This window comes from Paenibacillus algicola, from assembly GCF_005577435.1.
In the GTDB taxonomy this organism is placed as follows: Bacteria; Bacillota; Bacilli; order Paenibacillales; family Paenibacillaceae; genus Paenibacillus_AQ; species Paenibacillus_AQ algicola.
The window spans coordinates 483,529-598,871 of the sequence record NZ_CP040396.1 but is presented as its reverse complement, the minus strand read 5'-3'; the positions used below and the strand labels follow the sequence as shown (position 1 = coordinate 598,871).

Here is a 115,343-nt window from a genome sequence, read left to right as displayed (position 1 = left end):
TTTCCACAGGGCATCAATACCGCGTACCAGCGGAGTCTGCTTGAAATTGTACTCCGGCGGAGGAGAAGGAATACTCCACTCCAGTGTACGTCCATCTTCCCATGGATCGGCCTTGGCATTCTTCGGCTTCTTGCTAGTGATGATGATGTTGTACAGGAACAGCAGAATACCTACGCCCATCAACAGGGCACCGATCGTACTGATCAGGTTCAGGGTGTCAAAATTCTGGTTCGGCAGGTACGAAACGATCCGACGCTGCATTCCCAGCAGACCCAGGAAGTGCTGTACAAAGAACGTCAGGTGGAAGCCAATTGCAAAAGTCCAGAAGGTCCATTTGCCGATCGGCTCGCTCAGCATACGTCCGAACATCTTCGGCCACCAGTAATGGAGACCCGACAGCAGGCCGAATACCAGACCGCCGACAATAACATAGTGGAAATGCGCCACTACAAAATACGTATCATGATACTGGTAATCCGCGGGTGCGGATGCCAACATAACGCCGGTCACGCCGCCCATAACGAACGTCGGAATGAAGCCGACAGCGAACAGGTTGGCGGTCGGGAACGAAATCTGGCCGCCCCACATGGTGAAAAGCCAGTTAAAGATCTTGATCCCCGTAGGTACCGCAATCAGCATGGTTGCAATGGAGAACAGTGCATTCGCCACCGGACCCAGGCCCGTTGTAAACATATGGTGAGCCCAGACCATGAAGCCCAGGAACGCGATCAGAATGGTCGCAAACACCATGGAGCTGTAGCCGAACAGACGCTTACGGGAGAATGTAGGAATAACGTCAGAAATAATACCGAAGGCCGGCAGAATCAGGATGTACACCTCAGGGTGTCCGAAGATCCAGAAAATATGCTGCCACAGTACCGGGCTGCCGCCCGCTGCTACATCAAAGAAATTAGCGTCCAGGATCCGGTCAAAGCTCAAAAGAACCAGACCGACGGTAATTGCCGGGAACGCGAACAGGATCATGGCCGATGTAATGAAGGATGCCCAGGTAAACATAGGCATTCTCATGTAAGACATGCCTGGTGCGCGCATCGTAATGATCGTTACCAGGAAGTTAATACCGCCGATCAGAGTTCCGAGACCGGCAATCTGAAGACCGATCGTATAGAAGTCAACCCCGTGGCTGTCACTGTATGTCGAGGAGGACAACGGTGTATATGCCGTCCAGCCTGCATCCGGTGCGCCGCCCATAACCCAGCTCAGGTTCAGCAGAACACCACCGAACAGGAACGTCCAGAAGCCCAGCGAGTTCAGAAACGGGAACGCAACGTCACGTGCACCGATCTGAAGCGGTATGACCGCATTCATTAATGCAAAGATGACGGGCATAACGCCCAGGAAGATCATTGTCGTCCCGTGCATTGTAATCAATTCGTTAAATACCTGAGCCGATACGAAATCATTCATCGGCTTGATCAGCTGAAGCCGGATCAGAATCGCTTCAATGCCGCCAATTCCGAAGAAAAAACCGCCCGCAATCAGATACAGTATGCCGATTTTTTTGTGATCGACTGTGGTCAGCCAGTCCATGATGCCGGTATAGCGCTTTACGCTATGATGGTGGTCGCCATGGACATGACCTTGAGCCTGTGCTTGAGCCAAGGTTTGTACCCCCTTCTAAAGTCCTTGCTGTATTAGTAATCCAACTTGTAATTGGCCAGGTAATCGGCAATCTGCTCAATCTCTTCATCGCTGAATCCGAGCTCTTTCGGATCAGGCATGGTGTTGCCAGGCTTAACCTCCTGCGGCTCGGAGAGCCATTGTACCAGGTTGTCCTTCACCGGGCTGGAGCCTTTTGCACCGTTAATATCATTCAGCAGAATTCCAGCGATCGTCTCCCGGGAGCCGATCCCTGTCAGATTAGGGCCTAAAAATCCACCTTGGTCACCTACAGCATGGCAGGAGAGACAGTTGGTTCTGAACTTCTCAGCCAGCTGGCTGTCTTCAGGCAGCACGGCCGGCGCTTTGAATGCTTCCACCCAAGCGTCGAATTGTTCAGCTTCAACCGCTTTCACGCGGAATTCCATATATCCGTGTGACTGACCGCACAGCTCTGCACATTTACCAATGTATGTACCTGGGTTTCCTGTACTGAGACTCATATGGTTGATGGAGCCGTCCGGATTCGTATCCGTCTTACCCGCCAGAGAAGGCACCCAGAAGGAGTGAAGCACGTCTGCTGTTCTCAAACGCAGTGCTACCTCACGGTCTACTGGCATCAAGAGCTCTTGAGCGGTTGTAATGTCGTATTGAGGATAACTGAATTCCCACCAGAATTGATGGCCAGTAACCTCAACCTGGAGAACCCCTTCCTCATTCCATTTGTCTTCGCCATAAGCGAACACCTTTTGAATCGTTGGAACTGCAAGCACGATTACGAGGAGAAGCGGAATCGCTGTCCAGATAATCTCGAGCTTGTGGTTGCCTTCAACCTGTACCGGCACTTCGTTCTGGCCCGGTTTTCTGCGGAACTTGATCAGTACATACGCCGCGATTACAAACACGACCACGACCACAAGAGCCATAATCGAGATTGAAATCGTGATCAATCCCAGCTGTCCTTCAGCCACCGGACCTTGTGGATTCAATACTGACAAGTCCTCACGGCCGCAGCCGGACAAGAGCAAAGAAAACATGGCCAACAAAGGAAGAAGACGCTTTAGAGCCTGCCACCGTTTCATCATTGATCTACCCCACTTTTCCGATTTTCGTAGACTACCATCCAAGCGCGAACAGCGGTAATCTACCTGCAGTATCACGGATGAAGTAATCCTGTCCATTAAAGCAATCACCTATTAAATATAAGTTTAAGGTCACCTTTTGTCAATGATTCACAAGGAGTTCACAAATTGTTCGAAAAGATGTCAAAGTCGCGCCACGACTGAGTTTGTAAACGTTTTCATATATAGTTTTCAACAATTGCGAACCGCTTGCAGCTTCCTTGTCTTCTTGACATCGACATAATGTAACACGCACTGCTATATGTACATATTTGGACATGCTCACTCTAGCATTCATGCGGCGGCAGCCGCTAGAATAGTCCCTAAAGCCTTCGCCTCTTGGGCGCAGCCGCCTTCAAATCTCTCAATCCTTACTCCGTCAAAATGAGCGGCCCGCCCTTCGTGATCCCGATGGTATGCTCATACTGGACTCCGAGCGTTCCATCTGCCGCAGAGATCGTCCACCCGTCCTCCTCCCACAGCACGGCTCCTGTAGGACCCAGCGTAAATACCGGCTCAATGGTGATGACCATACCCTCTTTCAGGCGCCGGCCTTTGCCGGGGGTGCCGAAGCTAGGAATATCCGGCGGCTCGTGCAGCTGCTGACCTATGCCATGGCCCACCAGCATCTTGACTACACCGTAGCCGCCTTTTTGCGCAGCACTCTCCAGTATGTAGCCGATATCGCCGATAGTCTGACCGACCCGGGCCTGCTGGATCCCGGCAAATAAAGCAGCCTGTGTGTGCTCCATCAGCCTCGCCGCTTCCTTGCAGGGCGTCCCGGCCGCATAGGTCCAGCCGCGGTCTGCCAGCCACCCATTCTTGTTGACGACCAGATCGATTTTTACAATGTCACCGGCCTTTAGAGGCACCGGCTTCGGAAATCCGTGGCAAATCTGGTGATTGACCGAGGCACAGGTCGCGAACGGAAATCCCTTATGTCCTTTTTGCTCGGGATAGGCTCCGGCCTGCCGCAGAAATTCCTCCACTCTTTCGTCGATTTCCAGTGTCGTGGCACCGGGCCTTACCCATTGCTCAATCTGGCGGTGACAGGCAGCCGCGATGGCTCCTGCTTCACGTATGTAGGCCATTTCCTCTTTGCTTTTCAGGTTGATTCTCATACCGCTTCACTCCTCTGCCATCATGCTCGCCCGCGCGATGTCCTTCCTTCTCACTATATGACGGCAAAGCACGCAAAAAAACCGTTCCCGGGTAATTTCCAGAAACGGTTTAACCATTTATCATCACAAAGCAGTATCAACCACTCTCTGAAAAAAAGCTTTTCTTTAAGATACGGAAGAATTCAGACGGCCGAGCTCGTGCTCCACAACCAGGGTCAGTTCTTCCTCATACCCCCCCATGATATGGTATTTCCGGACATACTCCTTTACAAATTTCTTTGGATCCTTTGGCCGGAAAATTCGTGTCATTTCCCGCAGACTTTCTTTAACCTCATTGTGACCTTTCGTTGCCATGACGATCCCTCCCAAAACGTTTGGAATAACAATTCGTTAAGAGAATGCCGAAAAGATCTACCCGTTAAATTAAATTTCTGCCATGCTTCCCACGGTGATAGGTTGAACCTCAGCAACTTACCGTGCATCTGACACTACATACCACAAAAGCAGCTAACTGAATCATTTATGTATTGTATCATATTCCACTGTTTGTTTCATCTTTCCCAAAAAATGTTTTCTGTTTTGCGGATATGCTCATAAGCTGAGGCGTCGTTTTGGTTAAAATATCAGCAGATCGCTTATGCATTCTATATCAAAGCTGATGCTGCCTGGATTGCAATCTGCTGGCAGGGCTTAAGAGGAGGCGTTCGTCATGCCAAAGACACCCGCTGTATCTATTTTGTCTGCACCTGTACAAAGCTATTCCAGCCTGCCCACTGCTACTCCAGAGGACCAAGGGTGCGAGCCGTCTTTGCTGGAACAGGCACATCTGCAGATCGACAGGCGCTATCCCAAAATGAAAAGCTTTCTCGTGCTCCGTCACGGAAAGCTGGTCTATGAGCAGTACTATAACGGACATCATGCCGGAGCACTGAACGATCTCAGGTCTGCTACCAAGAGCTTCACTTCCATCCTGTTCGGCATCGCACTTGAAGAGAAGCTTCTCCCGCCTCTGGATACGTCGGTGCTCTTCGTACTGGGCAAGCATATGAACAGGCCCGGTCACCGCCTCCTGTCCAGCGTGAGCTTTCATCATCTGCTGAGCATGACTGCAGGCTTTCGGTGGAAAACCGGCAACAAGCTGGGTGAGCCGCTCATTCACCAATTTCACCGTAACCGGCGCTGGGCCTCCTTTGCACTTTCGCTGCCTATAGATGAAGAGCGCATAGGCAGCTTCCAATACCGGAGCACGGACTCCCATCTGCTCTCGGTTGCGATCAGCGAGGGGTCCGGACAGGATGCCTACGCTTTTGCCGCCGACAGGCTGTTCGGTCCGCTGGATATTCACCACTCCGCCTGGGCGCCCAGCCCGGAAGGGCATAGCATGGGTCACGTCGGCCTCTATCTGACCTCTCGGGACATGGCTAAATTCGGACAGTGCTGCCTCCAGCATGGAGAGTGGGAAGGAACGCAGCTGATCCCGGCATCCTGGCTTACACTTGCGCTTAACACCCAAACCGAAGGCTATCCTGCCTTTGGCGATTATGGTTACCAGTGGTGGTCGGGCAAAATCAACGGACAGCCCTACTCCCTTGCCCACGGACACGGAGGTCAGCAAATTTACCTGTTCCCGGGCCTGGATGCGGTGGTCGTATTCACCCAGGACAGCCACGTAAGTCGATGGAAAAACCCCCGCCGGCTCTTGGAGCAATATGTGCTCCAATCTATGGGGGCCGGCTAGCGCGGCGTGGCTGCGGAGCCGGGCGCGCCACCTCCATGGATAATTGGACGCGGAACTGGAGAGGTTATGTGTATATCCGCCGCTGCTGTTTATGAAGGACTGCGCGGCGGCATGGCACTATTTTCTTTTTTCGAAAGGAGCGAGACCGAAATGGCCGGAAAAGATAAAGAAATGCCTCCTATTTCCAGAGAAGAGGTGGAGGTTGACGGTGTGTATACCGATGAGGCTGGGCATGAGGAGCATCTGATGCGCGGCGAAACGTTTCCTGCCGACCCTGTGCTGGGAACGACGGAGTGGCGCCTGAGGGAATACGATTTTGAGAACCATCACGAGGGCCGCACGGATGAGCGCATGGTCGTGAAAGCTAAAAGGCACGGCAAGCAGGACAAGCTGGATCCGCGATACAGCAACGCAGACGGTCAAGGCTAGACTCCTCCCATGAGGACCGAGGCGAGGCTTGACGGCATACTTTGTCCGCTCCGTTCATAAGGTAGAGTAGCTTGCCTTAAGACAAGGAGTTGGTGCAATGTCTCCCTTTAAATCGTCTACCGGAATGCCGGAGAACCTGGCTGGTACGCTCTGCTATCTTTTTCCGATGGTGGGCGGCATCCTCTTCCTCGCATTGGAAAAAAGAAGCCGCTACGTCTTGTTCCACGCCCTGCAGTCTCTGCTGGCCTTCGGCATCCTTGCCCTAGCCCATCTGCTCTCCGGGGCCGTGCCCCTGATCGGGCTGCTGGCGACTGCTCTGCTGGGTCTCGTCAGCGTGCTGCTGTGGCTCATGATGATGATCCACGCCGCACAAGGGCGCTGGTATAAGCTGCCCTGGATCGGGTATTTTGCGGAAAAACAGATCACGCGAATGTAAGTAAGCCTGAAGCTGGGCCTCGAGAAAACTTGAAGAGGGTGTCCCGAAGTAAATTCGGGACACCCTCTTGTTTTATCTTGGCGCGGCGGTCACGGCGCCTTACGGCTCATTGAACGCGAAATACCGAACTCGTTCCGCGGTCACCACGCCTGGCGGCTCATTGAACGCGAAATACCGAACTCGTTTCGCGACTACCACGCCTTAAGGCTCATCGAACGCGAAATACCGAACTCGTTGCGCGACTGCCGCGCCTTAAGGCTCATCGAACGCGAAATACCGAACTCGTTGCGCGGTCACGACGCCTTACGGCTCAACGAACGCGAAATACCGAACTCGTTCCGCGACTACGACGCCTTACGGCTCAACGAACGCGAAATACCGAACTCGTTGCGCGACTACGACGCCTTACGGCTCATCGAACGCGAAATACCGAACTCGTTTCGCGACTACCGCGCCTTACGGCTCATCGAACGCGAAATACCGAACTCGTTCCGCGGTCACGACGCCTTACGGCTCATTGAACGCGAAATACCGAACTCGTTGCGCGGTCACGACGCCTTACGGCTCATCGAACGCGAAAAACCGAACTCGTTCCGCGACTATCGCGCCTGGCGGCCCAACGAACGCGAAATACCGAACTCGTTTCGCGACTACCACGCCTTACGGCTCATCGAACGCGAAATACCGAACTCGTTCCGCGACCACGGCGCCTTACGGCTCATCGAACGCGAAATACCGAACTCGTTTCGCGACTACCACGCCTGGCGGCCCAGCGAACGCGAAATACCGAACTCGTTGCGCGGTCACGACGCCCTACCGCGCCTCACGGCGCCCGCACCGCTCCACGCGCCCCCAGCACCACACAGACGCCCCGCGCCCACACGCCGCTCACCTACGGCTGAAAGGTGACCTCGATCTGCACGATCTCCGAGCGCGAGCCGAGGCGGATGGGCGGTCCCCAGAAGCCGTAGCCGGAGGTTACGATGGAGTGCATGCTGCCTTTTTGCAAATAGCCCCAATCATTCTCAAACAGCGCGCCGGTAATGAGATTGCCAGGGAACACCTGACCGTTGTGGGTATGCCCCGACACGACCAGGTCCGTCCCTGCCTCCTGCGCTTCGTCCAAAGCGTTCGGCTGGTGATCCAGCAGCAGCACGGGCGCGGTCAAATCGCGTCCACTCAGGATTTGCGACAGCCCCGCCCGACCTGCATCCTGCTTGTCCCGCCGTCCCGCAATCGTTATGCCCTGCACCTCGGCCGTTTCATCATAGAGCACCTGCATTCCGCTTTGCTCCAAAGCTGCGATCAGCTCGGTGATCTCTCCATCAAAGCGGTCGTGGTTTCCAAGCGAGGTGTACACCCCGTATTTACTCTGAATTCCCTTCAGCAGCTCCACCATGCCGAGGTCCAGGTAAGCCTCCAGATCATCGTCAATGACATCCCCCGGAATCAGCACGAGATCCGGCTGCAGCCGGTTCATCTCCTCTACCATTCTTTCGGCATGCCCGGCGCCGGATAACAGTCCAAAGTGCATATCTGCCGCCATCACGATGTTCAGAGACTCCACGTCTGCGGCTTTGGGAATAGTAACCTCATAAGAGCGGACTACCGGACTATAAGCGTTGTAAATTCCGAAGCCAATAATAGCGGCCGACAGCACCAGTACCGTGATTCCGGCTCTTTTCTCCGTACGATGGGAGTGCAAAGAAGCCAGCTTCATCACCCACAGCAGCAAATGCGTCAGCGGCAGCAGCAGAATGAGAACATAAAAGAGCGCCATCCAGTATGATCCGATCATACTCAGAATTGTGACGCCGCCAAAAAACCGCCCCAGAATAAACGAGGTCGAAACAACGGTCAGTATGATAATATATGCGGCCTTCAGCCAGCGGGCCGGCTTCGGACTCATCCACTTCCACAGGCTTCGGCCAATGTAGTAGACCAGCAGTGCGTAAACAAGCAGTATGGCAATCCCAGCAGCTATAAACATGTTCAGTCCCCTTTTTTGATATATACGGTATGAACTCTATTATAGCAAGCAGGCACGGGATATCCCAGCGGCGGGGTACGAGCCCCCGATCACGCCTAGAAGCCGGCTCGCTTCGGGGAGAGCAGCTCATTTAATATCGACTTCAAATTGTGGTCCTCCTGATGCTTCTCCTCACCAAGATTGAGCTCATTCACGCGAATGTAGCGAAAAGCCGGGTCCAGGCCGGCCGGCAAAAACCGCTGGCTGTCATCCGGATCCGGCACTACGTGAAGGTCCATATCCGCAAACATGCCAATCAGATCCTCCCCCGCCGGCCGCTCCCCCGCCTCCACAAAAATCAAGCCCCGCAGCTTCTTGGGCCCCTCTTTCTGAACGACAGTAAAATGAACGATACATTCCATACTCTCATCTCCTTCATGGTTTAGAACCAAATGTAGAACCATAACCAGGGTGACTTCTATGTTACCCAATGTACCCACGCTCTAAAAAAATAAACGCACCGCTAGGGTGCGCTTATCCGGTCTCTTTTTGACTGGCAGGCCGGTCATTTCCTTTCATGGCTTCAATGCCCAACTCATCCTCGGACTCCGGGCTCAGATACTCCTTCTGAATGACATCAAAATGAGCACCATAGCGCTCCTCAAGCTCCTTGCCCATATCCTGCTCCAGCTCGAACAGCACCAGCTCCTGCGAGAACTGGCTCAAGAGCAGCTCCACCATAACGGGATGCGTAGTGACGAGCGCGCTGGTGTCCAGCTCGCCCCCTCTCATGCCAATCATGCACCAGGCGCGGTCCACAACCAGCGAGAACTTGCGGCCGCCTCTTTTGCGCTCCTGGGTCCCCTTCCAGCCCGGCCAGGCCAGGGTGCGTGAGATCCCCTGCTCGCTGCTCTCGCATGCCCACAGCACGCGGACACCGCGGGATTCCGCAGCAGCAAGCTCCTTCTGCAGCAGCGCTGCTTCCTCACGCCACAAATCCACCACGATCTCCTGTCTAGCCCCTGCCAGCTGCCGGGCGGCCTGCTCCAATACCGCCTTGTCGCCGTCGCTTTGGGTAAAAGAGTCCTGGACACCGTCCGGACGGGGCAAAATCTTCTCTACAAAAGCAAGCGACGACTCCACCCGCTCGGAAATGAGCCGGGTCAGCTCCTCCGGACGCAGCGCTTTGTAACGGGCCGGCTCTCCCGGCTCCTTCAGCAGCGCGCCCTGACGCTCCAGACGCTGCATGGCCGCATACACATTCGAGCGGGATGCGCCCAGCCGCTTCGCAATCTCGTACCCCCCCGCCGGGCCGTGGCGAGCCAGCTCCACGATGATTTTGGATTCAATCTCGGTAAAACCGAGGCTGCGCAGATGATGCAGTAACTGTTCCATACTTATGTCCTCCCCGTGCTGTTTACGGCTTCTGATCTCCTGACGCATCTTGCGGATCGTCACCATTCATGAATCCGGGCCAGATCCCGCGCTGGTTGGCGTGCGGTGCTCAGACCTAATGAATCAAATTTGCTCGGCGCCGCACCGCGGACACCACTTCGAGCCTTTCGTGAGATCGCCGCTGCAGATCTGGCATTTCACCGTATCTCTGTCCAAGCCCTCTGCCGCAGCCGCATCCCGGCTCTGATTGTTCTCCTGCCAGAAGCGGATTCTGCGATCCAGCTCCAGCTGACGCTCTCTCTCCCGCTCCAGCTCCTCCAGATGACGGCGTTCCCGTCCCTTCTCCTCCTGCTGCCGGCGCACATGCTCTTCCTCCGGTTCGTAGGAATCCTCGTCGGGGCCGTAATCCTCGTATTCCGTTCCAAAAGAGTACTCATCGTCCTCTTCAAGGTTTTGGTCCTGGGCCTGCTCCTTCTCATCCTTGCCAGCACGATACTTGTAGCCTTCGTCCGGATTGCGCTCCGCCGCTGCCGTTTCTTCCCGGTACAGTGACTCTTCTGCAGCGTCCTCATACACGCTGTCCTGAGTCCGTTCTGTACGCCGCACCTCATAGGACGGCTTGCGGCCTTCCTGCTTGCTGCCGCAATACGGACAGAAGTTAACGTCCAGCGGTACGGTACGGCCGCACTGACAGAGGCGCTCATTTTTCATAACGGCGATTCGTCCGCGCAAGCTGTAAATCTGCTCCTCCAGCTCATCGCACGCTTTGGCCAGGCTGACCATTTCCTTCTCCGCAAGACTCATATCCTGGGAACGGTAGCCTTCATAAAAAACCTTCCCCATCTCGGTATAATAGCTGTTCTTCTGCTGTTCAATCTCCGAAATCCGGCTGTTCAGCTTATTGATCTCGACGACATGCTGAGCTTTTTCGGTCGCTTTGTTCGCACCGTCCTTCAGCCTCTGCAAAATATTCATATCGCTTCTCCTCCTTCATTTCCCGCGGGTAATCATCCTATTGTTTTCAATCCTTGCAAGTATATGCTCACTCTCAGGCTCTTTGGTATGGCGCGTGCGCCTTTTCATAATATGTATGCTGTAAGTTGCAAACGACAAGAGCTGACTCTATCATACCAAATTTGCAAGCCTTTGAAAAAAAAGAAGCAAGTCACAAAGCTCAGCTTCCTGCTATGATTCACCCGGCTGCGGGCAGTGTAAACAATGGATATACTTTCATTACACTCCGGGAGCCCCCGGGCAAACGAGATCACGGAGGGATTTTTTATGAGCGAGAACAAAAAGTACTATATATCGATTGCGCACAACCTGATCCAGGAAGAGCCTTACGATTCGAATGAATTTGTTGTATATGTCGATGACGATCAGCTCGTGAAATTAAGAGATTTGATGAAGGATGCCTCGGGCAGCGACAAGCATGCGTTTCTCCGCACCTTTATTCCGTACAAATCAGCGGATCACGACGAGGCGGTCGAGGAGCATGATGACACTGTAATTGCCTTGTACAGCTATATCTATCGGTTCGGAGACGAAACCGCAAGGAAGACGATCAAGGACATGAATATTATTCCGAAGCTGGTGGAGGACACGGGGTATGACGATCCCGGCTATGAAGGATCTCCGCTCAACAAATAAAATAAATGCCGTGCAGGAAGCAGGGATCCGGTGACAGGATGCCTGCTTTTTGGGCATGACAAAGGGCCAGCTTCCTTCCGAAGCTGGTTCCTTGTCGTCTGTAGGGAGAGCAGCTGCCTCTTCCTTAGCTTGGCGTTTACAGCTTGATGAAATCCGCGTCAAGATACTCCTCCAGCGTCAATCCGCTCTCGGCTATGTCCAGAGCAAGGTCTTTGCCTACATAGCGAAGGTGCCAGGGCTCGTATACATAGCCGGTTACGTCCTCTTCGCCCTGAGGATAGCGGATGATAAAGCCATACTCCGGCGCATGCTGTGCCAGCCACTTCCCTTCGGCGGTCTCGCCAAACGCAGCGCTGAGCTCATTGCCGGCACTCGGAGAAGAAACATCCATCGCAAGCCCCGTCTGGTGCTCGCTCGTTCCGGGGAGCGCACTGATTCTGGCGGCTTCAGCTTCGCCCTTGGTGCGGACATGGTTCTGATACACGGATTGCTGACGCTCGTAGGAGCGGTAGCCGGAAATGGCACGGAGCTCCATGCCGTCCTTCTCTGCAGCGGCAAACAGCTCCTCCAGTGCCGCAGCCGCCTCGGTGCGCATCAGACGCTTCTCATGGGGCTCACTGAAAGAAAACGGCACCTTCGGCTCCCTCAAATCCGCAGGCTCGTAGCCTTCCGGCAGGCTGCGCTGCTTGTTCACCACTACGGCGGGGGAGCTCTCATTGGTGACGATCCACTGCCCGCTCTGCTCACGCACCGTCGCCTGCAGCGCTTGCTCGATACGCATGGCCGTCACATGATCTGTCTCCTCGCCGGGCTGTCGATCTGCTTGCGGATCTGTCTGCGGGTCCGGAGCTGCTTCCGTACCCGGACTCTCTGCCGCCTCCTGCTGCGGATTCTCTGCAGAGCCGGATGGTGTCTCCTCCGGAGATGCTGCTTGGAGATCTTCTCGCGCTCCTTCTTCTTGCGGAGCGGCGTCCTTTATCTCTGCTGGAGGCTGTTGATTATACTGAGTCTGCAGGCTCGACCCTTCGGCGCTGCCTGATCCTTCTGACTTGCAGCCGGATAACAGGGCTCCGGTGAGTATCATGCAGCCCAGCAAAAGACTTGCCCTGCGGGCTCCTGCTTGTATATTCATTTCTAATTCTCTCCTTATGCCAATCATCGTACCCCCATTGTACTCCACTACCGAAGCCGTGGACAAACCCTTTTCCGCCGTATGAAAAAAAAGCACAGGCCTTCCCTTCAGCCCTGCGCCAGCTGTGGCGCGGGGTTGAAGGGACAGCCTGTGCTAGTGCGCGAGGCGCACGGCGCGAGCGCGGGGCGCACGGTACGGGCGCGGGGCGCATGGCGCGGGGCGCGGGTGCATGGCGCGGGGCGCATGGCGCGGGGCGCACGGCGCGGGCGCGGGGCGCGGGTGCATGGCGCGGGGCGCATGGCGCGTGACGCGGGGCGCACGGCGCGTGACGCGTGGCGCGGGGCGCTTAGCGCGCGCCCGGGCGGCGGCGCTCCGCCGCGTGGCGCAGCACCAGCGCGAGCGCCTCCTCGGCGCGGGCGCCGGGCAGCAGGCCGGCCCAGTCTCCGGCCGGCCGCAGCGCTTCCGGTGGAGGCGGGGGCTTTACGCCCACCTCCACCTCCGCCAGTAGCTGCCCGGGGCGGTGCAGCCGCCCCTCGCCTGCGGCCTCGGCCAGCCACTCGCCCGGAGAAGGCCCGGCAGGGGCCTTCTCCTTCGGCGCGGCGACCGACCCGGCGGCCTCGCTGCCGGCTGCCGGCGCTGACGCCTGCGCCCATGCGGCGAAGACGCCAGCCAGCAGCGCCTCGCGCGGCAAGCCGAGCAGCACCAGGCGCAGAAGCGGCTCTGCCGCCAGCTGCTCCCGTGCAGCGGCCAGCACCGCAGCAGCATGGCTGCAGGCAGTGCCCCCGCAGGAGCAGCCCACAACTGCTTCTTCATCCATCACAGATGAAGACAAAGGCGCCAGCCACTCTGGCAGCTTGCCCTGCAGCAAGCCGTACAGCGCCTGCGGATCGGCTGCAAAACGCGCCAGTACTTCCTCTTTGGCCCCCGCATCATGACGCAACGGAATGGCCGCCTCCAGCGGCGGCTCCCCCGGCACACTTCCCTTAATCTCGCCCTCTGAGAAGCAAAGAGCTATTTCGCCAGCCTGTCGCTGCTCCATCACATGCATCCTCCTTTACCGGCCCCTCCGCCTTCCAATAAGCCTCCAACGGCGCCCCATTTACATCCAGTCCTGGCTTTGCAGCTCAATTAATTGCTGAAGCTCCTTATCCGACATTTCGGTCAGCCACGTTTCACCTGAGCCCACAACCTGCTCCGAGAGAGATTTCTTCTGCTCAATGAGCTCATCAATCCGCTCCTCCAGTGTGCCTTGGCAGATCAGCTTGTGCACCTGGACATTCTTGTACTGTCCAATCCGGAATGCCCGGTCTGTCGCCTGATTCTCCACCGCCGGATTCCACCAGCGGTCGTAGTGAATGACATGGTTCGCACGGGTCAGATTCAAACCGACTCCGCCTGCCTTCAAGGAGAGCACGAATACGCGCGAGCCCTCCCCTTCCTGAAAGCTGCGTATCATCTCATCCCGGTCCTTTTTGGGAACGCCGCCGTGGAGGAAGGACGGAGCCTCACCATAGCGCTTCTCCAGCAGCTTCACGAGCAGCGACCCCATCCCGACATACTGGGTAAAAATAAGCGCCGATTCCCCCACATCCGCAATGCTGTCCAGAATTTCCAGCAGCCGCTCCATCTTCCCCGACTGCTCACTGCGCAGCGGCCTGCCCTCTTCTCCCTGAAACAGCACGGGATGATCACAAATCTGCTTCAGCTTGGTGAGCGAGGACAGCACCAGTCCCTTGCGGGCAATACCCGTGCTTGCACCGAGCTGGCCAACCATTTCGTCCACGACAGCCTGATACAGCGCTCCTTGCACCTCGGTCAGCCGGCAATACGACTTCAGCTCCAGCTTCTCCGGAAGATCCTTCTGGATATCAGGATCACTCTTCAGGCGCCGCAGCATGAACGGAGAGACCAGGCGGTGCAGCTCACGCAGCCGCTCCTGCTGTCCTTCGCCCAGCACATACCGCTGACGGAACGCATGAAAGGTACCCAGATAACCGGGATTCAGAAATTGAAAAATCGACCATAGCTCTGCCAGCCGATTCTCAACCGGCGTTCCGGTCATTGCCACCCGGTGGGGGGCGGAGAGCTTCATCACGCTCTGGGCCTGCTTCGTGCGGTAATTCTTAATGTACTGCGCCTCATCCAAAATCACACTTGACCACGAAATGGCCGATAGCTCCGGACCGTCCCGCCCTGCCAGATGATACGTCGTCAGCACGATATCGCAGCTCATGGCCTCCTGCTCAAATGCTGCACCGCGCAGCCTTCGGGTGCCGTGATGCGTATAAATACTCAGCCTCGGGGCAAAGCGCTGCAGCTCCCGATGCCAGTTGCCAAGGAGAGAGGTCGGGCAGACGATGAGCACGGGGCTCCGGTCTGCCGCCGCATCGGTCTGAGCGGAAGTCCCGCCATCCTCCTGCAGCTGCTGCCAGCCCGCAGCTCCGCCGAGCCCTTGCGGCCGGTCCAGCAGGCAGGTAATCACCTGAACGGTCTTACCGAGCCCCATATCATCCGCAAGGCAGACGCCGAAGCCCAGCTCCCGCATCAGGCTGAGCCATTGATAGCCCTTCACCTGATACGGCCGCAGCTGTCCCTGAAGCTCTCCCGGTACAGGGCGCAGCGGCACCTTTTTGACCCCGTCACCGGACAACAGCGAAGACAGCAGGCCTGCGCTCTCGACCTCTTCGATAAACAGTCCCTTCCACAGCCGGTCTTCGTCCAGCTCTGCGGTAAGGTGAATCCATTCCGACAGCTCCATTTCGCCCTGTTCATGCCGCTTCATAAAGCGCAGCACCTGATTGATCTCCTTCAGGTCTACCTCAATCCACTCGCCCCGGAATTGTACATAGGGCATGTTAGCTTCGGCAAGCGCCGCAAGCTCGTGACGGGAGAGGCGCAGCCCGCCTACAGCCGCTGACACTTCAAAGGACACGAGCTGATGCATGCCCAGCACCGGTGCCGGCTTATCGCCTCCCATAGAGCTGTCCAGATTCATTTTGAGAGAGAGTCCGGCCCGTTTCTTGCCTTCCCGGCTCCAGCGTGAAGGCATCTGAACCTTGATGCCTCCTTTGTTCAGCTTCGGTACCGACTGCTTCAGAAACAATCGCAGCCCGTCAAGAGGCAGAGAACAGCCTTCTGGAGCCGGGCCTTTCAACCCTTCACGGCATTCTGGAGACAGCTCTGCCGCCCGCCCCAGCTCCAGCAGCAGCTGCTCCCGAATGCCGGGATAGACCAAGCCGCGCAGTAAACGATCCTGCTCCTCCCCCTGCCAGATCGCTCTGGCGGGCAGCAGCAGGCCTTCATCCTGCCGGCTGCCGGCCCAGAACGAAATTCGCCACTGCTCTTCTCCTTCCTGAAGCGGAGGCTCCAGGCGAAGCTGAAGTGCAAGCGTCCCCTGCTCCGGCGGCAGCTCTTCTCCCTGGATCTGCGGCATCGCAGTCTGTCCCGTTTCCTCGACTTCGCGAGCCAGCTCTTCCATTTCTTCTACAGCGCCCTGAAGCGGAATGTCCCGGTGGATCGTCAGCAGGCTATTCCACCACAGCTCACTGAGCGGCGAACGTCCGCGCCGGTAATCCCTCAAATATCGGGACAGTCGGCTGCCGGCTGTCCGAACAGCTTCTCGGCCTTCAGCATCCAATAACGCGGACAAGAAAGAATAGAGCACGGTCGCTCCCGCCTCTTCCCGGCTGGCAGGCTCACTGCCGGCCAGCGCCGCCGGAGCACCGTAGCCGATCGGCGGCATACTGGCGGCCAGCTTCAGAAACACATCTGCCGCTTTCCCCGTCAGCTGAGGCTTCCAAACCGCTTTTAGCATCCGCGTCGTTACGCTCCGGCGTCTGCCGCTCAGCGGAAGCTCCGCCGTTCCCGGCGCAATCTGCCCTTGCTGCAGCAGCTCCTGTGCAAACGCCGCAGCGACTGCCCAGTACGTCATTTCTTCACCCAAATCCAGGCCTTGCTGTTTATATATATCAGCATCCAGGGTCAGCAGAAACTGCAGCGCATCCAGCGGCTGCAGCGCCAAGCCCTCCAGCGTTCTTCCACCCAGGCTTTTCCGATCGCTCCGCCGTCCATTCTCCGCCAGAACGGAAGGAAAGCGCATTTCCGCCAGCCTGAGCACAGCCGCAGCAAAAGGGCGGCTGCCGTCAGGCAGCTGTATTTTTTTCACGGTTCTTCTCCAGGCATCCACCTTAGGCTCCGACATTTCGCCGGAGAAACAAAAAAACACATCTCCAAGCCATACGCCATACAGCGGTTGATTCATCGTTGTCTCCTGTCTTTTTCCTGCTTAACAGATATTATTCCTATTCTATACGATTACCCGTCAATTTCAAAACAAGTTATAAACTTCGGTATTTATTAACCTCAAGGTTAATTTAATTAGAAATGGGTAAGTTCAATATAACGTGCATATGCTTGTTTAGAGATCCAGCTCCGCAAGATGCATTTCATGCTTTGGGTAAAAGGAGGAGACCGAATGCAAACAAAAAATCCTTACCGCTGGTGGAACCTGATTGCCTTTATCGCCACGATCGCGGTCAACTATCTGGCCAACGCTCTGCCGCTGGGCGGACGCAACACCCGGGAAATTTCCGATCAATTCTACATTTACATGACCCCGGCAAGCTACGCGTTTACGATCTGGTCGGTCATTTATGTGCTGCTGGCGGGGTTTATCATCTATCAGCTGCGCAGCAGCACGGGCTCCAGGGACTCGGTGCTTGATATTGGCCCCTGGTTTATAATAAGCAGTGCTTTGAATATTGCCTGGTTGTTTTTGTGGCACCATTTGTATATCGAGTGGTCGGTACTGGTCATGCTGCTGCTGCTGGCATCCCTCTTTATCATTCACCGCAAAACCCGTATTCTGCGGCCCACCATCGGGGAAGCCCTGCTGATCAAGCTGCCGTTCAGCCTTTACCTGGGCTGGATCTGTGCCGCTTCTCTCGTTAATATCGGTACTCTGATTTACAAGAACGAATGGTCTCCATTCGGCTTGTCCCAGCTTGGCTGGAGCATTGCCCTGCTCTGCATCGGCGCGCTTCTCGTCATTGCAATCAGTTTCCCTACGAGGGACTGGGTGCTGCCGCTTGTATTCGTCTGGGCCTTGATTGCTATTGCCGTAGAGCATCGCGAGGAAGATGTTCTCATGGTCACGGCTTTTGGGCTGGCAGCTGCCATTTTCTTGTACGCTGTGTACCTGTTTATATTCAGAAGACATCGTTCTTCATAAATCCGGTCATGCATGCAAAAAGCTGCCTGTCACCTCCATCCGGAGCGTGACAGGCAGCTTTTATGTGCATATGCCGGCTGCTGTTTATTCCTTCACCTTCGCAATAACCTCGATCTCGACCAAGCCATCCTTCGGCAGACGAGCTACCTCCACGGCGCTGCGCGCCGGATACGGCTCTTGAAAGAAGCTGCCGTACACTTCATTCATCGCCGCGAAGTCGTTCATATCCTTCAGAAACACCGTCGTTTTGAACACGTGCTCCAGGCCGGCTCCGGCTTCTTCCAGAATCGCTTTTACATTCTGAAGCGCCGTTCTGGTCTGTTCGGTGATGCCTTCAGCAAACTGGCCGCTACTAGGATCGAGGCCCAGCTGACCTGAAGTGTAGATTACGCCTCCGACCTCTATGGCCTGGCTGTATGGACCGATGGCCCCTGGCGCTTTGCTCGTGCTGATTATGTTTTTGCCCATTGGATATTCCCCTCTCTTGAATGGCTTTCGCTAAGTTTCCCTGCATGCTTGCACGATATTTTCGTTTAGACTTGCCTTACTGCTCTTGTATTGTATCATCCCCGAGGACATGAATCACATCATTCGGATACACATGGGTCCCGCGCGTCTGACTGAAGGAAATGTTCACCATGGCCCGGGCGACCTTCGAAGCAGGAACGGCCCGGTACGGGGCCAGCTTCCCGCGAAACAGGAAATCCAGACGGCGCATGAGTACAGAAGCCACGTCCTCACCCAAACGGCGCTCACTCCGATCCCCCAGCAGCAGCGAGGGACGAAACAGATGTACGCCTTGAAATGGGAGGTGTGACAACGCCTCCTCGACTTCACCCTTGACCCGGCTATAGAACGCTTTGGAGGAGCGGCTTGCCCCCATACTGCTTACGGCCAGAAATTGCGGCACTCCACTCTCCAACGCCAAAGCGGCGCCAGAGAGGACATACTCCTCGTCCACCTTACGGAATGCCTCTTGAGAGCCCGCTTTCTTGATCGTGGTTCCAAGACAGCTGAATACCTGATCCACGCCTTCAAAAGCCTTCTTGTACCTTGGCAGCTCATCCCAGTCTACAAGGATCACGTTCAGCTTGGGATGCTTGTAATCCGGCTCGCGGCGGACCAGAATACGAACCTCTTCGACGGTGTCACTTGCTAAGAGCTGCCGCGTGACCTCTTGTCCTACAAGGCCTGTCGCTCCCATTACGAGAGACGTTATTCCCATCCGTAACTCCTCCTGTCGCTTTCTTTATAAGGCCGCCTGCTTTCCGCCGAGCAGCACTCTTCGTCCCAGCAGCCATGCCGTCAGCAGCATGAGCACCCCAACCAGCAGCTGAAATCCGTAATGCTGCATCCATTCAGGCGCATCCAGCAGCAGCTTGAACACCTGGCCGCCAATCAGCGGCCCCAGAAATGCAGCCACGCCGGTAATGGCCGAATACATGGCAATGAACATGGGGCGATCCCCTTTTGGCGTATCCCCAATCATAAAATTAAAGGCCAGCTGGTTGAAGCCGCCGACGCCTGCGCCCAGCAGCATATGCGACACCAGCAGCACCGGAATGACCGGCAGCACGGAGAGCAGACCCCATGCCATTGAGGAGGCCGCGATCAGCGGCAGCGTCCAGAAGAGCAGCGTCCGGTTGGAGAATCGAGCATTCAAATTGCCCCAGACGTAGAAGCCAATCATCATCACAGCGGTCTGGGATACCGTCATCATGGACACGACGGAGTAGCTGATCTCCAGCACATCCAGCATGGCATAGGAATACAGCGGCACCACCAGCGTCTGCAGAAACAGCCAGCCGCCGAGAAACAGTGTCGATTTTATAAAGGGCTGATCTGACAGCGGCTTGCGCACCATCGGCCAGAACCGGGTTTCCTTCGAGCGCTCAAACGGCGGATCCGGATACAGAAAGAACAGCGGAAGATTCGCCGCCATTGCCACCCAGGCAATCGCGAATAGAATCAGAAAGCCCTTGCCGCCCGGATACCAGTCCAGAATCAGGCCGCCTGCGAACAGCACCACTGCACCCAGGGCGTTCAGCATCGTGTTGCGAATGCCGAAATACCGGCCTCGAACCTTGGCAGGCACCATGTCACTGATCACCGAGGTCCATAGCATGCCCGAGACCGTCCCGGCGATAAACGCAGCAGAATAGAGCACGAGAAACACCGGGATCCACCACTCTCGGTCAAACACAAACGGGATTAGTCCCGTCGTTCCCCACAAAATACGGTTCAGAGCCGTCGAGATGATCATTGCCTTCTTGCGGTACTGCAGGCGCTGAACGAGATAAGCCGTCAGAATCTGAATAATATTGAAAAAAGTCGTCACGGCGAGGACGAAGCCGATCATGCCGGACTCCGCTCCCAGGTAAAGCAGATAGCCCGTCAGGAACGGACCTCCCAGCAGCGTCTGGTACGTTACGGCAGGCACACCCTCCCAGTTGGCAATGAGCAGGTGCTTGCGGTGACGCGAGGTAAGACGCTGAGGTCTGTATGCAACTCTTACGGCCTTGATGGGGATACACTCCTTCGATGTCTTCAAATGGCTGACCCAATTCTCTTTGACCCCATTCTACACCCGGATCCGCCGCTGTCAATAAGAAGGAATGAAAAATTTTCATAGCGTTTTTTCAGGATTGCGAAGCGGCAGATACAGCGAAAAGGTACTCCCCTCTGCCGGGCTGCTGACCACCTCGATAAAGCCGTTCAGCAGCCGTGCCAGATCCCGGCTGATCGACAGCCCGAGCCCGGTGCCCCCATATTTCCGCGTAATGGAGGTGTCGCCCTGCTCAAACGCTTCAAAGATCAAGGCCTGCTGATTTTTTGGAATTCCAATACCGGTATCCGTAACAGAAACGACCAGCCACTCGATGTCAGACTCCCCATCTCGTTCAGATCTCACCGTCAGCCTTACACTGCCCTCCGACGTAAATTTAAAAGCATTGGAGAGCAGGTTGCGTACAATCTGATTCACCCTCTGCGGATCAGAGATAAAGCGTTCCGGAACGTCCTCCCCCAGCTCCAGCTCAAAGACAAGGCCCTGCTTCGCAGCCGTTACCTCAAAGGACATATGAAGCATGTATATCATTTCCCGGATGTTGATATCCTCCATCGTAATATCCAGATGTCCTGCCTCTACTTTGGATAAATCCAGCACGTCGTTCACGAGATTTAACAGATCGTAGCCTGATACGTGAATCAGCCGTGCATATTCCATCGTTCCCTCCGGCAGCTTGCCTTCATCGCCTTCGTGAATCAGCTGGGCCAGGTTGATGATGCTGTTCAGCGGAGTACGCAGCTCATGCGACATATTTGCAACAAACTCGCTTTTGTATTGGGACGCCAGCGCCAGCTCCTTGGCGCGCTCCTCCAGGATGAGCTGTGCGCGCTCCAGCGCGTCTTTTTGACGGGATAGCTCGGCATTGACGATTCGAAGCTGTCTCATTCGGCTCAGCTCCTGATAAAACTCATGAAATAGCAGCGCACAGCCCGCGCTCAGCATCAGCCCCAGCGGGAACGTTCTGACGGCGACCAGGCGCAGAAATTCCTCTACCGGAAGCACGCCAAACACGGCTATATTGATCGTATTCATCACATTGACGGCAGCCACCACCACAAAGCCTTTCACGTAGAGCGAACGGTGGCTTCGCCGGAACCAGACATTCAGACAAGCGCTTAATATACCGAGCAGCGTCAAATTAACGAAACCCGCCACGGCGGCTTCATTCACACCAAAGGTAAACCGCAGCAGCCCGATCCCCGTCCCGATGATGACCAGCGGAAAAGCCCGGGGGTAACCGAACACCGCGATAATCAAAGGCACAAAGCGCAGATCAAAGATGATGTCCTCACTGACGCGATACCCGAAAAAGGAGCAGGCCCAGCCTCCCAAAATAAGCAGCAGGATGGAAACGAAATACATCGTAAAGGTTGAGGTACGGCTGAGCACATATTTATAAAACAGATTAGCCAGATACGCTGCCGTAAGCAGCACCGCCGTATTTACCAGAAATGTCGTTAAAAACGAGTTCATGAACCCTCCCGCGCGTGATCTGTCGTTTTACGCTGTAAGATCATACTTAAATAACATGTTAGATTGTATCATAAATGCTTCATGCCTCGTTGCATGATTTCGCACCAAGCGCGGTCCAATCGCGGTCCATGAACGTGAAATTCCGCGTTCGTCGCGCCAGTTCGCTCCAATCGCGGTCCACGAACGTGAAAAACCACGCTCGTTGCGCCGCCAGCACGGATATAGAGCAAACGAATGCAAAAAACCGCGCTCGTTGCGCCGCCAGCACGGGTCTGGAGCAAACGAACGCGAAAAAACGAACTCGTTGCGCCGCCTGCACGGATACGGAGCAAACGAATGCGAAAAAACGAACTCGTTGCACCGCTAGCACGGATCTGGAGTAAACAAACGCGAAAAAACGAACTCGTTGCACCGCCAGCACGGATACGGAGCAAACGAATGCGAAAAACCGAACTCGTTGCAGCGCCAGCACGGGTCTGGAGTAAACGAACGCGAATAACCGAACTCGTTGCGCCGCCAGCACGGATACGGAGTAAACGAATAATACGAAAAACCGCGCTCGTTGCGCCGCCAGCGCGGATATAGAGCAAACGAACGCGAAAAACCGAACTCGTTGCGCCACCAGCACGGATATAGAGCAAACGAATGCGAAAAACCGCGCTCGTTGCGCCACCAGCACGGATCTGGAGTAAACAAACGCGAAAAAACGAACTCGTTGCAGCGCAAGCACGGATACGGAACAAACGAATACGAAAAACCGCGCTCGTTGCGCCGCCAGCGCAGAGCTATAGCAAACGAACGCGAAAAACCGAACTCGTTACGCCGCCAGCACGGATACGGAGCAAACGAATGCGAAAAACCGAACTCGTTGCAGCGCCAGCGCAGAGCTATAGCAAACGAAAGCGAAATTCCGAATTCATTTAGCGTCTACCGCCTTCGGGCACGCCTCAATCGCCCGCGCATGAAACGGTCGCAAGGGGATGTCCCATAAGTAACCTCAGAAACCAAAAGACAGCCTGCCTTAATCGAAAGATTATCAATAAACAAAAAAATAGCCGTGCAAGAACAACGCTCAAGCACCGCTATTTTACCTTGGACAAACTAAAAAAGGGGAGTTCCTCAATCATCTTTAATGACTGAGGAACAGCCCCTCCGAGCTTGACGCAGCACCTTTTAGGACGAATGCGGCGGTCAGGCTCGATTTGCGCTTTTTTTCCATATTGTCAACCAGGAGGTCAGCGGGTTCCGCTCCCGGCTAAGCCAGCCCCTCACTCCGGTCACTTCTTCCTCCTCGGAGCGTGCAGCGGCGGCCTGCACCATCGCAGCTTCCGCTTCAGGCAAAGAGAGGAGCTCTTCGTTCGTCATCGTGTAATACTTCAAATGATACGTGCTCACCGTATCCCCTTGAAGCGTCACCACATGATCGTCACGGATTTCAATGATTCTGCCGGTCACTACCTTGCTGTTATACATAATCATCGCCTCTCCCTGCCTTGGATTTGTGCCGCCTCGGTTTCTGCGGTCGTCGCCACTGCCTCCCGGTATCTTTACTGGTCCTACTTGTTTTGTTCCGTCCCGTCATCACGATTGCTTATAAGTGTCGTTACCCGCTTGAAGTCAGGATGAATCGGTGCTTCATGGATTACCGCTATTCATTGATGGCGACAGCCAAAAGAGCTTAATCCACTTGAATACCTGTCACCAGCAGCCTGTAGGCGTTGGAATAATTGGGGTAGCAGGTGACCAGCGTCATCCGGCTCTCCCCAGGCACCGGGCGCACAGCATCGATTTTATCCGGTGTAACCACCTGAAGACTTACCACTTTATAGCGCAGCACCCCCTCGCTCGTATGATAGCTGAATACATCCCCTTCCCGGGCCTGATGGAGTGTGTTGAAAAACTTTCCCGTAATACCGGAACGATGTCCAGCAATTACAGCATGACTTCCATCTGTCCCCGGCACATCCTCTCCCATGATGCCAAGCGCATGATTCAGCTCCTCCTCCGACACGCCGGATACCACAGCAGCATCCACCCCGATCGATGGATATTTCAAAACACCCTCCGCTGCTGTTGCTACACCTTGGATCTCCTTCGGCGCTGCGACCGATGCACTCTGTGTGCGTGCGATACCGGGTTTTTCCGATACTGCACGTGGATGAGACTGGCTGGCTTGCGGATTTTCATACACCTGTTCATGGTATACCGCTGCCTTCAAATCCTTTTGAATCCGGTCGGTTTCCGAAGTGGTGTGCAGCACCTGCACCAAGGTGACAAGGCCTGCGAGCATTGTAAAAATACCTGCTGTTACAAATCGCCGCCGGGAGCGCATTACAGCTTCCCCCGGAGGGTCGGATATGCGGTCAGGCCCGCTCCCAGGAGCAGCAGCGCCAAGGCTGCTACTACCAGCCAGCTGCTGTCGAGAAGTCCTCCTGTTCTCGGGAAGCTCCCTTCTTGAATGGAAGCGTTAGTACCTGCCAGCAATGGTGTGAATGCAGCGTTACCTGACAGAGATGCCTCTGCCCGCTCACTACTATAGCTGTATCCTAAGCTGCCGGCTGCGCTTCCGTTGCCTTCTGTAAGCGACACCTCACCAGTCCTCGGACGAGAGCTGTTTAAGCCGTCTGTCGCTCCGGCTTGCTCTCCACTACCGCCTTCAACAGCGCCAGGATCGGCATTACCGCTATTGCTTTCTCCTGTGGAACTATCTTCGGATGCGTCTGTATTACCAGCCGCAAAGCCATCTGAGCCCTCTCCGCCAGCGTTGTCACCTCCGGTATTGTCTCCGCCAGTGTTGTCTCCTCCGGTGTTGTCACTTCCGGTGTTGTCGCCTCCAGCGTTGTCGCCGCCAGTGTTGTCTCCGCCAGCGTTATCACCTCCGGTGTTGTCTCCTCCGGTGTTGTCTCCGCCAGCGTTGTCTCCTCCGGTGTTGTCTCCGCCAGCGTTGTCATCTTGTCCTGGGATGGTCTGGCTGGAGCTTGTGAGAACGCCAAGATTCAAATCCAAGGGCAGCAAGACTGGAGACAGATTCAGTCTGACTCCTGAGCGTTCCGTATAACGTGTACCGTCATCGTTACGGCTTGCGACTGTTTCCAAAACAGACAACTCTGTGTCACCTATAATGCCATCAAGCAGATCAAGATCGAGCAGCGCTCGCTCACTTGTTTTTGCGTCGCCTTGAACGCCTTCACGCTGGCTGCCCTTCACCTCATGCTCATGCTCCAGCACACCCACATGCAGACGTTCGCCCAGCACGCTTTCCTTGAGATCCAGATCCACCAGGGCACGCTTCTCCCGCTTCTGACTTTCGCTCACCTCGGGATCAGCATCGTCACCCTGAAATCCTTCACGCTGACTGCCCTTCACCTCATGCTCATGCTCCAGCACACCCACATGCACGTGGTCGCCCAGCACACTGTCCTTGAGATCCAGGTCTACCAGGGCACGCTTCTCCCGCTTCTGACTTTCGCTCACCTCGGGATCAGCATCGTCGCCCTGAACTCCTTCACGCTGGCTGCCCTTCACCTCATGCTCATGCTCCAGCACACCCACATGCAGACGGTCGCCCAGCACGCTTTCCTTGAGATCCAGGTCTACCAGTGCACGCTTCTCCCGCTTCTGACTTTCGCTCACCTCGGGATTAGCATCGTCGCCCTGAACTCCTTCACGCTGGCTGTCCTTCACCTCATGCTCATGCTCCAGCACACCCACATGCGCACGTTCGCCCAGCACACTGTCCTTGAGATCCAGGTCCACCAGGGCACGCTTCTCCCGCTTCTGACTTTCGCTCACCTCGGGATCAGCATCTTGCTCATCCATGTTTCCTTGATCTCCATACTGCTCATTATTGCTTCCTGGATCGGCATTTTCCTCCTCGGTGCTTTCGTGATCAGTACCCTCTTCGCTGTGGCCTCCTTCATGATGGCTGTCCTTCTCCCCATGCTTATGCTCCAGCACTCCCACATGCACCTTCTCGACCAGCGGGAGCTTATCCAGCCGGATTTCGAGCAGCGCGCGCGAGCTTGACTCGTTAGCATTCCTTTCCGCTGCAGCCTCCACAGAAGCACCGCCAACCGTGGCAGCAAACAACACCGGAACACTCACTGCCGCAGCCATAACCCATTTATTTGTCCATTTCATATTCATCTCTCCTTATTTTGAGTTTGTGTAATCCTCTGCAAAATAAGGAGAGCGCTGTGGCGGAAGTCCTGCAGGCTCAGCTATCCACTGACTATTCAGCGCATACAGCGAGCCGGGCCATGCAGACGGGGATGATTCCGGACTCGAAACCGGGCTTCCATCCGTCAGAAAAGATAAGAGCCAGATTCCTGTTGATCCGATCCCGGCTGTACCGGTGGACTGGGCGTTCTGGGCATACAACAGCGGCGTACTGTATATTTTGTAAAAGAAAGCGTTATCAAAAATAACTTCAGCATTCCCTCTTGCCTGCTCCAAGAATACTCCCGAATCAACACGGGGTCCCGCATTGTCCTGCGTCGCTTCTGTCATTCCCAAGACCTGAGGTACCTCCTGCGGCTCTTGCTGTCGCTGCTTCGGAGCGAATGCGTCTGCAGCTCCGATTTGGAAAGCTGCTGCAGCATCAACGCTGTTCTCTTCAGCCTCCTGCAGCTCATCCTTCTCCGATGTGTCAGGTGTGCTCTCCCGCGGTCGGTCTTCTTCCTTCTCTGTCACTCGTGAGGATGCTTCCCGCTCTTTACCGGTCACTGCGACAGGCTCCGGGGGATTTAGCCCAAGCCTTACTTTATCCTCCGAATGCTCACGATCTGCGCGGACATCACTAGGTGCCGGATCAGGCTGTGTAAAAATCGGCCGCTCCGGCTGTGATGCATCTTCCGGAATTTGTGGAAGCTCCTGCTCGGGCTCTTCCGGCGCCTCCGGCGGCTTCACTGGAGCTGGCGGCTTCGATGGCTGTGCCGGCTTCACCGGTATCAGCGTCTTTGACGTCTCCTTCACCTGACTCAACAACTTATCCGTTTCACGGAGCACATTCTCTGCCGTCTCTTCCACGGTGTTTGCCGCACCCTTACCGGTTTCCTTCACCGCAGCTACGCCGTTTCGCACCGTGCCTGACAGCATCTTGCCCGTCTCGCGGACCGTCTTGCCTGCTGCCTTCACGGTTTCTGTTACGACCACCTCCGGCTCATAAGCCGATTCCAGTACCTTCTGCACCGTCTCTCCGGTATGCCGAACAGCTTCTGAAGCCGTGCCTGCACCATTTCTCAATGTGCTTTCAGCCAGTTCCGCTGCGGGCTCCAGTGTCTCTCCCAAGCCCTGCACCGCCTCTTCCACTGTCCGCTCCACGCCTGAAGCCGTTTCCTTCACCGTCTGCTTCAGGGCATCTCCTGGATCCTCTACCGTATTACGGGCATCGGATAACGTCTTCTTTACCGAATCACTGACGCCGGACACCGAATCCTTGAGACCGCTCAGCCCCCGCTGCAACGACAGCATATGACCAGCCTGGCCCTTAACTTCAGCAGCAGGCTTTAACTCTTCTGCATAGGCGTCACTTCCGGCTTGAAGCGTGAACAGCAGGATAAAGCTGCCAAGAACGAAAGGCCATACGCGGTTGTTCATTTCACGTTTTCACCTCCTTTCTCCTCCTTAATACCCATATTCACTAATCAAGACACAAAAAATGGAACAAAACCCAACCCTTTTTCGACAGCATATAACAACAAGGAAAATGCAGGACAAAGACCCGGCCAAAGGCCGGGTCGGTTGGATAATTGGATCTCCTGCACGGCGCAAAGTCCGTCAACATTCAGTCCTTGGATTTCAGCAGCCCGCTCTTTTCCTCTTCTTCCTTACGGTCATCGCCGACCAGCTCCCGGGCCGAGGATTTGAATTCAAACAAGGTCCGGCCCACGGCTCTTCCCAGCTCCGGCAGCTTCGACGGACCGAACAGAATTAGCACCACAATCAGCACCATCATCACGCCGGCAAAGCCAACATTTTGAAACATAATCCCACTTCCCTTCATATATAGTTATGAATCGTCATCCGTGCTGTACTTCGCAATGACCCCGCTTGCGACCGGAAGCCGTAACACAAGCCTTACCTGTGACGATCAACTCCAGTCACCTGACTTTGGGATACACAGCGACGGCTTCGATTTCGATCAGCCAATCCGGACTGACCAGACTGGCTACACCCACGGTTGAGCGGGCAGGCTTCACCGGATTGGACTCGGTGTTAAAGAACTCGGCATAGGCATCAAACCAGCCCTTGTAATCAAACGCATCGTCCTTCGCAGCATCCGGCGTAATGTATACCCGCAGATATACCACATCCTTCATGCCCAGCCCCTGCTCCTGCAGCTGCTTCTCAATGGCCTTCAATACCCCGATTCCCTGAGTCTTTGTATCTCCGTAGCGCTCATATACCGTCTTTCCTTCCTTGTTCAGCAGCGGCGGCACGGTGCCGCTGGTATACAGCGTAGAGTAGCCTTGCGGCACGATCACACCACTGGAAATGGATGAGGAGGGACTTCCATAAAATCCGGGACCTGCCGAAACCTTAATGGCCTGAATGACCGGAGTCTCGGCTGGTTTATCGGCGGCATACACCGTGGCTCCTGCGAGGCTGAAGAGCAGGGCCATGGCCGCTGCATACTTCAGCTTTTGATCCAGCTTCATTTTTGTTTTCATCACAATCTTCCTCTCTATTCCAGGATCTGATTCTATACATTAGTCACAGTAAATCCGAAAGCTTCCGAGGCTCACGTTAAGCCTTCATCACCCGCTCATGCAGCTCCTTGACGACAATCTGGGCGGATTCGATCGCTCCGGACTGCCAGCCTGTCATATAGCTGAGATGCTCTCCGGCAAGATAGATGCGGCGATCCGGCTTGCATAAGATCGGGTAAAAGGATTTGCGGTCATTGGCACTGTATGAGGCCCATCCGCCTTCCTGGAATTTTGTTTTTTTCCAATCAATCGAGAAGGATGACTCGAACTCCTTGGCATACTGGGGATGAATTTTACCGCCTTGGGCAAGCGCGTGGCGCTCTCTCTCCAAGAATGACATCCGGCCCAGCTTATCGGCGTTGCCGCCAAAGGCATAGTAGCCCAGCACCACCCCTTTTTTGGAAAAATAATCGTTCGGCGGATAATAGATTTGGGTGATGTCCATGTTCGTGAGCGAGTTCCCTCCATAAAGCTGGTCGTCCTCTTCCCAGAAGCGCCGTTGAAACTGGAGTCCAATCTTTCCAGCAGAAGCGTAATTCGTGCTGGCAATCGCCTTCGACATCTCCGGGGAAAAATCAGCCGGTATATGCTTCAGCACACTCAGCGGAATCGTACAAATACAGTAATCGCCGGTGATCTCCTTCTCCCCTCCGCTGCCAGGGCTGCTATACACGATCTTAACGCCATCCTCTGATTGCGAGATTCTTTTAACCTCCGTGCGGTAGCGGATGATATTATTCCCGACTCTTTTAACGAAGGCATCCACGATTTTGTCCATACCGCCAACAGGATGGAACATCATCATCTGCTGGTCATAGCTGTACTCATTGCTGAAATACCTGCCGAAGCCGGAATCAATAATCGATTTCAGATCAAAAGGGTCCCGGCGCACCCCGCCGTCCAAGGCCCCGCCCGGCTCCTCTTTGTAGCCTCCGCGTGAAGAGCCCTTGTAGAACAGATCCGGACTCAGATCCCCCTCTGCCCGCAAATAGTCAACCAGCTTGCTTTTCTCCTCGGCGGTAAGCGGCAGGTCGAGCCGGTTCTGATGGACTGCTTTGGCGAGCATTTCCGCCGTATAGCCGCGCACGTCGGCTTTGGCTGCTCTCTTCGGCACCCGGCGGTTGGACAAGGCCCCCACATTCTCGTTGTAGTAGAACCCGCTTTCGTTTACATTGTTAAACGGCTCCACGGCAATTCCGAATTTACGGCAATAGTCCATCGTAACATGAAATTGAGGAATCCTCATTGGACCCGCGTTGAAGTAAAGCCCTTGATCAAAGCGCGCGGTCTGCCGTACGGTGCCGATCTCCGCCACCGAGGTCCCTTTACGAACCGTCCAGCACCGTCCTCCTGCAAACTCCTTCGCCTCCAGGATAGTACAGTCATAGCCGGCCAGCCCCAGCTCATAGGCAGCGGTGAGTCCGGCAATACCGGCTCCCAGAATGATAACCTTCTGGCCTTTCCGGCCACTAAGCTTTAAGTCGTTGACGCCCGGGGGCACATATTCAGCCGCTTTCAGCGTTTGTGGGGCCAGCAGCCCCATCGTTCCCATTAAGCTAAATACCGCAGCCGAGCCTCCCACCTTGCCGACAGCCGTTAGAAATTGCCTCCGCGTCATCTCCTCCGGTTTATCCTGAACTGCCATGTCACCCACTCCTTTGCCGTTAAATCAGGTTATGCGCTGATCTTAGCAAAGAATTCCGGGTTTGAGTTAAATTATGTAAGAAATCCTTACACACTAATTTTATTTTCTGAAAAATAATTGATTTTTTGATAATAATTACATAGAATCAGATTCATATCCTTATGGAAATCATTTCAATACGTGTAAACCTTAATGAGAAAGGAGGATTTAAGTTATATCAGATAACTTAACATGTTAGATTATTATACGTTCAAGAATGGAGGCGGCAGCTGTGGAGAACAAAGTCATGAGTATAGGTGTCGTTCGCGAGCTTACCGGCCTTACCGAGAGACAAATTCGGTATTATGAGCAGAGAAAGCTTATTTTTCCGGAAAGAACGAAGGGAGGCAACCGCAGATACTCGTTTGAGGACGTAAACAAGCTGATCTACATTCATCAGAAGATGCAGGAGGGATTTAATACGGTCGAGCTCCGGGAACCACCTAAACCGCGCCGGCGGGGCTGTGCCCCCGCTTGAGCCACCAGACAGCACCTGTCAAAGCCCCCTTAGGGAAGGAGTCGATCAATATGGATGTACAGCAAGCCATGAGTCTTGGCAGCCACCTTGCCGAGCTTCGCAAAAGGATCATCGCAGTGGCCGTTGTATTTGCGGGCGCTATGATCGCCGGGCTGCTTGCTGCTCCCGGGTGTCTGGCCTTTATGAAGCTGCATTCCCCCGCCTTTCAGGTCACCTGGAATGTATTCTCGCCTTGGGACGGACTACGCATCTATATGGGCATTGCCTTGGTGCTCTCGCTCATTGTAGCCCTTCCCTTCACGCTGTATCAGCTCTGGCTGTTCGTCAAGGACGGACTGCAGCCGGTGGAGCAGAAGGCGGCCCTGAAGTTCATTCCCTTCTCGGCTCTCTGCTTCATTCTTGGCCTGGCCTTCGCGTATTTTGTCGTGTTCCCTATGAGCCTGGCCTTCACGACGAAGGTGAATACGGAGATGGAGCTTGTCGAGACGTATGGTGTCGCTGCTTATTTCGGCTTTATGTTCAACATCATCGTGCCTCTAGCTCTGGCATTCGAGCTTCCCGCCGTGGTCCTCTTCCTGACCCGGATCGGCCTGCTCAACCCGGCACTGCTGCATTCAATGCGGCGCTATGCCTATCTGCTGCTTGTGATCATTTCCGCACTGATCTCGCCTCCGGACCTTATCTCCCATCTGATGGTCGCCGTGCCGATGATTGCTCTCTACGAGGGAAGCGTCCTTCTGGCGGGCTGGATGCATCGGCGGGAGCTGCCCCGCACAGACAAAACCGGACTTCGGCATACTGCCTAAGTCCGGTCCCTCCACATGCTTTATGCTGTTTCCAGATTGCGCCGCATATGCTGAACGAACATCCCTGCGAAATCAGGATCCCATTGACTTCCGCGCCCTTGCTCCAGGATGTCCAGTGCCTCGGCCCGGCTCATCCCCCGCCGGTAAGGTCGGTCGGAGGTCATGGCATCATAAGCATCCGCGACGGCAATAATCCGGCCGAACAGCGGAATGTCCTTGCCCTGCAGCCCATCAGGATATCCGTGGCCGTCATATCTCTCGTGATGGGACCGCACTCCCTCCAGAAAAGGTGCCATAGCATCCGGCGGCTCGATCTGCTTCAGAATATTTTCCCCTTGTGCCGGATGGGTCTTCACCTGGAAGAACTCCTCTTCGGTCAGGCGGCCTTCTTTGAGCAGGATGCTGTCCCGGAGCCCGATTTTGCCGATATCATGCAGCAGTGCTGTTTTGTGAAGAATATCAATACTATGGGCGTTCAGACCTGCCAATTGGCCAATAATGACGGAATATTCAGCCACTCTCAGCGAATGACCTGCGGTATAGGGGTCTCTTGCATCCAGGGCTGCGGCCAGCGCGGCAAAATAGCTCTCCAGCAGCTTGCGGTTCCGCTCCTCCCGCAGCTGCAGTCCCCGAACCATCATATTGAAGCCGGCGATCAGGCTGGAGAATTCATCCGAATACAGATTGGAGGTCTGAATGAAGCGTCCCTCCTTCACCGTATCCATTGCTTTGTACAGCTGACGCAGCGGTCGGTTGACGTCCTGCGTCATGAGCAGTGCACCAATATAGGCGAAGCCTACGCCGAGCATTAGAATGATGCCTGCCCAGCCCCAGTAGCCTCGCGATATTTCCTCATAGAACTGCCCCATATGCACCCGAACCGCCAGGCTGAACAGGAACAACGGACAAGTCCCGATCAGCATCGCACTGAGCAGGAATTTGGTGCGGATGGAGGTAAACACATGTCCTTCCAGCGAAAAGTCTACGCCATATCGAATGAGCGCGAGCCGGCGCAGCTCGCGAACAATGGGCCGGATTGCCGCAACCGTCAGGAAAAACTCGATCATCGCATGACAGCTGGCGACCATGACCGCACCCAGCACCGCAATCCAGATGTAGGACAGCGGGATGCTCAGCAGCCCGGCATGAATCATCCATACGGTAGCGATCAGCGCGGGAATGGACATGCCCAGGAGATGAGGACCGTAAATACGATAGACTGCCAGCGACGGCATCCGGTGGGTTCGAAGATAGGCTGCCTCCAGCTGATCCAGCGCGGCGTCCTCCTGCAGCAGAGCACTGCGAATGATTCCAATATGCTTGAAAAAAACAAAAAGCTCCACCGCGAGCATTACGACAAAGGATCCACCTAAAATGCTCAGCAGCCGGAAGCTTTCTATATAGGAAACGTTAAGGGTTGTGGTCATCAATGCACCGCCGACCAGCAGAACGGCGATCAAGGAGCCAATCATATAATTTCGAATTAGCTGACGCAGAAAGGACTTATACAGCTGCATGCCAGTGCCTACTTTCTCTGTAATTGTTTATATTTAGAAATATCGGCTGAAACGGCGAAAAAATCAAGCGGTTTATTTTTAGGGAGAGACTTGCAGAGATGAGATTTGCATTTTCAGAAAAAGTATGATATTATTTTCAATTGTTATATGAAGTTTAACCCCGATGGATTCCTCTTCAACTTCGATTCTACTCGAGAATGTTCACACCGAGGTTGTAAATTCCTATTTTCTAACCCAAAAGTATGAGTTTGTACAGGATGTTTGTTTTCTGATTCACACTGGAGCGGTCATCGGAGCCGCAAGGACGAAAGAGAGGCAGGGCTTTTGTTGTATTGGAAGGTTCGATTCATCTGATTTCAATCAGGAACCGTCTGCACAGCTGTTTGGCTGTCACGGGTTAAATTTTATATAGGTGCTTTGCATTTAGTCATTTGAAATATACTCAAGCACCCCCTGAAGCATCCGGCAGCGCTGCCGGGTGCTTTTTTGTGTTTGCAGTGACAGCCGCCCAGTCTTTCGCATAGGATGCCGGAGATGATCCATTCTCTCGCGAAGGAGCGTGCAGTGCTTGAAAAAACGTGGAAAACACTCCAGCAGCAAAGACCCCGGCCAGCGCTATCAGGTCAGCGCCAGCTTGAAGGAAATCGATCTGGCGCAGCCCAGTGAAAAGGCGAAGACCAAGGAAGCGTCGATCCGTCAGGCTGCATCCGCCGTCCTGCCAGCCGAAGCCGCAGCGGAGCCCGTACAAGGCGACTTCTCCGATGCAGAATACGAGGAGCCGGCTGGGGAGACAGCCGCTCCTGCAGGAGCCACAGAGCAGGCGGAGATGCTGGCAGCTTATCCGGAGCAGCTGCTAAAGGAACGGCTGCTCCCGTCCAAAGCCCCTGTTATTCATACAGAGGATATCGGAAAGGCCGCTGTCACCGAGTCCAACCTTGCAGCCCGCGCCGTGACGGCAGCCAAGCTGGCCCCCGGCTCGGTCGGCAGCGACAAGCTGCAGGATCAATGCGTCACGACCATTCACCTGGCTGACGAAAGCGTCACATCCAGCAAGCTGGCGTCAGCCAGCATTACTGCCGAGCATTTGGCTGGCAGCATTGTGACCGGGCAGAGCATTGCCGATCATGCCATCACAGCAAGCCACATCAAGCCGGGCAGCATTGATGCAGGCAAGCTGGGACTGCAGGCGGTTCAGTCTCAGCATATCGCCGATGGCGCTGTGCTTCCGCGCCACCTTAGCCTAAGCAGTGTTCCGGGCCAGCTGCTGGAGGACGAAGCGATTACGGAAGACAAAATCGCCTCCGGCAGCGTCAATACCCACCATCTCGCCAACGAAGCTGTCCATACCGCCAAGCTGGCAGAGCAAGCCGTCACCACCGCCATCATTCGCGACGGCGCCGTGAATGGTGCCAAGCTGCAGCCCGGCTCCATTCAGGGCATTCATCTGGAGCCGGCAAGCATCACCGGCCTGTCCCTGTCTCCCGGAGCTGTCGGCCGTGAACAGCTGGCAGAGCATGCAGTGGGCACCCAGCAGCTGGAGAGCGGCTGCATCACCTCTGCTCACATTGCGGAGGGAGCTATTACGGCGCAGCATCTGGCTGCGGGACTGATCGGTCCCGAGCAGCTTCAGCCTGCCTCCATCGGCAGTCAGCAGCTGACCCCCGGCGAGATTCAGACACGTCATTTGAGCGACGCCGCTGTCACGAGCCTGAAGCTGGCTGAGCAATCCGTGGGCACCTCCAAGCTGGTGGAGCAAGCCGTCACCGCTTCAAAGATTGCAGATCAGAGTATCCTGCCGCAAAAGCTCAGCGACGGGGCCGTGCATACACGCCATATTGCCAGCGGCGCCATCAAGAGGGAGCAGCTGGCGCTAGAAGCTGTGGTGTCCGCACATCTTTCGCCACAATCCATTCAAGGCGGTCATATTCAGGACGGAGCCATTGCCGCCCAGCACCTGAGTGCAGGCCTGATTGATAGTGCTGCCATCGCCCCGGAGTCCATTCAGGAGCACCATCTGGCCTGTGATTCCATCACGTCCTCCCACCTCCAGGAGCAGGCGGTGACAGCATCCAAGCTGGCCCCGGAAAGCGTGGACAGCCGCAAGCTCGCCCCCGGCGCCGTCTTTGGCCCCGCTATCGCCGCCGAAGGCGTGAACGCCGATCATCTGGTGCCCGGCCTCATTTCTGAAATCCATCTCGGTACAGGCAGCGTAAGTGCAGCTGCCCTTCAAGATCAGGCCGTGCAGCAAGAGCATCTGACAGATCGCGCGCTGATCGCGCGCCATTTCACCGAGGAGTGCGTCTGTAGCCCTGCCCTTGCGCCTGCCTCTGTGACCTCTGCCAAACTGGCGGCAGGCTCAGTAACAGAGCAGGCGTTAGCGGACGGAGCGATTTATCCGCAGCATCTGGCTGATCATGCGGTCACCGCACTTAAGCTCTCTCCGGAAAGCGTCACAACCGACAAGCTGACCGACCTCTCTGTTCATACTGCCAAGCTGGCTGAAGGCAGCGTCACCTCCACCAAAATTAAAGATGCCGCCATTACCGAAGCCCATCTGGCTGAAGGGATTATTGGACATCGGCATTTCACGCCGGAGGTGCTGGCATCCCTGTCGATCCAGGACAGCAGCATTACCACCCGGCAGCTGCAGGATCAATCCATTGGTCCGGAGAAGCTGCAGCTCTACGCGGTGAACAGCATCCATCTTGCGCCTTCCTCTGTGACAGCTGTCGCTATTCAAAGCGGAACCATCCGGGAAGACCATCTGGCAGACAACGCGATTGAGGCCCGGCACTTGGCTCCGGAAAGCATAGAAGGCCGACATGTGGCTCCGGAAACCTTATACGGCTATCACCTTAAAAACAGCAGCGTTACCCTCTCCCATCTGGCAGAGGACGTCCGCTCCCCGGATTTACTGCCCGACGGCAGCATCGGGGGCGACAAGCTGCAGAAGAAGTCACTCTCGGCAGAGCATCTGCAGTCAGGAGCTGTTACAGAGCAGGAGCTGAGCGACGGGGCCGTCAGTGGAAGCAAGCTCCAGCCTTCCTCGATCGCCTCCATTCATATGCAGCCTGGCGCCGTACAAAGTGAACAGCTGGCGGCGGAAGCCGTGGAGTCGCGCCATGTGAAGCCCCATACCATTGACAGCTCCCTGCTCGCACCGGGCGCTGTGGACGGAACACATCTGCAGCTCCATACCATTGAAGCCCGGCATCTGACGGCAGGTGTCGTTCATGCTGAGCATCTTGAAGAAAGCTGCGTGCGGGAGCAGCATCTGGCAGACCATAGCCTGTCCTCCCGCCATTTCTCTCCGGAAGCCGTAAACGGCAGCCATATTGCACCATCAAGCATCGGGAAAGAGCATCTTCAGGACGCCGTGATTGGCCGGGAGCAGCTCCAGCCGGACAGTCTGGGAGCGGCGCATCTGCAAGCGGGAGCAGTGCAGTCCCGGCACATCGCAGAAGGCGCGATTCTGCCTCGCCACCTTAAGCCAAGCAGCATTGGAGGCCGGCATCTGGAGGCCGGTGCCATTACAGGCGAGCAGGTCATGGATGCCTCCCTGACCGGCGACAAGCTGGCAGACGGGGCTGTCTCAGGACCTCAGCTTGCCGCGGGCTCGATCGACAGCTCTCATCTGACCTCCGGCGCAGTTCAGCTGGAGCATCTCGGATTCGCACCGGTTCGCAGCACTGGACCGTCCTTGCAGCAGTATGGCTTGAGCGCGTTCGTGTTTGCCGGGAATGAGCAGCAGGCTGTCGTCCAGGTCGCCTTTGACGAGGCCTATCCAACCGCCCATTACGTCATTGTGGCGATGAGCAATCATCCTGGGCTGCTCGTCTCCCTTAAGGAGCAGCAGGCCGGCTATGCAATATTGGAGGTGCTTCGGCAGCCGGGCTGCACCCAAAGCCATGGCTTTGTATCCTGGATTGCCATGGGCCCCTCTGCTTCTTAATGACAAAGGGCAAGATATATAGCCTGCTTGCAGGCACCGCCCACTGGGCAGCTGCATAGACTGCAAATATGAAAGATACCACGAATGGAGTGAATGTTTTGGGACCGTATTATCAAGCATCGCCTTACACGATGGCGCCTCAGCAGATGATGGGACAGCAGCATCAGCAGCATCACCAGCAAATGGAGCATCAGCCGACAACACAGCCGATTGTAGTCTACCCTGTTGATCCTTATGTCGTGGAGGCGTTCAAGTCCCTTATTGGCAAGTATGTAGTGCTGGAAACGACCCGCGGACGCATTGAGGGCTGCGTGAAGCAGGTGAAGCCGGATCACGTAGTGCTTGAGGTACACGGAAAAATGTGCTTTGTCCGCATTTGCGAAATCGTCTGGATCATGCCGAGCTAACGAGCTCTGGAAAGCTCCTTATGTCCTGGGAGCTCCACCCCCGTCCAAATCACAAAAATCCCCGGTACCTTCATGAGGGTACCGGGGATTTCTGCGATTTACATAACGCCCATGCAGCCGGGCTTTAATACATCTCCCGGGAAGCATTTTTCAATGCAGTATCGATCAGCTGCCGAATAATATCACTGTAGTCCGTCTGGTGGATCTCCACCAGGCTGGGATGCACCTGATCCAGCAAATCCTTGACGGTTTCCAGCACGCTGCACAGCTCCCGGTTTAGCGTATGGCTTGCGCTCAAATAGCTTCTGGCGCTTCCCGCCTGCCGAACAGCAGGCTCATACATGCCGTTCTCGAGGTTCTCATGGAGACGCTCCAGCCGCTCTGCAACGGCCTTGTACTGCTTGTCCCTGGAGATGCACACCAGATGGCCGCACTCCTCCTCATCCCAGTGCTGATACACTTCAAAGGGCAGCACCTGAGCAGACCGGGTCTTCAGAATCAGCTCTACCCGCTGATCCGTGTGATCCGGCGATATATAGGTTCTTGCCTTATTCAGCGAGCCTTCATCAATGAAGCTGAGCCAGCTGCCGGAAGCTGCAAAGAGGTCTGCTGCCGGCGAAGAGCAGGCAAGAATCTGATAATGCAGATTGACTTTGAAATAAGGCACGGGAAGCTGCTTGTCCTCCATAAGTTCTCTCACCTCATATTGAAATGCGCCGCAGCCTCGCGGCTTGCCGCTTCGTAGGATCGGAGCCAATCGTTCAGGGAGAGCAGGTCGGGAAAGAACAGTGCCCGCTCCCCCAGCGTATTCTGGAGTCCATAGCGGTCAATCAGGCGGCCGCCGATGACGATCATGGGTTCATAGCTCAGGCTCTGCAGGGCCTGAGTGTACTTCATCAAAGTCGGCAGATGATACACGATGGACGCGGACACGCCAATGATCTCGGGCTTCCAGTTCATCGCACTGACCATGGCGTTCTCCAGCGGCAGATTACCGCCATACATGCGGGTGCTGAAGCCCCGTTCCTGAAACAGGGACGAGACCATTTTAAGGCCAAGATGATGATACTCCCCCTCGACGCACAAGAACATCGCTCTTCCTCCATGTCCCTGCGCCGGCTTTATCTGGTGTGCATACCGCGTAATCATAACATCACAAACCCCTGAGGCCAGATGCTCATCCGCGACGGAGACCAGATTCTGCTCCCACAGACCGCCGATATATCGCATTGCCGGTGTTAGCAGCTGATCATAGATGTACAGACTGTTTCTTCCTGAATCCATATGACGGACCAAGAGGCTCCAGCACTCCTCCGTTAGTCCTTCCAGCATCAGCTCTGCCAGATGCTCAATTTCCATATTCAAGGGCAGCACCTTCTTATCCCCCCGGTAATATCATAACGTTTTACATTGTAATATGATCTTGAAGCTGGTGACCAGGGCTATTTTTGGCGATTGAACGTAAGCTTTGTCGAAAGTGACGAGGAAGTCTTTTTTTCTATTATAATGATCAACACAGGCGATTTCGCTATAAAAAGTGAATGAAATATGATAATATTTCCAATTACACCTTTGAAGTCTATCAATGCATTCAAGCTAGAGAAAGGATGCGGAGCATGGAAACCATAGAAGAGTACGCTGATATGATCCAGCAGGTGATGGATATGATCTATACGGCAGATCCCTCCCTGCTGCAGCGCTACGGGGAACGGGGACGTCAGAAATGCAGGGAGGACAACCTTCATCATCTGAAGCATCTGGAGACGGCCTTTCAGCTTGGCAACACCTCTGTTTTTACCGATTATGCGTTATGGCTTGAGGGAATTCTAAGCAAGCATGCAATGAAAACGCGTACACTTACGGACAATTTCCAATATATGCTGGATTCCCTGGACCTCGCCCGCAGCCTGGATGAGAGAGCCCGGCAAGCTTACCGGCAGTATTTGGAGGCAGCTATTCATGCGCTGCAGCAGCACGAAGCCCGTGAAGCCTCAATGACCACAGCCCAAGGAGAAGGGAACTAGCCCAATGAGCGAAAATGAATTACAGCCGCAAGCTGCCATCATCGTGCCGCCTGCGAGCCTTACTCACCCCAAAACGAACGAGACCGAGAATGAGGAGCATGCCCCGGCCTACGTCGTAGGACTGGGTGCATCTGCGGGCGGGCTGGAGGCGCTGGAGGTATTCTTCGACCATATGCCGCCGGATACCGGCATGGCTTTTGTCGTCGTGCAGCATCTGTCCCCTGATTATAAGAGTCTCATGAGCGAGATTCTTCGCAAATATACGGCCATGAACATCCGCGAAGCGCGGCATGATATGGTCGTCCGTCCTAACTATATTTATCTGACGCCGCCGCGCAAGATTCTAACCATCTCCGGCGGGCGCCTAAAGCTGGCAGAGCCGCTTCCTAACACCACGCTGCATATGCCGATTGATATGTTTTTCAGCTCGCTGGCCCAGGAGTGCAGAAACCAGGCGGTGGCTGTCGTCATGTCCGGCACCGGTACGGACGGGTCCCGCGGCATTCAGGATATTAAGGATACAGGCGGCCTCGTTATTGCACAGGACAGCCACTCTGCCAAATATGACGGCATGCCGAGCAGTGCGCGGCTCTCCGGCAATGCGGATGCGGTGCTGGCGCCCAAGGAAATGACCGAGCGCCTGCTGCTCCATGTGCATGGAGAAGGCTATGAGAATGTATCTACCGTCCGCGAAACCATAACGACGGAGCAGTATATCCAGCTCATCTTTGAGAAGATCCGCCAGGATTGCGGAGTCGATTTTACGTACTACAAGCGCAACAGCGTCCTGCGGCGCATCGAGCGGCGCATGGCCATCCATAATGTGCCCAGCATGGCGATGTACATGACGTTTCTCGATGAGCACCGCGAGGAGCTGCAGTCGCTAAGGAAGGATCTGCTGATCGGGGTTACGAATTTCTTCCGCGATTCGGAGGCCTTTAACGTGTTGTACGAGCGGGTGATTCCAGAGCTGTTCGAGCGCAAAAGCTTCGTCAAGGAGATCCGAGTCTGGGTGGCCGGCTGCTCCACCGGCGAGGAGGCGTATTCGGTAGCTATTTTGATGCGCAAATATGCCGAGAGCCTGGAGACGCCGTATTCCATCAAAATTTTCGCCACCGATCTCGACAAGGAATCCATTGAATATGCCAGCCAGGGGATTTACTCCGAAAGCACCATCAGCCACCTGTCCCGGGAAGATCAGGACCGCTTCTTTATCAAGGACGATGATATGTTCCAGGTGAGCAAGGAAATCCGCAAGATGGTCGTCTTTGCACCGCAGAACATCATCAAAGATCCGCCGTTCCGCAATCTGGACCTTATCACCTGCCGCAATATGCTGATCTATCTGCAGCCGGAAATGCAGCAGAAGGTGCTGTCTCTGTTTCACTTTGCCCTGAACCCTGACGGCTTCCTCTTCTTAGGTCCCAGCGAAACGATCGGGCGCTTTACGAACCAGTTTGAGGCGTTTGACCGGAGATGGAATATTTTTACGCACAAAAAATCGTCCGCCGGCGAAGAGCCCCGCATGTTCCAGATGGAGGACCGACTCGCACAGCCGCAGCCCTTCCGCAGAATGGTCTCCCCTGTCGTGCCGGCTAAGGACAGCGGACCGAAGCGGCTCGATGATCTGCAGACCACGCTCGTCGAGGAGCATGTGGCCCCGGGCATGATTGTGGACCAGAGTAATGATGTAATTCATCTGAACGGCCCGATTCATGAGTATCTGATGCTTGCCCAGGGAAAGCCCAGCTGGAATCTGTACAAAATGATCGACCCCAAGGTGTCTCCCGCCGTCTCCTCCGCGGTACAAAAGGTACGGGAGCAGCGCCGCGGTGTAACGTACCGCTCATTGACGATTCAGACGAATCTCGGTGAGCGACAGATTGATCTGCATATCCGTCCCTTCTCCCTCAAGAACAAGACCTATGAGAAATATGTTCTCATCCTGTTCATGGAGCCGGAGCAGCCGGGCTCGGAATCACAGGTGGTGATACAGCCATTCGAGGTAGACAGCGGCGTGAACCTGCGGATTATGCAGCTGGAGCAGGCGCTGCTCCGGGCAGAGGAATCTCTGCAGGCTACCGTTGAAGAGCTGGAGACGTCCAATGAGGAGCTGCAGGCCACGAATGAGGAGCTGGTTGCGGCGAACGAGGAGCTGCAAAGCGCCAATGAGGAGCTGCAGTCGGTCAACGAGGAGCTGGTCACGGTCAACACCGAGTATCAGTTCAAGATTCAGGAGCTGACGGACGTGAACAACGATATGACCAACTTTTTGGTGAGCACACGGATCGGGACTATTTTTCTGGATAAGCGGATGTGTGTGCGCCGATTTACTCCGGCGATTACGAAGGAAATCCATCTGATGGAGGTCGATTACGGCCGCCCGATTGAGCATATCTCGCACCATTTTAAATACGATACGCTTGTCCAGGACGCTCAGGAGGTGCTGCAGTCACTGGTTCCTTTTGAGAAGGAAATTCAGAGCCAGAGCGGCACCTGGTACAGCATGCGTATCCTTCCTTACCGGAAGGATGACAACTTTATTAGCGGCGTCGTGCTGACGTTCGTCAATATTACGGATCTCAAAACGGTAAACGAGGAGCTGCAGAAGCTCTCCTATGCGGTCGAGCAAAGCCCGAGCATTACGGCGATCCTGGACCCCGCTGGGCGGATAGAATATGTGAATCCCCGCTATACGGAGGTTACGGGCTTTCATCTGGCGGATGTAAAGGGAAAAAGCATTCGCGAGTGCATGCAGAGCGAGGCCGGCGAGCGGCCGATTGAGCATGTAATGAAGCTGGCTAAGGAGGACGGGCAGTGGATGGGGGAATTGACCGGCTGCAAAAAGAACGGCGAGCTGTTCTGGGAATCGGTCAAAATGATCCCGGTTCGCGACAAGCAGGGCCGCATCATCCACTACGTCAAATTCTCGGAGGATATTACCGACCGCAAGCATGCCGAGGAAATGCTCCGCAAGAATGAAATGCTCTCTGCCGTAGGACAGCTCGCGGCCGGTGTTGCTCATGAAATCCGGAACCCGCTGACCGCTCTGAAGGGCTTCACCAAGCTTATGTCCGGCAAGGGTATGGGCAATGACATGTATATTGATATTATGCTGAACGAGCTGAACCGGATTGAGCAGATCGTCAGCGAGCTGCTGGTGCTCGCCAAGCCGCAGGCTATTGATTTTGTGGAAAAGGACCTGACCCCGATTCTGCAGGACGTGCTTATGCTGCTGGAATCCCAGGCCAATATGAACAATGTCGAGATGAACGCCCTGTTTACAGAGGGGCTCCGGGTGTTTGGCGTGGAGAACCAGCTGAAGCAGGTGTTTATCAATATTCTCAAAAATGCGATTGAGGCCATGCCCTCCGGCGGCAGAGTCGATGTGCTCGCCGAGCTGCATGCGGATCAGCAGCAGATCATCGTTCAGTTTATTGATAACGGCACCGGCATTCCGGCAAGCAAGCTGGCCAAGCTCGGAGAGCCCTTTTACTCCACCAAAAACAAAGGCACCGGACTCGGGCTCATGGTCAGCTACAAAATCATTCAGAACCACAAAGGCACCATCCGATTTGAAAGTGAGGAAGGGCAAGGCACCACGGTCACCATTGCCATTCCGTGCACAGCATCACTGCTGCCGTAACTCCTCTGGTCAATGCTCGCGTGAATTGGTCGAACCGACGCATTCTTCCGCACTGGGCGCAGCTCCCGGTGCGCGGTGTTCCGCTGCATAACAGCAGTCGATCGACCACACTCTTGCTAGCCGCCCACTCAAACCGCCGCCCCTCTCGATGCACCGCAGCAGCGGGTATCAGAGGGGCGGCTTTTATCGGTTAACCTTATATTGCTGCCGGTTTCCAGGCCGGGGCTCCTGCTCCTGATCGACACTTGGAGAGATTAATCTTTGTCGCTTTGAAGCATCGCCATCAGCTGATTTCGCAGACGGTTAAATACGATCGCCGCCTCCTCGCGGGTCAACGGCGCACCGGGACGCTTGCCATCAAACAGCCCGTTCTTCACCGCTTCGTCCCACGCCGCCTGTGCCCATGGGCTGACAGTATGAATATCTCGTGCGGAATTCGGGGTTTCTGCCACTGGGCTCGCCTCCTTTGCTTGTAATCCCAAATGCTTGGCAATGCCGGTAACATGGCCGTTGACCAGCGCCGCAATGACCTCATTCTGCTTCAGCTTGGCGGCATCTGAGGCTACATCCACAAACAGGTTCTCAGTCAATACCGCTGGCATAGCACTTTCCCTGACCATGTGAAAGTTCGCGCTTTTCTGTCCCCGATCATTGACCCCAAACGGACGCAGGGCCGCCATAATGTCGGTATGCAGATGATTTTGCAGCCTTACCGACTCACTGCTCGGCTTAGTGTAGCGAAAAGACTCAAAGCCCCCGGAGCCGCCCCCGGCATTACAATGGATCGAGATCAGAATATCCGCTCCGGCCCGATTCGCCGCTGCGGTGCGCTGCGGCAGCTCCAGAAACACATCGGTGGAACGCGACATGAGCACCTGCACCTCCTGATACTCCGCCTCCAGCCGCTGCTGGATGCCTTTAGCGATCGCGAGCACCACATTCTTCTCCTGCAGTCCGTTTCCAGACGCTCCCGGGTCTGTTCCTCCGTGACCGGCGTCAATCCATACCTTTTTCACGAATCATCCCCCTCTTTCCTGACTTCATGCAGCCGGGCTCCCCACACACTCCCAGATCGGTTCCGCCGGAACCGACGGTGATTCACACCTACTTAGCTGACCTGGTGCAGTTGGCATGCAGACGCTCCTCCCCGCTGCATGTACAAACATTGTATTCAACGAATCTTGTAAACGGCTGTGCATTTGCAGGAAGACTTGCATATTCTTTATAAATGTGCGGGTGGTATCAGCTTCATTTTTGAACCCATTGTGCTAAAGTGGCGTACTACATCATATCTATTCCTTTTTATGCAGCCATCATGAATCAAAAAGGAGGTCAGAGCCATGCCTACAGCAGATGCAGACAGCGTAAGCCGCTGCTCCAGACGGTTTTGTATTTTGCTCCCGCACGGGAAACCACAGCCCGTTTGGCGCTGAGATTCTCTGTAGCAGCATCGCTCGTCTTGAGATGAAGACAAGATCCTATGTTCTTTTAGCTGTGATCTTACTCGCCGTCGCCGCCTCTCCAAAACTGTATGCACTCTACCAGGAACGAATCCATTTCAACAAACCGCTGGTTTCCATCATTGCCTTTGCTGATCTTTCAATTAAGGGTAAATTTGCCCGGGAGGAAAAATATTATTTGGAGGTAGAAATAGAAAGAGGATATTACACCAAAGCTTATGATATAGACGACCCCGTCAGGACCTACGCATTGTCCGGCAAGGAGCTGTATGACCAAATTCAACTGGATGAAAAAACCGATTACGCCGGCGTAACCCTAAAATCCGTCGTACATATCCGGGAACTGGCGTCTGATGAGGCAGAGCGGTTAAGAATGGACCCGTTTCTCATCATCTCGGATCAGAAATACAGCAAGTATGTAGAAATCATTAACTTGTCCAAATGAGGGCCGCATACATGCTGGCCTTGGAGCAGGGCGGCGGTTCGCCGCTGCGCCATGGCCGGCACGGGTGCGGCTCGGCCGCAGCAGCGCTTTGCCTCGGGCCGAGAGCTGCATGCGATGCGGTACGCACGCAGCGATTCCGCGGCCAGCCGCTGTGGAACAGCTACTGCCCCAGCTTCTCCATGACCGACTGCAGCTTCTGTCTGCTGGAGCCCGCCTTATCACGGCGATCGTCGATTTTGACCGAAGTGGACACCCGCTTCGCCCCACACATAAATGGCGCTTCATGCAGAGCAGCAATCGCCTTCCAAATATCACCCAGCTCGCCTTCAATGATGGTGCTCATGGAGGTCAGCTCGAAAGTAACCCCCTCCTGCTGCTCCAATACCCGCTGCATTCCCGCTACATATGCGCTCAAAGACGTGCTCTCCGTACCAATCGGTATAACGGTCACCTCTGCAATCGCCATACGTATAACCTCCTGCCTTCAGATTTAGGATACCTTTATTCTAACAGCTTTATGATGAAAAGAAGTAGTTTTCATGCACGCACGTGTGCTGGGCGTGTCTTGGCACGGCTGGACGTTTGCTCATCAATATATATGCGCACACTCAAGCATAGCTGGCTTGCCTACTCGTGTGTACGCTTCTCAATACATTAGCCCATGATCCCAGTAGCTCATGCTCTAACTTACTTATGCTCTGCTCTGCTCAGCTCAGCTCATGCTTTACACTAGTCCGTTCTCTCAGTAGCTTATGCTTTACACCTTCTAGCTCACGCACTCAGTCGCTCATGCTCTACACTAGCTCATGCTCTCCTCAGCCCATGCTCTAACGGTTGCCACAGTGCTTATTGTTGCTCTATCGGGAACAAATTAATTCTAACGGTTGTGAGCGTGCTTATTTGGTGGAAACAGTCGCTGTGAGGCATCAAATTGCTTAAATAACTCGTGTGGCAACCGTTAGAATTAAAGTAACCCTGGATTTGACGCATTAGCGCTCGTGGCAACCGTTAGAGAGCCAGAGTCAGAGTCAGATCCGCACCCCCTCCCTCCCCTCGCCCCCACACCCACCAGCGAAGCAGCCCATACCACACTCCACTGCACACAGCCAGTGACAAAAATAGCAATCTCTCAGATCCGGTGAATCTGCGTAAAAATTGACGCATTTCGTCAATATCTATGGATTCCCACTCTCTTTTGTGAGTTTCTACATTGGCAGTTTGCCCGGTCATTTGCTATAATTCATTTTGTGCTTTTTTGAAGATTATCGTTTACAGATACAACATATTGGGTTAAATTAAGTATCACTAACCAAATATAGTGTGTGTAGGGGTTCTGAACATATTTACATATGCTCCGGACCGAACGGGAAGCATGGCGAAAATCCATGAGCTCCCTCCTATATGCCTAGCACCTGCTTCTTTCGGGAATCAGGCACGTGTTTGCGGATCGCGTCTGTACATACACACTCAGACAGCATTTTAACCCACAGCGCACAATAGCATTTTCAGCCTTCCCAGGGAGGTTGGTCGAAAATGTTTTTTTCTTGTCTTGCTTTTTTGCTTTTATTTTTCCTAAGGAAGGTAGGGAATTGATGTATGCCACAACTCGTAGTCAAGCCCAATAACCGTCAGCTGGCTTTTGATGAAATCCGCCTCTCTGTGTATGCGGACCGTATTTTGAAGGACCTGGATATGCTCGATAAGGAAAGACTGCTGCGCGGGGTAACTGCAAAGCTTCGCGGTGAGCAGGTCTCCGGTGAGGAGATCAGCAATGCGTTCACCATGTCCGCCCTGGAGCTGGTCAGCAAAGAGGAGCCCAACTGGAAATTCGCGGCAGCCCGCTCCCTCCTGACGTCATTATATAAAAAAGCGGCCAACCACCGCAGATATAAAGCTTATCCGGAAGAGCCCTACGGCGCTCTGTACCCGCTCATCACAGAGCTGGTGCAAAAAGGGATTTACCGCGAAGAGCTGCTCTCCTGCTACACCAAGGCTCAAATTGAGGAGCTCGCAGATACGATTGACTACTCCCGCGATCTTCTGTTCGATTATATCGGACTGCTGACGCTGGCCGAGCGGTACCTGGCTACGGATTTTGACGGCCGGGTCATGGAGCTGCCGCAGGAGCGCTACATGGTCATCGCCATGTACCTGATGCACAAAGAGCCGGAAGACAAGCGCCTGGAGCTCGTGAAGGAAGCCTACTGGGCTATGAGCAACCTGTACATGACGGCCGCTACGCCTACCATGTCCAACGCCGGCAAAAAAGTCGCCGGACAGTTGTCCAGCTGCTTTATTGATACGGTGGATGACTCGCTGGAGGGGATTTTTGATTCCAACACCGATGTAGCACGCCTGAGCAAAATGGGCGGCGGCATCGGCGTATACCTCGGCAAGGTACGCGCACGCGGCTCAGACATCCGGGGTCACAAGAACACCAGCTCCGGCGTGATCCCGTGGATCCGTCAGCTGAACAACACCGCTGTCAGCGTGGACCAGCTGGGTACCCGCAAGGGCGCCGTGGCTGTATACCTGGACGTGTTCCACAAGGACATTCTCGCCTTCCTCGACTTGAAGCTGAACAACGGGGATGAGCGTATGCGAGCGCACGACGTGTTCCACGGCGTATGCCTGCCTGACCTGTTCATGGAGGCGGTTGAGGCCCGGGACGAGTGGAGCCTGTTCTGCCCGCATGAAGTGAAGAAAGTGATGGGCTGGAAGAGTGAGGACGGTCGTCCGCTCGGTCTGGAGGATTTTTACGATGCTGCCCAGGGCGATGGCGAGTTCCGCCAAAAATATGCAGAGGCAGTCGCTAACCCGGTTCTGCCGCGCATCACCGTACAAGCCATCGACATTATGAAGCGGATTATGAAGTCCCAGCTGGAGACCGGCACGCCATACATGTTCTACCGTGATACCGTCAACCGGGCGAACCCGAACTCGGCGCATGGCATGATCTACTCCTCCAACCTGTGTACGGAAATTATGCAGAACCAGTCCCAAACGGTCGTTGAGCAGGAAGAGCTGGTTACGAAGGACGGCCAGACCCGGATCGTGATTTCCAAAATCCCTGGTGACTTCGTGGTGTGCAACCTGAACTCGATCCACCTGGCACGCGCAGTGCCTGCTGGCGTCCTGGAGCGTCTCGTGCCGATTCAGGTCCGGATGCTGGACAACGTCATCGACATTAACAATATTGAAGTGCTGCAGGCCCAGTACACGAACAGCCAATACCGCGCGGTCGGCCTGGGAACGTTCGGGCTTCACCACCTTTTGGCTCTGGAGGGCATCCGCTGGGAGTCTGATGAGGCGGTCGCTTATAACGACAATCTGTATGAGCATATTAACTATCTGCTGGTTAAATCCAGCATGGAGCTGGCCAAGGAAAAAGGTCACTATCCGAAGTTCAAGGGCTCGGATTGGGAAAGCGGCGAATATTTCACCTTCCGCGGCTACACTGACGGCGAGCATGTAGGCCAATTCGTGACCACCGAGCAATGGCGCGAGCTGCAGCAGGAGGTTCAGCAGAACGGTGTCCGGAATGCATGGCTGTTCGCCATCGCTCCGAACGGCTCCACCTCGATCATCGCCGGCTCCACCGCCAGCATTGATCCGTTGTACGAGCTCTTGTCTTATGAAGAAAAAACAACCTACAAGATCGCAAATCCGGCTCCGGATCTGTCGGACAAGACAATCTGGTATTACAAAACGGCATTCCTGATTGACCAGCACTGGTCCATCAAGATGGCTGCGGCCCGCCAGCGTCACGTAGACCAGGCACAAAGCTTTAACCTGTATGTCCGTCCGGACATCCGCGCTTCGGAGTTCCTGGAGCTGCACCTGCATGCCTGGAAAGCAGGCATCAAGTCCACATACTATGTACGCAGCCGGGCACTGACGATTGAAGAATGCGAGTCCTGCGCAAGCTAAAGCTTTTCGAATCCCTCCCAAACCCTCCCTTTCCAAAGGGAGGGCCCCAAGGGCTCTGCCCTCTGGACTCCCGAAAGTAAACCCGTGCAGGGTGCGAGTGTGGCGGAGATACGGAGCTTGGGTGCTAGGAGCGCTTTCCCCCTTCGGGGACGCTTCACGATGGTGCAGACCCGATGGAGCGGCTGTGGTGCTTGAGATGAGGTCCCTTCCTGCTTGGAGCGCTCTCCCTTCGGGATTTGCTGGAAGTTAGGTGCAGACCCGATGGAGCGGCTGCGGCGCTTGGGATGAGGTACTTTCCTGCTTGGAGCGCTCTCCCTTCGGGATTTGCTGGAAGTTGGGTGCAGACCCGATGGACGGGCTGCGGCGCTTGGGATGAGGTGCCTTCCTGCTTGGAGCGCTCTCCCTTCGGGATTTGCTGGAAGTTGGGTGCAGACCCGATGGACGGGCTGCGGCGCTTGAGATGAGGTCCCTTCCTGCTTGGAGCGCTCTCCCTTCGGGATTTGCTGGAAATTGGGTGCAGACCCGATGGAGGGGCTGCAGGCCCCGCTAAAGCGGGCTTGTACGATAGAGCATCGCTGGCATCGTTTGAATAGACTAAGAAAAAAACTTCGTAGGGTGAGGATATCTGATCTGAGGACGCCTTTGCGCGGACAACAGTGGAGAAAGAGCAGATATCCGAACTCCCCCTAATATAGATTGCAAGGAGAGAGAACGAGCATGCAGATGCAAAAGATTTTTAACACGGAAGCGCCGAACCGCTCTACCCGTATCATTGAAGGAGAATGCTCCGGCATTCTGAACTGGAACGACATCCGTATGCCGCATATGTACAAGCTGTACAAGGTTCTGCTTCTGAACCACTGGATCGCGGATGAGATCCCGATGTCCAAGGATGCACAGCAGTTTTCCCGCCTGGATCCGGAGGAGCAGCGCACCTTTAAAATCAACATTTCACTGCTCGCGGTGCTGGACTCCATGCAGACCATGTTTGTCAGCGATGTGAAGCGTTACTTTACAGATTCCTCGCTGGAGGCGATTTCCGCGATTATCGGTCAGCAGGAGGTCGTGCATAACCAATCCTATTCTTACGTGCTGTCTTCAATCGTATCCGAGCAGGAGCAGAAGGAGATTTTTGAGTATTGGAAGCATGATCCGGTCCTGCTGGACCGCAACCGGTTTATCGCTGATATTTATCAGTCCTTCCGTGACAATCCGTCGCCGCAGACGTTTTTTGAAGCGATGGTTGCGGATTTGATTCTGGAAGGCATCTTCTTCTACAGCACGTTCGCCTTCTTCTACAACCTGGCCCGTGATCAGAAGATGATGTCCACCAGCCAGATGATTTCCTATATTCAGCGTGACGAGAACCAGCACTGCTACTTCTTTGCCGAGGTGTTCAAGCAGCTGCTGAAGGACTTCCCGGAGCTGGATACCCCGGAAAACAACGACTACATCTACCGCACGGTAAACCGCGCTGTCGAGCTGGAAACCAACTGGGCGCACTATACGCTTAGCAAGGTTAAAGGCATTGATCTGAACGAGCTGGCGGACTATATCAAGTTTATTGCTAACCGCCGCCTGAGCATGATGGGTCTCGACAAAGCCTATGAGGGCGTGGACGTGAACTGCATGCCGTGGATCAAGCCGTTCTCCGATGAAGCCTTGAATGCGACGAAAACGGACTTTTTTGAAGCCAAATCGCGCAACTACGGCAAGGTCGGCGACGATAACGGATTTGACGATTTGTAAGACTCCGATCAGCAGTCCGTGTGCTGAATCAACAACAAGAACCGTTCTTTCCCTTCGGGGACAGGACGGTTCTTTTTTGGGCATAAGGTCAAGCTGGGCGGTTGTGTACTGGGATATATGTTATACTATAAACAGGAATGTAAAGGAAATATAACCAGGAGGTATACGAAATGGCAACCTTAACACTACGAATTCCGTTGTTTATATTTGCTTTGGGGGTATCGGTGTTCTTATGTGATCTGATCCGTGAAAGCCAGGTTGTGAATAGCTTTGTCGCCAGCATGAGCTTTTGGGTCGTTGCTGTCGCATTCATGATCGGATTTGAGAAAACGGGGTTGAGCGAGAAAAAGGTACCTCTTCTTTATGGTGTCCTCGTGGCCCTCGTCGGGGTGTTTATCGAATTTCTGGTGGAGCCGCAGGATATATTATCCTTGTTCCCGCTTTGAAAAAGCTTAATCCCGTAACAGCTCCCGAAGCATGCCCTCCCGGTGATTCACGAATTCCTTCATAATCAGAAAGTGGTCGGTGTCTTCCAGGCTGCAGCGCTCCAGACCGTCGTCGGTCAGCTTGTAGATGAGGGCGTCGGGGTATGCCATGACAATTCGGTGAATGCGTGGATATAATAAACTGGGACTCCGCCTTGACCAGATCATGAATGCGCGTCAGCAGCGCCATCTGGCGCAAGGGAGACAGCGCCGCCTCCGGCTCATCCATGATGTACAATCCCTGACCGCTGAACCGGTGCAGAAATGCCGCAAAGAAGGATTCCCCATGTGACTGCGCATGGAGCGAGGTTCCGCCGTAGTTATGGGATGCTTCCAGGACATCCACCTCCGAGGCAACGTTATAATAGCTCTCCGCCCGGAAGAAAAAGCCGTCCTTCGGTCGGCGTGCTCCCCGCACCGTCCGAAGATATTGATGAAGCTCCGAATGCGTCTCGCGGGTCGCAAACGAGAAGTTCACCGTTCCGCCCTCCGCATTAAAGCCCATGGCCACAGCGATGGCTTCCAGCATCGTCGATTTGCCCATGCCATTTTCCCCGACAATGTAAGTAACCCGTGGATGAAGCTCCAGCTGCTCCAGCGCCGATACGGCCGGGAGATGAAAGGGATAGGCGTCAAACGAAGGAACCTGCTCCTTCAAAAGCTGCACGCTGCGCAAATAGGCGGTTGTGAAGTCGAGTGCCATGGGTTGTCCTCCTCTGCTGCACAAAAGCGGCACCTCCAGCATCTTCGCCGGAACATGCCGCTTGTGGCCTGATCTGTTATGCTCCTGTTACAAAACGGTACAGCCCTTCTACCTTCTCCTCGGTCAGCGGACCGCTGTTATCAAACACAAGAATCGAGCTCTCCGGGATATCCCAGTTCACCTCGGGCACGAAGTTGACGCGGGTCTTGAAGTCATCCCAGTGCTCCAGCTTCCATTGGTCACGCTCGGTTTGACGGTCGATGATGCGCTCCTTCTGCAGCTCCATATCCTCCAGGGCGACCACCACCACCTTCACGTCTACCTCCTGCTTGCTGCGTCCCGCTGCTGACAGCACGTCCTCCATCCACTGGGGATTCTTAAGCTCGGAGGTGAACGGGGAAATCATGAATACGTTCTGGCCGGCATTCAGATTCTCGATGCAAATATCCTTCGTCGTATCATATTCCAGGTCCCGCAGATGCTCCTTGTAAAATGCGGAGTCCCGATCATTGGGATCCAATCCGTTGCTCTCCAGAAATTTCTCCACGAAACGCCCGCCCACCGTATCCCGGTCCAAAAAAGCGGCCGGAATGCGCACCGCGAGCTTCTTCGCAACCGTTGTCTTGCCGGTTCCGGCTACGCCAACAAAAAAGACCAGCTTCTGCATGTCTATCTCTCCTCTACATTGTAAAGCGTATTCTTTACTTCTGCTCCTGCCTTTGGGCAATCCGCAGCCCGGTTTCGGCAATAAGCTCCTCTAATGCGGCATGAAGCCGCTCCTGCAGCACCTCGGCGATCTCAAGGCCCCCCTCTTCCGTGCGGGCGACCTGGGCATCTACAGCATAAACGCCGCCCAGGATGAATCGGGCGCCCATCGACGAGAGCACGGGCTTCAACGAGTAGTCGATGGATAACAGGTGCGCCAGGCTGCCGCCGATAAACAGGGGCAGGATGATTTTGCCGGCCAGCCCTTTTTGCGGAATGAGATCTAGAAACGTCTTCAGAACACCTGTAAAGGACGCCTTGTACACCGGACTGGCAATAATGACGGCATCAGCTTCAGCAACCAGGCCATTAGCCTTGATCACATACTCGCTATCGAACCGGGCCAGGATCAGATCCTCTGCCGGCAATTGAGCGACATCGATCCGGCTTACCTCATAGCCTGCGGCCTCCAGACCCTTCTCCGCCTGTTCCATCAAAGCGGTAAGGCGCGAGCCGGGCGTGGGACTGCCGTTAATGATAACTGCTTTCTTCATGCTGTATCCTCCTGTCTTTCGGAAATGGGTATACAGCCCTGCAGGCCAAGCTGGCGAAAACCGGGGTGCGGGTGCTCAAGCGAGCCTGCAGGACATCCGGATTCAGACAAAAAGGACCTTACAAGCTGCTGCAAAGTCCCTCCGGGCTCAACACGTTTGAGGTCTTCTGATATGTATCTGATCTGGGTGAAAAGCCTTTGGCTTCAAGTTGTAATCATGTTATCAATCTGCTGCGCTGTTTGTCAATGCCGCGACACCTCACTGCATTCTTGCCGGGCAAGAGAGTAAACCTGGCGTAGAACCTTGCATAAAACAGGCGTAGAATCGGCGCAAAGCCTGCATAAAGGCTGGGATAGCGTCTTTTCATCGTTCACCGGGTTAATGCTTCATGCCGTAAAGCCTTCATGTCTTAAATGATTCAGGCTGGCGAAGCATTCACCCCGTGAAGCTTCACCCTATCAAGCATTCATGACAATCAAGCTTCATGCCATAAACTTCAAGGTGCCCATCGCCCATAACTTGATGGCATGACATGAGGATGAACAAGGTGAATATTCATGGAGCCCCTCGCAAGTCCCGGCACGTTCCGCAGGGCCGCGGCATAGTTATAAAGCACAGACCTACGGATTGTAATATGGACGCAGGAGGGACGGCTTGATGGAATCCGGAAAAATCAGTACAAACAGCCGGATGGATGTCGGTATCTATGCATTGAACAAGCTGGCGGGCGCCGGCACTGTGCTGGTGCTGCTTAGTCTGCTGTCGTGGGGCTGGCCACAAAGCTGGGAGAGCTTATCTGCCATGCTGGGGGCAGATATCCCGATGGAGCACTGGGTTTACGGCTATGCCCTGATCGCCTCGCTCGTCGCCGATGCGATCATTTCGCTGCTGCCGGCGTTAAGCCGTGCCCGGCAGGCGGCTATCTATGGAGCCGCCGGCTTCTTGTCGTTTGCTCTGCTGACCGGGGAGGATGAGCAAATGATCTGGCTGCGCGGAGTCGTGGGCATGGCTATTCTCCTGATTTTTGTCTGGAGCCGAAGGGTGCTCGCCACTCGGCCGCTGCGGACGATTCTATGTGCTTTGATCATTCCGCTGTTCTGCCTGTTATAGCGCCTCGATCAGATCTCCGGCGGTAACGGAGGAGAAATGGCCGCGTAAAGCCGCGGCTCTTTCACCTGCCAACCCGTGCAGGCGTACGCCCAGGGCTGCCGCCTGTGGACCGGACAAGCCTTGAGCCAGCAGCCCGGCGATGATGCCGGTCAGCACATCGCCCGTGCCGCCTGTAGCCATGCCGGGGTGTCCTGTCACGTTGACGAAGGCGCGACCGTCCGGCCCGGCAACCACCGTCCGGGAGCCCTTCAGGACAAGCGTCACGCCATGGCGCACGGCATAGCCGATCGCGGCGCCGATACGGTCCTGCTGCACCTGGGATACGGTCATCCCTGAGAGGCGGGCCATTTCTCCAGGATGAGGGGTAAGTACCGTCTCGGAATCCCTGGGTGCCCAGTCGGCGAAATCCTCTGCCGCTGCGAGGGCATTAAGCGCGTCAGCATCCAGGACGAGAGGGACCGTGGACTGCTCCCACAAGCGGCGAAGCCACCGGCCGTCTCCGGAAAAGCGCCCGATGCCGGGACCTGCCGCCAGAACGTCCCGGCTCTGTAGCAGCTTCAGGATGTCCGTCGCGGAGTCCTCGTGCCAGCTGCCGCTTGTCCCCTCGGCAGCCTGCACTGGCGAGAGCATAAGCTCCGGTGCTGCGCCGCTCATCGGCAGCAGCAGCTCGTCCGGCAGCGCCCAGGTGACAAGGCCGCTGCCGGCGCGCAGCGCGGCACGTGAGCACAGCAGGCCGGCGCCGCTCATTGTGCGGCTGCCTGCTGTGACCAGCACATGGCCGTACGTGCCTTTATGGCCGTCGGCCGTGCGGGGGCGCGCCGGATCGCAGCGAAGCTCGGCGCGCAGCACCTCCGGCGTGAGGAGGAACGACTTCACGCCGTGGCCTTGACACAGCGCCGAGGGAATGCCGATGGAGCGGACGACGACCCGGCCGGCGGCCTCCGCGCCGGGGTACTGCACCAGGCCTCGCTTGAGGAACGCGAGGCAGACCGTCACCGCTGCATGGATGCAGGGCTCCTGCAGCGCGCCGGTATCGGCGTCCAGTCCGCTGGGAATATCCGCGGACACGATCGGCAGGCCGCTGTCATTCGCGGCCTGAATCATCGCGGCGTAAGCGCCGCGGGGCGCGCCCTGCGCGCCCGTACCCAGCAGCGCGTCCACGATGCCGGTGTACGCGCCCCAATCCACGGCCGACGATGCCCGGCCGTGGACCTCCAGCGGGATGCCGAGTGCCTCGGCGGCATCCCGCTGGAGCGCAGCCTCGCCGGCCAGCGCCTCACGCTCGGCCGCGTACAGGATCGTGACGCGCACACCTGCGTCACGCAAGTGCCGGGCGGCGGCTGCACCGTCGCCGCCGTTACTGCCCTTGCCCGCGAGCACCAGCCAGTGCTCCTCGGGATCATCCGGCAGATGCAGCGCGGCATCTGCCTCAATGCCGGGCGAGGGATAGACAGCCTCGCCGCTCTCCCCCGGCGCAGCATGCCTGTCTCGCGCCGCGCCGGGCTGCAGCTCGCCAGGGGCAGGAGCCGCCGGGTCCGTCATGCCAACATGACTCTGCCAAGCGCTGGCGGCCTCTCCTGTTGCAGACAGGCCCGCAGCGCGATCTCCTCTTGCTCCAGCCGCACCGTGAGCCCTGCCTGCTCCTGGAGCCGCCGTCTTCCTCCGGCCTTCATGGCCCCGCCGCTCCCGGCACAGGCGCAGCACCTCCTCGGCGATGGCCTTGCCCGCATTTTCCATCAGCGCTACGGCAGGAATGCCGAGAACCTCGATGGCATGGCGGTCCAGCTCCCGCATCTGCTCTCTGTTCACGATATACATGCAAGCCCCTCCTTTGCGCGTTGCTTATTTTACGACCGGCTGATCAGTAGCCTACAGTAAACCGCGCCCGGATAAACTGCGGGTCCTCCAGCTCGTCCAGCATGGCCACGGCATAATCTTCAATTGAAATACGGCTGGACCCGCTCTCGTCCACCACCAGATGATCCATGCCAATGCGGAACTGGCCGCTCCGCTTGCCCGGTTCGATCATGGCTGCGGGACTCAGATAGGTCCAGTCAAGATCTGACGCTTTATAAATCTCCAGCGCATCGCTATGCGCTTGAGCGACGGGCCGAAGCTCAGCCGGAAATTCCGCTGTGTTCATCAGCATTTCTCCGTTCTCGGCCACCAGGCTTCCCGCCCCGCCTACAACCAAAAGACGGCTTACCCCGCTCCGCCGGCAGGCTTCCAGCTGATTGCGGGCTGCCTCCAGCAGCTCCTCTTCCTGCCCAAACTGCGGGCCGTAGGCACTGATCACTGCCTCTGCGCCGCGAACGGCCTCCGTCAAGGCATCCGGGTCCAGCGTGCTGGCTTCAGCCACATGGATTTTGTCCCGATAAGCTTCCAGCTTGTCCGGATTGCGCACCACGGCCGTCACCTGATGGCCCCGGCGCAGCGCCTCCTCCAAAATACTTTTGCCAATACTTCCTGCCGCTCCGATAATTACTGTTCTCATTACGTATTCGCTCCTTTGCTGTTGTCTCAGATCTACCGTGCCATGCGCCAGATATAGTATGTTATGATTCATAGCGATCCCATTCGCTTCTTCATGAATCCTTTTCCGGCCTCGGCCTTGTGATAGCAGCTTTCTTAAATACTTAGCCCTCTTCTTTTCCTTTCAAACGCTTTGAGCTGATTTCACAGCACCCCTTCTGTAACCCCAAAGCGACAAAAAAAGCACCCGTCCTCTCCATCCCCTCCCCCCTGCAGACACCATGCCTGATCGGCGGATGACGCTGCAGTATGCTGTGGGAATGGTTAAGAACGAATGCTTCTATCGTATACGCTCTTCCTGCATTTGCCCAGCATTCCTGCTGGCTAAGCGGCAAGAAGGAGAAGCAGCACATAGCCGACGGTCAGCTTTGCCCGCTGTACAGGCGCTTTAGAAACCGTAACCTGATTCATTCTCGTTCCCCCTTTATGAGCAGCTTTATTTGTATACTTGCGTTTATTTTTTTCTTATAACCAATAATGTTTCCTTAATGCAAATTATAAGGGATGGAAAACGTCCTCGCAAGTCTTTTTTCGCCAAAAACAAGCCTATTTCTTGCTTCCATCAGCGACAATTCCGCATCCAGGGGATGTTGTCCCGAATGGTTCGCATAGTAACAGGTCGCGCATTTTCTAAGCAGCATGAAGGACGGGATAACCCCCGCCAATCGGCGGCCGCGAGCCGGTGTACTGCCGAGCCTCCGCACTGTGCCTGGCTCCATCGCGGCAAGCCTATAAAGCCCGGAGCCCTTCGCCATTTATATGACCAGCATCGAGGGAGAACATCCCCTCTGCCACGCCCGGCGCGTCACGGTATGACCTTTATGGGTATTTCATTACACTGTGCCTGTCTTGAAATCATGTTCTTCTTATGCAATAGTGAAATGTAGAATATGTAAGGAGGGATTGGCTTGTCCCTTGCGGAATGGATTGACGGTTTTTTTGGCTCTATAGAAGGGCTGCTTGCAGTCCTGCTTGCCGCTGCAGTGTTTCTTGGCTTATACATATATACCTCCTCCCGGCTGCAGGCCGAACGAACCGAAGCGCTGGAGCGGATCCGGCAATCCCTGACCTTGTATACGCAGCTGGCCGGACCGCTCTCTGCAGCTGTTAACCGGCTGGATCACGACCCGGAAGCAGACGGGCAGCTGGCCGCTCTCCTGCTGGAATGCAAGGCGGCTGACCGCCTGACTCCGCAGCTGCTGGAGCAGATCAACGCGTACCTGAAGGACCGGGATCACGCCCGTCTGCCCCGGCTTAGCCGGTCCCTTGAATCCGAGATGAACGCTCTCGTAGCGGAACGCGGGGAAACCCTGCGCCGCCTGGAGACTCCAGGCTTCGGACTTGGACTCTGGCTGCTCCTGAAGCCGGCGGTTCCCGGCCTGCTGTTTCTGGCGGTAGTGCTCCTGAGCTCCGCCCTGATCACCCGGCTGCGGGAGCCGTCCAGCTGGACACAGCCGGAGCTCTGGCTGCTGTGGCTGTCCTCCATGCTGGCTGCGCTGTCCGTGTACCGGCTCCTGATGGATGCCCGGCGCGGGCTTCCCGGATCACTCTTTTACGGACTTCATCTGCTCATTGCAGCGGCGGCTCTGCCTTTGTTCTTTTGGCCCGAGGCGGCATACTATACGCTGGCATCGCAGCTGATGCTCTATGCCGCCGGCTTCTGGTTTCAATCGGCTCCATCGCGCAAGGAAAGGCCTTACGCCGGTCACCCCGAGCTGCTGGAGCAGTTCCGCGAGCGCACCTCTGCTTCTCCGGAAGCTGAAGGCAACGCCGCCGGGGAGCCGGTTCGCCGTGCACCGGAGCCACGAACTCCGCGCCGCGGCAAAGCGCGCCGAAGCCCGAAGAGCTAGCGACGGCACAGGTCGCGCTGCTCGCAGCGCACCTCGATACCGCAGGCAGGATCTCGCGCCCTCACACAACGCAGGCAGGATCTCACGTCCGCACATAACACCGGCACGATCTCACGTCCGTACAACGCAGACAGGCAGATGAGCAACGCTCATCTGCCTGTCTTTTCAACTTGCCCTGGCACCTCCACGCTTGCCGTTAAACATCACGAGAGCTTATGCCTTCACCGCCGGCAAGACGCATACGGGATGCGGCAGCTCCAGGCTGAAGCCGGTCTCTTCCAATCGTCCGCTGTCGGAATGAATGCGGTAGGAGACGATGCAGTTGCTGTCCTGGTTGGCTGACAGCAAATACCCGCCCGGCACGAGAGTAAAGTGACGCGGCGTTTTTCCGCCGGAGGACACCCAGTTTACGGCTGACAGCATGCCGCTGTCCTCGTCGATGTTCATCTGCACCAGGCTGTCATGTCCCCGATTGGATGCGTACAGAAAACGGCCGCAAGGCGATATCGCAAGCTGCGCTGCTGTATTTTCCTCCATCACAACATCAGTGGGCAATGTGGACGTATGCTGCATCGTCTTTAAATCGCCGAAGGTGGAGTCGTAGGCGAAGAACGTAACGGTATTATTCAGCTCGTTAATGGCATACATCCATCTCCCGTTCGGATGAAAAGCGACATGGCGCGGGCCTGAGCCGGGAGGCATTTTGACTTCACGGTGGGTGACCAGCTTGCCCTCCTCCAGCCGGTACATATTGATGCTGTCCATCCCAAGGTCACAGACAATGACATACTCCTGGTTCGGATCCTGGAACACCGAATGCGGATGGGCCTCCGACTGGCGGTCATCCCGCTCCCCGCGGCCGCTGTGGCGAATGAGGGAGGACAGCTCCCCCAGGGCGCCGTCTTGTTGCAGCTCCAGTACCGAAATATGTCCGTCCCCATATCCTGTAGTGAACAGATATTTCCCGTCTCCCGAGCGTGACACATGGCATGCACCGGAAGAGTCGGTGCTCTTGCGGTTCAGCTCCTCCAGCTTCTGCGTCTGCGGATCGGCCGCATATGCAATCACCTCGCTGTGCTCCTGCTCACTGGCAGCATACAATACATTGTTTAGGGCGTCCCAGTCCAGAAACGTCGGATTCGTAACGCCGGCCATACCATGAAGCGCCTTTAGCTCTCCAGTCTCCAGATTAAGAGAAGCCAAGTGGATGCTCTCCTCCTCCTTCGCCCGGTATGACCCTATGTAAACATAAATCAGGTTTTCATTATCGACTGTCATCCCTGCACACTCCTTCACGTTATGATTCATTATGTATTACCCACACGCATGTCGTGCTTACCTTCCTGCAGCTTATTTTTATGACATACTGTATATTTAATCATCCCAAGTATTTCTTTTACAGATAGTTATTGCCTAGTCGCTTGTTGTCTTGTACGATAATTCAAGCGTGACCTGCGCTGAATATTATCGAAAAGGGGAATGCAATCCATGTTCAAAAAGAGAATAGGGCTGCTCGTTGCTGTGCTCCTGCTGCTCCTGGGCAGTACGGTACAACCGGCTCCGGCCCACGCCCAAAGCTCTGTCACCGTTCTGTTGGACGGCAAAGCGGTCTCCTTTCAGTCCGCTCCCGTGATCAAGAACGGAGTCACCTTCGTTCCGTTCCGCCCGCTGTTCGAGGCGCTCGGCTACAAGGTCAGCTGGAGCTCCGCCTCCAAAAAGGTGACAGGCTCCTTCCTGGACCAGCAGCTGGAAATGAAGGCAGGCTCTACTCAAGTCTCCGTCAACGGAAAGACGACAGCCCTGCAAGCTGCGCCGTATATTGCCGGTGGCAGTACGCTGGTGCCGCTGCGCTTCGTGGCTGAATCTACCGGATATCCGGTAAAATGGGATGCCAAGAGCCGTAACATCCTCATTGACCGCCAATCAGCTTTTGCCAAAGCCAGTGTCGAGATCAAGAAGCTCTATGCTGACATGGCAGCGGCTGTCACCCGCGGGGACTACAAGGCTGCCCTCACTGCAATTCATCCCAATTCTCCGCATATCAACAGCTACATCATGAGCTATGACAATATGGCCACCCGAAGCGGCAAGCAGAGCGCTTATGTGTCGGACGTACAGGTGATTGGCAGTGTTGCCGTTGCCACGGTCGTGAAGACCCAGGTGCGTACTGGCGGGCCTTTTGACTGGGATTATACCATTGCGAAGCAAATGATCCTGAAGCCGGACGCCGCCGGTGCCTGGAAAGAATACGACAGCTTGAATGACGAGGTATTCGTGCACGTGCCGGATGGTCTGATCGAAGCCCGGCCTGCGGTAGAGGCAGCCGACAAGCTGGCGCTGGAGAACGTGCTGAAGCAATATACACAAGCCTTCAACCAGAAGGATCTCAAGGCCGTCCGTTCCTTTGTAGTTCCGGACTCCCCTTACGACTATGAGGTTGTTACAGCTGCCGAGGAAGGCTTCTTCCAGCTTGACTTCACCCTGGAATCCGTGCCGGTGGCTGTCGTGCATTACGATGAGCAGGATGCGGTACTGCTCGTGAAAGAAATCTTTGACGAAGACGGCGAGAAGAGTGCAGCCGAGCTGCTGTACTGGTTCAAGCAGGAGAGCGGCACCTGGCGAATTGCTGAAGTGCTGTTCGTTGAAGAGGAATAGCTGCGGCGGATGGCAATCGTTTTTTGGACAGGGAGTTCAGGTCGGTCTGAACCGGGAATGCCTTGCACCGTGGGTCTTTGGGCCAAGGTTTGGGTAAAAGGTTAGCATTGAGAGAGGTGCACGCTACCCAAGGAGGCTAAATTGCGATGAATATAGAATCCGAGATCCAGGTTCGTTTTCCTTGCCGCCAATGTCAGGACAGCATTCAGGTCAGCTTCACCCAAGAACAGCTTGCCCATGTCCAATGTACACAATGCGGCTATGATTATACATTGATGAAGCCAGCCATTGGTGAAGAGATTTTGCTCGACTGGGAACAGGAGGCGGCCTATCAGAGGCTTCGCGCCGAAAAAACCGAGCAGGACAAGCTCGCCCTGATGTCTCTGGTGATCAAGGTGATCGAGCTGCTCACCTGGCGCGATGAAGGCAGCGGTCATATCCGCGCCCTGGAGACACTGCGGCAGTGGCTGCTGCTGAACGGCGTACCCAAGCCGTTAATTGAGCTGCTAGACGCCAAGGCTCCCATCCCCTACGAGATGATCCAGCGGGAGATGAGCAAGCCGCAGAGCCAGGTATAAGCTCTGCCATAACATAGAAGCCGTACCGCAGGATGCAGCATCTTTGCGGTACGGCTATTGGCTATTGCTGCGCTTTATGATCTTAACGGATGGGAAGCCCATCGGCTGCTTCATGACCTGAGTCTGCCCCCCCAGCTCGAACACTAACGGTCCCTTGTATGCCTGTGGCTCAATGTGCACCTCAAACGTCGTTACCGGATACTCATTTCCATTCGAGCCGCTATAGGAGCGGCTGATTGCCGTACCGACTACGTCGTAGGCTTTGCCGGTTCCATCCTTGAATATGTAGTCAACATACAATCCTCTCGACTCCTGCTGACTCTCATATTCAAAAGTGAGCGTATATACCTTCTCACCGTTCACATGCTCATTACTCCGGTATCCACTGTATGTCATTCTGCCATATTCAGTTCTGACGGGCTCCATCTGCCCTTTTTCCAGATCCACAATCAGCTTTGGACGTAATGCCGCAGGGACGCTCAGGCCTTGAGCTGTAAGCGTAATGGACCGCGCCTGCAGCAGACGGGGATCTTCAAAATAATAGCTCTTGCTGCCCTCATCATCCGGTCCAGCGGCAAACATACTCGTTAAAGACGACAAAGCCCCGCTTCCTTCGACAATCTCCAGTGACATCCTCTCTAATTCAACCCCATTGCTGGTGTTCTGAGATCCCGCCGTCGTATGGATCACTGCTCCCGTTGCGGATAGAACCGCTTCACGGATCGTTACCTGCTGCCCCCCTGCTTCCACGCTGTGCTCCAAAGGAATGATGCGCGTGAGCTTCAGAACCGCTTCCAGGTCCAGCTTCAGCGGAATCTGAAGCGTAAACGCATTGGAGACTTCCCCGCCGTAACGGGCTTCGGGAGAATCGGGAGCCAGAACCGCTTCAAAGACCAGGCTTTCCGGGAAGGTTTGGCTTAGTAGAAGCACAAAACTCACTTCAAACATATGAGATCCTCGGGGTACAAGCTCCCCGCCTCCTATAAAGGAGCTGTTTAAAACCGGCTCGTCGCTCAGCGCATTCTTCATCGCGGTATTCATGACCACGGCCTGTTTGCTGAAGTCGTGCTCCACCGTGTAGATGACCTTAATCATATGAGTGCCGGTAATGACGCCCACAACGGTCAGGCTGTAGCCGCCGGCCTCCGCTGATTGTCCAGCATGCTGAATGAGCCCCAGCTCGCTATATTGCTGCAGATGGGGATACCTGGTGAAATCCATTGCCAGTGCAGGATAAGGCCCTGGCAGCCTATGCTGCTCCGCCAATTTCGGAGACGGCCCCAGTCCTGCCCACAGCATCCAGATGGCTGCAGCCAGTGCTATAGCTGCCACCAGCCCTCTCTTACGCTGTTTAGTCCGTTTCCCTCGAACCATTCCGTGCCGGACAGCTTCCTCCAGCTTCTCGTCTGTCACCTGCTCTGCTTCACTTCTGACGTGATCCATGTATTCCCGCAGCCGGGTCTCCTCCGGGTTATGCATGTCTAAAGACGCCTCCCGGCTGTACCTCAAGCTGCAACAGCTTTAAGCCCTGGTGCAGCCGGCTGTTCACTGTGTCTTCGGGGCATTTCAATACAGCAGCAATATCGGCAGCCGTCAGATCCGCAGTATACCGCAGCATCAGTACATGTCTGTACTTGGGCTTCATACGCTCCAGCCTCTGCTCCAGGTCCGAATCACGGTCACTCGTCATTTTCCCGTGATTGTCTGAATAGATTCGTTCCGAGGGAATCCCTCGTCTTCTTACCTTCTGTTCATCCGCACAGCAGCGAATCAGAATCGCGATCATCCACGGTGTGAACAGCTCCGGCTTCCGCAGCCTTCCGCACCCGGTCCAGGCGCGTTCCACCGTTTCCTGCAGCACCTTCAAAGCGTCCTCCTCGTTACGTAAATAGCTGTATGCAATGCTGTACAGCCTTCTTCTCAGCAGACTCATTAATTCGGCAAATGCAGTCTCGCTGCCTAGGCAGGCACTTCCCGCCAGGTCGCTATAGGTTCTCTCTTCCATCCTGAAGCTCCTTCCCATTCACCTCATATAAATAAGGCCACCCCTTAAAGGACAGCCTTTAATCTGCTAAGGATGATGATTTCATTCAGCGGCTCTTCTGCTTGTGCAGGCTCGTCCGGTAATGCACAACAGCGTATCCAATGCTGGAAAGCAGCAGCACGAGTGCTGTAAACCAGATGACGGGCAGGAGGTAGGGAGAATATTTGCCGGCCAGATAGAGTAAAAAAATCGTATTTCCATACAGGATCACAAGTCCTGCTGCACGATAATAAAGCTTCATCCCTATTCCCCCTAATAACCGCGTCAAATTTAACATACCATGGCATTTGTTAACAATATGTTAACTCATATGGAAGAAAATTTCACTCCATATTTGGAAAAAAATAAAACTTTATGTAATGCTCATGTTCATCACCGCCCTGTTTCTGCTTGTTTCCAAGAGTAGGAATTTGCTAGAATCAGATGATAAGAATTGAAGTAGTGAGGTGATGTTTGTTGAAAACCACAGTTCTGCATCAGGTCACTCAGCTGACATTTATGCCTCTCTTTTTTCCGGTTAATGTGTACTTGGTGGAAGAAGAGAATGGATTAACCTTGATTGACTGCGGCATGTCGTTCATGCAGCAAGGAATTACAGAAGCAGCCTTCCGCATAGGGAAGCCGATCACCACAATCCTGCTGACCCATGCTCACCCGGACCATGTCGGCGCTCTGGACGGACTGAAGCAGAGGTTTCCCGAGGCGGAGCTTGCCATCTCTGCCCGAGATGCGCTTCTGCTGCGGGGGGACACCTCACTGGCGCCCGGCGAACCAGATGCTCCGGTGAAGAACAGCCTCAAGGGTATACAGGCCGTCCCGGACCGGTTATTGAAGGACGGAGACCTGATTGCCTCCCTGCAAGCGGTAGCTTCGCCGGGACATACACCCGGTCACATGGCATTCTTAGATCGCCGCAGCGGTGTACTCATCGCCGGAGATGCCTTTCAGACGCGCGGCGGCATGGCCGTTTCCGGGGATGTCCGCTGGAATTTTCCTTTCCCCGCCTGGGCAACCTGGCACAAGGCAACCGCGCTTCACAGTGCCCGCCGGCTGAGCGATCTGCGTCCACAGGTCCTGGCCTGCGGTCATGGCAGCATGGTGCTGCAGCCATACGATGCCATGCAGCAGGTGGTCGCGAGAGCAGCATCCCGTTTTGAAGGCCATCGGTAAGTTCTCAGATCACTTCTCTCATGTTGCCGGCGATACTTCTATGATATAATGGTTTAAGCATAGAGACTGTGACATTATTCATAGAAAGAGGTCCTGAATTGTGGTGCAACTGGATTTTAACTCCCCAATTCTCCAAATAGGCTCCACGGTTGGCATGCTGGTTATGGCTCTTGCAGTTATCCTCATCCGCGTAAAAGCCAGCCATCGCCCGGTAACGGTCCGGAAGATTATTATTCCCCCGCTCGGAATGACGACCGGCTTCCTTATGTTCGTAGTACCTGAGGTTCGTATTCCCCTGCTGTGGGCCATCGTGTCCTTTCTCGTGGGCTGGTTTATTTTCTCCTATCCGCTGATTCGCGGCACGCGGTTTGAGCTGGTAGAGGGACAGGTATTTATCCAGCGCTCACGCAGCTTTGTATTCATCCTGCTGGGACTGCTTACGGTGAGGCTGCTGCTTCATACGTATATTGAGCAGCATATTTCCATTCCGCAGACCGGGGCGCTGTTCTTCCTGCTGGCCTACGGCATGATCACGCACTGGCGTGTGTCCATGTACCGGCAGTACGTCCGGATTACCGGACCGAACCCGGCAGCCTGACTTAGGCGCAGAGAGCTTCATAGCTTCATAACAGACAGAACGAAATCGTCCACGTTTCTCATCGGCCCTGCAAGGCCGCTGAAAGACGTGGACGATTTTTAGATTTGAATATGATATGCACCATGCTCACTTAATGAGCATCAGGAGGTCTTCTGGTCGTAGACGTGCATCAGCCCGTCCTCCGCCTTCGCCACCCGGTTGCGGCCGGATTCCTTGGCTCGATACAGTGCCTGATCTGCCTGCTCCAGCAGCCCATCTCCCGTGTCCTGCTCCTCTAGAACCCGGCTATGCAGGCCGACGCTGATACTGAGCAGGCTGCTGGTCCTGGACTGCTCATGCGGGAGCCCAAGACTGACGACGGCCTTCCGTGCATGCTCTCCGAATATCGCCGCCTGTTCGCTGTCACCCTTCTCCATAATGACGGCAAATTCCTCACCGCCATACCGGTAGGCTGTCGTATGCGGGAAGGTGATTGACGTCTCCATCAGCGCCCAGGCTACCCTCTTCAGAGCATGATCACCGCGCAGATGACCGTAATGGTCATTGTAGGCTTTGAAATGATCAACGTCGATCAGCAGCACTGAAAGCGGCGTTCCCTCAGCTTTGGAAGCCTGCACTGCCTTGTCCAGCTTCTCGTCAAAGGCCCGGCGGTTCGGAATGCCTGTCAGTCCATCTACCTCAGACAGGCGTGTCAGCCTCTCATTGGCTTCCTCCAGCCTCATCCGTGAACGCAATAGCTGCTCCCGGTTCCGGATGAGCCGTACATACAGCTTGTTGACCTCATACATGAGCGAGCAGATGACCACCGTGGCCGAGATCAGAGAGTTCGTGCGGGCAGCATACCAGCCCAGGCTGTAGCGGGCTCCCGAGTACAAGGTCAACGTCACATCCATTAGAAAAGCAAATACCGCTACGCTCAGCCACAAATGTAATACGCTTCTTCCTCGGTGTACCCACAATAGCAGCAGGAGTGCCACCAGATTCAAGCCCCAGACCACGGGCCCGATCCCCGACTCCAGCAGGACGCGGAAATTTCCCTTCTGGATAATCCGGGGCAGCATATCGTTCCCCAGCGTGACGAGCAGATAAAGCAGAAAGACGATACCGAGCACCAGCAGCACCGCGATCAGCCCCGCCGTCTTGATCCGCTTGACGGCTACCGGGGAAGCCGACTTCCGTCCGCTCCACAGGTACAGCAGAATGCCAATGGGAAACCCGCCATGCCACAGCACCCACAGCCATACTGCGCTCTGATCCCCCGCTCCGATAAGTCCTGTTTCCGAGAACACGCCCGGAAAGGTAAGAATATGGGGAATGGTAATTAATGCGGTATATAAATAGGTACAAGAAAGGACCAGCAGCGGCAGCGACCGTGTGGCCCGAAATTGACTGAATAGCAAATAAGACGTCAGAAAGTCACCCAGCACAAACCAGGAAATGAATCCCGGCAGGAATGGCTTGATTTCGATCAGCATCCGGGAGCCGAAGGGCAGGACGAGAAGGGACACCACAAAAATAGACAGGGCTACCCAAATCGCAACACGCTTCTGCGTGCTGCCCGATGGGATGTGGAGCAGCTGATGGGATTCTCTTGTGATCTCAAGCATGGGCAACGACCGCACTTTCTATCTCAATAGATTGGAATTTAAAGTATCAATTTATACGATTTTTCGTCAAAAAACAAGCCCTTTTCTACACCATCTTGCAATTGGTAAAAAAGGGCTTGGGACCTTTGGATTATTCTGTGATTTCGCTAACCTTTACCAGCTGCTTGCCGAGATTATCACCCGTAAACAGCCCAAGAAATGCCTCCACGGTATGCTCAAAGCCGTCCACAATGTGCTCAGCGTGCTGAAGCTGTCCGCTTTGGAGCCAGCCCGCAAGCTCCGGCAAGGCTTTGCCAAATTCCGCGGCATAATCGCCGACGAGAAAGCCCTTCATGAGCGCCGTATTTTTGAGAAGCTGGGTCTGCATCCGCGGACCGTTATCCGGCTGTTGAAGATTATAGAGAGCAATCTGGCCGCAGATCGGAATTCTTGCATTCTTGTTCAGCAGGGACAGCACCGCGTCAGAGATCTCTCCGCCTACATTGTCGAAGTAGACGTCGACGCCATTGGGGCAGGCTTGCTCCAGAGCGCTTTGCAGATTCGACTCTGTCCGGTAATTCAGGGCGGCATCAAAGCCCAGCTCCTGAACCAGATAGTTATTCTTCTCGTCCGAGCCGGCAATGCCGACCACGCGGGCGCCTTTAATCTTGGCAATCTGCCCTACAATCATCCCCACCGCACCGGCGGCACCGGAGACAACCACCGTCTCGCCTTCCTTCGGCTGCCCGATATCCAGCAGTCCGAAATAAGCGGTGAGCCCTGTCATGCCCAGCACACCCAGCGCCGTCGAGACCGGAGCGAGTTCAGGGTCAACACGACGCAGCGTGTCGGTAGCTGCCGCGGCATAGCGCTGCCAGCCCCACAGGCCGGCTACAATATCTCCCTGCTTCCACTCGGGATCTGTAGACTCCATAATCTGCCCGATGCTGCCGCCCTTTATAACGTCTCCCAGCTCATACGGAGCCGCGTAGCTTTTGGCAGAGCTCATACGTCCCCGCATATAAGGATCAACCGATACATACAGCGTCCTCACCAGCACCTCACCAGCCTGGGGTACCGGAAGCTGCTCCTCCTGAATCGAGAAGTCCTCTGCTGTCGGCATACCTTCGGGACGATTTGTAAGAATGATTTTTTCGTTTACAGACATGTTTGTCCGCCTCCTTTATTACGCTGCCGATCCAGCTGCTGCATCGGCGGCGTTCTCAGCCCAGTGCTGCACCCTGTATTTATACCCCATTTTGCCGGATCATAATAATACTGCGCTATTACATCTGCCTATGATCTCACTGCACAGCGGTTAGGTCCAATCTCCATCTCCCGCTCGCGGTCCGGCGCTGCGTCAAGTCTTCCCATGTTTCTCTGGCGAATCTCTTCATAGCTGTTCGGCTGGGCAGGCAGGTTCTGACTGACCAAGGACATAAATTCATCGGAATCCTTCAGGTTCAGCCCGTGATTCTCGCGGTACAGCTGGCCCAGACTTCTTGCGACCGTGCCGTCCTCATTCAGCTCATCCACGTTCATATAGTGAGCCGGCAGCACAATCAGCGCTTCCGCCAGCTCTTGGTAGCGCTCGTATAGGGTGCTTCTGAGGTGCTGTGCCCATTCCCGGGCCTGGCCTGCAAGATCCGGACGACCGATGGAGTCGATAAACAGGATATCCCCGGTCAACAAGTACCGCTCATCTACAATCAAGGATGTGGAGCCGATGGTATGCCCTGGGGAGTATACAGCCTCCACCTGAGTCCCCTGCATTCCAAGCGGCAGCACCGTACCGTCAGTCAGTGCGTGGTAAGCAAAGGTGACCTCCTGCGCGTCCTCTTCAGGAAGCCAGTATGAAGCCCCGGTCTCTTGTGCCAGCCTGCGGCCGCCGGAAATATGGTCTGCATGCAAATGCGTGTCGATAACATGCGTAATCTGAATCCCCCGCTCTGCTGCAAAATCGATATACAAAGACGTCATGCGCGACGCATCCACGACAATTCCCTCATTGCCGGATATGACCATATAGGAGAGACAGCCCTTACCGTAGCGAAGAAACTGATACAGCTCCCCTCCGCCCTTCAAATCTCCGATCTTCACAGGCACCAGATGCTCACTCCAGGCCTTCATGCCGCCCTTTAAATAAGCAGCCTTTCTTCCCTGCTCCACCAGCATGTCTGCCACCATCACCGATGAGCCCTCTTTAGCGCAGACGACCAGCACTTCCTGGTCCGCGGGCAGCCGATCCACAATATCCTCCACCCCGTCCAAAAGCTCAAAGTAAGGAATATTGAGATAGGTGAAGCCTTTCCCTTCCAGCTTCCATTCCTTAAAATCGGACGGATTACGCACATCCAGAATAAACAACGGCTTTTGTTCCATGATACGTTGTGCAGCTTCTTGCAGCTCCATCGCTCTTGGTGTCACGGTTTCTTCCTCCTCTTCTCTATGAATGACATCCCCTTCAGCCGTCCTTGGCTGCAGGTTAAAGCTGGCTTCTTATATCACCGCTCCATTCCTTCATACCCGGCACGACGTTGATCACCTGCTGGAATCCTGCCCCCTTCAGCAGGACCGCCGCGAGATCACTTCGTGTTCCGCTGCGGCAGATCACATACACCGGTTTGCCCTGATCCAGCTCGCTTGAGCGGCTCTCCAGCTCCCCAAGAGGGACGGATACGGCTCCGGGGATATGGCCGAATACGTATTCCGCCGGCTCCCTCACATCCAGCAGGATGAATGGGTCGGCAGAGTCCAGCTTCTGCTCCAGCTCCGCGAGACCGCAAACCTCTGCAAACTGTCGTTCCTGCCCCTCCTCCCCCGACGCTTTGCGGAGGTAATGCTTCAGCACGCCCTCTGCTTCCACCGTCCCGAGATACTGATGCTCCATCCCTTCTGCCCAGGCCTTCATATCGGCTGTCGAGCCCGGATCTGTAGCCTGTACCTCCAGCACCCGTCCTTCCTTCAGCTCCTTCATCGCCTTTTTGGTGCGGACAATCGGCAGGGGACAAGCCAGGCCCTTGGCATCCAGCGTCATATCAATGCTCATGTTCATACCGCTCTCTCCTTTTGTACCCCCATGGGTATATTATAGTCTAAAAAAACACCTTCACACCGGGATCTTCACGTAAATGCGATCATATAAACAGATTCACGTTCCCGTCCTGCGCTTCTCCCAGATAAGCTGCAACGCCGGCGTATTCGATATCCTCCAGCAGCTCTTCCTTTTGCAGACCCAGCAGGTCCATCGTCATCGTGCAGGCAACCAGCTTCACATCCTGCTCCTTGGCCATCTCAATCAGCTGCGGCAGCGGAACCGCATTGTGCTTGCGAATGACCTCCTTGATCATTTTGGGACCCATGCCTGCAAAATTCATCCTGGAAAGGCCCATACGATCTGCCCCCCGCGGCATCATGCGCCCAAACATCCGGTCCAGCCATCCCTTCTTCCTTCCCGGCTTCACCATTTCGTCCTTGCGGAGTGTGTTGAGACCCCAGAAGGTATGAAAAATGGTCACCTCATGATCGTAAGCCGCTGCCCCGTTCGCAATAATGTACGCCGCCATGGCTTTATCGTAATCGCCGCTGAACAGAACAATGGTCGTTTTTTTCGTTGGATTCAATGGAAACGGCTCCTCCCTGTCATGAAGCTGCAATCAGCTGCACGACACTTCATCATTTTTAGTACCCCGTAGGGTATATATAAAGCTAAAAAAATTAACCCTTACGGATCAAAAACGTCAAAACACCCTTGTCTTCAGTATGCTGCAGCAGCTCATGTCCGCCGGATTTCGTCCATGCCATCATATCGCTAAGCGCTCCCTGATCCGTGGCCTGTACCTCCAGTACCTGCCCGGATTGCAGCTCCTTCATAGCTTTTTTCGTTTTGACGATCGGCATCGGGCAGGCCATGCCCTTTACGTCGAGATGGTGATGAATTGGATTCATAGATGAATGACCTCCTCAGAATTGTGTTATTTTTTTTATTATTTATAATACCCATAGGGGTATATTAAAGGACAACGCAAAGGCTGTCAACCTTTACGTGTACACACCTTCTGCGCGCCTGCACTCATCTGCTCTTGACCAGCAGGTTCACGGCTTGCTGAACGAGCTCCTCCGTGCTTTCTCCGCGCTCCTCTGCTTCCTTGACGCATTCCACCAGATTGGAGCTCACAACAACACCAATGGTGCGGTCAATGGCTGTCCTCGCGGCGGATAGCTGGGTAATGACTTCCTTGCAGTCCTTATGCTCCTCCATCATCTTCAAAATGCCGCGGAGCTGGCCTTCAATACGCTTGACCCGGTTCTTCATCTGATCATTATATTCCATCGTTCGGGCGCCTCCTCGCTATGCTTCATGCCTTGCTATATCTCCACGACCGCTGTACGCAGCCGCTGCGGGTTCCTTGAATGACCCCAATATATACCGCTAAGGGTATACTGTCAACTGTGTACTTCCTGTAAAAAGAGGCTACGGCGCACCAAAAAGCCCGCCCCTCGATGAGGAACGAGCTGTGATACAGAATACTCGTGAAGGCACCCGCTTGCTTATGCCTTGGAGGGCATCTCGCGCTGCGGTACGAAAAAGCCTTGCTCGACATCCCAAGCCGGCAGCGGTCTGCTGTAGAAATAGCCCTGAATTTTTCGGCAATCGCTTTCGGTCAGAATGTCCAGCTGTTCCTGGGTCTCAATCCCCTCTGCCACGACATCCATATTTAAGTGCTGGGCCATGGCGATGATTGTGGCCACAATCGCTTTGTCGTTGGCATTACTCGCAATGTCGCGGATAAAGGAACGGTCAATCTTCAGCTTCTGGATGGGCAGATGCTTCAGATAGCTCAGGGAGCTGTAGCCGGTCCCGAAATCGTCCAGACTGATTCGGATGCCATGCTCCGTGAGGGAATGCAGGATGCCCGTGGACACGGTAGGGTCCATCATCATGCTCTCGGTAATTTCCAGCTCCAAATACTGCGGCGGAAGCCCGGTCTCGTCCAGGATGGAGATAATAAACTCTGCCAGATTCTCCTGGTGAAACTGCTGGGAGGACAAGTTGACGGATACCGGAATGAGCGGACCTCCGGCAGTATGCCACTCCTTCATCTGGCGGCACGCCTCGCGCAGCACCCAGGAGCCCAGCTCATGGATGAGCCCCGTCTCCTCGGCAATCGGAATGAACACCCCAGGGGAGACGATTCCCCGGGTAGCGTGCTTCCATCTCACAAGCGCTTCAATGCCAATCATCTTGCTGTCGCTGGAGCGGATCTGAGGCTGATAGCACAGCATGAACTCCTCCCGCTCAAACGCCCGGCGTAAATCAGCCTCTAGCTCCATTTTTTCACGAAGCTGCTCATTAAGCTCCCGGGAATACAGCCGGTAGCCGTTCTTCCCGTTCTTCTTGACCTCATACATCGCCGTATCGGCGTTCTTGAGCAGCTGCACAGCATTGTCCCCGTCCATAGGATACACGGCGATCCCGATGCTTGCCGTGACATAGAAATCGGTATCCTTTAAGCGGTAGGGCTGGCTGATCATACGGATGATATCCTGGGCCATGACGGCCACATGTTCCTGATCGAATTCTGCATGGCTGAGGAGTGTGAATTCATCGCCGCCCATCCGGGACAATGTAACGTGGTTATCTTTCAGCGCCACCTGAATCCGGCGGCTCACCTCCTGCAGAAACATATCTCCGTAAGTGTGCCCCATGGAATCATTAATCATTTTGAACCGGTCGATATCCAGGACCATGACCGCAAACGGAGTATTCTTTTCCTGAATCTTCTCATTCAGAATCTGATGGAACCTCCGCCGGTTCGGCAGTCCGGTCAGCTCGTCATGATGCGCCTGATGCTGGATTTTTTCCTTCGAGCGCTTGTCCTCGGTAACATCGCGGGCGATGATATAATTGCCAACTACCTCTTCATTGAGCTTGACGGGGATGTTGATCACACTCAGCTCCACTCGTCGGCCATCCTGATGATAAATCGCCGTCTCGTACCGCTGGATGACGCCTTGCAAAGAGGCCAGAAACTTCATCCGGGTCTTCTCCTGCTCCTCTTCGGCAATAAAGGAAAAAATCTGATCAATCGTCTGCCGGCGCAGCCAGTCTCCGTCCAATCCGGTCAGCCTGCAGACGGCATCGTTATACTCAATAATCCGGTAATCGAGATCTACGGAAATGATGCCGTCCTGATTGTTGTCGAACAAGGACTTGTACCATTTCTCGCTGACCTCAAGCTCCGATTCTTTGCTGGAGAAGCGGTTGGATATGTAAATCCCGAACAGGGACAGTCCCAGCGTCATCAGCGTGGCTCCGGCGATCAGATAGGCGAGCAGCTTCTGATCCAGAATGACGCCGCTCTCGTTGACAGCGACACCTGGATGAAACTCTGCCGCATACATGCCGGTATAATGCATTCCCACGACCGCAGCGCCCATAATCAGGCCGCTTGCCAGCTTCTTGATCGACTCCTGCCCCTTATGTTTACTTCCGAAATACAGTGACAGCCACAGCGCAGTAATCGAGGCCACCACAGCAATCAGAATAGAGGCCGCGAACAGGAGGGGCTTGTAGGTAATGTGGATCTGCATGGCCGCCATCCCGATGTAGTGCATGGCTACAATGCCGCTGGCGAGCAGAAGTCCGCCGGCGACCAGCTTTTTACGGCCTATGGTGCCCCGGCCGACGATGAACAATGCCAGGAAGGAAGCCAGGATGACCACTACGACCGATAACAGGACGGTCAGCAGATCATAGGCAATCGGGACGGGCAGCGAGAAGGCCAGCATGCCCACGAAATGCATGGACCACACGCCCATGCCCATCGCAATCGAGCCGAACAGCAGCCAGCCCCATCGCTGCCAGCCGCTGGACTTGCTGATTCGGACGACGAACCCGAGAACGGTATAAGAAGCCACCACGGCTACAATGTAGGAAAAAACGACGAGTGCCGTATCATAGCTGCCCTGCCATGAGTGATCCATAGAATGATTCACAGCTTAAACCCCTTCCCCAGATGCTGTCTTCCGACCCGGCATGACCAGAAACCGCTGCTGCAGCGCGGCGCTAAGCTGCTTCAGCTTCAGGATCTCTTCCTCCACCTGATTTGAGAATTGTACCTGCTGATCGCACCGTGCGGCGAGCTCTTCCATAGAAACCAACCCTTCTTCAATAAATGCACTCATTTGATTCATATCACCGGCTGCGCCGGACGTTTCTCCCTGGATTGTGCTGAGCTTGCCGTCGATCGATTGCATGAAGGAGAGCACCTCTTCCATCGCGGCCTGAACCTGCTCAAAATCCTGATGGAAGGTCGCGAACTCCTGCTCTGTCTGCAGGATCGCCGCCTCGCTTTTTTCCACCTCGGCCACGGTCTCTACGGCTTCCCGGTAGATAGCTTCCATCATAGACTGGATCTCTCCAGCCGCCTTGCGGCTGTGCATGGAAAGCTTTCTCACCTCTTGGGCGACCACCGTAAACCCAGCCCCATGCTCTCCTGCCCGGGCCGCCTCTACCGCGGCGTTCAGTGACAGCAGATGCGTCTGCTCAGCCACCTCCTGGATATTGCGGGACATGGACTGTGCGGCCTCCGTCGATTGCAGCAGCAGGCTCAGCGTATTCTTGACGTGATCAGCGGAGGATCTCACCTGGCGGTTATGCTCCGCTAACTGCTGCACCTTGCTCTGGCTCTCCTTCATTTCGCGGCGCTTCCGCTCTGCGGTGGCGTTCATGACCTGCGACGCTCCATACGCCTCCAGTACCGAGGCGTTGATGGACGAGAGCCGTTCATCCATCTGATCCATCGACTGAACCTGCTCTCCCAGCCCTTGGGACATCTCGCCAGATGCGATGGAAATCTCGCCGGTCAGCTTCCGGTTACCCTCTGCCTTGCTGCTGACGAGAGACAGCGCCTCGTCCATGCTCCGGGACAGCTCTTTCGTTTCTTGAATCAAGGTCAGCAGCTGACGGGATTTCTCCTCCTTCTCCGCTTCCAGCTGCCGGTGAATGCTCTGCTTGGAACGGATCTGGAGCACCGTTGCGCTGGAGGTAAGAATCAGAAACAGGGCGTGGATCACCAGCATCAGGAACGGATAATCGCTAACGCCGAACACTAGCATCGGTACTGCGAAATAGCCACCCAGATGCTGAATCGCAAACAGGACGGTCATGATCAGCACAAGCCGGACACTTTCGTAATAGGCGATCGTGGCCAGCACCATAAAGATCGAAAAGTGAAACTCAACCGAGCCCCCGCTGCCGCTGATGATAGAAATACTGGCAAAGGTCAGGGCGGTTGCGATCACGCCCGGAAGCCATGTCGAAGAGCCCCTGCTGCGCCGGAATAAATAGATACACACCAGCCAGAGCGCCAGGGAAATTAGCAGCAGGACATTTTGCCCCGCAAGCACTGAGGGTGAGAGAACCATGGGTCCGGCATGACCGCCGTGGACGCCGGCATCATGCCGGAACGGGTTTACTAACCGGGTCATTGCAAATATCAACACATTTAAAATAACAGCAGCAGTGACAATCCATAGCATCAGCTTGTTTTTCCGCTCTAACATGAACGTATATTCTTCCTTTCATCCGCACCTTCGCGGTCTGTTTATGTACCTTTATTGTAATAAAAGGGTTTGAAACATTTCTGAAACCAAGGTGCTGATTCATTCTGCTGTATCCACTGCTGCCTGTTTGTCCCCTGCCCGCTCAGTCCAGCGAGCGGTCCTGCGAACGGCTCCAGCTGCGGAACCAGGTCTGTATTTCTTCCCGCGGCGCGGCGTCGAACTGCTCCTCCAGCATATCCTCCAGCTGTCGGTACTGGTGTTCTACCGAAAAGCGATCCTTAAGCCGGGCATAGATGAGCATGAGCTCATGATAGAACAGCTCCTCCTCCGGGAGAATGCCCTGTGCCCACCGGTATAGCTCGGCTGCCGCCTCCAAGGCCTCCTGCTGCTGATACCAGCCTGCGATGCCCTGAACGTGCTGCAGCCACTTATGCCTCAGCCTGTGACGCTCCGGTTCTGCCCAGGCATAACCGTACCGGGATAAATAATCGCCGGTATACATCTCACAGATCGACAGATGCTGGGGCAGCGTATGACTTGTAAGGGGAGGCGCCTCTCGCAGCCTTTTCTCCCAGATGTCCACGTCCAGCTCCATCCCGCCAGGGTCCAGGCGGTACCCCTCCTCGCTGTTCAGGATCTGAACAGGCAGCTGCTCGTCCTGCATCAGCTTGCGGATTTGGTATACTGCGGTGTAGAGCTGGGTGGTTCCTTTTTTCCACTCCGTCTCCGGCCACAGCTGCTCAATGATGACCTGCTTGGGCATGAGCCTGCCCCGGTGATGCAATAAATAAAGAAACAGCTCCTGAGCCTTGAAGGTCTTCCATTTCAGTGCCTGTGGACCGGCATCCCGGCGCCCAAGCTGGAAGGAGCGAAATAACTGGAGCACAGGGGCTTCAGCCGGAAGTGCAGGCGCTGTATACCGCATACAGTGCTGCAGCCGCTCCGTCAGCTTGATGAGCCGGTCTCGATAAATCGGCTTCAGCACATAGTCCTGAGCATACAGCTCAAACGCCTTGACGGCGTATTCTTCATATACCGTCACGAATACGATGAATAGCTCCGGGAGCTGCTCTCTTACCACTTCGGCCAGCTGGATCCCGCTCATTTCCGGCATTTCAATATCCAGCAGCAGCACCTGCGGCTGCAGCTTCAGGATATGCCCCAGCGCCTGCACCGGGTCCTGAAAGGTCCCAATGATATCCCAGCCGCTAATGCTTCCAAGCTCCTCTGCGAGGTGCTCCAGAGCCAGCGGCTCATCATCCACGAGAATCGCTCTCACAGCGTCCACTCCTCTCCAGCGGCAGATGGACCGACACCTCTGTCCCCTCTCCGGGCACACTGATGATACTCAGTCCCTTGCCGTAAATTCGTCTCAGCCGGGAATCAATGTTGCGGATGCCTACGCCCGAGCTTGATGTGCTTGATGTGCTTGAAGAGCCTGGAGATACAGAAGCTCCGCGCCCTTGCAGAGCCTTGCCTGCATCCATACCGACACCATTGTCGATCACCTTGATTACAATCTCTCCGGCTTCTTTATATACCTTTACCTGAACCAAGCCACCACTGGACTGCTTCATGATCCCGTGACGAACCGCGTTCTCGACCAGCGGCTGGATGGTAAGCGGCGGCAGCCGGAAGCTGTCACACTCAATGTCCAGCTCATAACGCAGCCGCTCCCTGAACCGAACCTGCTCGATGTGAAGATACGATTTGACCAGCGACAGCTCTCTTGCAAACGGACTGAGCTGCTCGGCAGGGTCAAAGCGGAAGCTGCCCCGCAGATAATTGCCGAGCTCCATCATCAGCTCCATCATTTCCCCCGGCCGGCTCTTGCTGAGCGCGGCAATGGAGTTCAGCGTATTGAAGAGGAAATGAGGCTTGATCTGTGCCTGCAAAAAAGCCAGCTCCATCTGGATCTGCTCGCCCACAGCACGCTTGAGCTCCAGCAGCGTCTGCACCCGAACCCGCAGCTCGGACGGCTCGATGGGCTTGGCCAGAAAATCATTGGCTCCCGCCTCCCTCGCCGCGATCGCATGGTTCGGGTAGCTTTTGGAGGTCAGGAGAAGAACGGGCAGCTCCGCCAGAGAATACTGCCGCCGCAGCTTCCGGCATAGCTCCAGCCCTGATAAGCCCGGCAGCGCCTTGTTCAGAATGAGCAGGTCGCTGCGAGAGATCAGTTCTGGCTGCTTCAGCACGGCTAACCCATCCCTCGCGGTCATGACGTGATGTCCATCCAGCTCCAGCAGCCTTTTCACAATCACAACATTCATCTCATCCTCATCCACCAGGAGAATGCTGCCCCCGCGCTGAGGCTCACGGCTCCAAGAAAGCCATCCGTCTTTCTGTATGCTCTCGCTTGCCGGAAGAGATTGCATCATCGGATCCCGGAGGATTTCAGGCGACGGTCTTCCGGCCTCAGAGGCCTCAATATGTTCCACTTGTTTCCATACTGGCGGCTGAGGAGCTTGCGGCAAAGGCTCTGCATCCTCCGGTGCCCGGAGAAGCGTCAAGTCCATGTCCAAGCCGTTCTCGCGGAAATCGAGGCTTGCCTCGTGCAGGCCGGTCAGCTGCTTCAACAGCAGGAGTCCAAGCTGCTGACTCTGGCTGGCTTCATCCCATGGCTGCTCCTCTTCCCATGCCTTGCGAAACTGGGCGTGAGCAGCAGCCGCACCACTACCGGACAACGAGATCCGCAGCACCGCCTGATCCCCGGCTTCTTGCGCCTGCAGCGTCATTGCACCGCCGTCCATCTTCCGGTTAAGCAGTCTCAGCAGGATCCCGAGCAGCTGTACCAGCCGCTTCTCGTCAGCCTGAACGTACAGGGAGCGCGGCACCTCCTGACAGACCACCTCACCGTGGCCGTGCAGCGGCTGGGACAGCTCATGCAGCCGCTGCTCCATAACCTCCTCCAGCACCCGGGACAGGCGTACCGGGCGCAGCTGAAGCGCTAAGTCTCCCCCGCGAAGCCGGCTTACATCGACGGCTTCATTCATCAGCTCTGTCGCTGACCAGCCGATCGCCGTTATCAGCCGGAGATCACTTTGCAGCTCCGGCATCAGCGGTTCAGGGCCATGTAGTCTGGCGTTCGCCACACTAAGGATCGTCTGGATCGGAGTGTGAAGCTGCTGGGAAATGCCCAACAGAAGCTGATCCTTCCGCATGTCTGCTTCTCTCCACTCCCGGATGGAATGACGGGCTTGCCGATAAACCCGGAAGAACTGCAGTACCAGAAGCATGGTCATCATCATGCTGAAGCCCAGAACCTGTCCGAAATAGAGCGGCTCTGAAATGTCGTATCCCAGAATGCGGAGCATGTTCAGCAGAGAGAGGGCGGCAAACATACAGAATGCCAAAAACTCAAACCTTGCCTGCTGTTCCCCTTGCTTCATAGCTGCAACCAGCAGCGCCAGCACAAGCCCGTGAATCAGCGTTGATATCAACAGCCAAAGCCATAACAGCGTCGTCGTCACAGAGGTCGGAAGGATCAGCACACCGACAACGAATGCCAAAGATACCCCCAGAATACGGGTCCGCCACATGTGAACCGCCAGATATTCATACCGGCTGCTAACATATAGAAACAAAAAAATGACAATGCCGATGGAGCCCGCCCAGTGAATAGGAATCACGTGTCCGCTCTCCACCGAGGGCCACAGAACGTAAATCCAGCGGTATCCCTGCATCATCGTCACGAGCATATTACAGACAAAAAAACAGGCCAGATAGAAATAGCCGCCGCCGCGGGCATGGGCATGAATGACGCCGAACAGCAGCGCAAACAGCGCAAAGGCGACCAGAATGCCGAATTCAAACGCGGCCTGCTGCTGCAGCTTCCGGTCAACTCCGGCGGATGGTCCCATTTCAATCGCCTGAATGATGCCGCCGCTAACCGCATGGTCATAGTTAGACACCTGGATCAGCAGCTCCATAACGCCTTCGCGGTCCTTGACGTCTGTGGCGTAGGGCCGCACCTGTCCGACGTGGCCTTTCTCGCTTAAGGCCACCTCGCCATCGTCACCTGCCAGTGTGCCGTTGACGTACACTCGGTGCGCACTGCGAATGAGCGGCACGAGCAATGATTGCGGACCTGCCCGCTCTGGCTCCAGCAGAATGCTCAGGCGAAACGTGCCTGAGGTCAGCGCGCTGCCGCCGGGTTGTTTCCAGTTCCCTGGCACCTTCTGAATCTCAGGCTCCAGCACGGCATGGGCGGGATTGTCCAGCAGCTCGCCCGGATAGAACTCCCACTCCCCTTTCAGCGGGATGATCTCCTGCCCAAGACCCTCCCACGACCTCAGATCGAGCGTACCCTGCTCCGCCGCCGGAGGGGGATCTGTATCTATAAAGCTGATTATATTTACGATGGTCAGCAGCACCAGCAGTGCTGCCGTGAATCCCGTCCATTTCACATTGTTCAAGGCGGTTTCCTCCAGTATGTACGGGAAGTCTGTCTCTTTTGTATCGGTCAGTAACCTTAAATTTTTGGTACCTTTCAGCAAATCTTCATGTTGTATATTTAAGGAAACGGGTAATTTTATAAAAAGCTGTCTGCCGCCATCTTGCTCAATAGAACCAGCCGTGTTATATTCTTAGTAAATCGTTTGCACAAACGGTAACAGCATAAATTTGAAGGCAATGTTATCTTAAAGGTACAACCTCGGCTATACTTAGTCCTGGCTGTACCTTTTTTATGATTCCATTGGAGGAGGACAATGATGATGTTATTGGAAGCTGTATATCACCGTCCGCGGAAAAACTGGTCTTATGCCTATGATGGACGCACGGTCCACCTGAGAATTCGCACGAAGAAAAACGACATGACAGAAGTGTATGCCCTTACAGGCGACAAATATTTATGGGATCAGACGATGGAGTACATCCCGATGGAGAAGCTTTCGTCTGATGAGCTCTTTGATTATTGGGAGTGTGAGACCCAGCCTCCTTACCGCCGCCTGAAATACGGCTTCCTGCTGCAGCAGGGACGGGAAAAGCGCTGGATGTCCGAGTACGGCTTCCACGAAGAGCCGCCTGCAAATCCGGACCGGCTGTTTGAGTATCCGTTTATCAATCCCGTGGACGTGTTCCAGACGCCGGATTGGGTGAAGGACGCGGTATTTTATCAGATTTTTCCGGAGCGCTTTGCTAACGGCGACACCTCGAACGATCCAGAGGGTGCCCTGACTTGGGGCAGTGCGGAGCCGAGCCGGGACAATTTTTTTGGCGGGGACCTGCAAGGGGTTATGGACCACCTGGATTACCTTAGCGAGCTGGGCGTCAATGCCATCTATTTCACACCGCTGTTCACAGCGACGACGAATCATAAATACGATACCGAAGATTATATGATGATTGACCCGCAGTTCGGGGACAAGGACACCTTGAAGCAGCTTGTAGATCTCTGCCATGAGCGGGGTATCCGAGTGCTGCTGGATGCGGTGTTTAACCACTCCGGGCGCACGTTCGCTCCCTTTGTGGATGTTCAGAAGAACGGCGAGAATTCCCGGTACAAGGACTGGTTCTATGTTCGTTCTCTTCCGCTGGAAGTGGTGGACGGCATCCCGACCTATGATACTTTTGCTTTTGAGCCGCTGATGCCGAAGCTGAACACCGAGAATCCGGAAGTGAAGGCGTATTTGCTGAAGGCTGCGGAGTATTGGATCACCGAGACGGGGATCGACGGCTGGCGCCTGGATGTGGCGAATGAGGTCGGTCATCAGTTCTGGCGCGAATTCCGTCAGGTCGTCAAAAAAGCGAACCCTGACGCCTACATCCTCGGCGAGGTATGGCATGAATCCTCTATCTGGCTGGAGGGCGACCAGTTCGATGCCGTCATGAACTATCCGTTCACGAACGCTGTGCTGGATTTCTTCATACAGCAGTCGATTGACGCCGAGAAGTTCTCCTTCATGCTCGGCAGACAGCTGGCCGGTTATCCGCGTCAGGCCAGTGAGGTGGCGTTCAACCTGCTGGACAGCCATGATACGGCACGTCTGCTGACGCTCGCAGGCGGCGACAAGCGCCTCATGAAGCTGGCGGCGATGTTCCAGTTCACTTACTCCGGCACGCCTTGCATCTACTACGGCGATGAGATTGGTATGGAGGGCGGACATGATCCAGGCTGCCGCGCATGCATGGAGTGGGATACCGCCAAGCAGGATCGGGAGCTGTTCCACTTCTACCAGAAGCTCATTTCTCTGCGCAAGGAGCACTCGGCTCTGCGTACAGGCTCGTTCCATTTCCTGACGGCTGAGAATCAGAGCGGGAAGCTGGCATACCGCCGTGAGGACGATCAGGAGTCCATCATCATCCTGGTCAACAATGACAAAATGGGCCAGACGCTCAGCGTCCCTGTCGATGACGCCAAGTGGACCAATCTGTGGACCCAGGAAGAAGTACAGGCTGCAAAAGGCCGTCTCAGCGTGAAGCTGCCGGCGTATGGCTTTGCCATCTTGAAGGCCGACGCATAGTTAGGCCGCCCCATCTGCCCCAGCAATGAGTTTGATTGCTGGGGTTTTTTTGTCTTCATCGGCTGCGACGTCGCTCGCTTGCGATCGGTTTTTCGCGTTCGTTTAGCGCGGGGACGGCATACGGACGCATCGGGTTCGGTTTTTCGCGTTCATTTGGCCGGATGCAGCATGCGGTCGCATCGTGTTCGGTTTTTCGCATTCGTTTACTCCATATCCGCCACAGTGGCGCATCGAGTTCAGTTTTTCGCGTTCATCTACTCCAGATCCACGCCAGTGGCACATCGTGTTCGGTTTTTCGCGTTCATTTACTCCATATCCGCCACAGCGACGCATCGAGTTCAGTTTTTCGCGTTCGTTTGGCGCGGGGGCGACATGCGGGCGCATCGAGTTTAGTTTTTCGCGTTCGTTTGGCGCGGGGGCGACATACGGACGCAATGAGTTCAGTTTTTCGCGTTCGTTTGGCGCGGGGGCGACATGCGGGCGCATCGAGTTTAGTTTTTCGCGTTCGTTTGGCGCGGGGGCGGCAGGCGAACGCAATGTGTTCGGTTTTTCGCGTTCGTTTGGCGCGGGGGCGGCATACGGACGCAATGTGTTAGGTTTTTCGCGTTCGTTTGGCGCGGGGGCGGCATACGAACGCATCGAGTTCGGTTTTTCGCATTCGTTTGGCGCGGGGGCGGCAGCCGGACGCATCGTGTTCGGTTTTTCGCGTTCGTTTGGCGCGGGGACGACATACGAACGCAATGTGTTCGGTTTTTCACGTTCGTTTGGCGCGGGGACGACAGCCGGACGCATCGTGTTCGGTTTTTCGCGTTCGTTTGGCGCGGGGGCGGCATACGGACGCAATGTGTTCGGTTTTTCGCATTCGTTTGGCGCGGGGGCGGCAGGCGAACGCATCGAGTTTAGTTTTTCACGTTCGTTTGGCGCGGGGGCGGCAGCCGGACGCATCGGGTTCGGTTTTTCGCGTTCGTTTGGCGCCGTGGCGGCAGGCGGACGCATCGGGTTCGGTTTTTCGCATTCGTTTGGCGCGGGGGCGGCAGGCGAACGCATCGTGTTCTGTTTTTCGCGTTCATCTACTCCAGATCCACGCCAGCGACGCATCGAGTTCGGTTTTTCGCATTCGTTTGGCGCGGGGGCGGCATGCGGGCGCATTGAGTTCGGTTTTTCGCGTTCGTTTGGCGCGGGGGCAGCATACGGACGCATTGAGTTCGGTTTTTCGCGTTCGTTTGGCGCGGGGGCGGCAGCCGGACGCATCGTGTTCGGTTTTTCGCATTCGTTTGGCGCGGGGACGGCATACGGACGCATTGAGTTCGGTTTTTCGCGTTCGTTTGGCGCAGGGGCGGCATGCGGGCGCATCGGGTTCGGTTTTTCGCATTCATTTGGCGCGGGGGCGGCATACGAACGCAATGTGTTCGGTTTTTCGCGTTCATTTGGCGCAGGGGCAGCATGCGGGCGCATGGAGCGCTTCCTCTACCCGAGGACACAAAGAGGGGCCGCCCCCAAAGATATGACATCTTCAGGGGCGGCCCCGCCAGTTAGGGTAAGCGTCCGCTAATTCACAGCCTTCAACCGCACCCACATGCTGGAGAAATCGCCATGCAGGGAGGACACGGGCAGTCCGGCAGCCATAAGCCGGTCGCCGCCCATCACTTCTCCATCGGCTCCTATCTGGTAGTCCTTGCCGGCATCCAGCCCTGCCAGCTGGACGCGCTGCAGTGGACCGTTTGGCTCAGCCAGCACCTTGAAATAGAACACCAGTGCTTCGCTTTTGTCCGGGCTCACGAACATCCACGCCGTCTCATTACCCTCGAACGGGCTCAGCAGCCGGTACAGATCGCCCTGCTGAACCAGGCCGCGGATTTCTTTGTAATCCTTGACCTGCTGTGCTGCAATCTCCTTCTCTTCCTCCGTCCAGCGGGTCAGATCCAGCTCATAGCCGAAGTTGCCAGACATGGCCACATCGCCGCGGAACGAAAGCGAGGTCGTCCGCTCCACCTGATGGTTCGGCACAGCCGACACATGCGCTCCCATCGTGGATACCGGATATACCAGACTCGTTCCGTATTGGATTTTCAGGCGCTCAACGGCGTCCGTATTGTCACTCGTCCAGGTCTGGGGCATGTAGTACAGAATGCCGGGATCAAAGCGTCCGCCGCCGCCGGAGCAGCTCTCGAACAAAATATCCGGAAACTCTGTTGTAATCCGCTCCAGCAGCCCGTAAAGCCCCAGCATATAACGATGCGCCGTTTCCCGCTGCAAATGTGCAGGCAGCGCCGCCGAGCCAATCTCCGTCATGTTGCGGTTCATATCCCATTTCACATAAGAGATCGGTACGTTTCTAAAAATATCACTCAGCCGCTCATACACATACGCCCGGACATCCTCCCGCGACATATCCAAAATCAGCTGCTCGCGGGCTTCCGTCCGCCGGCGGTTCGGCACATGGAGGCACCAGTCCGGATGACTCCGGTACAGGTCACTGTCCGGAGATACCATCTCCGGCTCAAACCAGAGGCCAAACTGCAGCCCCGTCGCCCGTACCCGCTCCGCCAGATCCGCCAGGCCGCCCGGCAGCTTCCGCCGATCCTCATACCAGTCTCCAAGCGAGCTGTTGTCCTTGTCCCGGCGTCCAAACCATCCGTCATCCAGCACGAACAGCTCAATCCCCAGCTCACTGCCCGCTTTGGCGATCTCCTCAATCTTATCTGCATTGAAATCAAAATAAGTCGCTTCCCAGTTGTTGATCAGAATCGGCCGCTCCCGGTCGCGGTGAACGCCCCGGCACAGACGGGTGCGGTACAAACGGTGATACTCGCGGGACATCCCGCCCAGCCCCTCGTCCGAATAGACTAGCACGGCTTCCGGGGTCTGAAACCCTTCTCCCGGATTCAGCTGCCAGGAGAAATCAAACGGATTCATTCCGATCTGCAGCCGTGCCATCCCGAACTGCTCCACCTCAGCCTCCGCCATAAAGCTGCCGCTGTATACAAGGCTGAAGCCATATGCATCGCCTGTATGCTCTGTGGTCTCCGGGCGAACCAGCGCCATGAACGGGTTCAGTTGATGCGAGCTGGAGCCCCGCCGGCTGCCGATTGAAGTGCTTCCCGGTGCCAGTCTGCGGCGCTGAATATGGCGCTCGCGGGCCCATGCCCCGGACAAATACAATACCTCATATCGGCTGTCCGCAAAATCCAGGGAAGCGCTAAGCGCGCGCTCCAGGGCAAGCGTCTCTTCTCCCCCGTTCTCGAACCGAACCGAGCGTGTGATCGCGCTGAAATCTGCAAACACCGAATAGCACAGCACTACCTTCAGTCCTGTAACGTGATCGGCAAGCGTCAGCTCCAGCGTCTCCGCCTCGCGTTCCTGCTCGACATAAACGGCTGGCAGTCCTTCAAGCTCGGGCTTCCCAGCATAAATGGCATGCGATTCATAAACCAGCTCCGTAATCCGGGAGCCGTTCTCTAGCTTCACCTGGTATCCTGGACTTCGGAAATCACTGGATCCATACTGCGGATATTCCTGTGGAAGCGTATCTAATGAGATCGTTTTGTCATCCGGAACCGTGTTCGGAGTGAATGAGGAACGAAGCTCATATTTCAGCATCCCTCCCAGATTGCTGCCCTGGCGAAGCTTGGGACCATAATAGACATGGGCTGCGTAGCCCCGGACAATTTGAATGATATAGCTGGAGTTTTTGGATTGAAGATGAAACAATTCATGGTTCTTGTCAACATAAATAGGCATCAATATACCTCCTGAATAATAGGATGAGCATGACTTCATTCTACTAGCTTATCCAGGAGAAGTAACTTCATTGAAGTGATTCTCTGTATGGACTTTTGTGTCATATTGCCTTTCCCTATACTTCTTTTCGCTGGATATAGACCAGTCCGGCAGCAAAAAACAATATGAATCCGCCCATCACCATAAGCATCCATGTTTGCAGCGGTACTACAAACGCTCCGAAGCCTGTTTCCCCTGACGGCACCATCGCCAGCAGTGGCTGGGCCCATGGATAGTAGGGAGCGTACTGCACCGAGTTCGCCACAAGCATATTCGGAATAGTAAACACCACATTCAGAGCTAGCGGAGCAGCAAAGCTGCTCCAGATTGTAGATAATAACAGCTGTAAGGCCGCCAGCGGCAGACAGGCTGCCCAGCCCCCAAGCAAGCTTGTTGACAGCATATCCCAAGGTAAGGGGGCATGCACGCCATAATACCAGCCTGCACTGAACACCGCTGCCAGAAACAGAAGCTGCACTCCGCCAATAAGAATAGCCACGACGGTGAGCTTGGCGCAATATAGCGCCGTGCGGGAAACCGGAGTCACCAGCAGCTGCTTCCATCCGCCGCTGGCATGCTCGTAGCGGCATATCATCGCTCCAAATATCCCGGTCAAGATCGGCAGGAAGAGCAAGGCGTGCACGCTTGTCATCGTTCCTGCCAGAACATGCCAAGGCATGTCGCTTTCGGGAGCTCCATTTCCGATGCTGATCAGCAGAGCCAGCAAGGGACTGAGCAGCAGATGCAGCCAAATTCGAGAAGAGGACAGCTTCAGCCATTCGGATGACAGAGCTCTGAAGTAATACGTCATCATGCCTAGTCTACATCCTTTCGGTGGAAATGAATCGCTCCTGCCAGGCCGATTAACGCACTCAGGACCAGGCCGGCTCCAATCACTTTGCCTTGTCCGGGACCCTGATAAGCCAGCAGCGGCCACTTCAGCGGAGCATAGTCCGGCAACTGGATGGCAAACAAGGACACAATCGCTGCCGTTACACCGATGCTGACAGGGATGCCTTGATTCTTGAGATGAATGGACATCCACAGCTGGATGGCAAGCAGCGGCAGCGTCCCCGCTAGCGGCGCGAAGCTAATCCGCAGAATGTCATAGACCGGCATCTCATTCACTGGCATTCCGAGCATGAGGCCCAGACCAATGATACCGACGAACAGCAGCGCACATGAGAAGCATAGCAATATACAAAGTACCACAAATTTTGAACTAAACACCGCGGTCCGGCTGATCGGCAAAGCCAGCAGCTGCTTCCAGGAGCTGTGCTGGTGCTCCACATTGGCCAGTAGCGAGCTGAGTAATGCCGCCCCCAGAATGAGGGCAATGGGCACAAAGCTAAAGATGTTCTCCAGCAGACCGCCCCACATATCCGCAGCATAAGCCTTCATCAAGTAATCGAAACGCAGTCCGTAATTCAGCGCCTGCATGCCAATGAGTCCGATGGGACCAATCACGGCCAGCAGCCAGATGCCCTTCCCCCGGATCTTCAGCTCTTCCGCAAATAACGCCCGGCTCATCATAAGCTGTTTCCCTTTCCGACGATCTCCATAAAGATGTCCTCCAGCGACCTGCGCTTCTCCTCCACCCGGTATACCATATGGTGCTGTTCTACCAGCTGCCGAACGACATCGGCTACTTGGACATCCGGCATCGGTGCAAGGTCCAGCATACCGGCCCGCAGCCTGCCACGGCATCCCAGCTTCAAAGCGAGTCCCAGCGCATCTTCAGGATCAGATACGCTGAACGTAAAGCCCTCGGAGGCTTGGGATACCAGCTTACGTACGGTGTCCTGATAGACCAGTTTGCCTTCTCGAATAATCCCGACCCGGCCAGCCATTAATTCAATTTCGCTTAACAGGTGGCTGGATACGAGAACCGTGACCCCGTATTGCATGGGCATGCTTACGATCAGCTCCCGAATCTCCTGAATGCCGGCGGGATCCAGCCCGTTCGTCGGCTCGTCCAGAATAAGCAGCTCAGGACTGCCCAGCAGCGAAGCGGCAATACCGAGCCGCTGCTTCATTCCAAGCGAATATCCTTTAACCGGCCGCTTGGCTTCCCGGGTCAGTGAGACCATGTCCAGCACCTCGTCAATCCGTTGTTTAGGCACCGCCAGAATGCGGCGAAGTGCTTCCAGATTTTCAACAGCGCTCAGATGTCCGTAATAAGAAGGGGACTCTACGAGCGAACCTGTCCGCCTTAAAATAGTCAGCTTTTCCTTCTTCAAATCCCGGCCGAATATCTCAATGACACCGTGTGTCGGCTGGATCAAGCCCAGCAGCATGCGGATGGTGGTCGTCTTCCCCGCCCCGTTCGGTCCCAGAAAACCGTAAATATCTCCCTTCGCAATTTGCAGATTCACCTGATCCACGACGGCACGCTTTTTGTACATTTTGGTCAGCCCTTTGGTTTCAATAACCCATTCAGCCACATTCATCACCTCGGAATTCACTTTAAAGCTCCAAGGTTAAATACCGGTTGCCTCCCTGTTTAAAATTAGATTAAAATTCACGTCCTCCCTCACGTCCTGCTGGCTGCGACAACGTAAACACCGTCCCTTGCGTCCCGGATTGGATTTGACAGTCAACTTCCATTTCTTTCGCCAAAAAATGAACGATGGCCAGGCCTATTCCAGACCCCGTTCCCGGCGTTTTTGCATCCATTCCCGGACCCTTGTCGCTGATCAACAGCGCCTGTACCCCGTTATCAAGCACGGTCCTATGAATGCCAATATAACCGCCGCCTTTAGCATGACGGACTACATTTTGGAACAGATTATCCAGCAGACGCTTGAACCAGAGCTCGTCGATCCTCCACACCCAGGCTCCGTCCTGCAGCTCGATGTCCAGCTCAATCCCCTCCTTCTCCCAGAGAGGATACCAGGCCGCCGCGCTTTCCCGAACGAGCCGCAAAAGGTCAAGGGGTTCCCGCTCCAAAAGCACTTTGCCGCTCGTCAGCAAGCTATAAGAGAGAAGATTGTCGATCAATGCTCCCAGGTCTTGGATTTTGGATTCCATCAGATGCAGTGATTTACGGCCGTTGATTGACAAGGCTTCCTGCTCCATTGAAAAAATATGGCTGCGGATCACGGTCAGCGGAGTGCGGAGATCATGCGACAAGTTGGCAATCAGTGACTTCCGCAGCTCCGCCTCCTCCTGCTCCCGGTGCCTGCTTTTCGCAAGCTGCTCTACCATAGCGTTATAGCCAGCCTCCAGCTGACCAATCTCATCGGATCTGTGCATCACAACCGGCTCTGGCAGCGCATGGTCATTGGAGGAGGTCATCGCATCCCGAAGGCGAAGCAGCCTTTTACGAATCCGGACAAAAAACAGCCAGGAGATTACGATAAACATCAGGGCTATCAGCATGAGCAGAATGAAGTACAGGATGGACTCTCCGCTGCTATTGGCGCTCTGATAGAGATGTTTACGCGGAAGCTGAATAACCATAAAACCCTGGCCGCTGCTCCATTCGCCCCCTATAAAAGCGACAGAGGTAAAGGGATCTCCGTTCACCGCCCGCTTCATAAAAGCTACCGCCTCAACCGCTGACCACAGCGCTGGCACAGACTCCCCGTTCGAAAGCGTCAGCCGGGTCCGGTTCTCCCCATCTACCCAGAACATCGATGCCTCCGGATACATATCCTTCAGCTGGACGAGCCGCTCTTCAATCTCGGTGGGAGAAGCAGTATTCAATGCTTCTGCTTCCGCGTGCCATAAAGTTTCCAGCTCCACTCCATTGGTGTAGCGCTCGTCCTTGGATACCGCTTCGTTCTGTATTAAATCGTTCACATACCCATACATCACGCCGCTCAACGGAAATACAATCGGTAAAAAGAGCATCGCAATGCATACAATCAGCAGATAGCGGGATGTGAGCGAGTTCCGGTAGCCTCTTCTCTTCCGCTGCCAAGGCAGCCGTGTCATGACCGCACCCTGTAGCCTAATCCACGTACAGTTTCGATAACGGTAGGAGCGGCAGGGTCGTTTTCCAGCTTTTCACGCAAATATCGAATATGCACCATCAGGGTCTTGTCTCCTTCAATATAGGACTCCCCCCACACGGCCTCATAGATTTGCTCTTTGGTCATCACCCGGCCCTGATGGCGTAACAAGTACTTGAATATCTGAAACTGCTTGCCGGTAAGCATGACTTCTTCGCCGCTCTCGATATTCACCACCCGGTTCTCTTCCTCATATACCTTTAGGTGCTGCAGTATGGCTGGCTCAGGGGAGGATACCGAGAAACGCCGCCGCAGCACTTCGATTCTGGCCGCCAGCTCATCCGGATGAAACGGTTTCGTGAGATAGTCGTCCGCGAACTGGAGACCTTCAAGCTTGTCATCAATGGAGGTTCGTGCCGTGAGCAGCAGGATCGGAAGACCGGGACAGGCTTTTTTCAAGCGCTGACCCACTGTAAAGCCGTCAAGTCCTGGCAGCATCACGTCCAGGATGGCCAGACTGCAGTCTTTTGCGCTCTCTATAGCCCGCTCACCGCTTCTCAGCCACACAACGCTGTACCCTCTTTCTTGCAAAAAGCTGCTGACCCACTGGGCAATATCGCGATCATCTTCTATGTATAACAAGCTTCTGTTCACTTGAGTTGATCCTCCTTCATCTCACCATCTGCTATGCATTATAGCATGCACGTAAAGACTACCTTGTGAGCTGATCACTGGCTCAGCGCAACATCAAAAAGAGCCTGACTCTCCTTGCGCACTGAGTCAGGCTCCTTCCATTATTCCAGCACTACCGTGGTGTATCCCGGCAGGCTCAGCTCACGGCCCTGCAGCACCGCTTGCTCCGAGGTGGAGCGGGACAGCGTTGTGAAGCCGCCGGCTGCAGCTTCATCGAGCGTAATCCGGACCTCGTCTCCTGACAGGTTATGCATCACGAGCGCCTGCAGCTTCTCCGTGCTTCGGGTATATGCCATGACGCTGCCATGACCAGAGGCGTACTGTCCGATGTTCCCGTCCCGCAGCGCAGGAAGGTCGTTACGCCAGCGAATAAGATTCCGGTAGCGTACCAGCAAAGAGTCTTCACGCTGCAGCTGCTCACTGACCCCCTCCGTGCGGCCGCTGCCATTGAAGGTCATCGGCTCCCAATTCGTCTGGGCAGCATCCTTCTCCCCGCTTGACCAGACCATGGGCTCACGAATGCGCTCATCCGGCTTCGCCCCCTGCATGCCGATCTCTTCGCCGTAATAGATGAATGGATTTCCTGGCAGAGTCAGCAGAATGCCGGCCGCCATCTTCGCTTGCTCCTCCTGATTCCGCAGCTGCGTCATCACCCGGTTCTGATCATGGTTCGCGAGGAATACGGCATCCGTAAACTGCCCCCCGGACACTTTGCTGAACAGGCCATAGGTCCGCTCCAGCGTAAAGGCCAGATTATTGTCTTTGCCGCTCTGAACGGCACTCAAAATTTTCTCCGCCAGGCCAAAGTTAAATCCGGAGTCAAACGCCTGATGAAGATACGGAGCAATGGAGGCCGCTGAATTCTCCCACACCTCGCCCACAATATATGCATCCGGATTCACCTCATCCATGCTCTTGCGGAAATCCTGCCACCAAGCGGTATTCTTGGCTGTGGTGCTTTCAGACTTATCTGCCGCCAGGTCCTCGTAAATATGCTTCGCTGCATCGAGGCGAAATCCATCCACACCCTGCTTCAGCCAGAACTGCCCGATGTCCTTCATTTCCTTCTGAACATCTGGATTGTCCAGGTTCAAATCCGGCATGCCGCCCCAAAAAATACCGAGGTAATGCGCTCCGTTCTTCTCATGCCATGGGTTGCCTCCACCGGCTGCGCTGACGCCGGTCGGCTCTTTTCCCTGATCCTCTGCCCATACATACCAGTCTCGTTGATCCGAGCTCACGTCTGATGAAGCTTCCAGAAACCAGGGATGCTCCACACTGGAGTGGTTCACGACCAGATCCATAATGATCTTGATTCCCCGCTTGTGTGCTTCGTCCATCAGGCGCCGGAAATCCTCCAGCGTGCCATACTCCGGATGAATATTCCGGTAGTCTGTGACATCATATCCATGATAGGACGGAGACGGATTAACCGGCATCAGCCAGATTCCGGTGACGCCAAGATCATCCGTCGTTTCGGGCTTGCCGTCGTTCAGGTAGTCCAGCTTGCTGATGATGCCGTTCAGATCCCCAATGCCGTCTCCGTTCGAATCCGCAAAGGACCTCACAAAAATCTCATAATACACCTCGGACGGCTGTTCATCCACAGCTGCCGCCGCACCGCTTTCCTGTCCTTCTCCTGCTCCGGCACCGCCTTCAGCGGGAGCGGCCTTCTCTGCCGCCGGCTGCTCCACTGCCGTTCCCATCTCACCCTCCGGCTCTCCTGCTTCCTTCCCGCTGCCGCACCCCGTCACAATCCCGCCTGCCAGAAGGGCCGAGAGCGCCGCTGCCGCCCATTTTCGCGTTGCCTGTCTCTGTTTGCTCTTCACCGTCATCCCTTGTTCTTCCTTTCGCTATAAAATGGTGCAAACGATTGCTTAGACACATAGCTTCAGTCACTCATCAAGTCTTTCTTTCGCTGATTCAGCTTGAATAAGATCTCAAACCACCCTTTGTATCCGCTTTCTATTCCTTGTTAATTCGCTTTCAATTCCATTTCTATCTTACCTTAATTCACGCTAATGTTAAACCGTTTGCACAAAATTTCTGTTGAAGTGTGTCTGCACAAACCCTCCCGATCTCATTCAATCACTTGAAATCAGCATAATTCTTTGTTTTTCAAACGTTATCTTCCTGAACCGGACCGGTGCTGCATGTATTTACAAGTACCGGAATACGCGATAAGATAACAGTATGTAACCGTTTAATTTGTAAATGGGCATCAACAAAGGCTAGGCAGTGACATCCTATTACAGCCGCCGTACATTCAATCGCTTGATTTCAGCTTCACTTTTAATCTATTTCAATGAGTGACTATAACTTAGGCAAACGGTTCCACCGGAGGAGGTTATCATGTCTGTAACAATTAAAGATGTTGCTAAAAAGGCGGGCGTATCTCCTTCCACGGTTTCCCGGGTGCTTTCCAATCATCCCAGAATCAGCAGAGAAACCTCTCGCCGCGTCAAGGATATTATGGAAGAGCTCGGCTACCACCCGAATATTATGGCCAAAAGCCTCGTTTCCAAAACGACCGAAAGCATTTGCGTGATCCTGCCCAAGCCCGCTGAGGAGCTGTTCCTCAACCTGTTCTTCATGGAGCTGATCCGGGGGATTGTAGCCCAGGCCAACCGCGCCGGGTATGATGTTCTGATCAGCTCGGGCGGCAATGAGAAGGAAGAGGTTGAAGCGGTATCGCGCCTGCTGCACGGACGCCGGGTAGACGGCGCAATCCTGCTGTACTCCCGCCAGGACGACCCGGTCGTCAATTTTCTGAAAACTCATGATTACCCGTTCGTACTGGTCGGTCGAAGCGACAGCTACCCCGATATTTTGTCCGTCGATACCGACAACGTGCAGGCTGCCTATGATGCGACCCGGCATCTCATTGCTCAAGGGCATGAGCGGATCGGCTTTGTCAGCGGTCCTCCGAATCTGGTTGTGTCCAAGGACCGGCTGGAAGGGTACAATCGGGCACTGTCTGATTGCGGAATTGCAATGCGCAAGGACTGGATCGTCGAGGGAGAATTTCTGCAGGACAGCGGCTACCGCGCCATGTCCTTCTTTATGAATCTGCCGGAACGCCCGACAGCGCTCGTCATCGTGGATGACATTGTCTCCTTCGGTGTGCTGCGCGGCCTGCATGAGCTGGGCTATAAGGTGCCGGAGGACGTATCTATTATAAGCTTTAACAACATTTCGCTTACGGAGCTGTCTACCCCGCCGCTAAGCAGCGTAGATATCGGCATTTACAATCTGGGCTATACCGCATCTCAGGCGCTGATCCAGAACATTCGTCATGATGGAAGCTCGGTGCTGCCGAACCGCTATGTCATTCCGCACCGGCTTATGATTCGCGAATCGTCCATGTACTCCATGCCGAGATCGCTCTAGTTGGACTCAGGCTGACACAGCCCGGCTGATCAAGAGACTGCCAGCCGGGCAAGCAGCAAAATAGAAGCATATCAATGCTTCTATTATTTTTAAGGCTCGTTCAAACGTTTGCACATAAAAATAAATCTGATTTATGCGCCCGGCGAGCATACTAACCCTACAGGGTCGCCGGGATGGACATTGAAGGAGGAGAAACCTATGACACCGATTAAAGCCTGTCTGTTCGATCTGGACGGTGTTCTTGTAGACACCGCCAAATACCATTACATTGCCTGGAGGCAGCTCGCACAAGAGCTGGGCTTCACCTTTACGGAAGAAGATAACGAGCGGCTGAAGGGCGTTAGCCGCATGGCCTCGCTGGACATTCTGCTCAGCATCGGCGGACTGGAGCTGACGGAGGAGGAGAAGCTGCGACTGGCGGAGTCAAAGAATGAACGCTATGTGGAGTACATTTCGGGTATGGATGCCTCGGAGATTTTACCGGGTGCGCTGGAGCTGCTTCAAGCTCTGAGATCACAGGGCATCAAGGTCGCTCTCGGCTCCGCCAGCAAGAATGCGATGTCAATTCTGGACCACACGGGCCTCACCCCGTATTTTGACGCCATCGTGGACGGCAATAAGACCGTGAGCGCGAAGCCGGACCCCGAGGTATTTCTCTTGGGCGCCAAAGAGGTGGGCGTGCTGCCTGAGGAGGCGGTCGTCTTCGAGGATGCCGAGGCCGGGATTGAGGCTGCGCGCCGCGCCGGGATGCGCAGCGTGGGGATCGGCTCGGCGGACCAGCTGGGCCAGGCGGACCTTGTGCTGTCCTCGCTCTCAGGCTTTTCTGTGAAGCAGCTTAAGGAATTGGAACACCTCCCTGCTCCAAGATAAGCGCAGCTTGTGCTGCCGAGCTTTTTTTGCAGCCTGGATTTCGCAGATATGCAATTTGCCGATATGGCATAACATATGCAATCTTATCATTCATAAAGGAGCCGTTGATCATGAAACAATATTTGAAACTGAACGAATGGTCGATTATCGAGGAAGGCTTTGACCCGCATAACCATGAAATTTCCGAAAGTATTTTTAGTATTGGTAACGGATATATGGGACAGCGCGCCAATTTCGAGGAGCAGTACAGCGGTCCATCGCTGCAAGGCAGCTATATGGCTGGTGTCTACTACCCTGACAAGACGCGCGTCGGCTGGTGGAAGAACGGGTACCCTGAATATTTTGCCAAGGTGCTGAACAGCACGAACTGGATCGGCATTGACGTTGAGATCGACGGGACGCCGCTGGATATATTCCAGTGCACCGTGAAGGATTTTGTGCGGACCTTGAACATGAAGGAAGGCGTTCTGTCCCGCAGCTTTACGGCGGTGCTGGAGGATGGCAAGGAGCTGAGAGTTTCCTCCTCCCGCTTTGTCAGCATTGTGCGCCATGAGATCGGCAGCATCCGTTATAGTGTGACCCCGCTGAATTTTGAAGGCACCCTGACCTTCACGCCTTACCTCGACGGTGACGTGAAGAACAAGGATTCCAACTATGACGAGAAGTTCTGGCTGGAGGTGTTCCGCGAAGCCGGGGAGTCCACCTCCGTGCTGACGGTGAAGACGAAAAAGCTGGATTTCCACGTGACCTCTGCCATGACCTTTGAGGCAGCAAGAAGCGGCGAGAAGCTCACGCTCACACCTCAAGCCGTAGAGAAAGAGAAATATGTCGGCAGCCGCTTCAGCATTCAGGCTGGTCAGGGCCAGGAAGTTACGCTCTTTAAATATGTGGCCAATGTCACCTCGCGTGATCACGGTCTGGGCCAGCTGAGTGATCAGGCCCGTCATCTGCTGGAGCAGGCTATTCAGGCCGGCTACAGTGAGCTGGAGCGCGAGCATAAGGCAGCCTGGCTCGACAAATGGAAGGAAAGCGATATTGTCATCGAGGGCGATGTTGCGGCGCAGCAGGCGATCCGGTTTAATATTTTTCAGCTGAACCAGACCTATAGCGGCGAGGACGATCGCCTGAACATCGGACCCAAGGGCTTCACCGGCGAGAAATACGGCGGCAGCACCTACTGGGATACCGAGGCCTATTGTCTGCCGTTCTATCTCAGCACGGCGGATGCCGGCATCTCGCGCAATCTGTTAATTTACCGCTATAAGCACCTGGAAAAAGCCAAAGAAAACGCGAAGAAGCTGGGCTTCACCAAAGGCGCGCTGTACCCGATGGTGACGATGAACGGCGAGGAGTGCCACAATGAGTGGGAAATTACGTTTGAGGAAATCCACCGTAACGGCGCGATTGCTTATGCCATTTATAATTATGTGAATTACACCGGGGATACGGCGTACCTAGGCCAATACGGCCTGGAGGTGCTGGCGGAAATTTCACGCTTCTGGGAGCAGCGTGTCCAGTATTCTGAGGTGAAGCAGCAGTATGTAATGCTCGGTGTTACCGGACCGAACGAATATGAGAATAACGTCAATAATAACTGGTACACAAACCGCATTGCGTCCTGGACGATGGAGTATACGCTGGAGGTGCTGGAGCAGCTGCAGCGCGAGGAGCCGGAGCGTTATGGAGAGCTGATCTCCAAGCTGGAGCTGAAGGACGAGGAAACGACTCAATGGCGTCATATCATCGACAAGATGTACTATCCGGAGGATGCAGAGCGCGGCATTTTCCTGCAGCAGGACGGCTTCCTGGACAAAGAGCTGCTGCCGGTGAAGAGCCTCGATCCTGCCCACCTGCCCCTGAATCAGAAATGGTCATGGGACCGCATTCTGCGCTCTGTGTATATCAAGCAGGCCGATGTGCTGCAGGGACTGTTCTTCCTGGGAGACCGATATGATCTGGAAACGAAAAAACGGAACTTCGATTTCTATGAGCCGTTCACTGTCCATGAATCCTCGCTCTCCCCATGTGTCCACTCCATTCTGGCCTGTGAGCTGGGATATCAGGAGAAGGCGTATGAGATGTACCTGCGTACGGCGCGCCTGGATCTGGACAACTACAACAACGATACCGAAGACGGCTGCCATACGACCAGCATGGCAGGCACCTGGATGTCGGTCGTTCACGGCTTCGGCGGCTTGAAGGTAAGGGACGGCGTCCTGCACCTGGATCCGTTCGTTCCCGGCCACTGGACCTCCTTCTCCTTCAAGGTGATGTTCCGCGGCGCCCGCCTGAATGTCAAGGTGAGCGAGCAGGACATCGTCATCCTGAACGAAACCGATACGGCAGTGACACTGAAGGCGGCCGGCCAGGACTTCCATCTGGAGGGACGCGGTGAAGCCAAGGCTTCCCGTACAGTGAAGGCAGGCAGCTAGGATTGTTCTTTTCTCCTCTGCTCCCGATTTCGGCAGACATCCGGGCCTTCAGCCCCTAACCAAAACCAAAAGGCGTATTGACAAGCTCCCTGGAGGAGCCTGTCAATACGCCTTTTGGTGCTGTAATTATTGTTCCGTTACCGAAGCAGCTGAACAAGCCGCTGCAGCGCTGCCGAATGATCAGCTCCAGCCGGTCTGCGCCGCGCTGCTGTGCGAGCAGCGCATCCTCTACGGTGGATGCGATGACTTCCAGCTTGACCCTCATGCTCAGGTTGCCTTGCGTGTACGGTTGTAATCCAGCGGCGGCTGCGGAGAAGGCTTGCCGAACAGATAGCCCTGTGCCAGATCCATGCCGATCTCGCGCGCGAATTGAAACTCCTCCGGTCGTTCAATCCCTTCGGCCAGCACATAGGCTCCGAAGCCCTTGGCCGTCTCTGTAATGATCCGCAGCTTCTGCTGCTTCTCCCCGCTTTCATCACAGCGGTCAATCAGGCTGCGATCAATCTTGACATAATCAGGCTTCAGAAGCACCATTTGCTCCAGTGTCGAGTAGCCGGAGCCGACATCGTCCATCGCAACGGAAATGCCATTGCGCCGGTAAACCTCAAAGATGGATTGAAGATGCTGGGCATTGTCCACCTTTTCAGTCTCGACCACCTCAAATACAAAGTCCGCCGGATCAAGATTCAAGCGGTTAATCGCTTGGAACGTATGAGTCAGACAATAATCGGGATTATAAATGGAGGAGGGCAGAAAGTTCACGAAGCGCTTGATGCCGTTCGGGAGCCACATCGCGCTCGTCTCAATCGCCGAAATCCGGGCGGAGCGGTCGAGGAACGAGTGCAGGCCCGTCTCCCTCGCCGTTTCGAAGAGCTGATAAGGCTGGAAGTACGTCCCGCCCTCCCTTGGACGGAGCAGGAACTCATAGGCGACAATGCTGCCGCTGCGGTCAACAATGGGCTGCATGAAGCTGGTAAACTGCTGCTCGGTAATAATCTGCACAACGTCAAAATGCTTCAGGCGTTCCTCAAACTGACGCAAAGGAATCCACTTCTCCCGAATGGGCCGAACTTTTTTGCCGGTAATCATCAGATCCAGTTCTTCTCTCTGGCCAACAGACAGCTTCTTCATGGACTGCATCAGAAACAAAATGTCCTCCCGGCTATGGTAGGCTGCTACGCACCGGCCTTCATGCTCACGCACAGCTAGCCCGCCGCTCTCCAGCAGCAGGGTCACCTCCGAAAGCACCGGCCGTATGTAAACGTATCCTTCATCCTCAATCGGTTCTGGTATGGAGCAGCTATCACATTGCATCGTATTCCTCCTAGGCAGATCGTTTATATATCTTTTTTATCGACACAATCCCTCATAAATATTTAACAACCGGTTAGGTCTTAAGGATTAATTATGTATAACCTAATCATACTTATTGCCCAGCAGGATGTAAAGTTTTAACTATAACTTGAAAAAAGACCTGCATATGCAGGCCTTTCCTTTGTCGAATCTTCGCTATTGATCAATCGTTGCTTACTTCTCCCATACCTGCAGCTCCCCGCCGTGAGGGGTATACTCAATGCGCTGCGCCTCGATTTCAAGAATGACATAATCCGGATCATCCGGGCCGCTGAACCAGCGCTTGAAATCCTCGTTCCACAGCTCATTGCGCAGCTGCTCCTGCTTGGTAACGCGGGCGATGCCCTGCAGCTCGATCACGTCCTTGGAGCCGCCCTCTTCATAGCCGGCCAGGACGTAAACGTTCGGATTCTCTTCCAGCTCTTCTACCTTGTGAGTCTTACGGTCTGTCGCCAGGTGCAGGTTCACTCCATCATGAAACAGTGCCATATATCGAACCTTGGGCTTGTTGCCCTCCACGGTCGCGAATGAGCAAAATTTGTTGTGGTTCAGCGCTTCAGCAATCTTCTTCTCTAATGTAGTATGGTCCATCATGCATGGCTCCTTTCCAAAATAGACATCGTATCTATAGTGTACCCGTTTGCCCGGATATGAACCTTGACAGTGCGATTTGACATGCTATGCTTGGGCTTGTTGGTTCATTCAGATTTTAAGGAGGCGGCACTCATGGCAAAAAAACGACTGGATCATGTCGGTATTATGGTGCGTGACATGGATCAGAGCATTTCTTTTTATACCTCGGTCATCGGACTGGAGCTGAAAGGAAGAATGATGCATAGCAACGGCGTCATCGAGCTTGCATTCCTTGGCTTTCAAGGCGACGAGGAGACAGAGGTCGAGCTCATTCAAGGCTATAACGACAATCTTCCGGAGGAAGGCAAGGTGCATCATTTTGCAGTCAGCACCGACGACATTGAAGAGGAGTACGCACGCGTAAAGGGATTGAACGTTCCCCAGCTGGATGAGGACATCGTTACGTTGCCGAACGGAAGCCGTTATTTCTTTTTTCAGGGGCCGGAAGGCGAGCGCATCGAATTCTTCCAGAGGTAACGCTTCCTTATAAAAGGTGAGCTTGCTGGACAAGCGGAAACCTGCAGGTCTATAATTACTCGTAATCATCAAAAACATGCAGTCCAACTTCATCATCCCACGGGGAGCTGGGAATCGGCCGGCTGAGATTGTGTCCCATACTGACACTGACCCTTGAACCTGATCTGGGTAATGCCAGCGTAGGTAACTTGCAGCGGCCAGCTATTGAAGCTTGGCTTGGAACCTGTTCTGCTGTGAACCGCCCCGCTGACGCGGGGCGTTTTTGTTAGGATTCAGATTCATAGGTTGAAGAGTGGGACTGCCCAAAAGGAGAGAAGCTTCATGATCAAGCATCCGAGATGGCTCGCACTGCTCATCTGCAGCCTGCTTCTGTTTACAGCCGGCTGCGGAAATGTACAGAAGGAAGCATCGAATGAAGGAGAGCAGAGCCCTGCCGGCAGTCCGGCGCAGCAAAGTGACGTTACGCTGATGCTCGACTGGACCGCCAACACGAATCATACCGGTCTGTATGCGGCCCGGGATTTAGGCTATTACGAGGAAGAAGGTCTCAACGTCAGCATTGTCCAGCCTGGGGCCGGCGGGACTGACGCCATGGTAGCTGCAGGTCAGGCCGAGTTTGGCGTCAGCTATCAGGAGAGTGTCACTCTGGCCCGGACACAGGACGTGCCTCTGGTATCTATTGCCGCTGTAATACAGCATAATACCTCCGGCTTTGCTGCTCCGGTGGACCGTAATATGAAGACTGCGGCTGATTTTGAAGGCAAGAAGTACGGCGGCTGGGGCTCCCCGGTCGAAGAAGCGGTCATGAAATCCATGATGGATCAAGAGGGCGCTGACGTCAGCAAGGTCCAGATGATTAATCTGGGAGATGCGGATTATTTTACGGCGGTGAAGCGGGATATTGATTTTGCCTGGATCTTCTACGCGTGGACAGGCATTGAAGCCGAGCTTCGCGGAGAGCCGCTGGATATGATCTACGTGAAGGATTACTCTGAAGCTCTCGATTACTACACCCCTGTGCTCGTCACCAGCGAGGACCTGATTGCACAGCAGCCGGAGCTGGTAAAGGCCTTTATGCGTGCAACCGCGAAGGGCTATCAATACGCGATCGACCAGCCGGAGGCTGCGGCAGCTCTGCTGTCCAAAGCGGTACCGGAGCTGGATCAGGAGCTCGTCTTAGCGAGCCAGAAGTGGCTCAGCCCGAAATATCAGGATGATGCCGCCCGCTGGGGCGAGCAAAAGGCCGAGGTTTGGAAGGGCTATGCAGACTGGATGTTTGAGCGCGAGCTGCTGGACAAGCAGATTGAAGCAGATCAGGCGTTCACGAATGATTTTCTGCCTTAACTGCCTTTAGGATAACGACAATATAGGAAGGATGAGATCTATTGGCTACTACCCTGCTGAGCATTCAGGTCATTCCCAAGACGCCGGACGGACGCGACAGCATCCCGTTCGTCGATGAAGCGATCAAGGTTATTCAGCGCTCCGGCGTGAAATATGAGGTACACGCCCTGGAGACAACTCTGGAGGGCGAGCTGCCCCAGCTGCTCCAGATTGTGAACGAGATGCACGAGGCTTTGCTTCAGGCTGGCTGTCCCGGCGTCATCTCCCAGGTCAAAATTGCCCAATATCCCTCAGGCATCAGTATGGATCAGCTAACGGAGAAATACCGCCCATGAACATGTGGTGGAGAAGCGTGTGGCCGCCCGTTGTGGCGGTCCTTCTCTTTTTGGGGGCATGGCAGCTGGCTGTTGTATGGCTCGGGATCGAGTCCTGGATTCTGCCTTCTCCTGCCGGCATTGCCCAGGAGGCCGTGAGTGGAGCACCCGGACTGGTTGGACATACAATGGCCACGCTGCGCCTGACGCTCTCCGGGTTTGCCATCGGCACGGCGGTGGGACTTGCCCTTGCACTGCTGCTGCATCTGGTACCCTGGCTTCGCACGGCCCTATATCCCTTGCTTGTGATCAGTCAGAATGTACCGACGATTGCGCTGGCTCCGCTGCTGATGATCTGGTTCGGCTTCGGCCTGCTCCCGAAGATCATCGTCATTACACTCGTCTGCTTTTTTCCGGTTGCTGTTGCTGCCCTGGACGGACTTTCCCGAAGTGATGTAATGATGATGAATTATATGAAAATGGCCGGCGCCGGAAGATGGCAGACCTTTACCAAGCTGGAGCTGCCCCATGCACTGCCGGCCCTGTTCTCCGGTCTGCGGATTGCCGCTACCTATTCTGTCATGGGAGCTGTGATCGGAGAGTGGATCGGCTCGAACAAGGGCATCGGCTACTACATGCTGCTCCAAAGATCGGCTTATCGGACAGACCGGGTCTTCGTTGCCATTGCCATCATTGTACTGCTCAGCCTTATCATGGTAGGGCTGATCGCTATGCTAGAGAAGCGCCTGGTCCGATGGGGCCACAATAACCGGGATGACCATGATCGCGGATCACGCCAGGAGGTGAGCGTATGACCAGCAAGCGGCAGGAGCATTCAAACCGGGAGCAGCCTGACACGCAGGCCCCCGCTCTAGAAGTAAAGGGCATTCACAAGACGTTCCACAGCCGCCGCCACCGTGTTCAGGTGCTAGAAGGGATTAGCCTCACTGTTCAGCCGGGGCAGTTCGTGTCCATGATCGGACCTTCGGGCAGTGGCAAAAGCACCCTGTTCCATGTGATCGGCGGGCTGATCCACCCCGACCAAGGCAGCATTATGATGCATGGCGAGGAGGTGACCGGCTCCAAGGGCAGAGTGGCCTATATGCCGCAGCAGCCAGCCTTGTTTCCTTGGCGGACTACGCTGGACAACATCATTCTGCCTCGTGAGCTTGCCGGAATGTCCCGCGAGCAGGCCCGAGCGGAAGCCGCCCGCCTGATGGAGCACGCCGGCCTGCACGGGTTCGAGCAGGCATTTCCCGAGACGCTGTCGGGCGGAATGCAGCAGCGTGCCGCATTCCTGCGCGCACTGATGAGCCCGCAGGAGCTCATGTGCCTCGATGAGCCCTTCAGTGCGCTGGATGCACTGACACGCAGCGACATGCAGCGCTGGCTGCTGGATCTGTGGGAGGAGCATCGCCGCTCCGTATTGATGATCACGCATCACATCGAGGAAGCGCTGCTGCTATCGGACGTCATCTATGTCCTCTCCCGGCGGCCGGCGCAGATTCTGAAGACCATTCATGTCCCGTTTCCGCGGCCTCGAAGCGAGGAGCTGCTCCTGGATCCGGACTTTCTTTCATTAAAGCAAGAGCTCGCCGAAACGATGCGGCATGAGATACACAGGTAGCCAGCCTGCGATCGGCGCATTCATAGAAGGAATAGAAGGAGGCAAATCTCCCATGCAATCATCTTACATCGATACTCATATTCATCTGGACGCTTACTCAGCAGAGGCGCAGGGTACTATTCTGGCGGAGCTGGCCGGCTGCGGCGTGACCTCGTTGATCAGTGTTTCCATGGGGCTGGAATCTGCCCGAAGCAATCTTCTGCTCTCACGTCAGCATGCCTCGGTAAAGCCGGCCTTCGGCTTCCATCCCGAACAGCCTCTTCCAACGGCGGAAGAGGCTGGTGAGCTGTTCTTATTTATGGAGCATCATCTGAAGGATATGGCCGCGGTAGGCGAGGTGGGCTTGCCTTACTATACCCGAATTGAGGCTGAAGCCCGGGGCGAGACCTGGGACAACCGGCCCTATGAGGAGCTCCTGGAGCGATTTATCGCATTTGCTGCCAAGCACGGCAAGCCGATTGTGCTTCATGCCGTGTATGAGGATGCGGATGTAGCCTATGCTCTCCTAAAAAAACACGGCATGCTGGCTGCTGCGCACTTTCACTGGTTTAAAGGCAGCGCCGATACCATCGAGCGGCTTGCGCGGGGCGGCTCCTATATCTCCTTCACCCCGGACCTTCTCTATGAGGAGGACATTCAGGAGCTCGCCAGGCGCTACCCCGCAGAGCAGGTCATGACCGAGACGGACGGGCCTTGGCCATTCGAGGGCCCCTTCGCCGGCCGTCTGACCCATCCCTGCATGACTGCTGAGGTTGCAGCGGCCTGGGCGGAAATTACCGGCATAGAGGCTCAGTCCGCAGTGGAGCTGCTTTACCGCAACGCCCTCAGGTTCTACCGATTGGAGGAAGCCGCTGCAGGATCAGAGTTTTGATACCCTCTCAGGCAAGTCGATGCATAAGGACACCGGACAGTGATCACTGCCGTGGACACTGCAATGGATGTCGGCGTCTATCAGCTGATCTGCAAGCGAGGCCGAGACGAGAAAATAATCAATTCTCCAGCCAATATTCCTCTCCCTTACCTTCGGCATATAAGACCACCAGCTGTAGACTTCGCCTCTGTCCGGATACAGGTGCCGGAATGTATCCAGGAAGCCGGCGCCTAGCAGCTCGGTCATTTTCCCCCGTTCCTCCAGGGTGAAGCCGGAGTTGCCCAAGTTGGCTCTGGCGTTCTTCAGGTCGAGCTCCTGATGGGCAACATTGAGATCTCCGCATACAATGACCGGCTTGCTAGCGTTCAGCTGTAGCAGATAGCGGCGGAACCGATCCTCCCACTCCAGCCGGTATGGCAGGCGGCTCAAATCTCTCCTGGCATTCGGCGTATACACATTAACAAGGAAAAAGCTTTCAAACTCAAGAGTCAGCATTCGCCCTTCCGGCTCATGATCCTCCTCCATCCCATAGCGTACCGACAGCGGCGCAAGACGGCTGAATACAGCCGTCCCGGAATAGCCCTTCTGTTCTGCGTAGTTCCAGTACTGTCGATACTCCGGTCCCAAGTCCAGCTCAATCTGCCCTGCCTGCAGCTTGCTTTCCTGCAGGCAGAACAGGTCGGCATCCAACTCTCTGAACACGTCCATAAACCCTTTCTTCACACAGGCCCGCAGGCCATTCACATTCCAAGATACAAGCTTCAACTGTGATGTCCCCCTGATCTGGCAGCTTTGAGGTCTTCTCCCTCACCGGCTACCGCCTTCTAGCGCTTCAGCAATCCCCGCCGCTCCAGATAAGCCTTCATATGCAGCCGCACCGGCTCTGCCAGTCGCTTGGCCATGAAGGCTGACCATCCCGCAGGCGGCTGGCCTCCTCCAGTACGTTCACTCATGTAGGTGCGGTAAGCTTCATCATATTGCTGCACCTGGCCTGCGATCCCGGAAGCATCATACTTGCCGTGATGCAGCACGCCCTCTAGCGGCAGCCGAGGACGCACGTCAGGCTGCTGGTCCGGATAGCCGACACACATCCCGAATACAGGGTATACCCGCTCCGGAAGCTCCAGCAGCGCTGAAATGCGCTCGATCTCATTACGAACGCCTCCGATATACACAATGCCCAGTCCCAGCGATTCTGCCGCTACAGCCGCATTCTGCGCAGCCAGTGCGGTATCTACCGTCGCAACAATGAAATTCTCCACCGAATCAATGTAAGATTCCTGTTCTTCCATATAAGGCTTCCCCGCCTGCTGCAATCGGTATAGATCTGCACACCACACGAGAAATACCGGACACTGCTCGATATAAGCCTGATGCCCTGCCAAAGCCGCTAGCTCACATTTCATGCCGGCATCCCGTATGGCAATGACGCTGTAGGCCTGCACGTTACTGGAGCTGGACGCCATCTGACCTGCCGCAATGATCTGCTCCAGCTGGTCGTCACTGACCTCTTTAGAGCTATACTTACGAATCGAGCGATGATTCATCAGCACCTCGATAGTTTCATTCATGTGAAATCACTCCCCTCCATACGGGATCAGCTATTCCAGAATTGCTGCTTCGTAGCCCTGCTCTTCAATGGCAGCAATAACTCCTGCCGGATTCACCGAGCCTTCATTGTATTCTACCGTGACCAGTCCCGCTTCCAGATCCACCGTACCGGATACACCAGCCTCCTTCAACGCGGCCTGAATCGCGTTCACGCAGTGTCCGCAGGACATTCCTTGTACCTTTAATACCGTTTGCTTCATTATAAGATTCCTCCCGGATTATAAAATGGTTTAGAACCTCATAGTACTATACCCCCCTACTTTATGTAAAGGATTGTACAACACCAAGCTCTGTCAAAAAAACCTGGCGAAAATCGCTGAAATGAGGATTTAAATTCCCAAAAATTGCTGATATAATAAACTGGAATATATTTCTCTTTGGCATCTGAGCATCTCTGACAATATTTTTTCTTTTTTTCTCGGCAACAAGAAGGATTTTCCTTTTTCAGGTCGAATTTCATTAATCACAAGCTTCATGAAGAAAATCGACGATAGAGGAAAGTGAGATTGTTATGGTTTTTGATGGCATTATCCTAGGTCTGATTGTCGGTATGATCCGGGGTGGTTTGAAGCAGGGACTCCATGCTTTTGGACAGCTCAAGCTGAAGGGCGGATGGATATTTCCGGTGCTGCTTCTGATTCAGCTAGTTATCTTTGCGGTGCAGGACCAATCCTCCTTCGTAGCCTCAATCAGCAACTACATGTTTATGGGCATTTATATCGTAGGTATGATTTTTTTATGGCTCAACCGGGATCAGCACGGATTCGGCTTGATTCTGACCGGCGTGTTCCTGAACTTTCTGGTTATGGCCGTGAACGGAGGCCGGATGCCCGTATCGCTGCAGGCAGCTTCCGTGCTGGATCCCTACTATGTGGACATGCTGAGTCAGGGCACAGTGATTACCAAGCATTACCTGCTTGATGAATCTACACGCCTTCCTTTCCTAGGCGACATTATTCCCTTATCTCCCCCGTACCCGAGAAGCCAAGCCATCAGTATTGGCGATATCGTAATGAACGTCGGGATCTTCGTCTACATTGTCCAGCTCATGAGTGGAGACAAGAAGAAGGCGGAGAAGAATAAGCCGCTGGAAACAGGCAGCAGCGCCTAACCTTTGAGAACTACATAATTCACATACATCAGATCACTTTGGAAAGGAGGGGACGAATATGAAAAAATTCGAGAATGTTAAATATTCCCGTATCGTATTTAACGCAGTAATCGTAGCATCCGTACTGGTTGCTCTGACCTCCGGCTTCAAATTCATGTAAGAATAAGATATACAAAAGAACAGGCTGATATCAGCCTGTTCTTTTGTATATCTCATTGTTTTGATTTGATTTATACTTTAAAATGTGGAGACACCATCAAGTATTCCGAGGAGAAACAGCCCATGTCGTTTTTAAAGCGGGAACGGACCCTGAAGATCAGCGCCAGCCAGTGGTATTTCATTATTATCTCATTGTTCGGAATTATCGTGTTTGGTTTCGTCAACAAGGCAGAATTCCTGAATTATACCTTGCAGGAGTGGACTTGGCTGTATGCGTTAACCGGAGCTACCTTAATTCTGGACCATTTTGCCTTTCAGCTTCCCCCTAAAGGCAACGGACAATCCATGGACTCGTCGGTTTATCTAGCCTGTATGTTTATCTATGGCCCAGCGTTTGCACTCAGTGTATGTTTACTTACTTTAATTATTTCGTCGGTATATTATAAAAAGCCCTTCTGGAAAGACTTGGCTAACTTTAATATTTATGTGCTCATGATCTCGGGCGCCTCTATAGTATTTACGGCTACCGGTGGAACAATTGGTACGCTGGAGAACGAAAAAATCCTTTCCTACCTGGCTGCATTGACAACCTATTTCTTTATTAATGTTCTGGTGATCGGCTTCTTCTATGTAATCCTCATGAGGAGCACGCTTTATGAAGCGCTAAAGTCTTTTTTCAAAGATATTATTCTCGTCTATTTAAGCACCCTGATTCTATCTCTGGCGTTAACGATTCTAATCAGCAGCAACGGGGTGTTCGGCCTGACCCTCTTCATTGCACTCAGCACGATGCTCTCCTACTCCTTCAAGCAGCTGTTCACCATGTACAATGACATTCAGGAGAAGGCAACGCGCGACCAGCGAACAGGACTGTTCAATCATAGTTACTTCGAAAGTCTGCTGGATGAAGAGATTGTAAAGGCTTCCCAGAACGACACACCGCTGTCTCTGGTTATGATTGATATTGATGACTTCAAAAAATATAACGATCAGTTCGGCCATCTGAAGGGAGATATGCTGCTCGGATTTTTGGGCCATTTTCTCCATGAGGAGTGTGAGCCTGCAGAGGTCGTAGCCTCCCGCTTCGGGGGTGAAGAATTTACGATTCTGATGCCGGGGTACGATGAAGGCGCCGCCTCAGAGTTTGTGAACCGGCTGCGCAAGAAGCTGAATGACACGTACTATGAAGGAGTGGAAATCTTTCCTTCCGGCTGCCTGTCCTTCTCTGCCGGCATCGCCTCCCACCGGGTAGACATTCATGATAAAGCCCAGCTGGTGGATTTTGCCGACCAGGCCATGTACTATGCCAAGAAGCAGGGTAAGAACAATGTACATATCTACGGATCCAGCTCCGCTAAGGAGCATGAGATCGATTTTGCCGAGGATGTACGGGATATTGAGCAGCAGCTGAAGCTGTTCCTGTACAAGGATGTTGACACCTTCAAGCACTCCAAGCGGGTCTTCCGCTATGCGATGGATATGAGCACGGTGCTGAAGCTCGACAGTGTGGACCGGCGGCATTTCATCCTGGGCGCGCTAATCCACGATATCGGCAAGCTGGAAATACCATGGGGCATTCTGAACAAGAAGGGCAAGCTGACCGCCGAGGAATGGGAAACGGTGAAGAATCATGTCGTATGGGGCAAGCGCATCGCTGAAACGAACGAAAAGCTGAAGGAGCTGGTGCCATTCATCGAGCTTCATCATGAGCGTTACGACGGCGGCGGCTATCCTCACGGCTACAGCGGCAAGCAAATTCCGCGCCTGTGCCGGATGCTGACGATCATTGACTCCTTTGACGCCATGACGACCGAACGGCCTTATCAGAAGACGAAGACCTACGAGGAAGGCATTGCCGAGCTGCGCCGATGCTCAGGCACCCAGTTTGACCCGGAGCTGACCGAGCTGTTTATCGGATATATGGAGCAGCGTATGCTGGAGCAGCAGCAGCCGGCAGCAGGTATGGAATCCTCTTGACAGGACCCGAAGGGTTTCCCCGTTATGTTTGATTCTCCTCCAAAACAGGTAAAAAGGAGTATCAAACTAAACGAGGTGATTTCCATGCCACAATCTAATAAAAACCTTCCTCTGGATCACGGACCGGGTCATACCGACCATGCCGAGCAATATCCGACAGAGAAGGAGAGCCTGTTTGACAAGTTCAAAAGCGAAGAAACCGTGGACTCGATCCCTATGGAGGACCTGAACCTGGAGAAGCAGGAAGAGAAACGCAAGGACGGGACCTCCAAAGACAGCTCCTCCAGTGAGGACAAATATCACAGCGGCTTCTAGAAACAGCCGGGAAGCTGTCCGGCAGGATCAGCCCCTACTCTTTGGCTTCTCATATGACTAGCATTTTAGCAGCGGCTCCGTGTTTACGGAGCCTTTTTTTACGCCGCGCTATGGGGCTGGAGCGCCTGAAATTTAGAAGGAGAGGAAAGCCGGACTTTCTTTCCCGCTCCCGTTTCATTAAGATAAGAGATAGAACGAATATGATAAAAATGGAGTGGACAATTTGTTTTCCATCTGGTCCTTGAACCGCCTGAACCGCAAAGTGCTCCTGGGGCTCATTGTCATTGTGTTTCTATTGTCATGCCTGCTTGTTGCAGCCGGAGATTCCAAGAACCCGAGAGCGGCTGTGATTGAAATGGAACAGCAGTATATGACCAGCGCCCTGCTGATCAGCCGTGACGGAGCCGGAGACGGCTCCAGCGCCGTTTCCGGCGTCATGCCAGGGGTTCCGTTAATGATCTTCGCCCTGATCCAGCTGTTCGGGGAGGAAGACACCGCCTTTACCGCATACCGGATCATCCAATGTATCCTGCATGCCGTTTCTGTCTATCTGGTATTCGTGCTGGCAAGGTACATGTTCAACACCACGACTGCACTGCTCGCTGCTATTATCTACGCCTTGTACTGGCCTGCCTACGGTCTCGCCCGGCTCATTCTGCCGGATATGACCATGCAGACACTGATGCTGCTGCTCGTATGCTCAGTAATTGCTGCATTAGAGCTGAGGCAGCTAGCCTGGTATGCAGCCGCCGGCGTACTGACCGCCGCCGTTGCCTGCTTCAATCTGCAAGCACTGCTGTATCCCGGGGTATTTCTGATCCTGTGGTATATTTACAAAAGTCCGATGAGATACATACTATGGGGTACGCTCCTGATCGCCGGCGGCTATATCCTTGTGCTGTCGCCATGGTGGCTTAGCCTGCCGCGATTTCAGAAGCTGATGTATCTCCCAGGTCCCTGGAATCTCGCACCACTATGGCTGGAAGCCCGGTTTATTGAAGGGAATCCGCTGGTGTATCTGTTCCGCAGTGTCTTTGGAGGTCTGTCCACACGGTACGCAGGCCGCTTCGCTGACCCTGACACCCGGCGGGTTGTGCAGTCCGCGCTCGACTTCGTACGGCTGGTGCTGCTATATGCCGGTGTGGTCGGCCTGATCTGGTCTGTATGGAAATACCGGCTCAAGCGCCAGCTTCCGGTTCTGCTGACGCTGGGCTACTTCATCGCCGCCGAAGCGGCAGTTCCCAGCATTGACGGGACCGGCTTTCCGTACGGCGTATTTATTCTGCTATATACGGCGTTCCTGACTAATAAAGCCGTCATTTATGGACATAAGACCAGTCTGCTCCGTAGTCTGGAGCGCAGCCGGTAAGGCACGGCTTCGCTCGCAGCCGTGCCCGGGAGACCCGCTGTCTTGGTACTGTAGCATCACGTAGAAATGCATGTGCCTCACAGCTAACAATGATATCTATGGGAGGTTATGAATGATATGAGCATTATGCCTTTAAACCGCCGGAATGTGCCGGCAAGCCGTCTCGTGCTGGGATGCATGGGGCTTGGCGGAGATTGGGACGAAAGCCCGATTACGTCTTTACATCTCAAAGAAGCCCATGAAGCCGTGGATGCCGCTTTGGCGGTAGGAATCAACATGTATGACCATGCGGACATCTATACGCGCGGCAAGGCCGAAGAAGTGTTCGGCCAGGTCCTGAAGGAACGTCCCGAGCTTCGGGAGAGCATGATTATTCAGAGCAAGTGCGGAATCCGTTTTGCGGAGCAGAACGGGGTGCCAGGGCGCTATGACTTCTCCAAGGAGCATATCATTCATAGTGTGGACGGCTCGTTAAAACGGCTTGGCATTGAATACCTGGACCTGCTGCTGCTGCACCGTCCTGACCCGCTGATGGACCCTTCCGAGGTCGCGGAAGCGCTGGAGGATTTGAAGGCATCCGGCAAGGTTCGTCATTTTGGCGTCTCCAATATGCATGCCGGCCAGATTTCACTGCTGCAGGCCTATACGAAGGAGCCATTCATCGTTAATCAGCTGCAGATGAGTCTGCAGCATCTGGGCTGGCTGGATGCAGGCGTTCATGTCAACCAGGAGGCTTTTCAGAACCATACGTTCCCGGCGGGCACGCTGGAATACTGTCAGCAGAACAACATCCAGATCCAGGCCTGGGGCTCTCTTGCCAGAGGCTTGTACACCGGACGAGCTGTGGAGCAGCTGCCCGAGGATATTCAAGAAACGGCTGCGCTGATCCAGCGCCTGGCTCAAGAGAAGGAGGCATCCCCGGAAGCCGTGCTTCTGGCCTGGCTGATGAAGCATCCGGCGGGCATCCAGCCGGTGATCGGCACCCGTAATCCGGACCGAATCCGCGCCTGCGGCGGTGCGGAGCTGGTTGAGCTGACGCGGGAGGAATGGTATTCCCTGTACGTAAGTGCGCGCGGCAAAGCTTTGCCATAAGCGGCATCCCGTACCGTTAAGAGCTGCACCGCCAGGACCACAAAATCCTGAGGGCAGCTCTTTTCTTTATGCTATTGGTCTATTAGTCTATTGGTGCAGGCTTCCCGTCACGGTCTTCCTTGCAAGACATCAGCAATTTCCTTTGCCAGTCCGCTGCAATTCCGGTACACTGGGAGGGCTGTTTTTAAATTACAATGACAGGTGATTCACATATGACTCATTTCTTTAAACGACCCTTCGGCAGTCAGCGGCGTGACCTTCCCTTTGCAGGGCTGACCTCCTCCCGCAGCAGCCGCGAGCTGGTGCGCAGTACAGACCGGGATGCTCCCTTCTTCCGCGGCCTGGAGGAGCAGGGGCTGTTCCTGAATGCAGCGCAGATTCAAGCGGTACGCCACGGAGAAGGCCCGCTGCTGACGCTGGCCGGAGCGGGCTCCGGCAAGACGTCCGTGCTGGTCAGCCGCTCCGGGCATCTCATTGCTGCCGGCGGAGCAGACCCCGGCTCCATCTTGCTGGTCACATTCTCCTCCAAGGCTGCAGCCGAAATGAAGGAGCGGATTCGGGCACTGCCGGGCATTCGTAATCGGGAGGCCGAGCAGGTAACAGCCCGGACCTTTCATTCGTTTTTCCTGTACATTTTGCGCACGCGCGGCTACCGGCAGGAAATTCTGAGCAATACCAGGCATCAGCAATTCATCGTGAAGCGGATTTTGCGGGAGATGGGCCTTGCGGACCGCTATGAGGCCGAGACGCTGTTATCGCTGTGGTCCGCCTATCGCCTGAACATGGCAGGACTGGACGAGCTTCCGGCCAGCACCCCGGCAGAGGTGGAGACCCGGCAGGTTTTTGCCAGATATGAGACGTGGAAGGAAGAGCATGGCCAGATGGATTTTGACGATATTCTTGTCTGGGCCCACCGCCTTCTACAGAACGATCAGCCCCTGCTGCATTCACTGCAACGCCGCTTCCGTTACGTCATGGTCGATGAATTCCAGGATACCGGCCTGCTGCCCTATGAGCTTATCCGAATGCTTGTGAAGCCTCATCGCAATCTCATGGTGGTGGGAGATGACGATCAGACCATTTACAGCTTCAACGGCGCCCGGCATGAGTTTATTCTTCACTTTGACCAAGCCTTTCCCGGTGCCAGGGTCATTACCCTGGACATCAATTACCGCTCGCTGTCGAGCATTGTGGGGCTGGGCAATGAGATCATCCAGCACAACCAACTTCGGCGCCCCAAAACACTGCAATCCACCCGAAAAAGCGATCAGGTCCCGCTCTACCTCCGCCCCAATGATCCGGATGAGGAGGCCTCGCTCCTGCTGAGCTCGATCCAGGAGTCCGTAAATGAGAACCGCAGACCATACGGGGATTACTGTATCCTGTACCGGACCTCGCATAACAGCCGGGCCATATTCGAGCAGCTGGTGCTGGCGGGACTTCCGTTTATCCACTATGAGCAGAACGATCTGTTCTATGAGCAGTGGATGGTGAAGCCGGTGATGGAGCATCTGAGGCTGTCGCTCGATCGTCGCAATTTCCAGGCGCTGGGCGGGATTTTGCCAACGCTGTATATCAACCGGGAGAGAGGGATGGAGCATATCCTGCAGCAGGACACCCCCCGCCCCAAAAAAGGTCCCCTCTCCCATCTGCTCACCTTCCCCGGCTTGAAGGATTTTCAGATAGAGCAGGTTCGGGAGCGGTCGAAGCTGATTAAATCTCTGAAGCTCATGGAGCCGGCAGAAGCGATTCGGGAGATCCGGGTGCGGTTCTACGACAAATTTATGGAAGCCGACCGGGGCAAGGATCTGACGCTGCATAAGGAATTCATCCAGGAGGGACTGGATGAGCTGGAGGCGTCCGCCAAGCGGTTCAAGGATATTCCCTCCTTCCTTGCCTTCGTCGATGCATTGATTGAGGTTCACGGGGACATGATGCACCGCAAAAAGGATGAGCATGCCGACGCCATCAAGCTCATGACCATTCACAAGTCCAAGGGGCTGGAGTTTCCGGTGGTCTGCCTGATCGGCGCGTCTGACGGCATTCTGCCGCACACCTCCGCCCTGCAGGCTGCACAGCGCGACGACAGCCGCCCGCTCACGGCCCGGGAGCAGAAGGGCGACGAGGCGCTGGAAGAGGAGCGGCGGCTTGCTTATGTTGCCGTCACCCGCGCCCGTGATGAGCTGATCATCAGCTCGCCGGGCTACTACCGGGGACGGAAGATGGAGGTATCGCGCTTTCTTCAGAGCGTCTTCCACATCAAGGCGCAGCCGGAGAGCGGGGATGGACGCACTGGCAGCGGCGGCCCGGCTGCCAGCGACGGTGCGGGCAGGCGCTGGGCGCTGCAGCGCACGGACGCCGCGGCCCCCGCTGCCGGGCGGCGCGGCGCGAAGCCAGCAGGCCGCGGCGCGGCGCAAGCAAGCACGGCGCCGGTGACCCCGCAGCGGGCGCCGGCCGAGCCGGTCCGCGCGTGGGTGTGCAGCGGGGCCGGCTGCCGTGGCTGGCAGCGCATGGACCACCCGGCGGGCCCGAGCAGCGCGGCGGTCCCCGCTGGCAGCAAGGCCTGCCCGCTGTGCGGCGCGCCCATGCAAGCGGGCATGAAGCAGGCACCTGCCGCCGGCAGGCGCCCGCCAGGCTAGCCCTCGCCTTGCCGAACATCCCGCACTGATGCATCCCAAGCCAGAGGCCAGCCGCCTCTGGCTCTTTAGTTTAGCTGGCGCCAAGCAGCAACCTCCCCTTCGCCCCAGCGTTTTCCTGTTTTTCCTGTTCGTCTTGCCATGCTTATCCTGGAAGGGCTAAAATAGAGACAGCACGTTGCTTTATATACCACTATATACATACAAAAAGGAGCCGTAACGAATGAATGCACAGCAAAGCCATATCAAGCTGGTCGTCACCGCGCTTCTGCTCGGTATTCTGATGTCCGCGATGGATAACACGATTGTAGCGACGGCCATGTACACCATTGTGGAGGATCTCGGCGGGTTTGATCAGATCGTATGGGTCACCTCGGCCTACATGGTTGCCGTCATGGCCGGTACCCCGATCTTCGGGAAACTGTCGGATATGTATGGACGGAAGCGCTTTTTTGTATTCGGTCTGTTGATTTTCCTGCTCGGCTCGGCGCTGTGCGGTCTGGCGGACAGTATGATGCAGCTGATCATCTTCCGCGCTATTCAGGGTATCGGCGGCAGTGCCTTGATGCCGATTGCCTTTACGATTGTGTTCGATTTATTTCCGCCGGAGAAGAGAGGACGGATGACGGGACTGCTCGGCGCTGTCTTCGGCACATCCAGCATTCTGGGGCCCCTGCTCGGCGCTTTTATTACAGACAGCATCGGCTGGGAGTGGGTCTTTTATGTCAATCTCCCCATCGGGCTAATCTCCCTGGTGCTCATTCTCGTCTTCTATAAGGAAACCTTGTCCCGGGTTCAGCAAAAAATCGACTGGACCGGTGCCGCAACCCTCGTCGGCGCGATCATCTGCCTGATGTTCGGTCTGGAGCTGGGAGGGCAGGCTTATGCATGGGACTCTATTCAGATCCTGAGCCTGTTCGGGGGCTTTCTGCTGCTCTTCTTTCTATTTATCTGGGCAGAGAAGCGGGCGAGTGAGCCGATCATTTCCTTCAACATGTTCCGCAAGCGTCTGTTTGCCGCCAGCAATGCTGTCGCGCTCT

Annotated in this window: 100 protein-coding genes and 1 pseudogene (2 of these 101 only partly in view); 40 read left to right on the top strand and 61 right to left on the bottom strand. The window is 55.1% G+C overall.

Annotated elements, in window-relative coordinates:
• From ctaD to E6C60_RS02675, 4 genes are all read right to left on the bottom strand, one after another.
• Positions 1–1,551 carry the 5' portion of a cytochrome c oxidase subunit I gene (gene ctaD / locus E6C60_RS02690; RefSeq protein WP_138227595.1) on the bottom strand. It extends 297 nt beyond the left edge of the window, so 1,551 of the gene's 1,848 nt are visible here — the first part of the coding sequence; the start codon lies at positions 1,549–1,551; the stop codon falls past the left edge of the window.
• Between the two features lie 104 nt (positions 1,552–1,655).
• Positions 1,656–2,705, bottom strand: a complete 1,050-nt coding sequence (gene coxB, locus E6C60_RS02685; RefSeq protein ID WP_138224342.1) for a cytochrome c oxidase subunit II — start codon at positions 2,703–2,705, stop codon at positions 1,656–1,658.
• A gap of 407 nt (positions 2,706–3,112) precedes the next feature.
• Complete coding sequence (gene map / locus E6C60_RS02680) at positions 3,113–3,862, bottom strand: type I methionyl aminopeptidase (RefSeq protein WP_138224341.1); 750 nt, start codon at positions 3,860–3,862, stop codon at positions 3,113–3,115.
• Positions 3,863–4,027: 165 nt separating this feature from the next.
• Positions 4,028–4,216 carry a hypothetical protein gene (locus E6C60_RS02675; RefSeq protein WP_138224340.1) on the bottom strand — a complete coding sequence of 63 codons (189 nt, stop codon included), beginning with the start codon at positions 4,214–4,216 and terminating at the stop codon, positions 4,028–4,030.
• 355 nt (positions 4,217–4,571) lie between these two features.
• On the opposite strand from E6C60_RS02675, the gene E6C60_RS02670 reads away from it, so the two are divergent.
• The 4 genes from E6C60_RS02670 (at position 4,572) to E6C60_RS21105 (ending at position 7,374) form a co-directional block, all read left to right on the top strand.
• Entirely contained in the window at positions 4,572–5,600 is a 1,029-nt protein-coding gene (locus E6C60_RS02670; protein ID WP_138224339.1) for a serine hydrolase domain-containing protein, read from the top strand.
• A 150-nt stretch (positions 5,601–5,750) separates the two neighbouring features.
• Entirely contained in the window at positions 5,751–6,029 is a 279-nt protein-coding gene (locus E6C60_RS02665; RefSeq protein WP_138224338.1) for a transposase, read from the top strand.
• 97 nt (positions 6,030–6,126) lie between these two features.
• Positions 6,127–6,465 (top strand): DUF4870 domain-containing protein, encoded by a 339-nt coding sequence (locus E6C60_RS02660; protein WP_138224337.1) that lies wholly within the window; start codon positions 6,127–6,129, stop codon positions 6,463–6,465.
• 234 nt (positions 6,466–6,699) lie between these two features.
• Positions 6,700–7,374 carry a hypothetical protein gene (locus E6C60_RS21105; RefSeq protein ID WP_138224336.1) on the top strand — a complete coding sequence of 225 codons (675 nt, stop codon included), beginning with the start codon at positions 6,700–6,702 and terminating at the stop codon, positions 7,372–7,374.
• Here the strand turns inward: E6C60_RS21105 and E6C60_RS02650 are convergent.
• The 4 genes from E6C60_RS02650 to E6C60_RS02635 all read right to left on the bottom strand — a co-directional run bounded on the left by E6C60_RS02650 (position 7,358) and on the right by E6C60_RS02635 (position 10,804).
• Complete coding sequence (locus E6C60_RS02650; protein ID WP_175415160.1) at positions 7,358–8,455, bottom strand: metallophosphoesterase; 1,098 nt, start codon at positions 8,453–8,455, stop codon at positions 7,358–7,360. The genes E6C60_RS21105 and E6C60_RS02650 overlap by 17 nt on opposite strands.
• 95 nt (positions 8,456–8,550) lie before the next feature.
• The gene (locus tag E6C60_RS02645) at positions 8,551–8,856 is read right to left on the bottom strand and encodes a hypothetical protein (protein WP_175415159.1); all 306 of its coding nucleotides are present in this window, start codon (positions 8,854–8,856) and stop codon (positions 8,551–8,553) included.
• Between the two features lie 112 nt (positions 8,857–8,968).
• A complete protein-coding gene (locus tag E6C60_RS02640; protein WP_138224333.1) occupies positions 8,969–9,829 on the bottom strand; it encodes a TrmB family transcriptional regulator in 861 nt (286 codons plus the stop codon).
• 123 nt (positions 9,830–9,952) lie between these two features.
• On the bottom strand, positions 9,953–10,804 hold the full coding sequence (locus E6C60_RS02635; protein ID WP_138224332.1) for a zinc ribbon domain-containing protein: 852 nt from the start codon (positions 10,802–10,804) through the stop codon (positions 9,953–9,955).
• A gap of 306 nt (positions 10,805–11,110) precedes the next feature.
• On the opposite strand from E6C60_RS02635, the gene E6C60_RS02630 reads away from it, so the two are divergent.
• Complete coding sequence (locus tag E6C60_RS02630; RefSeq protein WP_138224331.1) at positions 11,111–11,479, top strand: hypothetical protein; 369 nt, start codon at positions 11,111–11,113, stop codon at positions 11,477–11,479.
• Between the two features lie 136 nt (positions 11,480–11,615).
• Here E6C60_RS02630 and E6C60_RS02625 read toward each other — a convergent pair whose 3' ends face one another.
• The 3 genes from E6C60_RS02625 to E6C60_RS02615 form a co-directional block, all read right to left on the bottom strand.
• Entirely contained in the window at positions 11,616–12,611 is a 996-nt protein-coding gene (locus E6C60_RS02625; RefSeq protein ID WP_233281111.1) for a M15 family metallopeptidase, read from the bottom strand.
• Positions 12,612–12,957: 346 nt separating this feature from the next.
• A complete protein-coding gene (locus tag E6C60_RS02620; RefSeq protein WP_138224330.1) occupies positions 12,958–13,650 on the bottom strand; it encodes a hypothetical protein in 693 nt (230 codons plus the stop codon).
• Positions 13,651–13,710: 60 nt separating this feature from the next.
• Complete coding sequence (locus E6C60_RS02615) at positions 13,711–16,872, bottom strand: DEAD/DEAH box helicase (protein ID WP_138224329.1); 3,162 nt, start codon at positions 16,870–16,872, stop codon at positions 13,711–13,713.
• Between the two features lie 213 nt (positions 16,873–17,085).
• On the opposite strand from E6C60_RS02615, the gene E6C60_RS02610 reads away from it, so the two are divergent.
• The gene (locus E6C60_RS02610) at positions 17,086–17,841 is read left to right on the top strand and encodes a tryptophan-rich sensory protein (protein ID WP_138224328.1); all 756 of its coding nucleotides are present in this window, start codon (positions 17,086–17,088) and stop codon (positions 17,839–17,841) included.
• A gap of 84 nt (positions 17,842–17,925) precedes the next feature.
• Here the strand turns inward: E6C60_RS02610 and E6C60_RS02605 are convergent, their stop codons facing one another.
• From E6C60_RS02605 to E6C60_RS02550, 12 genes are all read right to left on the bottom strand, one after another.
• Positions 17,926–18,309 (bottom strand): RidA family protein, encoded by a 384-nt coding sequence (locus E6C60_RS02605; protein ID WP_138224327.1) that lies wholly within the window; start codon positions 18,307–18,309, stop codon positions 17,926–17,928.
• Between the two features lie 76 nt (positions 18,310–18,385).
• Complete coding sequence (locus tag E6C60_RS02600; RefSeq protein ID WP_138224326.1) at positions 18,386–19,066, bottom strand: oxidoreductase; 681 nt, start codon at positions 19,064–19,066, stop codon at positions 18,386–18,388.
• A 24-nt stretch (positions 19,067–19,090) separates the two neighbouring features.
• Positions 19,091–20,392 (bottom strand): MFS transporter, encoded by a 1,302-nt coding sequence (locus E6C60_RS02595; RefSeq protein WP_138224325.1) that lies wholly within the window; start codon positions 20,390–20,392, stop codon positions 19,091–19,093.
• A gap of 75 nt (positions 20,393–20,467) precedes the next feature.
• Positions 20,468–21,883 carry an ATP-binding protein gene (locus E6C60_RS02590; protein WP_138224324.1) on the bottom strand — a complete coding sequence of 472 codons (1,416 nt, stop codon included), beginning with the start codon at positions 21,881–21,883 and terminating at the stop codon, positions 20,468–20,470.
• A gap of 79 nt (positions 21,884–21,962) precedes the next feature.
• Positions 21,963–22,613, bottom strand: coding sequence for a hypothetical protein (locus E6C60_RS21100; RefSeq protein WP_138224323.1), 651 nt, complete (start codon positions 22,611–22,613; stop codon positions 21,963–21,965).
• A gap of 461 nt (positions 22,614–23,074) precedes the next feature.
• Positions 23,075–23,362, bottom strand: coding sequence for a hypothetical protein (locus E6C60_RS02580; protein ID WP_233281110.1), 288 nt, complete (start codon positions 23,360–23,362; stop codon positions 23,075–23,077).
• Between the two features lie 199 nt (positions 23,363–23,561).
• Positions 23,562–24,215 (bottom strand): class D sortase, encoded by a 654-nt coding sequence (locus E6C60_RS02575; RefSeq protein ID WP_138224322.1) that lies wholly within the window; start codon positions 24,213–24,215, stop codon positions 23,562–23,564.
• Positions 24,215–26,023: a hypothetical protein gene (locus E6C60_RS20790; protein WP_175415158.1), complete on the bottom strand. Its 1,809-nt coding sequence runs from the start codon at positions 26,021–26,023 to the stop codon at positions 24,215–24,217. Before E6C60_RS20790 ends, E6C60_RS02575 begins: the two co-directional genes overlap by 1 nt.
• A gap of 12 nt (positions 26,024–26,035) precedes the next feature.
• Complete coding sequence (locus tag E6C60_RS02565; protein ID WP_138224321.1) at positions 26,036–27,481, bottom strand: hypothetical protein; 1,446 nt, start codon at positions 27,479–27,481, stop codon at positions 26,036–26,038.
• 187 nt (positions 27,482–27,668) lie between these two features.
• Positions 27,669–27,869, bottom strand: coding sequence for a twin-arginine translocase TatA/TatE family subunit (locus E6C60_RS02560; protein ID WP_138224320.1), 201 nt, complete (start codon positions 27,867–27,869; stop codon positions 27,669–27,671).
• A 115-nt stretch (positions 27,870–27,984) separates the two neighbouring features.
• The gene (locus tag E6C60_RS02555; protein ID WP_233281109.1) at positions 27,985–28,554 is read right to left on the bottom strand and encodes a RidA family protein; all 570 of its coding nucleotides are present in this window, start codon (positions 28,552–28,554) and stop codon (positions 27,985–27,987) included.
• A 76-nt stretch (positions 28,555–28,630) separates the two neighbouring features.
• On the bottom strand, positions 28,631–30,238 hold the full coding sequence (locus E6C60_RS02550) for a flavin monoamine oxidase family protein (protein WP_138224319.1): 1,608 nt from the start codon (positions 30,236–30,238) through the stop codon (positions 28,631–28,633).
• A 271-nt stretch (positions 30,239–30,509) separates the two neighbouring features.
• On the opposite strand from E6C60_RS02550, the gene E6C60_RS02545 reads away from it, so the two are divergent.
• Positions 30,510–30,755 (top strand): MerR family transcriptional regulator, encoded by a 246-nt coding sequence (locus tag E6C60_RS02545; protein ID WP_138224318.1) that lies wholly within the window; start codon positions 30,510–30,512, stop codon positions 30,753–30,755.
• Positions 30,756–30,805: 50 nt separating this feature from the next.
• Positions 30,806–31,561 carry a twin-arginine translocase subunit TatC gene (gene tatC / locus E6C60_RS02540; RefSeq protein ID WP_138224317.1) on the top strand — a complete coding sequence of 252 codons (756 nt, stop codon included), beginning with the start codon at positions 30,806–30,808 and terminating at the stop codon, positions 31,559–31,561.
• 20 nt (positions 31,562–31,581) lie between these two features.
• Here the strand turns inward: tatC and E6C60_RS02535 are convergent, their stop codons facing one another.
• Entirely contained in the window at positions 31,582–33,078 is a 1,497-nt protein-coding gene (locus E6C60_RS02535; protein ID WP_138224316.1) for an HD domain-containing phosphohydrolase, read from the bottom strand.
• Positions 33,079–33,646: 568 nt separating this feature from the next.
• Between E6C60_RS02535 and E6C60_RS02530 the strand changes: the two genes are divergently transcribed.
• Together E6C60_RS02530 and E6C60_RS02525 are read left to right on the top strand one after the other, a co-directional pair.
• Complete coding sequence (locus E6C60_RS02530; RefSeq protein ID WP_138224315.1) at positions 33,647–37,030, top strand: WIAG-tail domain; 3,384 nt, start codon at positions 33,647–33,649, stop codon at positions 37,028–37,030.
• A gap of 182 nt (positions 37,031–37,212) precedes the next feature.
• Entirely contained in the window at positions 37,213–37,437 is a 225-nt protein-coding gene (locus tag E6C60_RS02525; RefSeq protein WP_233281204.1) for a DUF2642 domain-containing protein, read from the top strand.
• A 124-nt stretch (positions 37,438–37,561) separates the two neighbouring features.
• Here the strand turns inward: E6C60_RS02525 and E6C60_RS02520 are convergent, their stop codons facing one another.
• Both E6C60_RS02520 and E6C60_RS02515 read right to left on the bottom strand, forming a co-directional pair.
• On the bottom strand, positions 37,562–38,125 hold the full coding sequence (locus E6C60_RS02520; RefSeq protein WP_138224314.1) for a hypothetical protein: 564 nt from the start codon (positions 38,123–38,125) through the stop codon (positions 37,562–37,564).
• Between the two features lie 8 nt (positions 38,126–38,133).
• The gene (locus E6C60_RS02515; RefSeq protein WP_217496371.1) at positions 38,134–38,796 is read right to left on the bottom strand and encodes a cobalamin B12-binding domain-containing protein; all 663 of its coding nucleotides are present in this window, start codon (positions 38,794–38,796) and stop codon (positions 38,134–38,136) included.
• A 257-nt stretch (positions 38,797–39,053) separates the two neighbouring features.
• On the opposite strand from E6C60_RS02515, the gene E6C60_RS02510 reads away from it, so the two are divergent.
• Both E6C60_RS02510 and E6C60_RS02505 read left to right on the top strand, forming a co-directional pair.
• The gene (locus E6C60_RS02510) at positions 39,054–39,461 is read left to right on the top strand and encodes a hypothetical protein (RefSeq protein ID WP_233281108.1); all 408 of its coding nucleotides are present in this window, start codon (positions 39,054–39,056) and stop codon (positions 39,459–39,461) included.
• Positions 39,462–39,465: 4 nt separating this feature from the next.
• Positions 39,466–43,107, top strand: a complete 3,642-nt coding sequence (locus E6C60_RS02505) for a CheR family methyltransferase (protein ID WP_138224312.1) — start codon at positions 39,466–39,468, stop codon at positions 43,105–43,107.
• Between the two features lie 254 nt (positions 43,108–43,361).
• Here the strand turns inward: E6C60_RS02505 and E6C60_RS02500 are convergent, their stop codons facing one another.
• A complete protein-coding gene (locus E6C60_RS02500) occupies positions 43,362–44,123 on the bottom strand; it encodes an N-acetylmuramoyl-L-alanine amidase (RefSeq protein WP_138224311.1) in 762 nt (253 codons plus the stop codon).
• 478 nt (positions 44,124–44,601) lie between these two features.
• Here E6C60_RS02500 and E6C60_RS21095 point away from each other — a divergent pair, with 478 nt between their 5' ends.
• Entirely contained in the window at positions 44,602–45,012 is a 411-nt protein-coding gene (locus E6C60_RS21095) for a hypothetical protein (protein ID WP_217496370.1), read from the top strand.
• Positions 45,013–45,172: 160 nt separating this feature from the next.
• On the opposite strand, the gene E6C60_RS02490 is transcribed toward E6C60_RS21095, so the two are convergent.
• The gene (locus tag E6C60_RS02490) at positions 45,173–45,478 is read right to left on the bottom strand and encodes an MTH1187 family thiamine-binding protein (protein WP_138224309.1); all 306 of its coding nucleotides are present in this window, start codon (positions 45,476–45,478) and stop codon (positions 45,173–45,175) included.
• Positions 45,479–46,608: 1,130 nt separating this feature from the next.
• Between E6C60_RS02490 and E6C60_RS02485 the strand changes: the two genes are divergently transcribed.
• The 3 genes from E6C60_RS02485 to E6C60_RS02475 all read left to right on the top strand — a co-directional run bounded on the left by E6C60_RS02485 (position 46,609) and on the right by E6C60_RS02475 (position 51,137).
• Positions 46,609–48,942, top strand: a complete 2,334-nt coding sequence (locus E6C60_RS02485) for a ribonucleoside-diphosphate reductase subunit alpha (RefSeq protein WP_138224308.1) — start codon at positions 46,609–46,611, stop codon at positions 48,940–48,942.
• Between the two features lie 717 nt (positions 48,943–49,659).
• A complete protein-coding gene (locus E6C60_RS02480; RefSeq protein ID WP_138224307.1) occupies positions 49,660–50,691 on the top strand; it encodes a ribonucleotide-diphosphate reductase subunit beta in 1,032 nt (343 codons plus the stop codon).
• Between the two features lie 170 nt (positions 50,692–50,861).
• The gene (locus tag E6C60_RS02475) at positions 50,862–51,137 is read left to right on the top strand and encodes a hypothetical protein (RefSeq protein ID WP_138224306.1); all 276 of its coding nucleotides are present in this window, start codon (positions 50,862–50,864) and stop codon (positions 51,135–51,137) included.
• Between the two features lie 6 nt (positions 51,138–51,143).
• On the opposite strand, the pseudogene E6C60_RS02470 reads toward E6C60_RS02475, so the two are convergent.
• The 3 genes and pseudogenes from E6C60_RS02470 to ssuE all read right to left on the bottom strand — a co-directional run bounded on the left by E6C60_RS02470 (position 51,144) and on the right by ssuE (position 53,138).
• Positions 51,144–51,879: pseudogene (locus E6C60_RS02470) on the bottom strand (AAA family ATPase).
• A 76-nt stretch (positions 51,880–51,955) separates the two neighbouring features.
• On the bottom strand, positions 51,956–52,546 hold the full coding sequence (locus E6C60_RS02465) for a P-loop nucleotide/nucleoside kinase family protein (protein ID WP_138224305.1): 591 nt from the start codon (positions 52,544–52,546) through the stop codon (positions 51,956–51,958).
• Positions 52,547–52,580: 34 nt separating this feature from the next.
• Positions 52,581–53,138, bottom strand: a complete 558-nt coding sequence (gene ssuE / locus E6C60_RS02460; protein WP_138224304.1) for an NADPH-dependent FMN reductase — start codon at positions 53,136–53,138, stop codon at positions 52,581–52,583.
• Positions 53,139–53,795: 657 nt separating this feature from the next.
• Between ssuE and E6C60_RS02455 the strand changes: the two genes are divergently transcribed.
• Entirely contained in the window at positions 53,796–54,248 is a 453-nt protein-coding gene (locus E6C60_RS02455; protein WP_138224303.1) for a hypothetical protein, read from the top strand.
• Here the strand turns inward: E6C60_RS02455 and E6C60_RS02450 are convergent.
• A complete protein-coding gene (locus tag E6C60_RS02450) occupies positions 54,243–56,066 on the bottom strand; it encodes an NAD(P)H-hydrate dehydratase (RefSeq protein WP_138224302.1) in 1,824 nt (607 codons plus the stop codon). The genes E6C60_RS02455 and E6C60_RS02450 overlap by 6 nt on opposite strands.
• Before the next feature lie 43 nt (positions 56,067–56,109).
• Positions 56,110–56,742: an NAD(P)-dependent oxidoreductase gene (locus E6C60_RS02445; protein WP_138224301.1), complete on the bottom strand. Its 633-nt coding sequence runs from the start codon at positions 56,740–56,742 to the stop codon at positions 56,110–56,112.
• Positions 56,743–57,688: 946 nt separating this feature from the next.
• Here E6C60_RS02445 and E6C60_RS02440 point away from each other — a divergent pair.
• On the top strand, positions 57,689–58,630 hold the full coding sequence (locus tag E6C60_RS02440) for a hypothetical protein (RefSeq protein ID WP_175415156.1): 942 nt from the start codon (positions 57,689–57,691) through the stop codon (positions 58,628–58,630).
• A gap of 213 nt (positions 58,631–58,843) precedes the next feature.
• Here E6C60_RS02440 and E6C60_RS02435 read toward each other — a convergent pair whose 3' ends face one another.
• Positions 58,844–59,908: a lactonase family protein gene (locus E6C60_RS02435; RefSeq protein ID WP_138224300.1), complete on the bottom strand. Its 1,065-nt coding sequence runs from the start codon at positions 59,906–59,908 to the stop codon at positions 58,844–58,846.
• Between the two features lie 210 nt (positions 59,909–60,118).
• Here E6C60_RS02435 and E6C60_RS02430 point away from each other — a divergent pair, with 210 nt between their 5' ends.
• Entirely contained in the window at positions 60,119–61,285 is a 1,167-nt protein-coding gene (locus tag E6C60_RS02430) for a copper amine oxidase N-terminal domain-containing protein (RefSeq protein ID WP_175415155.1), read from the top strand.
• A gap of 146 nt (positions 61,286–61,431) precedes the next feature.
• Positions 61,432–61,863, top strand: a complete 432-nt coding sequence (locus tag E6C60_RS02425; protein ID WP_138224298.1) for a hypothetical protein — start codon at positions 61,432–61,434, stop codon at positions 61,861–61,863.
• Between the two features lie 54 nt (positions 61,864–61,917).
• Here E6C60_RS02425 and E6C60_RS02420 read toward each other — a convergent pair whose 3' ends face one another.
• The 3 genes from E6C60_RS02420 to E6C60_RS02410 all read right to left on the bottom strand — a co-directional run bounded on the left by E6C60_RS02420 (position 61,918) and on the right by E6C60_RS02410 (position 64,148).
• Positions 61,918–63,342, bottom strand: coding sequence for a hypothetical protein (locus E6C60_RS02420; protein WP_138224297.1), 1,425 nt, complete (start codon positions 63,340–63,342; stop codon positions 61,918–61,920).
• Complete coding sequence (locus E6C60_RS02415) at positions 63,335–63,868, bottom strand: sigma-70 family RNA polymerase sigma factor (protein ID WP_138224296.1); 534 nt, start codon at positions 63,866–63,868, stop codon at positions 63,335–63,337. Before E6C60_RS02415 ends, E6C60_RS02420 begins: the two co-directional genes overlap by 8 nt.
• Positions 63,869–63,953: 85 nt before the next feature.
• Positions 63,954–64,148, bottom strand: a complete 195-nt coding sequence (locus E6C60_RS02410; protein ID WP_138224295.1) for a hypothetical protein — start codon at positions 64,146–64,148, stop codon at positions 63,954–63,956.
• 215 nt (positions 64,149–64,363) lie between these two features.
• Between E6C60_RS02410 and E6C60_RS02405 the strand changes: the two genes are divergently transcribed.
• Together E6C60_RS02405 and E6C60_RS02400 are read left to right on the top strand one after the other, a co-directional pair.
• Positions 64,364–65,077 carry an MBL fold metallo-hydrolase gene (locus tag E6C60_RS02405; RefSeq protein ID WP_407669128.1) on the top strand — a complete coding sequence of 238 codons (714 nt, stop codon included), beginning with the start codon at positions 64,364–64,366 and terminating at the stop codon, positions 65,075–65,077.
• Positions 65,078–65,231: 154 nt separating this feature from the next.
• On the top strand, positions 65,232–65,675 hold the full coding sequence (locus E6C60_RS02400; protein WP_138227588.1) for a CcdC family protein: 444 nt from the start codon (positions 65,232–65,234) through the stop codon (positions 65,673–65,675).
• Positions 65,676–65,815: 140 nt separating this feature from the next.
• On the opposite strand, the gene E6C60_RS02395 is transcribed toward E6C60_RS02400, so the two are convergent.
• The 11 genes from E6C60_RS02395 to E6C60_RS02345 form a co-directional block, all read right to left on the bottom strand.
• Positions 65,816–67,282 carry an MASE4 domain-containing protein gene (locus E6C60_RS02395; protein WP_138224294.1) on the bottom strand — a complete coding sequence of 489 codons (1,467 nt, stop codon included), beginning with the start codon at positions 67,280–67,282 and terminating at the stop codon, positions 65,816–65,818.
• A 130-nt stretch (positions 67,283–67,412) separates the two neighbouring features.
• Positions 67,413–68,429: an NADP-dependent oxidoreductase gene (locus tag E6C60_RS02390; RefSeq protein WP_138224293.1), complete on the bottom strand. Its 1,017-nt coding sequence runs from the start codon at positions 68,427–68,429 to the stop codon at positions 67,413–67,415.
• 128 nt (positions 68,430–68,557) lie between these two features.
• Positions 68,558–69,688 carry an MBL fold metallo-hydrolase gene (locus tag E6C60_RS02385; protein WP_138224292.1) on the bottom strand — a complete coding sequence of 377 codons (1,131 nt, stop codon included), beginning with the start codon at positions 69,686–69,688 and terminating at the stop codon, positions 68,558–68,560.
• Positions 69,689–69,746: 58 nt separating this feature from the next.
• Positions 69,747–70,316 (bottom strand): sulfurtransferase TusA family protein, encoded by a 570-nt coding sequence (locus tag E6C60_RS02380; RefSeq protein WP_138224291.1) that lies wholly within the window; start codon positions 70,314–70,316, stop codon positions 69,747–69,749.
• A gap of 82 nt (positions 70,317–70,398) precedes the next feature.
• Entirely contained in the window at positions 70,399–70,884 is a 486-nt protein-coding gene (locus E6C60_RS02375; RefSeq protein WP_138224290.1) for a DsrE/DsrF/DrsH-like family protein, read from the bottom strand.
• A gap of 94 nt (positions 70,885–70,978) precedes the next feature.
• Positions 70,979–71,209: a sulfurtransferase TusA family protein gene (locus E6C60_RS02370; RefSeq protein ID WP_138224289.1), complete on the bottom strand. Its 231-nt coding sequence runs from the start codon at positions 71,207–71,209 to the stop codon at positions 70,979–70,981.
• Positions 71,210–71,333: 124 nt separating this feature from the next.
• The gene (locus tag E6C60_RS02365) at positions 71,334–71,594 is read right to left on the bottom strand and encodes a metal-sensitive transcriptional regulator (RefSeq protein WP_138224288.1); all 261 of its coding nucleotides are present in this window, start codon (positions 71,592–71,594) and stop codon (positions 71,334–71,336) included.
• Positions 71,595–71,812: 218 nt separating this feature from the next.
• Positions 71,813–74,248: an EAL domain-containing protein gene (locus tag E6C60_RS02360; protein ID WP_138227587.1), complete on the bottom strand. Its 2,436-nt coding sequence runs from the start codon at positions 74,246–74,248 to the stop codon at positions 71,813–71,815.
• Between the two features lie 15 nt (positions 74,249–74,263).
• The gene (locus E6C60_RS02355) at positions 74,264–75,829 is read right to left on the bottom strand and encodes a methyl-accepting chemotaxis protein (protein WP_138224287.1); all 1,566 of its coding nucleotides are present in this window, start codon (positions 75,827–75,829) and stop codon (positions 74,264–74,266) included.
• Between the two features lie 142 nt (positions 75,830–75,971).
• Complete coding sequence (locus tag E6C60_RS02350; RefSeq protein WP_175415154.1) at positions 75,972–77,108, bottom strand: response regulator; 1,137 nt, start codon at positions 77,106–77,108, stop codon at positions 75,972–75,974.
• A complete protein-coding gene (locus E6C60_RS02345) occupies positions 77,086–80,235 on the bottom strand; it encodes a hybrid sensor histidine kinase/response regulator (protein ID WP_233281203.1) in 3,150 nt (1,049 codons plus the stop codon). The genes E6C60_RS02350 and E6C60_RS02345 overlap by 23 nt, the downstream gene beginning before the upstream one ends.
• A gap of 309 nt (positions 80,236–80,544) precedes the next feature.
• Between E6C60_RS02345 and E6C60_RS02340 the strand changes: the two genes are divergently transcribed.
• Positions 80,545–82,293, top strand: a complete 1,749-nt coding sequence (locus E6C60_RS02340; protein WP_138227586.1) for an alpha-glycosidase — start codon at positions 80,545–80,547, stop codon at positions 82,291–82,293.
• A 181-nt stretch (positions 82,294–82,474) separates the two neighbouring features.
• The gene (locus tag E6C60_RS02335) at positions 82,475–83,845 is read left to right on the top strand and encodes a hypothetical protein (RefSeq protein WP_138224284.1); all 1,371 of its coding nucleotides are present in this window, start codon (positions 82,475–82,477) and stop codon (positions 83,843–83,845) included.
• On the opposite strand, the gene E6C60_RS02330 is transcribed toward E6C60_RS02335, so the two are convergent.
• The 7 genes from E6C60_RS02330 to E6C60_RS02300 all read right to left on the bottom strand — a co-directional run bounded on the left by E6C60_RS02330 (position 83,842) and on the right by E6C60_RS02300 (position 92,557).
• Positions 83,842–86,034 (bottom strand): alpha-galactosidase, encoded by a 2,193-nt coding sequence (locus E6C60_RS02330; RefSeq protein WP_138224283.1) that lies wholly within the window; start codon positions 86,032–86,034, stop codon positions 83,842–83,844. The genes E6C60_RS02335 and E6C60_RS02330 overlap by 4 nt on opposite strands.
• A 115-nt stretch (positions 86,035–86,149) precedes the next feature.
• A complete protein-coding gene (locus tag E6C60_RS02325; RefSeq protein WP_175415153.1) occupies positions 86,150–86,887 on the bottom strand; it encodes an ABC transporter permease in 738 nt (245 codons plus the stop codon).
• Between the two features lie 2 nt (positions 86,888–86,889).
• The gene (locus E6C60_RS02320; RefSeq protein WP_138224282.1) at positions 86,890–87,606 is read right to left on the bottom strand and encodes an ABC transporter permease; all 717 of its coding nucleotides are present in this window, start codon (positions 87,604–87,606) and stop codon (positions 86,890–86,892) included.
• Positions 87,603–88,523, bottom strand: a complete 921-nt coding sequence (locus E6C60_RS02315) for an ABC transporter ATP-binding protein (RefSeq protein WP_243896204.1) — start codon at positions 88,521–88,523, stop codon at positions 87,603–87,605. The genes E6C60_RS02320 and E6C60_RS02315 overlap by 4 nt, the downstream gene beginning before the upstream one ends.
• A gap of 64 nt (positions 88,524–88,587) precedes the next feature.
• Positions 88,588–90,012 carry a HAMP domain-containing sensor histidine kinase gene (locus E6C60_RS02310; RefSeq protein WP_233281106.1) on the bottom strand — a complete coding sequence of 475 codons (1,425 nt, stop codon included), beginning with the start codon at positions 90,010–90,012 and terminating at the stop codon, positions 88,588–88,590.
• Positions 90,009–90,683: a response regulator transcription factor gene (locus E6C60_RS02305; protein ID WP_138224281.1), complete on the bottom strand. Its 675-nt coding sequence runs from the start codon at positions 90,681–90,683 to the stop codon at positions 90,009–90,011. The genes E6C60_RS02310 and E6C60_RS02305 overlap by 4 nt, the downstream gene beginning before the upstream one ends.
• A 140-nt stretch (positions 90,684–90,823) precedes the next feature.
• Positions 90,824–92,557: an alpha-amylase family glycosyl hydrolase gene (locus tag E6C60_RS02300; RefSeq protein ID WP_138224280.1), complete on the bottom strand. Its 1,734-nt coding sequence runs from the start codon at positions 92,555–92,557 to the stop codon at positions 90,824–90,826.
• Between the two features lie 517 nt (positions 92,558–93,074).
• On the opposite strand from E6C60_RS02300, the gene E6C60_RS02295 reads away from it, so the two are divergent.
• The 3 genes from E6C60_RS02295 to E6C60_RS02285 all read left to right on the top strand — a co-directional run bounded on the left by E6C60_RS02295 (position 93,075) and on the right by E6C60_RS02285 (position 97,414).
• On the top strand, positions 93,075–94,112 hold the full coding sequence (locus E6C60_RS02295) for a LacI family DNA-binding transcriptional regulator (RefSeq protein ID WP_138224279.1): 1,038 nt from the start codon (positions 93,075–93,077) through the stop codon (positions 94,110–94,112).
• A 198-nt stretch (positions 94,113–94,310) separates the two neighbouring features.
• Complete coding sequence (gene pgmB / locus E6C60_RS02290; protein ID WP_138224278.1) at positions 94,311–94,982, top strand: beta-phosphoglucomutase; 672 nt, start codon at positions 94,311–94,313, stop codon at positions 94,980–94,982.
• 110 nt (positions 94,983–95,092) lie between these two features.
• A complete protein-coding gene (locus E6C60_RS02285) occupies positions 95,093–97,414 on the top strand; it encodes a glycoside hydrolase family 65 protein (RefSeq protein WP_138224277.1) in 2,322 nt (773 codons plus the stop codon).
• Between the two features lie 55 nt (positions 97,415–97,469).
• On the opposite strand, the gene E6C60_RS21090 is transcribed toward E6C60_RS02285, so the two are convergent.
• The 3 genes from E6C60_RS21090 to E6C60_RS02270 all read right to left on the bottom strand — a co-directional run bounded on the left by E6C60_RS21090 (position 97,470) and on the right by E6C60_RS02270 (position 99,358).
• On the bottom strand, positions 97,470–97,679 hold the full coding sequence (locus E6C60_RS21090; RefSeq protein WP_208204503.1) for a hypothetical protein: 210 nt from the start codon (positions 97,677–97,679) through the stop codon (positions 97,470–97,472).
• Positions 97,680–97,681: 2 nt separating this feature from the next.
• Positions 97,682–98,728: an EAL domain-containing protein gene (locus E6C60_RS02275; protein ID WP_138224276.1), complete on the bottom strand. Its 1,047-nt coding sequence runs from the start codon at positions 98,726–98,728 to the stop codon at positions 97,682–97,684.
• A 213-nt stretch (positions 98,729–98,941) separates the two neighbouring features.
• Positions 98,942–99,358 carry a pyridoxamine 5'-phosphate oxidase family protein gene (locus E6C60_RS02270; RefSeq protein ID WP_138227582.1) on the bottom strand — a complete coding sequence of 139 codons (417 nt, stop codon included), beginning with the start codon at positions 99,356–99,358 and terminating at the stop codon, positions 98,942–98,944.
• A 135-nt stretch (positions 99,359–99,493) separates the two neighbouring features.
• Between E6C60_RS02270 and E6C60_RS02265 the strand changes: the two genes are divergently transcribed.
• The 6 genes from E6C60_RS02265 (at position 99,494) to E6C60_RS02240 (ending at position 104,033) form a co-directional block, all read left to right on the top strand.
• Entirely contained in the window at positions 99,494–99,877 is a 384-nt protein-coding gene (locus E6C60_RS02265) for a VOC family protein (RefSeq protein ID WP_138224275.1), read from the top strand.
• Between the two features lie 324 nt (positions 99,878–100,201).
• A complete protein-coding gene (locus E6C60_RS02260) occupies positions 100,202–101,221 on the top strand; it encodes an ABC transporter substrate-binding protein (protein WP_138227581.1) in 1,020 nt (339 codons plus the stop codon).
• A gap of 41 nt (positions 101,222–101,262) precedes the next feature.
• Positions 101,263–101,556 (top strand): thiamine-binding protein, encoded by a 294-nt coding sequence (locus E6C60_RS02255; protein WP_138224274.1) that lies wholly within the window; start codon positions 101,263–101,265, stop codon positions 101,554–101,556.
• A complete protein-coding gene (locus E6C60_RS02250; RefSeq protein ID WP_138224273.1) occupies positions 101,553–102,350 on the top strand; it encodes an ABC transporter permease in 798 nt (265 codons plus the stop codon). The genes E6C60_RS02255 and E6C60_RS02250 overlap by 4 nt, the downstream gene beginning before the upstream one ends.
• The gene (locus E6C60_RS02245) at positions 102,347–103,162 is read left to right on the top strand and encodes an ABC transporter ATP-binding protein (protein WP_138224272.1); all 816 of its coding nucleotides are present in this window, start codon (positions 102,347–102,349) and stop codon (positions 103,160–103,162) included. Before E6C60_RS02250 ends, E6C60_RS02245 begins: the two co-directional genes overlap by 4 nt.
• Before the next feature lie 52 nt (positions 103,163–103,214).
• On the top strand, positions 103,215–104,033 hold the full coding sequence (locus E6C60_RS02240) for a TatD family hydrolase (protein ID WP_138224271.1): 819 nt from the start codon (positions 103,215–103,217) through the stop codon (positions 104,031–104,033).
• Here the strand turns inward: E6C60_RS02240 and E6C60_RS02235 are convergent.
• The 3 genes from E6C60_RS02235 to E6C60_RS02225 are packed head-to-tail and all read right to left on the bottom strand — an operon-like array spanning position 104,022 to position 105,844.
• Positions 104,022–104,798, bottom strand: coding sequence for an exodeoxyribonuclease III (locus E6C60_RS02235; protein WP_138224270.1), 777 nt, complete (start codon positions 104,796–104,798; stop codon positions 104,022–104,024). The genes E6C60_RS02240 and E6C60_RS02235 overlap by 12 nt on opposite strands.
• A gap of 59 nt (positions 104,799–104,857) precedes the next feature.
• Positions 104,858–105,604: an oxygen-insensitive NADPH nitroreductase gene (nfsA, locus tag E6C60_RS02230; RefSeq protein WP_138224269.1), complete on the bottom strand. Its 747-nt coding sequence runs from the start codon at positions 105,602–105,604 to the stop codon at positions 104,858–104,860.
• A 30-nt stretch (positions 105,605–105,634) separates the two neighbouring features.
• On the bottom strand, positions 105,635–105,844 hold the full coding sequence (locus E6C60_RS02225; RefSeq protein WP_138224268.1) for a cation transporter: 210 nt from the start codon (positions 105,842–105,844) through the stop codon (positions 105,635–105,637).
• A gap of 311 nt (positions 105,845–106,155) precedes the next feature.
• Between E6C60_RS02225 and E6C60_RS02220 the strand changes: the two genes are divergently transcribed.
• The 7 genes from E6C60_RS02220 to E6C60_RS02190 all read left to right on the top strand — a co-directional run.
• Positions 106,156–106,755, top strand: coding sequence for a DUF5317 domain-containing protein (locus E6C60_RS02220; protein ID WP_138224267.1), 600 nt, complete (start codon positions 106,156–106,158; stop codon positions 106,753–106,755).
• Between the two features lie 282 nt (positions 106,756–107,037).
• Positions 107,038–108,891 (top strand): bifunctional diguanylate cyclase/phosphohydrolase, encoded by a 1,854-nt coding sequence (locus E6C60_RS02215; RefSeq protein WP_138224266.1) that lies wholly within the window; start codon positions 107,038–107,040, stop codon positions 108,889–108,891.
• A gap of 84 nt (positions 108,892–108,975) precedes the next feature.
• Positions 108,976–109,206 carry a hypothetical protein gene (locus tag E6C60_RS02210; protein WP_138224265.1) on the top strand — a complete coding sequence of 77 codons (231 nt, stop codon included), beginning with the start codon at positions 108,976–108,978 and terminating at the stop codon, positions 109,204–109,206.
• A gap of 214 nt (positions 109,207–109,420) precedes the next feature.
• Positions 109,421–110,575 carry an ArnT family glycosyltransferase gene (locus E6C60_RS02205; protein ID WP_233281105.1) on the top strand — a complete coding sequence of 385 codons (1,155 nt, stop codon included), beginning with the start codon at positions 109,421–109,423 and terminating at the stop codon, positions 110,573–110,575.
• 117 nt (positions 110,576–110,692) lie between these two features.
• Positions 110,693–111,667 carry an aldo/keto reductase gene (locus tag E6C60_RS02200; RefSeq protein ID WP_138224264.1) on the top strand — a complete coding sequence of 325 codons (975 nt, stop codon included), beginning with the start codon at positions 110,693–110,695 and terminating at the stop codon, positions 111,665–111,667.
• Positions 111,668–111,879: 212 nt separating this feature from the next.
• Positions 111,880–114,306 (top strand): UvrD-helicase domain-containing protein, encoded by a 2,427-nt coding sequence (locus E6C60_RS02195; RefSeq protein WP_138224263.1) that lies wholly within the window; start codon positions 111,880–111,882, stop codon positions 114,304–114,306.
• 220 nt (positions 114,307–114,526) lie between these two features.
• Positions 114,527–115,343 carry the 5' portion of an MDR family MFS transporter gene (locus tag E6C60_RS02190; RefSeq protein WP_138224262.1) on the top strand. 692 nt of this gene lie beyond the right edge of the window, so the window shows 817 of its 1,509 coding nt (coding positions 1–817); it begins with the start codon at positions 114,527–114,529; the stop codon falls past the right edge of the window.

Bases quoted from the DNA above. Each gene is read 5' to 3' on its own strand.
- E6C60_RS02425 (WP_138224298.1), top strand. From the start codon at position 61,432: ATGAATATAGAATCCGAGATCCAGGTTCGTTTTCCTTGCCGCCAATGT.
- E6C60_RS02485 (WP_138224308.1), top strand. From the start codon at position 46,609: ATGCCACAACTCGTAGTCAAGCCCAATAACCGTCAGCTGGCTTTTGAT.
- E6C60_RS02675 (WP_138224340.1), bottom strand. From the start codon at position 4,216: ATGGCAACGAAAGGTCACAATGAGGTTAAAGAAAGTCTGCGGGAAATG.
- E6C60_RS02575 (WP_138224322.1), bottom strand. From the start codon at position 24,215: ATGCGCTCCCGGCGGCGATTTGTAACAGCAGGTATTTTTACAATGCTC.
- E6C60_RS02515 (WP_217496371.1), bottom strand. From the start codon at position 38,796: ATGGAAATTGAGCATCTGGCAGAGCTGATGCTGGAAGGACTAACGGAG.
- E6C60_RS02535 (WP_138224316.1), bottom strand. From the start codon at position 33,078: ATGCAGCTGTATAAGTCCTTTCTGCGTCAGCTAATTCGAAATTATATG.
- map (WP_138224341.1), bottom strand. From the start codon at position 3,862: ATGAGAATCAACCTGAAAAGCAAAGAGGAAATGGCCTACATACGTGAA.
- E6C60_RS02225 (WP_138224268.1), bottom strand. From the start codon at position 105,844: ATGAAGCAAACGGTATTAAAGGTACAAGGAATGTCCTGCGGACACTGC.
- E6C60_RS02310 (WP_233281106.1), bottom strand. From the start codon at position 90,012: ATGACACGGCTGCCTTGGCAGCGGAAGAGAAGAGGCTACCGGAACTCG.
- E6C60_RS02450 (WP_138224302.1), bottom strand. From the start codon at position 56,066: ATGTATATCGTGAACAGAGAGCAGATGCGGGAGCTGGACCGCCATGCC.
- E6C60_RS02200 (WP_138224264.1), top strand. From the start codon at position 110,693: ATGAGCATTATGCCTTTAAACCGCCGGAATGTGCCGGCAAGCCGTCTC.
- pgmB (WP_138224278.1), top strand. From the start codon at position 94,311: ATGACACCGATTAAAGCCTGTCTGTTCGATCTGGACGGTGTTCTTGTA.
- E6C60_RS02240 (WP_138224271.1), top strand. From the start codon at position 103,215: ATGCAATCATCTTACATCGATACTCATATTCATCTGGACGCTTACTCA.
- tatC (WP_138224317.1), top strand. From the start codon at position 30,806: ATGGATGTACAGCAAGCCATGAGTCTTGGCAGCCACCTTGCCGAGCTT.
- E6C60_RS02620 (WP_138224330.1), bottom strand. From the start codon at position 13,650: ATGGAGCAGCGACAGGCTGGCGAAATAGCTCTTTGCTTCTCAGAGGGC.
- E6C60_RS02395 (WP_138224294.1), bottom strand. From the start codon at position 67,282: ATGCTTGAGATCACAAGAGAATCCCATCAGCTGCTCCACATCCCATCG.
- E6C60_RS21090 (WP_208204503.1), bottom strand. From the start codon at position 97,679: ATGAGGGTCAAGCTGGAAGTCATCGCATCCACCGTAGAGGATGCGCTG.
- E6C60_RS02560 (WP_138224320.1), bottom strand. From the start codon at position 27,869: ATGTTTCAAAATGTTGGCTTTGCCGGCGTGATGATGGTGCTGATTGTG.
- E6C60_RS02245 (WP_138224272.1), top strand. From the start codon at position 102,347: ATGACCAGCAAGCGGCAGGAGCATTCAAACCGGGAGCAGCCTGACACG.
- E6C60_RS02600 (WP_138224326.1), bottom strand. From the start codon at position 19,066: ATGGGAATAACGTCTCTCGTAATGGGAGCGACAGGCCTTGTAGGACAA.
- E6C60_RS02550 (WP_138224319.1), bottom strand. From the start codon at position 30,238: ATGGCAGTTCAGGATAAACCGGAGGAGATGACGCGGAGGCAATTTCTA.
- E6C60_RS02445 (WP_138224301.1), bottom strand. From the start codon at position 56,742: ATGAGAACAGTAATTATCGGAGCGGCAGGAAGTATTGGCAAAAGTATT.
- E6C60_RS02650 (WP_175415160.1), bottom strand. From the start codon at position 8,455: ATGTTTATAGCTGCTGGGATTGCCATACTGCTTGTTTACGCACTGCTG.
- E6C60_RS02645 (WP_175415159.1), bottom strand. From the start codon at position 8,856: ATGGAATGTATCGTTCATTTTACTGTCGTTCAGAAAGAGGGGCCCAAG.
- nfsA (WP_138224269.1), bottom strand. From the start codon at position 105,604: ATGAATGAAACTATCGAGGTGCTGATGAATCATCGCTCGATTCGTAAG.
- E6C60_RS02635 (WP_138224332.1), bottom strand. From the start codon at position 10,804: ATGAATATTTTGCAGAGGCTGAAGGACGGTGCGAACAAAGCGACCGAA.
- E6C60_RS02465 (WP_138224305.1), bottom strand. From the start codon at position 52,546: ATGCAGAAGCTGGTCTTTTTTGTTGGCGTAGCCGGAACCGGCAAGACA.
- E6C60_RS02275 (WP_138224276.1), bottom strand. From the start codon at position 98,728: ATGCAATGTGATAGCTGCTCCATACCAGAACCGATTGAGGATGAAGGA.
- E6C60_RS02665 (WP_138224338.1), top strand. From the start codon at position 5,751: ATGGCCGGAAAAGATAAAGAAATGCCTCCTATTTCCAGAGAAGAGGTG.
- E6C60_RS02510 (WP_233281108.1), top strand. From the start codon at position 39,054: ATGGAAACCATAGAAGAGTACGCTGATATGATCCAGCAGGTGATGGAT.
- E6C60_RS02475 (WP_138224306.1), top strand. From the start codon at position 50,862: ATGGCAACCTTAACACTACGAATTCCGTTGTTTATATTTGCTTTGGGG.
- E6C60_RS02320 (WP_138224282.1), bottom strand. From the start codon at position 87,606: ATGATGAGCCGGGCGTTATTTGCGGAAGAGCTGAAGATCCGGGGGAAG.
- E6C60_RS02220 (WP_138224267.1), top strand. From the start codon at position 106,156: ATGGTTTTTGATGGCATTATCCTAGGTCTGATTGTCGGTATGATCCGG.
- E6C60_RS02615 (WP_138224329.1), bottom strand. From the start codon at position 16,872: ATGAATCAACCGCTGTATGGCGTATGGCTTGGAGATGTGTTTTTTTGT.
- E6C60_RS02295 (WP_138224279.1), top strand. From the start codon at position 93,075: ATGTCTGTAACAATTAAAGATGTTGCTAAAAAGGCGGGCGTATCTCCT.
- ssuE (WP_138224304.1), bottom strand. From the start codon at position 53,138: ATGAAGAAAGCAGTTATCATTAACGGCAGTCCCACGCCCGGCTCGCGC.
- E6C60_RS02610 (WP_138224328.1), top strand. From the start codon at position 17,086: ATGCAAACAAAAAATCCTTACCGCTGGTGGAACCTGATTGCCTTTATC.
- E6C60_RS02325 (WP_175415153.1), bottom strand. From the start codon at position 86,887: ATGATGACGTATTACTTCAGAGCTCTGTCATCCGAATGGCTGAAGCTG.
- E6C60_RS02285 (WP_138224277.1), top strand. From the start codon at position 95,093: ATGAAACAATATTTGAAACTGAACGAATGGTCGATTATCGAGGAAGGC.
- E6C60_RS02300 (WP_138224280.1), bottom strand. From the start codon at position 92,557: ATGACGGTGAAGAGCAAACAGAGACAGGCAACGCGAAAATGGGCGGCA.
- E6C60_RS02455 (WP_138224303.1), top strand. From the start codon at position 53,796: ATGGAATCCGGAAAAATCAGTACAAACAGCCGGATGGATGTCGGTATC.
- E6C60_RS02330 (WP_138224283.1), bottom strand. From the start codon at position 86,034: ATGCCTATTTATGTTGACAAGAACCATGAATTGTTTCATCTTCAATCC.
- E6C60_RS02435 (WP_138224300.1), bottom strand. From the start codon at position 59,908: ATGACAGTCGATAATGAAAACCTGATTTATGTTTACATAGGGTCATAC.
- E6C60_RS02265 (WP_138224275.1), top strand. From the start codon at position 99,494: ATGGCAAAAAAACGACTGGATCATGTCGGTATTATGGTGCGTGACATG.
- E6C60_RS02660 (WP_138224337.1), top strand. From the start codon at position 6,127: ATGTCTCCCTTTAAATCGTCTACCGGAATGCCGGAGAACCTGGCTGGT.
- E6C60_RS02215 (WP_138224266.1), top strand. From the start codon at position 107,038: ATGTCGTTTTTAAAGCGGGAACGGACCCTGAAGATCAGCGCCAGCCAG.
- E6C60_RS02590 (WP_138224324.1), bottom strand. From the start codon at position 21,883: ATGAACTCGTTTTTAACGACATTTCTGGTAAATACGGCGGTGCTGCTT.
- E6C60_RS02555 (WP_233281109.1), bottom strand. From the start codon at position 28,554: ATGAAAACAAAAATGAAGCTGGATCAAAAGCTGAAGTATGCAGCGGCC.
- E6C60_RS02415 (WP_138224296.1), bottom strand. From the start codon at position 63,868: ATGGAAGAGAGAACCTATAGCGACCTGGCGGGAAGTGCCTGCCTAGGC.
- E6C60_RS02315 (WP_243896204.1), bottom strand. From the start codon at position 88,523: ATGAATGTGGCTGAATGGGTTATTGAAACCAAAGGGCTGACCAAAATG.
- E6C60_RS02490 (WP_138224309.1), bottom strand. From the start codon at position 45,478: ATGGCGATTGCAGAGGTGACCGTTATACCGATTGGTACGGAGAGCACG.
- E6C60_RS02370 (WP_138224289.1), bottom strand. From the start codon at position 71,209: ATGAATCCAATTCATCACCATCTCGACGTAAAGGGCATGGCCTGCCCG.
- E6C60_RS02390 (WP_138224293.1), bottom strand. From the start codon at position 68,429: ATGTCTGTAAACGAAAAAATCATTCTTACAAATCGTCCCGAAGGTATG.
- E6C60_RS02505 (WP_138224312.1), top strand. From the start codon at position 39,466: ATGAGCGAAAATGAATTACAGCCGCAAGCTGCCATCATCGTGCCGCCT.
- E6C60_RS02605 (WP_138224327.1), bottom strand. From the start codon at position 18,309: ATGGGCAAAAACATAATCAGCACGAGCAAAGCGCCAGGGGCCATCGGT.
- E6C60_RS02565 (WP_138224321.1), bottom strand. From the start codon at position 27,481: ATGAACAACCGCGTATGGCCTTTCGTTCTTGGCAGCTTTATCCTGCTG.
- E6C60_RS20790 (WP_175415158.1), bottom strand. From the start codon at position 26,023: ATGAAATGGACAAATAAATGGGTTATGGCTGCGGCAGTGAGTGTTCCG.
- E6C60_RS02195 (WP_138224263.1), top strand. From the start codon at position 111,880: ATGACTCATTTCTTTAAACGACCCTTCGGCAGTCAGCGGCGTGACCTT.
- E6C60_RS02360 (WP_138227587.1), bottom strand. From the start codon at position 74,248: ATGGATCACTCATGGCAGGGCAGCTATGATACGGCACTCGTCGTTTTT.
- E6C60_RS02355 (WP_138224287.1), bottom strand. From the start codon at position 75,829: ATGTTAGAGCGGAAAAACAAGCTGATGCTATGGATTGTCACTGCTGCT.
- E6C60_RS02525 (WP_233281204.1), top strand. From the start codon at position 37,213: ATGGAGCATCAGCCGACAACACAGCCGATTGTAGTCTACCCTGTTGAT.
- coxB (WP_138224342.1), bottom strand. From the start codon at position 2,705: ATGATGAAACGGTGGCAGGCTCTAAAGCGTCTTCTTCCTTTGTTGGCC.
- E6C60_RS02210 (WP_138224265.1), top strand. From the start codon at position 108,976: ATGCCACAATCTAATAAAAACCTTCCTCTGGATCACGGACCGGGTCAT.
- E6C60_RS02580 (WP_233281110.1), bottom strand. From the start codon at position 23,362: ATGATTATGTATAACAGCAAGGTAGTGACCGGCAGAATCATTGAAATC.
- E6C60_RS02410 (WP_138224295.1), bottom strand. From the start codon at position 64,148: ATGAAGCTTTATTATCGTGCAGCAGGACTTGTGATCCTGTATGGAAAT.
- E6C60_RS02640 (WP_138224333.1), bottom strand. From the start codon at position 9,829: ATGGAACAGTTACTGCATCATCTGCGCAGCCTCGGTTTTACCGAGATT.
- E6C60_RS02480 (WP_138224307.1), top strand. From the start codon at position 49,660: ATGCAGATGCAAAAGATTTTTAACACGGAAGCGCCGAACCGCTCTACC.
- E6C60_RS02340 (WP_138227586.1), top strand. From the start codon at position 80,545: ATGTTATTGGAAGCTGTATATCACCGTCCGCGGAAAAACTGGTCTTAT.
- E6C60_RS02630 (WP_138224331.1), top strand. From the start codon at position 11,111: ATGAGCGAGAACAAAAAGTACTATATATCGATTGCGCACAACCTGATC.
- E6C60_RS02400 (WP_138227588.1), top strand. From the start codon at position 65,232: ATGCTGGTTATGGCTCTTGCAGTTATCCTCATCCGCGTAAAAGCCAGC.
- E6C60_RS02670 (WP_138224339.1), top strand. From the start codon at position 4,572: ATGCCAAAGACACCCGCTGTATCTATTTTGTCTGCACCTGTACAAAGC.
- E6C60_RS02250 (WP_138224273.1), top strand. From the start codon at position 101,553: ATGAACATGTGGTGGAGAAGCGTGTGGCCGCCCGTTGTGGCGGTCCTT.
- E6C60_RS02270 (WP_138227582.1), bottom strand. From the start codon at position 99,358: ATGGACCATACTACATTAGAGAAGAAGATTGCTGAAGCGCTGAACCAC.
- E6C60_RS02380 (WP_138224291.1), bottom strand. From the start codon at position 70,316: ATGAACATGAGCATTGATATGACGCTGGATGCCAAGGGCCTGGCTTGT.
- E6C60_RS02520 (WP_138224314.1), bottom strand. From the start codon at position 38,125: ATGGAGGACAAGCAGCTTCCCGTGCCTTATTTCAAAGTCAATCTGCAT.
- E6C60_RS02365 (WP_138224288.1), bottom strand. From the start codon at position 71,594: ATGGAATATAATGATCAGATGAAGAACCGGGTCAAGCGTATTGAAGGC.
- E6C60_RS02420 (WP_138224297.1), bottom strand. From the start codon at position 63,342: ATGCATAACCCGGAGGAGACCCGGCTGCGGGAATACATGGATCACGTC.
- E6C60_RS02430 (WP_175415155.1), top strand. From the start codon at position 60,119: ATGTTCAAAAAGAGAATAGGGCTGCTCGTTGCTGTGCTCCTGCTGCTC.
- E6C60_RS02625 (WP_233281111.1), bottom strand. From the start codon at position 12,611: ATGAATATACAAGCAGGAGCCCGCAGGGCAAGTCTTTTGCTGGGCTGC.